The sequence below is a fragment of the Rudanella paleaurantiibacter genome (genome assembly GCF_009184635.1).
Lineage (GTDB): Bacteria > Bacteroidota > Bacteroidia > Cytophagales > Spirosomataceae > Rudanella > Rudanella paleaurantiibacter.
In genome coordinates, this window is record NZ_WELI01000005.1 from 403700 (window position 1) to 519042 (window position 115343).

The 115343-nt window shown below is 54.5% G+C and carries 84 protein-coding genes and 1 tRNA gene (1 of these 85 cut by a window edge); 42 read left to right on the plus strand and 43 right to left on the minus strand.

The window, feature by feature from the left end; genetic code table 11:
• Positions 1-133: 133 nt before the first annotated feature.
• A complete protein-coding gene (alaS, locus tag F5984_RS13870; protein ID WP_152124852.1) occupies positions 134-2818 on the plus strand; it encodes an alanine--tRNA ligase in 2685 nt (894 codons plus the stop codon).
• Positions 2819-2984: 166 nt separating this feature from the next.
• On the opposite strand, the gene F5984_RS13875 is transcribed toward alaS, so the two are convergent.
• The 5 genes from F5984_RS13875 to F5984_RS13895 all read right to left on the minus strand — a co-directional run bounded on the left by F5984_RS13875 (position 2985) and on the right by F5984_RS13895 (position 7923).
• Positions 2985-3593 (minus strand): YceI family protein, encoded by a 609-nt coding sequence (locus tag F5984_RS13875; protein ID WP_019986336.1) that lies wholly within the window; start codon positions 3591-3593, stop codon positions 2985-2987.
• A gap of 64 nt (positions 3594-3657) precedes the next feature.
• Positions 3658-4116, minus strand: coding sequence for a MarR family winged helix-turn-helix transcriptional regulator (locus tag F5984_RS13880; RefSeq protein WP_152124853.1), 459 nt, complete (start codon positions 4114-4116; stop codon positions 3658-3660).
• Positions 4117-4245: 129 nt separating this feature from the next.
• The gene (locus F5984_RS13885) at positions 4246-6120 is read right to left on the minus strand and encodes a BamA/TamA family outer membrane protein (RefSeq protein ID WP_152124854.1); all 1875 of its coding nucleotides are present in this window, start codon (positions 6118-6120) and stop codon (positions 4246-4248) included.
• Between the two features lie 73 nt (positions 6121-6193).
• On the minus strand, positions 6194-6709 hold the full coding sequence (locus F5984_RS13890; RefSeq protein WP_152124855.1) for a GNAT family N-acetyltransferase: 516 nt from the start codon (positions 6707-6709) through the stop codon (positions 6194-6196).
• 29 nt (positions 6710-6738) lie between these two features.
• A complete protein-coding gene (locus F5984_RS13895; RefSeq protein ID WP_246168982.1) occupies positions 6739-7923 on the minus strand; it encodes an MFS transporter in 1185 nt (394 codons plus the stop codon).
• A gap of 139 nt (positions 7924-8062) precedes the next feature.
• On the opposite strand from F5984_RS13895, the gene F5984_RS13900 reads away from it, so the two are divergent.
• From F5984_RS13900 to F5984_RS13925, 6 genes are all read left to right on the plus strand, one after another.
• A complete protein-coding gene (locus F5984_RS13900; protein ID WP_152124857.1) occupies positions 8063-8638 on the plus strand; it encodes a Maf family protein in 576 nt (191 codons plus the stop codon).
• A 105-nt stretch (positions 8639-8743) separates the two neighbouring features.
• On the plus strand, positions 8744-10228 hold the full coding sequence (locus tag F5984_RS13905) for a circularly permuted type 2 ATP-grasp protein (RefSeq protein ID WP_394367409.1): 1485 nt from the start codon (positions 8744-8746) through the stop codon (positions 10226-10228).
• Between the two features lie 166 nt (positions 10229-10394).
• Positions 10395-13280, plus strand: a complete 2886-nt coding sequence (locus tag F5984_RS13910; protein ID WP_152124859.1) for a T9SS type B sorting domain-containing protein — start codon at positions 10395-10397, stop codon at positions 13278-13280.
• Between the two features lie 65 nt (positions 13281-13345).
• Entirely contained in the window at positions 13346-16219 is a 2874-nt protein-coding gene (locus F5984_RS13915; protein ID WP_152124860.1) for a T9SS type B sorting domain-containing protein, read from the plus strand.
• Positions 16220-16555: 336 nt separating this feature from the next.
• On the plus strand, positions 16556-19210 hold the full coding sequence (locus F5984_RS13920) for a DNA gyrase/topoisomerase IV subunit A (protein ID WP_152124861.1): 2655 nt from the start codon (positions 16556-16558) through the stop codon (positions 19208-19210).
• A 52-nt stretch (positions 19211-19262) separates the two neighbouring features.
• Positions 19263-19967: a SanA/YdcF family protein gene (locus tag F5984_RS13925; protein WP_185155513.1), complete on the plus strand. Its 705-nt coding sequence runs from the start codon at positions 19263-19265 to the stop codon at positions 19965-19967.
• 76 nt (positions 19968-20043) lie between these two features.
• Here F5984_RS13925 and F5984_RS13930 read toward each other — a convergent pair whose 3' ends face one another.
• Positions 20044-20790 carry a LytR/AlgR family response regulator transcription factor gene (locus F5984_RS13930; protein ID WP_152124862.1) on the minus strand — a complete coding sequence of 249 codons (747 nt, stop codon included), beginning with the start codon at positions 20788-20790 and terminating at the stop codon, positions 20044-20046.
• 1011 nt (positions 20791-21801) lie between these two features.
• On the opposite strand from F5984_RS13930, the gene F5984_RS13935 reads away from it, so the two are divergent.
• Positions 21802-29880 carry an SdrD B-like domain-containing protein gene (locus F5984_RS13935; RefSeq protein WP_185155514.1) on the plus strand — a complete coding sequence of 2693 codons (8079 nt, stop codon included), beginning with the start codon at positions 21802-21804 and terminating at the stop codon, positions 29878-29880.
• Between the two features lie 188 nt (positions 29881-30068).
• On the opposite strand, the gene F5984_RS13940 is transcribed toward F5984_RS13935, so the two are convergent.
• On the minus strand, positions 30069-30719 hold the full coding sequence (locus F5984_RS13940; protein ID WP_152124864.1) for a phosphoribosylanthranilate isomerase: 651 nt from the start codon (positions 30717-30719) through the stop codon (positions 30069-30071).
• 115 nt (positions 30720-30834) lie between these two features.
• Here F5984_RS13940 and F5984_RS13945 point away from each other — a divergent pair, with 115 nt between their 5' ends.
• The 3 genes from F5984_RS13945 to F5984_RS13955 all read left to right on the plus strand — a co-directional run bounded on the left by F5984_RS13945 (position 30835) and on the right by F5984_RS13955 (position 36227).
• Positions 30835-32073, plus strand: a complete 1239-nt coding sequence (locus F5984_RS13945) for an MFS transporter (protein WP_152125093.1) — start codon at positions 30835-30837, stop codon at positions 32071-32073.
• 108 nt (positions 32074-32181) lie between these two features.
• On the plus strand, positions 32182-35541 hold the full coding sequence (locus F5984_RS13950; RefSeq protein ID WP_152124865.1) for a UvrD-helicase domain-containing protein: 3360 nt from the start codon (positions 32182-32184) through the stop codon (positions 35539-35541).
• Between the two features lie 176 nt (positions 35542-35717).
• Complete coding sequence (locus F5984_RS13955; protein WP_246168985.1) at positions 35718-36227, plus strand: hypothetical protein; 510 nt, start codon at positions 35718-35720, stop codon at positions 36225-36227.
• 81 nt (positions 36228-36308) lie between these two features.
• Here the strand turns inward: F5984_RS13955 and F5984_RS26915 are convergent, their stop codons facing one another.
• Entirely contained in the window at positions 36309-37520 is a 1212-nt protein-coding gene (locus F5984_RS26915) for a helix-turn-helix domain-containing protein (RefSeq protein WP_152124867.1), read from the minus strand.
• Between the two features lie 226 nt (positions 37521-37746).
• Between F5984_RS26915 and F5984_RS13965 the strand changes: the two genes are divergently transcribed.
• Positions 37747-39177: an aldehyde dehydrogenase family protein gene (locus tag F5984_RS13965; RefSeq protein ID WP_152124868.1), complete on the plus strand. Its 1431-nt coding sequence runs from the start codon at positions 37747-37749 to the stop codon at positions 39175-39177.
• A 119-nt stretch (positions 39178-39296) separates the two neighbouring features.
• Here the strand turns inward: F5984_RS13965 and mutS are convergent, their stop codons facing one another.
• Positions 39297-41960, minus strand: coding sequence for a DNA mismatch repair protein MutS (gene mutS, locus F5984_RS13970; RefSeq protein WP_152124869.1), 2664 nt, complete (start codon positions 41958-41960; stop codon positions 39297-39299).
• 260 nt (positions 41961-42220) lie between these two features.
• Between mutS and F5984_RS26745 the strand changes: the two genes are divergently transcribed.
• From F5984_RS26745 to F5984_RS13990, 4 genes are all read left to right on the plus strand, one after another.
• Positions 42221-42886 carry a hypothetical protein gene (locus F5984_RS26745; protein WP_246168987.1) on the plus strand — a complete coding sequence of 222 codons (666 nt, stop codon included), beginning with the start codon at positions 42221-42223 and terminating at the stop codon, positions 42884-42886.
• Positions 42887-43075: 189 nt separating this feature from the next.
• Entirely contained in the window at positions 43076-43609 is a 534-nt protein-coding gene (locus F5984_RS13980; protein WP_152124871.1) for an RNA methyltransferase, read from the plus strand.
• A complete protein-coding gene (locus F5984_RS13985) occupies positions 43573-44193 on the plus strand; it encodes a hypothetical protein (RefSeq protein WP_246168988.1) in 621 nt (206 codons plus the stop codon). Before F5984_RS13980 ends, F5984_RS13985 begins: the two co-directional genes overlap by 37 nt.
• A 186-nt stretch (positions 44194-44379) precedes the next feature.
• On the plus strand, positions 44380-45096 hold the full coding sequence (locus tag F5984_RS13990; RefSeq protein WP_152124872.1) for a sensor histidine kinase: 717 nt from the start codon (positions 44380-44382) through the stop codon (positions 45094-45096).
• Between the two features lie 32 nt (positions 45097-45128).
• On the opposite strand, the gene F5984_RS13995 is transcribed toward F5984_RS13990, so the two are convergent.
• The 3 genes from F5984_RS13995 to F5984_RS14005 form a co-directional block, all read right to left on the minus strand.
• Complete coding sequence (locus F5984_RS13995) at positions 45129-48938, minus strand: PVC-type heme-binding CxxCH protein (protein WP_152124873.1); 3810 nt, start codon at positions 48936-48938, stop codon at positions 45129-45131.
• 12 nt (positions 48939-48950) lie between these two features.
• Positions 48951-50060 carry a Gfo/Idh/MocA family protein gene (locus F5984_RS14000; RefSeq protein ID WP_019990895.1) on the minus strand — a complete coding sequence of 370 codons (1110 nt, stop codon included), beginning with the start codon at positions 50058-50060 and terminating at the stop codon, positions 48951-48953.
• 202 nt (positions 50061-50262) lie between these two features.
• Positions 50263-51168: a sugar phosphate isomerase/epimerase family protein gene (locus F5984_RS14005; RefSeq protein WP_246168991.1), complete on the minus strand. Its 906-nt coding sequence runs from the start codon at positions 51166-51168 to the stop codon at positions 50263-50265.
• A gap of 137 nt (positions 51169-51305) precedes the next feature.
• On the opposite strand from F5984_RS14005, the gene F5984_RS14010 reads away from it, so the two are divergent.
• Positions 51306-52178, plus strand: coding sequence for an AraC family transcriptional regulator (locus tag F5984_RS14010; protein WP_152124874.1), 873 nt, complete (start codon positions 51306-51308; stop codon positions 52176-52178).
• A 325-nt stretch (positions 52179-52503) separates the two neighbouring features.
• On the opposite strand, the gene F5984_RS14015 is transcribed toward F5984_RS14010, so the two are convergent.
• The 4 genes from F5984_RS14015 to F5984_RS14030 form a co-directional block, all read right to left on the minus strand.
• Positions 52504-52818, minus strand: coding sequence for a hypothetical protein (locus tag F5984_RS14015; protein ID WP_152124875.1), 315 nt, complete (start codon positions 52816-52818; stop codon positions 52504-52506).
• Between the two features lie 141 nt (positions 52819-52959).
• A complete protein-coding gene (locus F5984_RS14020; protein WP_185155517.1) occupies positions 52960-53271 on the minus strand; it encodes a hypothetical protein in 312 nt (103 codons plus the stop codon).
• Between the two features lie 4 nt (positions 53272-53275).
• Positions 53276-53824, minus strand: coding sequence for an RNA polymerase sigma factor (locus F5984_RS14025; protein WP_152124876.1), 549 nt, complete (start codon positions 53822-53824; stop codon positions 53276-53278).
• A 31-nt stretch (positions 53825-53855) separates the two neighbouring features.
• Entirely contained in the window at positions 53856-55055 is a 1200-nt protein-coding gene (locus F5984_RS14030; RefSeq protein ID WP_152124877.1) for a molybdopterin molybdotransferase MoeA, read from the minus strand.
• 136 nt (positions 55056-55191) lie between these two features.
• On the opposite strand from F5984_RS14030, the gene moaC reads away from it, so the two are divergent.
• The 5 genes from moaC to F5984_RS14055 all read left to right on the plus strand — a co-directional run bounded on the left by moaC (position 55192) and on the right by F5984_RS14055 (position 58509).
• The gene (gene moaC, locus F5984_RS14035) at positions 55192-55665 is read left to right on the plus strand and encodes a cyclic pyranopterin monophosphate synthase MoaC (protein ID WP_152124878.1); all 474 of its coding nucleotides are present in this window, start codon (positions 55192-55194) and stop codon (positions 55663-55665) included.
• Between the two features lie 46 nt (positions 55666-55711).
• Positions 55712-56335, plus strand: a complete 624-nt coding sequence (locus F5984_RS14040) for a DUF6992 family protein (protein WP_246168993.1) — start codon at positions 55712-55714, stop codon at positions 56333-56335.
• Between the two features lie 85 nt (positions 56336-56420).
• Positions 56421-57209 carry an aminoglycoside 6-adenylyltransferase gene (locus tag F5984_RS14045; protein ID WP_152124879.1) on the plus strand — a complete coding sequence of 263 codons (789 nt, stop codon included), beginning with the start codon at positions 56421-56423 and terminating at the stop codon, positions 57207-57209.
• A 59-nt stretch (positions 57210-57268) separates the two neighbouring features.
• Positions 57269-57739: a nucleoside deaminase gene (locus F5984_RS14050; RefSeq protein WP_152124880.1), complete on the plus strand. Its 471-nt coding sequence runs from the start codon at positions 57269-57271 to the stop codon at positions 57737-57739.
• 92 nt (positions 57740-57831) lie between these two features.
• Positions 57832-58509, plus strand: coding sequence for a thiamine diphosphokinase (locus tag F5984_RS14055; protein WP_152124881.1), 678 nt, complete (start codon positions 57832-57834; stop codon positions 58507-58509).
• On the opposite strand, the gene F5984_RS14060 is transcribed toward F5984_RS14055, so the two are convergent.
• Positions 58443-59525, minus strand: coding sequence for a hypothetical protein (locus F5984_RS14060; protein WP_152124882.1), 1083 nt, complete (start codon positions 59523-59525; stop codon positions 58443-58445). The genes F5984_RS14055 and F5984_RS14060 overlap by 67 nt on opposite strands.
• A complete protein-coding gene (gene porU2 / locus F5984_RS14065) occupies positions 59522-62635 on the minus strand; it encodes a putative type IX secretion system sortase PorU2 (protein ID WP_152124883.1) in 3114 nt (1037 codons plus the stop codon). Before porU2 ends, F5984_RS14060 begins: the two co-directional genes overlap by 4 nt.
• A 337-nt stretch (positions 62636-62972) precedes the next feature.
• On the opposite strand from porU2, the gene F5984_RS14070 reads away from it, so the two are divergent.
• The 4 genes from F5984_RS14070 to F5984_RS14085 all read left to right on the plus strand — a co-directional run bounded on the left by F5984_RS14070 (position 62973) and on the right by F5984_RS14085 (position 68211).
• The gene (locus F5984_RS14070; protein ID WP_152124884.1) at positions 62973-63386 is read left to right on the plus strand and encodes a PadR family transcriptional regulator; all 414 of its coding nucleotides are present in this window, start codon (positions 62973-62975) and stop codon (positions 63384-63386) included.
• A gap of 32 nt (positions 63387-63418) precedes the next feature.
• Positions 63419-65962, plus strand: a complete 2544-nt coding sequence (locus F5984_RS14075) for a PspC domain-containing protein (RefSeq protein ID WP_152124885.1) — start codon at positions 63419-63421, stop codon at positions 65960-65962.
• Between the two features lie 65 nt (positions 65963-66027).
• Complete coding sequence (locus tag F5984_RS14080; protein WP_152124886.1) at positions 66028-66735, plus strand: head GIN domain-containing protein; 708 nt, start codon at positions 66028-66030, stop codon at positions 66733-66735.
• Positions 66736-66897: 162 nt separating this feature from the next.
• On the plus strand, positions 66898-68211 hold the full coding sequence (locus F5984_RS14085) for a PQQ-dependent sugar dehydrogenase (RefSeq protein WP_152124887.1): 1314 nt from the start codon (positions 66898-66900) through the stop codon (positions 68209-68211).
• Positions 68212-68298: 87 nt separating this feature from the next.
• On the opposite strand, the gene F5984_RS14090 is transcribed toward F5984_RS14085, so the two are convergent.
• The gene (locus tag F5984_RS14090; RefSeq protein WP_185155518.1) at positions 68299-69225 is read right to left on the minus strand and encodes a transglutaminase domain-containing protein; all 927 of its coding nucleotides are present in this window, start codon (positions 69223-69225) and stop codon (positions 68299-68301) included.
• Positions 69226-69296: 71 nt separating this feature from the next.
• Positions 69297-69755: a PPC domain-containing DNA-binding protein gene (locus tag F5984_RS14095; RefSeq protein ID WP_246168995.1), complete on the minus strand. Its 459-nt coding sequence runs from the start codon at positions 69753-69755 to the stop codon at positions 69297-69299.
• A 77-nt stretch (positions 69756-69832) separates the two neighbouring features.
• Between F5984_RS14095 and F5984_RS14100 the strand changes: the two genes are divergently transcribed.
• Positions 69833-70870: a transglutaminase domain-containing protein gene (locus F5984_RS14100; RefSeq protein ID WP_152124890.1), complete on the plus strand. Its 1038-nt coding sequence runs from the start codon at positions 69833-69835 to the stop codon at positions 70868-70870.
• Here the strand turns inward: F5984_RS14100 and F5984_RS14105 are convergent.
• The 5 genes from F5984_RS14105 to F5984_RS14125 form a co-directional block, all read right to left on the minus strand.
• Positions 70867-71250 (minus strand): hypothetical protein, encoded by a 384-nt coding sequence (locus F5984_RS14105; RefSeq protein WP_152124891.1) that lies wholly within the window; start codon positions 71248-71250, stop codon positions 70867-70869. The genes F5984_RS14100 and F5984_RS14105 overlap by 4 nt on opposite strands.
• Positions 71251-71406: 156 nt before the next feature.
• The gene (locus F5984_RS14110) at positions 71407-73308 is read right to left on the minus strand and encodes a PorT family protein (protein WP_246168998.1); all 1902 of its coding nucleotides are present in this window, start codon (positions 73306-73308) and stop codon (positions 71407-71409) included.
• 698 nt (positions 73309-74006) lie between these two features.
• Positions 74007-74780, minus strand: a complete 774-nt coding sequence (locus F5984_RS14115) for a beta/alpha barrel domain-containing protein (RefSeq protein ID WP_246169001.1) — start codon at positions 74778-74780, stop codon at positions 74007-74009.
• Positions 74740-76176, minus strand: coding sequence for a glucuronate isomerase (uxaC, locus tag F5984_RS14120; RefSeq protein WP_152124892.1), 1437 nt, complete (start codon positions 76174-76176; stop codon positions 74740-74742). The genes F5984_RS14115 and uxaC overlap by 41 nt, the downstream gene beginning before the upstream one ends.
• 172 nt (positions 76177-76348) lie before the next feature.
• A complete protein-coding gene (locus F5984_RS14125) occupies positions 76349-77113 on the minus strand; it encodes an HpcH/HpaI aldolase family protein (RefSeq protein ID WP_152124893.1) in 765 nt (254 codons plus the stop codon).
• Between the two features lie 320 nt (positions 77114-77433).
• Here F5984_RS14125 and F5984_RS14130 point away from each other — a divergent pair, with 320 nt between their 5' ends.
• Complete coding sequence (locus F5984_RS14130) at positions 77434-78267, plus strand: CvfB family protein (RefSeq protein ID WP_152124894.1); 834 nt, start codon at positions 77434-77436, stop codon at positions 78265-78267.
• Between the two features lie 82 nt (positions 78268-78349).
• Here F5984_RS14130 and pafA read toward each other — a convergent pair whose 3' ends face one another.
• Both pafA and F5984_RS14140 read right to left on the minus strand, forming a co-directional pair.
• Positions 78350-80050 carry an alkaline phosphatase PafA gene (pafA, locus tag F5984_RS14135; protein WP_152124895.1) on the minus strand — a complete coding sequence of 567 codons (1701 nt, stop codon included), beginning with the start codon at positions 80048-80050 and terminating at the stop codon, positions 78350-78352.
• Between the two features lie 325 nt (positions 80051-80375).
• A complete protein-coding gene (locus F5984_RS14140; protein ID WP_027303329.1) occupies positions 80376-81350 on the minus strand; it encodes a polyprenyl synthetase family protein in 975 nt (324 codons plus the stop codon).
• Between the two features lie 183 nt (positions 81351-81533).
• Between F5984_RS14140 and F5984_RS14145 the strand changes: the two genes are divergently transcribed.
• Positions 81534-82493, plus strand: a complete 960-nt coding sequence (locus F5984_RS14145; protein ID WP_152124896.1) for a patatin-like phospholipase family protein — start codon at positions 81534-81536, stop codon at positions 82491-82493.
• Between the two features lie 250 nt (positions 82494-82743).
• Here the strand turns inward: F5984_RS14145 and F5984_RS14150 are convergent, their stop codons facing one another.
• On the minus strand, positions 82744-86115 hold the full coding sequence (locus tag F5984_RS14150) for a TonB-dependent receptor (RefSeq protein ID WP_152124897.1): 3372 nt from the start codon (positions 86113-86115) through the stop codon (positions 82744-82746).
• 300 nt (positions 86116-86415) lie between these two features.
• Between F5984_RS14150 and selD the strand changes: the two genes are divergently transcribed.
• The 7 genes from selD (at position 86416) to F5984_RS14185 (ending at position 92034) form a co-directional block, all read left to right on the plus strand.
• Positions 86416-87501 carry a selenide, water dikinase SelD gene (selD, locus tag F5984_RS14155; RefSeq protein ID WP_152124898.1) on the plus strand — a complete coding sequence of 362 codons (1086 nt, stop codon included), beginning with the start codon at positions 86416-86418 and terminating at the stop codon, positions 87499-87501.
• 78 nt (positions 87502-87579) lie between these two features.
• Positions 87580-88380 carry an alpha/beta fold hydrolase gene (locus tag F5984_RS14160; protein ID WP_152124899.1) on the plus strand — a complete coding sequence of 267 codons (801 nt, stop codon included), beginning with the start codon at positions 87580-87582 and terminating at the stop codon, positions 88378-88380.
• A 61-nt stretch (positions 88381-88441) separates the two neighbouring features.
• Positions 88442-89143 (plus strand): SAM-dependent methyltransferase, encoded by a 702-nt coding sequence (locus F5984_RS14165; protein ID WP_152124900.1) that lies wholly within the window; start codon positions 88442-88444, stop codon positions 89141-89143.
• Between the two features lies 1 nt (position 89144).
• Positions 89145-89792: an MBL fold metallo-hydrolase gene (locus F5984_RS14170; RefSeq protein WP_152124901.1), complete on the plus strand. Its 648-nt coding sequence runs from the start codon at positions 89145-89147 to the stop codon at positions 89790-89792.
• Between the two features lie 63 nt (positions 89793-89855).
• A complete protein-coding gene (gene pssA / locus F5984_RS14175; RefSeq protein ID WP_246169003.1) occupies positions 89856-90554 on the plus strand; it encodes a CDP-diacylglycerol--serine O-phosphatidyltransferase in 699 nt (232 codons plus the stop codon).
• A gap of 72 nt (positions 90555-90626) precedes the next feature.
• Positions 90627-90878: a phosphoribosylformylglycinamidine synthase subunit PurS gene (purS, locus tag F5984_RS14180; RefSeq protein ID WP_019990857.1), complete on the plus strand. Its 252-nt coding sequence runs from the start codon at positions 90627-90629 to the stop codon at positions 90876-90878.
• Positions 90879-91032: 154 nt separating this feature from the next.
• Complete coding sequence (locus F5984_RS14185) at positions 91033-92034, plus strand: 3-oxoacyl-ACP synthase III family protein (RefSeq protein ID WP_152124902.1); 1002 nt, start codon at positions 91033-91035, stop codon at positions 92032-92034.
• Between the two features lie 94 nt (positions 92035-92128).
• On the opposite strand, the gene F5984_RS14190 is transcribed toward F5984_RS14185, so the two are convergent.
• Positions 92129-92497, minus strand: a complete 369-nt coding sequence (locus tag F5984_RS14190) for a CoA-binding protein (RefSeq protein ID WP_185155519.1) — start codon at positions 92495-92497, stop codon at positions 92129-92131.
• A gap of 355 nt (positions 92498-92852) precedes the next feature.
• On the opposite strand from F5984_RS14190, the gene F5984_RS14195 reads away from it, so the two are divergent.
• A complete protein-coding gene (locus F5984_RS14195) occupies positions 92853-93422 on the plus strand; it encodes an NUMOD4 domain-containing protein (RefSeq protein WP_019990854.1) in 570 nt (189 codons plus the stop codon).
• A 16-nt stretch (positions 93423-93438) separates the two neighbouring features.
• Here F5984_RS14195 and F5984_RS14200 read toward each other — a convergent pair whose 3' ends face one another.
• Positions 93439-97290 carry a sensor histidine kinase gene (locus F5984_RS14200; protein WP_152124903.1) on the minus strand — a complete coding sequence of 1284 codons (3852 nt, stop codon included), beginning with the start codon at positions 97288-97290 and terminating at the stop codon, positions 93439-93441.
• A 47-nt stretch (positions 97291-97337) separates the two neighbouring features.
• Complete coding sequence (locus F5984_RS14205) at positions 97338-97628, minus strand: iron-sulfur cluster assembly accessory protein (protein ID WP_019990852.1); 291 nt, start codon at positions 97626-97628, stop codon at positions 97338-97340.
• A gap of 80 nt (positions 97629-97708) precedes the next feature.
• On the opposite strand from F5984_RS14205, the gene F5984_RS14210 reads away from it, so the two are divergent.
• Positions 97709-98233, plus strand: a complete 525-nt coding sequence (locus F5984_RS14210; protein ID WP_152124904.1) for a DUF7935 family protein — start codon at positions 97709-97711, stop codon at positions 98231-98233.
• A gap of 25 nt (positions 98234-98258) precedes the next feature.
• Here the strand turns inward: F5984_RS14210 and F5984_RS14215 are convergent, their stop codons facing one another.
• From F5984_RS14215 to F5984_RS14250, 8 genes are all read right to left on the minus strand, one after another.
• A complete protein-coding gene (locus F5984_RS14215; protein ID WP_152124905.1) occupies positions 98259-99104 on the minus strand; it encodes a hydroxymethylglutaryl-CoA lyase in 846 nt (281 codons plus the stop codon).
• Between the two features lie 71 nt (positions 99105-99175).
• Positions 99176-99976 (minus strand): acetylglutamate kinase, encoded by an 801-nt coding sequence (argB, locus tag F5984_RS14220; protein ID WP_152124906.1) that lies wholly within the window; start codon positions 99974-99976, stop codon positions 99176-99178.
• Positions 99977-100297: 321 nt separating this feature from the next.
• Positions 100298-101284: an N-acetylornithine carbamoyltransferase gene (locus tag F5984_RS14225; RefSeq protein WP_152124907.1), complete on the minus strand. Its 987-nt coding sequence runs from the start codon at positions 101282-101284 to the stop codon at positions 100298-100300.
• Positions 101285-101386: 102 nt separating this feature from the next.
• Positions 101387-102520 carry an aspartate aminotransferase family protein gene (locus F5984_RS14230; protein WP_152124908.1) on the minus strand — a complete coding sequence of 378 codons (1134 nt, stop codon included), beginning with the start codon at positions 102518-102520 and terminating at the stop codon, positions 101387-101389.
• 165 nt (positions 102521-102685) lie between these two features.
• Entirely contained in the window at positions 102686-103417 is a 732-nt protein-coding gene (locus F5984_RS14235) for an alpha/beta fold hydrolase (RefSeq protein ID WP_152124909.1), read from the minus strand.
• 310 nt (positions 103418-103727) lie between these two features.
• Entirely contained in the window at positions 103728-104342 is a 615-nt protein-coding gene (locus tag F5984_RS14240; protein ID WP_152124910.1) for a hypothetical protein, read from the minus strand.
• A 116-nt stretch (positions 104343-104458) separates the two neighbouring features.
• Complete coding sequence (gene clpX / locus F5984_RS14245) at positions 104459-105709, minus strand: ATP-dependent Clp protease ATP-binding subunit ClpX (RefSeq protein WP_152124911.1); 1251 nt, start codon at positions 105707-105709, stop codon at positions 104459-104461.
• Between the two features lie 170 nt (positions 105710-105879).
• The gene (locus tag F5984_RS14250; protein WP_152124912.1) at positions 105880-106590 is read right to left on the minus strand and encodes a lysoplasmalogenase; all 711 of its coding nucleotides are present in this window, start codon (positions 106588-106590) and stop codon (positions 105880-105882) included.
• 383 nt (positions 106591-106973) lie between these two features.
• Between F5984_RS14250 and F5984_RS14255 the strand changes: the two genes are divergently transcribed.
• Together F5984_RS14255 and F5984_RS14260 are read left to right on the plus strand one after the other, a co-directional pair.
• Positions 106974-107858, plus strand: coding sequence for a Brp/Blh family beta-carotene 15,15'-dioxygenase (locus tag F5984_RS14255; protein WP_246169005.1), 885 nt, complete (start codon positions 106974-106976; stop codon positions 107856-107858).
• A gap of 187 nt (positions 107859-108045) precedes the next feature.
• The gene (locus F5984_RS14260) at positions 108046-108801 is read left to right on the plus strand and encodes a bacteriorhodopsin-like (protein WP_152124914.1); all 756 of its coding nucleotides are present in this window, start codon (positions 108046-108048) and stop codon (positions 108799-108801) included.
• Between the two features lie 128 nt (positions 108802-108929).
• Here F5984_RS14260 and F5984_RS14265 read toward each other — a convergent pair whose 3' ends face one another.
• Positions 108930-109604 carry a ClpP family protease gene (locus tag F5984_RS14265; RefSeq protein ID WP_019990839.1) on the minus strand — a complete coding sequence of 225 codons (675 nt, stop codon included), beginning with the start codon at positions 109602-109604 and terminating at the stop codon, positions 108930-108932.
• Between the two features lie 183 nt (positions 109605-109787).
• Here F5984_RS14265 and F5984_RS14270 point away from each other — a divergent pair, with 183 nt between their 5' ends.
• Complete coding sequence (locus F5984_RS14270) at positions 109788-110192, plus strand: helix-turn-helix domain-containing protein (RefSeq protein WP_152124915.1); 405 nt, start codon at positions 109788-109790, stop codon at positions 110190-110192.
• A 74-nt stretch (positions 110193-110266) separates the two neighbouring features.
• Here the strand turns inward: F5984_RS14270 and tig are convergent, their stop codons facing one another.
• From tig to F5984_RS14285, 3 genes are all read right to left on the minus strand, one after another.
• Complete coding sequence (tig, locus tag F5984_RS14275) at positions 110267-111631, minus strand: trigger factor (protein ID WP_019990837.1); 1365 nt, start codon at positions 111629-111631, stop codon at positions 110267-110269.
• Between the two features lie 111 nt (positions 111632-111742).
• A tRNA-Leu gene (locus F5984_RS14280) sits at positions 111743-111824 on the minus strand.
• 213 nt (positions 111825-112037) lie between these two features.
• Complete coding sequence (locus F5984_RS14285) at positions 112038-113549, minus strand: sulfatase family protein (protein ID WP_152124916.1); 1512 nt, start codon at positions 113547-113549, stop codon at positions 112038-112040.
• A gap of 247 nt (positions 113550-113796) precedes the next feature.
• On the opposite strand from F5984_RS14285, the gene F5984_RS14290 reads away from it, so the two are divergent.
• A protein-coding gene (locus F5984_RS14290) for a RelA/SpoT family protein (protein ID WP_152124917.1) crosses the window boundary here: on the plus strand, positions 113797-115343 show its 5' portion. The gene runs 703 nt beyond the window's last position; only the first 1547 of its 2250 coding nucleotides appear in the window; the start codon lies at positions 113797-113799; the stop codon falls past the right edge of the window.

Sequence of the window (115343 nt, forward strand, 5' to 3'; positions counted from 1 at the left end):
AGCGATGGAGCAACACGAACGTGATTTTTAACTTTTTACCTAAAAATCCGGGCAAATGGGCTACATCCGTTAAATCCGCGTTCCTATCCCCCATTTTTACCGTAAATTTGCCGAATTACAACAACAAGATTGCATGACCTCCCGTGAAATTCGCCAGCAGTTTTTAGACTTCTTTGAAAGCAAACGCCACCTGATTGTTTCCTCAGCCCCACTCGTTGCCAAAAACGACCCGACGCTGATGTTCAACAACTCGGGCATGGCGCAGTTTAAAGATTTTTTCCTCGGCAACGGCACCCCACCGTCTAAGCGCGTGGCCGATACCCAGAAATGCCTCCGTGTTTCGGGAAAACACAATGACCTGGAAGATGTCGGCTTCGATACGTACCACCACACCATGTTCGAAATGCTCGGCAACTGGTCGTTTGGTGATTACTTCAAGAAAGAAGCCCTTGCCTGGTCGTGGGAACTGCTGACGGAGGTTTACAAACTGCCCAAAGACCGCATCTATGTGTCGGTGTTTAAGGGCGACGAAAAAGACAATGTACCGTTCGATCAGGAGTCGTGGGATATCTGGAAAGGCATTGTTGGTGACGAGAGTCGAATCATTCTCGGCAATAAAAAAGACAATTTCTGGGAGATGGGCGATACCGGTCCCTGCGGTCCCTGCTCCGAAATTCATATCGACCTCCGCTCGGCCGAAGAGGTAGCCCAAACGCCAGGTCGTGAACTGGTCAACGCCGACCACCCGCAGGTAGTCGAAATCTGGAACAACGTGTTCATGCAGTTCAACCGGAAGGCCGATGGCTCGCTGGAAGAACTCCCCGCCCGGCACGTCGACACGGGTATGGGTTTTGAGCGCCTGTGCATGGCCATTCAAGGCAAGCAATCGAACTACGACACCGACGTATTTACGGGAACCATTGCCGTGATTGAAAGCCTCTCGGGCAAAACGTACACCGGTAAAATGGATAAGTCAGACGTGGCCATGCGCGTCATCGCCGACCACATCCGGGCCGTTTCGTTCGCCATTGCCGACGGGCTCGTGCCGAGCAATGCCAAAGCGGGTTACGTAATCCGGCGGATTCTGCGCCGGGCTATCCGCTACGGCTACTCGTATCTGGGCTTTACGGAGCCGTTTATGACCAAACTCGTACCGGTACTGGCCGATCAGTTCGACGGTGTGTTCCCCGAACTGAAAGCGCAGCAGGACTTCGTGGCTACGGTAATCCGGGAAGAGGAGATTGCGTTTTTGCGTACCCTCGGCACCGGCCTCACACGTCTGGATCAGATTATCGGGCTGCTGACGAGCGAAGGCAAGTCGGTTATCCCTGGCGAGACTGTGTTCGAGCTAAACGATACCTTCGGTTTCCCCGCCGACCTTACGGCACTGGTAGCTCGCGAAAAAGGCCTAAGCATTGACCAGGCCGGTTTTGAAAAGGCCTTGGCCGAACAAAAAGCCCGTTCGCGGAAAGATGCCACTACCTCGGCCGGCGACTGGATCGACGTGAACGAAGTCGACAAAATTGAATTTGTAGGATACGACCAAACCGAAGCATCCGCCCAGATTGTGAAGTACCGCAAGGTGCAAAACAAACAGGGCACGCAGTACCAGATCGTGATCGACCCCACGCCGTTCTATGCCGAATCGGGTGGTCAGATTGGCGATACAGGGCAATTAATAGTCAGCAGTAGCAGTGGGCAGCAGGCAGCAAACGGTGAGGGGATTACGATTCAAATTCTGGACACGAAGAAGGAAAACGATCTGTCGATTCTGATCACTAATGACAGCCGCATTGAGCAGCTAATTGCTGACGGAAGCACTCAAGTCACGGCCAAAGTTGATGCAAGCCGCCGGACGCTGACCAGCAGCAACCACTCGGCTACGCACCTGCTACACGCAGCCCTGCGCGATGTGCTGGGTACGCACGTAGCGCAAAAAGGCTCGTACGTTGGCCCCGACGCCCTCCGCTTCGACTTTAGTCATTTCCAGAAAATGACCGATGCCGAACTAGAGCAGGTGGAGACCATTGTAAACGCGAAAATCCGCGAGAATATCGCCCTCGACGAAAAGCGGAATGTACCCATCGAACAGGCAAAAGCTCTGGGTGCTATGGCGCTGTTCGGGGAAAAGTACGGCGATTTTGTCCGGGTCATTACATTCGACCCCAACTATTCGGTCGAGCTTTGCGGAGGTACCCACGTACCGGCCACCGGTCAGATCGGTCTCTTCAAACTCACGTCGGAAGGCTCGGTATCGACGGGGGTTCGTCGGATTGAAGCCAAAACATCGGAGGGTGCCCTGGCCCTGCTGAATGAGCAAGGTGCAATTCTGGACCAGTTGAAAGAACTGCTTAAGGCCCCCAAAGACGTGGTGAAAGCCGTTCAGGCCCTACAGGATGAACGCAACGCGCTCCTCAAAAAAATTGAGGCCCTCGAAAACGAAAAAGTGCAGCAGGTAAAGGAGCAGCTTTTGAGCAAAGTACAAACCACCGAATCGGGCTACAGCACGCTGGTTGAGCTGGTATCTGTCCCGTCGGCCGATGCCCTCAAGCAACTGGCCTACGACCTGAAAGCGAAAGTCGACAATCTGGCGTTAGTACTCGGTGCCGATATCAATGGCAAACCTCAGTTGGCCGTTATGCTGCCCGACAGCTTGATTCACGGCAAAGGGTTGCATGCCGGTCAGGTGGTGAAAGACCTCGCCCGCAACATCAAAGGCGGGGGCGGTGGTCAGCCATTTTTTGCCACGGCGGGTGGTTCCGACGCGGGCGGCTTGGCCGCAGCCCTGGAGCAAGGGCGTCAGGTGTTGAATAGCTAACGGGTTTATGGTTTATGGTTCTTTGTTTTTGGTTTTGGGTAACACCACCCTTAAACTCTTAACTAAAAACTAAGAACCATAAACCATAAATACCCACATACAAAACGGCCCGGGCAATATGCCCGGGCCGTTTGGCTTCTCATAGGTAGGTAATCTGGAACTTAACTTATTTTGAAGCGACCATCTTGATTTCAACGGCGAAATCGTCGTAGATAGCTTTGTCGCCAATGTTCTCGAAGAATGACTTCGAACCGTACCGGATATCATACTTCGTCCGATCAAGGGTTGCCTTGCCTTCAGCCGAAATGCTGTTTCCGTTCATAGTAACCGTAGCCGGGAACGTCACTGGGTTGGTGATGTTCTTGATGGTCATGTTACCGGTGATGTCGAATTTGTTACCGCCTTTGGGAGTTACTTTCGTGATGACAAACTTCGAGGTGGGGAACTTCGCCGTGTTGAAGAAATCTTCTGACTTCATGTGGCCGATAAACTTGGCGTTGTAGCCAGCGTCGGTCAGGTCGGCGCAGGTGATGCTGTTCATATCGAACTCAAACGTACCGCCCGTCAGCTTGCTGCCGTCTACGATCAGAGAGCCACCGTTGAACTTCACGGCACCGTTGTGCTGACCCGTTACTTTTTTGCCTTCCCAGTTCAGAACGCTCTTCTGCGTATCTACTTTGTAGGTAGCGGCCTTCTTAACAGGACCAACAAAAGCTGAGGTACCAGCCACTACGGCTACTGCAACCAGACCAGCGAGGAATTGACGTGTTTTCATCTTGTTTACTTTTTTTGTTTGGAGGTTGGTAATGTTGACTATTAAAAGGGGTGTTGATGTTATGCTATTCGGAACCGCGTAACCGATCGAGCAATCCACTCAGCACGGTAGCTTCTTCGGGTGTCAGGTGTTGGTGAATTTCGGCCTCCCACTCACGCTGCCGGGTATCAATCCGCTGCAAAAGGTCAAGGCCTTTCTGGGTAATTACAATATCGACTGCCCGCCGATCGCTCGGACACTCGGTTCGTACCACCAGTTTTTTCACAACGAGCTTATCTACCAGCCGCGACGCGTTCGACATTTTATCGAGCATACGCTCAGTAATCTCGTTTACCTTCACCGGCTGCGGAGAACGGCCCCGCAAAATCCGTAATACATTATACTGCTGCTGCGTGATACCAAACGGCTTCAGAATCCGCATCTGCTCATGGTTGATCCAGTTGCCGCTATACAACACATTGACCACCACCCGGTGATACGGCGAACTAAATGCCGACTGCCTGATGTCTGTTTCTATGGACATGTTCGGGGTTGGGTGGTTTAATTGAGTTGATGGCACAAATATAATGTTATTACATTTAATGTATCAACACCAAACGAAAGATTTTTTGTTCCCACCCGCTCAACTTTAAGCAAAAAGTTGGCCAGGGACTCAGCGGAACGGCACTATTTCGGGGGCCGCAATATCGAAATCTCGGAAGCGAAGGCCCGAAATACCTTCGAAATTGTACCGAATCTCATTCCGATTGTTCGGAATATTCGGGTAGTAAGCCAGCCGAAACTGAAAGCTATTGAAGGCCAGATTTTCGTTACGGAACCGAAATCCGATGCCGTATGCCTGGTACAGGGGGCTTTGTACCAGTAAACGATTGGGGTAACTGACTAACCCAAAATTGGCGAAGGTAACAATGGCTACCCGGAACCCGGCCACGTCGAGTTTAGAAAACAAAACGTTCTCGTACCCGATCAGTAGCCGTTTGGTACCCCGCAGGGCATCGTTGTTGATACCGATTCCCTCCCGGCCGCTCAGCATGATAAATTCATTGTTGAAGCGGTGGGTACCGTACGTAAGCCGGACGTTCAAAAAATGCCGCATGTTACCCCAGGTGGTTTTGTGCAAGGGACTGAAATAATTGCCAATCACCGAAAACACCCCTTGCTCCACCTTGGCCGACCGGTAGTACCCGCCTACATTTACCAGGCCATAGAGGTACCCGATGTTGCGCAGATACTGCCCTCGGGAGAAATTAAATCCCGTGTAGAGCCGCTCACCCAGTTCGGCATTGTCGATTCCGCCGACAAACGAAACCAGACTCCCGATGGGTACGTCTTCCGTACGCCCAAAGCCATAAATGAGTACGTCGCGTACGTACCGGCGCTGCGAGTATCCCACACTGAACAGAGCCGTGCGGCTATTCTGATACAACTGATTGCTATCGGCCGTAACAGGCGGCCGGTCGAGGTATTCGTACCGGGTTACCCGCCCGGCAATCACGAGCCGGTTACGGGTAAGTGCATCGGAGCCGCCCCAGTTGACCCGAAAAGCCCGCCCGATCCAGATATCCAGAAAATTGTAATTGAGCCCCACAAACCGGGCACTGTCGCGCTCGTCGAAATAGCGGCTGTTCAGGCGGGTGTTATTCAGTTCAAGAGAACCCGCGTATTTGGTATCCGGCGTAATAAAAGGGCGGTACAGCTTGAACGACATCTGCTTGATGTCGCGCAGGTAGATAAAGTCGGCCTGCGCCGTCAGAAATGTCCGTACACCCAGAATATTCACGTACGGAATGGCATAACGCCCCTGATACTCTACTTTCTGCCCCGGCCGGGTCGTGTTGTAACTGAACCGGTTGTAGAGCTGATGGGCCACCCCCCGAAAATTACGCTGATCGAGTTCGATGCTAAAGTTATTGAGCCCCCCGAAGCCCCCGCCCGGCAGCAGTGACCAGACATCCTGCGTGATTACGTACACATCGACAAACTGCCGACTACCGGGTCGGGGAACCACCAAAATCCGGGCATCATGAAAGATGGGCGTCGTTCGGAGGAGTCGCTCGTTATCTTTCAACACGTCCGGATCGACCAGGTCACCCTCGCGGATGAGCAGAAACGAACGGCGGATAATGCCTTCGCGGGTATTGGCGTGCAGACTACTCGCCACCCGTTCGACCCAATTGCGCGACTGCCGGAGCGTGTCGTACACACTCTGCCCGAACACATCGAGCCGCCGGATATGAATGGTTCCAATCACCCGCCCTTCAAACTCGGCAAACGGGTTGGCATCAATCGTGCTCACCTCCCCTGTGCGACTCCGGCTGTTATACACATCCCGAAACAAGGCATCGTACAGCTGCCGGGTCAGCCGTCGTTTGTACATATTCTGCTTGAATCGCGTGTAAAACAGGCTGTCATTGCTTTGGAGCATGCTGTCGGCCATCATCCGCGACCGGGCCGTAGCCAGCGAATCGGCCGGTGGGCGACGGCGGTCGGTAGAGTCGGGCGTTTGGGCCTGCGCGCCAGTACACAAACAGACTATGACCAACAGGGCAAAGGCCCATTGGTTTCTACAAAGTCTGTCTGCGTAATAGCTATTCACGAACTTATAACGGTTTTTGCATCCAAATGTCACGCTGCCGGTCGGGCCCGAATTGGAAATAATGCCACCCAAAAGGTTTAAAACCCAGATGACTATAAAACTGTTGGGCACGTTCATTGCGCTCCCAAACCCCCAAAAACACGGCCTTGTAGCCATTGTTCCGCGCAAACTGAAGGCAATGTTCCATCAGTTGCCGGCCCCGGCCACCACCCGTATGCTTTTGCAGTAGATAAATGCGCTGAATTTCCAGCGCATTCCGCTCAGTCATTCGGCGAGGAGGGCGTTGTTTACGCACTTTAGCAAAGCCTATCAACTCACCTTCAGCTCCTTCGGCCACAAAAAACGTAGAGCTGGGGTCGGTAAGCTCCTGTTCCAGCTGAGGCACCGTGAGCGATTGGTCAATGTACGCATCTACCCACTCTATTGGATTGAAAGGAGGCCCAAACGCTTCGCGCATGGTAACAGCCGAGAGTCGAGCCAACGACTCGGCATCGGCAGGAGTAGCCGTTCGAATTGTCATTCGTTTTGAAAAGTAAAAAGGAAATATACTTATTTTCTGGCAACCGTTCGCAAGCTCCACACGCCCAGAACGGGGCCGGGCACCAGGAGCCAGAACGACCAGATGGAGCCCCCGCTACGGTCGAATAAATAGGCCAGCGCCTGAATGGAAATAATCGTGATTGAGAAGCCGATACAGGTAACGAGTGTAAGCAAACTCCCCCGGACTTCGGCGGGTACATGGATAGAAACCAATGTGCTGAGTTGCGGAGAATCGCCCGCGATGGTGGCACCATACACGAGCAGGTATATGCCAAACACAATCGGTGGGGTTTGTATCATAAACGGGAGCAACAGCGTGCACCCACCCGACACGGCCAACTGCCCCAGTGCCACCCGGCCACTACCCAGCCGCCCGGCGGCCATACCGCCCAGCGTACATCCCAGAGAACCAGCCGCAATCCCCCCAAACGCCCAGACCGACGGGTTGATGGCCACCGATGGGTGTAACCGTGCATATAAGACCAAAACCGTAGGCAAAAAGGCCCATACGGCATACAGCTCCCACATATGCCCAATATACCCCAGTACCGACGCCCGCAGGGCCGAGGGTTGCCAGAGTAAGGCAAACGCCCGCCGGTCGAACCGATGGTGGGTCAGCAGAACAGGTTTAGAAGGTACTACCAAAGCCAGCGCTACCCCACCCGCAACAGCCAAACCACTCACCACCACCAACACTGCCCCATACGAAAGTGACTGCCCTAACCCGCGAATCAGATGCGGAAGAGCCGTGCCCAGTACCAGTGCCCCCACCAGAAACCCCATAGCCCGACCCAGCACCGGCCGAAACCAGTCGGCCGCGATTTTCATGCCCACCGGGTACACGCCCGCCAGAAACAATCCGGTACCAAACCGGCTCAACAACACCGTCAGAGGCTGTAACGGAAGCAGCAATAGCCCGACATTGCACAGTGCCGCCAACAGCACCGACACCAGAAACACCTGTACTGTGGGGTAGCGATCTGGAATGGCTAGCAGGGCGTAGAGCAATGAGCCGCTTATAAACCCCAATTGCACGGCCGATGTAATCCAGCCATTCAACGACGAAGAAGCAAGCAACGGCTGAATGTCGGGCAGAATGGCATTGCCGGCAAACCACAGCGAGGTACCCGCAAACTGAGCCAGTACAATCACCAACAGGTGGGTATTTGAAAGCGAGGTCGGGGGAGTTGGCACGAGGGTTTGAATTTGGGTGCGTAAAATAGGGACATGAGCAGACGAGCCGCACGATTAGGCCTGTTTTTTTTCGGTTGACGGCGACCCATACCCGCCCCTGAGGGCAATCTGTTTCCGCCATGTCGCTATCTTTGAGACCATGATTTCACTCAAATATCCGCTTGTATTGGCCTCTGGGTCGCCCCGCCGGAAACAACTCATGACCGACGCGGGCTTTGTATTCACGATTGAAACCCGCCCTACCGACGAGCATTTTCCGGCCGACATGCCCGTGGATGACGTAGCCGAATATCTGGCTCGCCAGAAAGCGGAGCAGTTCGCGGCTGACCTCGGCAACCGGCTCGTTTTGTGCGCCGATACCGTGGTGATTCTCGACAACGAGGTGCTCAACAAACCAGCCGACGAAGCGGACGCGTTCCGAATGGTGCGCAGTTTGGCGGGGCGGAGTCACCGGGTGCGTACGGGAGTGTGTCTGCTCTCGCCCGAGGGTATGGAATCGTTTACCGACGAAACGACGGTCTTTTTTGCCCCCCTCACCGACGACGAAATTCGGTATTACATCCGCGAGTGTGCGCCTTTCGATAAGGCAGGGTCGTACGGCGCGCAGGACTTTATCGGGTTAGTGGGTATCGACCGGCTCGAAGGTTCGTTTTACACGGTCATGGGGCTACCCACCCACCGCGTGTACCAGGCCCTGAAGCGGTTTGCCCAATAAGCCCGCCCAGTTCAACAACAACTGGCTCATAGCCATTCACATAGGGTATAAATTTGGCCCTTACCCCACAATGCCGTATATTGTTCGGCAAACAACGATTCCCACATGCAGTTTCAATCGCAACAACTTGGCTCAATGATTCAAACTCAGGGGCAGTCCACCACGTTTTCATTTTCGGACTACGGCCTGGAGAATTTTTACGACGAGATGTTCACTGCCGATGGGCAGGTACGGCCCGGCTACGAAGTGTTTCGGCGTCGGGTGGAGCAAATCAGTCGCGAAGATCTGGTGAGTCGCCAACATGCGGCTGAACGGGCTCTGATGGCCATGGGCATTACCTTCAATGTGTACTCCGAAGGCGAGGGCACAGAACGGATCATGCCTATCGACATTATCCCCCGGATTATCGAAGCGGCCGAGTGGGCCCGGCTCGAACAGGGCCTAATTCAACGAATTAAGGCCCTCAACCTGTTCATTCACGACGTTTACAACAATCAGCATATTCTGAACGATGGCGTGGTGCCCCGCGACCTCATCGAGTCGAGCAAGTGTTTTCTGCAACCCTGCATCGGCCTGCGCCCGCCTAAAGACATCTGGTGCCACATTACGGGCACCGACCTGATTCGGGGCGACGACGGACAGTATATGGTATTGGAAGACAACCTCCGGTGTCCATCGGGCGTGTCGTATATGCTCGAAAACCGGGAATTGAGCAAGCAAACCTTCCCCGAAGTGCTGGCCCGCACGGGCGTACGACCGGTTTCGGACTACCCCACCCGCCTGCTTCAGATGCTTCAGTTCATTGCCGACCGCCCCGACCCAACGGTGGTGGTGTTGACACCGGGCATCTACAACTCGGCTTACTTCGAGCACTCATACCTGGCCCAGCAGATGGGCGTGGAGCTGGTGGATGCCCGTGATCTGGTGGTATCGGGCGGTTACGTGAAGATGCGTACGACGAAAGGATTCCAGATTGTCGACGTGATTTACCGCCGAATCGACGATACGTTCCTCGACCCGCAGACGTTCAACCCGGAGTCGCTGATTGGGGTACCCGGCCTGTTCGATGTGTACAAAAAAGGCCGGGTGGCCCTTGCCAATGCGCCCGGTACCGGCGTAGCCGACGATAAGGTGATTTATGCCTACGTACCCCGCATTGTGAAGTACTATCTGGGCGAAGATCCGATTATCCCAAACGTGCGGACCTACATCTGTGGCGAAACCGAAGACTGCGAATACGTGCTCGACAATATTGCCCAGCTGGTAGTGAAAGAGGCCAACGAAGCGGGTGGCTACGGGATGCTGATTGGTCCCAAAGCCACTGCCGAAGATCACGATCTGTTCCGCCGGAAAATCCGCGAAAACCCGCGCAACTACATTGCACAGCCGACGATCTCCCTGTCGCGGGTGCCGTGTCTGGTTGGCAACGGCGCCGAGGGACGGCACGTGGATCTTCGCCCGTACATCCTCTACGGCGAAGACATCAACGTGATTCCCGGCGGCCTAACCCGCGTAGCCCTCCGCAAAGGCTCGCTGGTCGTCAACTCCTCGCAGGGCGGTGGCGGCAAAGACACGTGGGTGTTGTATTAAGGGAGGAAGGAGGAGAGGAGGAAAGGAGAAGGGAAAAAGAAAACCCTTCCTTTCCTCCTCTCCTCCTTCCTCCCTCTACTCCTTTCCTCCTTTTTCCCTTTTCCCTTTCGCCCACATACACTTTTTTACACCTTGCCGTTAGAAGAATACCTGTCGGTTTTCTTCTATGCTCACACGTTATACATTTTGGTTAGGAATAGGGGTATTGCTGTTGTTGCCCCCAACATGGACATACGCTACCCACGTACGGGCGGGCGAAATCACAACCCGCCGAATCCCCGGCAGCGCCCTTCGCTACCAGATTACCCTAACGGCTTATTTCGATGAACGCAACGGCCGCCTGGCAGCCGACGACGCCAACGAGGTTGCCTTTTGCCTCGGTGATGGCACGACGCTCAACGTCCGTCGTATTTCCCGGAACAACATCAACCCCAATACGTCGGTCAATATTTACCAGTTCGAGTACACCTATCAGGGGCCGGGTGTGTACCAGATTTCGGCGATTATCATTAACCGCAACGATCAAACCATCAACCTGCGGCAACCCTCGCTCGATATTCCGTTCTGGATTCGAACCACGATCCAGGTCAATGCCGGGCTGGGTTTAAACTCAACCCCCGTTCTGCTCAACCCGCCCCTCGATTCGGCCCGCATTGGACAGCGGTTTTGCCATAACCCGGCCGCCTTCGATAGCGACGGCGACAGTCTCGCCTACCGCATGGCCGTTCCGCAGGAAGCAAACCCCGGAGCCATTTGCCGGGGTTTCAACATAAACGGCTACCGCGACCCCTCAATTGTTGGGCCTAATCCGCGCAACGAAGCCAATACAGGCCCGGCCTCATTATCGATTAACGCCCGCACCGGCGACCTCTGCTGGGACTCTCCGGCTCAGGCGGGTCAATACAATATTGCCTTTATCGTGGAAGAATGGCGCGACGGGGTACTTATTGGCGAAATCACCCGCGATATGCAGATTTTCGTGAGCGACTCGCGTAACAACCGCCCCCTGCTCGACCCTATCCCCGACCTATGCCGGGAAGCGGGCAGCCTCATCGAAGTGCCTATCCGGGCTACCGACCCCGACGGCCAACGGCTGGAACTGACCGCCTTTGGGGGTATCTTCAATCGAAACCCCGAGGGTGTTCCGTACAATCCGCCTATTGTACCCCCACCCTTTGGCGCACTTATTTCGGTCGCACAACCGCAGACAAGCCCGGCCAATGGGCAAATACGCTGGCAGACGGCCTGTGCCCATATCCGGCAGGAGGAATACGACGTGCTCGTCCGCGCGGTCGATTTTCCCGGCCGAACAGCCACTCAGCTGGCAGCCTTGCAGAGTTTTCGCATCCGCATTGTAGGCCCCCGGCCGCAGGGGTTGCGGGCCACCCCACAAGCCACCGCGACCGGGCGCGCTATCCGGCTCAGCTGGAATCCATACACCTGCCTCCCACCCACAAGCCCCTCTACCGACAGCACCCGCATGTTGGTGTATCGTCGGGAAGGCTGCGCGCCCCTGCAATCGGGCACCTGCACCACTGGCCTATCGCCCAGCACCGGCTACGCCCTCATCGGCACCGTGCCCATCGGCACCAACACTTTTACCGATACCACCGGCCTGCGCCGGGGCATCCAGTATAGCTACCGCATTGTGGCTCGCTATGCGTTGCCAGCGGGCGGGGAAAGCGTCGTGTCCGATGGTGTGTGCGTAGACCTGCCCCTGCTGGCCCCCCTCATCACCCAAGTCACCGTCGACTCCACCGACAACCAGCGCGGACAGATCACCGTCCGATGGACACGACCCATCGGACTAAATCCCGCCGACGGAGGAGCCCCCTTCCAGTACCGCGTTTTCCGCGCTACCGGACTCACCGGCACCGACTTCACCCAGATCACCGCTATCACCTCCAGCCTGCAGCCGGGTGTGGCCGATACCGTCTTCGTCGACCGGGGCACCGCAGCACAGCCCCTCAACACCCAGGCCAACGCCTACCGATACCGCATCGACTTCTTCCAGACTTCCCCCCAGGGAGCCCTCACCCGCGTCGATGCCACCGAACCGGCCGCCAGCCCACGGCTTACCCTCAACCCGGCCCTGCGCCAGATTGAGCTCACCTGGGCCACCAACACCCCCTGGTCTAACGACAACCAGACCCACGTCGTCTTCCGATCCCGGCGCGGTACGGCCGGGCCCCTCGTCGAGGTCGCCCGCGTGCCCGTTCAAGGGCAGCCCTACCGCTACACCGACACGGGCAATTCCACCCTGGCCGGTGTGCAGAGCCTCTCGCTATCGGTCGACTCCAACTACTGCTACCGTGTGCTGACGGTGGGCCGCTACACCTCCACCACCGCCGTGCGGGGGCTGCTGCTCAACTACTCCCAGATCGCCTGCGCCAGTCCGCTCGACACCACCCGGCCCTGTGCCCCCCGGCTGAGTCTGGACTCACTCGCCTGTGACCCGGCCACCCAGCAGGCCCTCTGCAACCAGACGAGCTTCAGCAACAACCTCCGCTGGCAGTACCCGCCCGCTGGGCAGAGCTGCGAGCCGGCCGACCGCTACAACCTCTACTACAGCCGCTTGGCTGGGCCCGCCCAGAGCTTCAGCTTGGTTACCACCACGCCCACCACCAGCTTCCGCCACCAGAGCCTGACCACCGTAGCGGGCTGCTACTACGTGACGGCCGTGAGCCGACGCGGCATTGAGGGACCTGCCTCCAACACGGTCTGTCAGGATGTGTGTCCGCAGTTTGTGTTGCCCAACGTGTTCACCCCCAACAACGACGGGCGCAACGACCTCTGGCAGCCGGGCAGTTGCTCGGTGTTTGTGGTGTCGGTGGAGACGGTGATCTACAACCGCTGGGGGGGTCGGGTGTTCAGCACCTCGGACCCGCAGATCCGGTGGGATGGGCGCAACAGCGCGGGTCAGGAGCAGCCCTCGGGCTTGTACTACTACGAGGTGGTGGTGCGGTTTGGGGGTCTGGACCCCTCGGCTCCGCCCGTGGTGCTCAAGGGTTGGGTGCAGCTATTCCGGGAGAACGGTGTGGTAGGAGGTTAAAGTAGTCGAAAAAATACACATTTTGCGGCTCCAATCGTTGAGTAGTACGTATTGGTTATTCTTCTATGCACGCAAGATATACTTACTGGCTCGGCCTGGTACTGCTGCTGGGTCTGCTGGCACCCACGTTCACATACGCTACCCACGTACGGGCAGGTGAAATCACGACCCGCCGGGTCGACCCGAACCGGCTGGAATACGAGATTACCCTGACCACGTATTTCGATGAGCTGAACGGACGAATTGCGTCCGACCAGACCAACTCGGTTGATTTCTGTCTGGGTGATGGATCGATTGTGAATGTTCCCCGTAGTGTTCGGCGGAACATTAACTCCAACACGTCCATCAACATTTACCGATTCCGGTACACCTATCAGGGGCCGGGTGTGTACCAGATTTCGGTAGCTATCGAAAAACGGAACGACCGGACCATCAACCTGCGGCAACCCTCGCAGGACATCACATTCTGGATTCGGACTACCATTCAGGTCAACGCCGGTTTGGGTTTGAACTCAACCCCCGTTCTGCTCAACCCGCCCCTCGATTCGGCCCGCACGGGGCAGCGGTTTTGCCACAACCCGGCCGCCTTCGATAGCGATGGTGACAGTCTGGCCTACCGCATGGCCATTCCGCAGGAGTCGACTACTGGCGCTCCCTGCCGGGGTTTTGCCGTGAATGGCTACCGTGACCCAGCCCGGGGTATCGACCCCAACGCACAAAACGAAGCCCGCAACGGACAGGCTACGCTCGGCATTAACCCCACAACCGGCGACCTCTGCTGGGATTCGCCAGCGGTGGCAGGTCAGTACAATATTGCCTTTATCATTGAAGAGTGGCGCGACGGGGTACTCATTGGTGAGATCACCCGCGACATGCAAATTATTGTTACCGACTCGCGTAACAACCGCCCCCTGCTCGACCCTATCCCCGACCTGTGCCGGGAAGCGGGTAGCCTCATCGAAGTGCCTATCCGGGCTACCGACCCCGACGGCCAACGGCTGGAACTGACCGCCTTCGGAGGTATCTTTAACCGGAACCCCGACGGAACCCAGTACAACCCTCCCATTGTGCCCCTCCCCTTTGCTACGCTCATTTCTCAACCGCAAAGTGGCACTGTGACGGGACTTATTCGCTGGCAAACGGCCTGTGCCCATATCCGGCAGGAGGAATACGATGTACTGGCGCGCGTAGTCGACGTGCCCGGCCGCACGGCCACCCAGCTAGCGGCTTTGCAGAGCTTCCGTATCCGCATTATTGCCCCCCGGCCGCAAGGTTTGCGGGCTACCCCACAAGCCACCGCGACCGGGCGCGCTATCCGGCTCAGCTGGAATCCATACACCTGTATTCCGCCTTCAACCACCACCACGGGTACTTCGGAGATGTTGGTCTATCGTCGGGAAGGGTGCGCGCCCCTGCAATCGGGCACCTGCACCACCGGCCTGTCGACCAGCACCGGCTACGCCCTCATCGGCACCGTGCCCATCGGCACCAACACCTTTACCGATACCACCGGCCTACGCCGGGGCATCCAGTATAGCTACCGCATTGTGGCTCGTTTTCCGCCTGTACCGCTGGGCGGTGAGAGTGTCGTGTCCGATGGTGTGTGCGTGGACCTGCCCCTGCTGGCCCCCCTCATCACCCAAGTCACCGTCGACTCCACCGACAACCAGCGCGGGCAGATCACCGTCCGATGGACACGACCCATCGGACTGAACCCCGCCGACGGAGGGGCCCCCTTCCAGTACCGCGTTTTCCGCGCTACCGGACTCACCGGCACCGACTTCACCCAGATCACCGCCATCACCTCCAGCCTGCAACCGGGTGTGGCTGATACCGTCTTCGTCGACCGGGGCCTCAACACCCAGGCCAACGCCTACCGATACCGCATCGACTTCTTCCAGACATCCCCCCAGGGAGCCCTCACCCGCGTCGATGCCACCGAACCGGCCGCCAGCCCACGGCTCACCCTCAACCCAGCCCTGCGCCAGATTGAGCTCACCTGGGCCACCAACACCCCCTGGTCTAACGACAACCAGACCCACGTCGTCTTCCGATCCCGGCGCGGTACGGCCGGGCCCCTCGTCGAGGTCGCCCGCGTGCCCGTTCAGGGGCAGCCCTACCGCTACACCGACACGGGCAATTCCACCCTGGCCGGCGTGCAGAGCCTCTCGCTATCGGTCGACTCCAACTACTGCTACCGGGTGCTGACGGTGGGCCGCTACACCTCCACCACCGCCGTGCGGGGGCTGCTGCTCAACTACTCCCAGATCGCCTGCGCCAGTCCGCTCGACACCACCCGGCCCTGTGCCCCCCGGCTGAGCCTGGACTCGCTCGCCTGTGACCCGGCCACCCAGCAGGCCCTCTGCAACCAGACGAGCTTCAGCAACAACCTCCGCTGGCAGTACCCGCCCGCTGGGCAGAGCTGCGAGCCGGCCGACCGCTACAACCTCTACTACAGCCGCTTCAGCGGACCCGCCCAGAGCTTCAGCTTAGTCACCACCACGCCCACCACCAGCTTCCGCCACCAGAGCCTGACCACCGTAGCGGGCTGCTACTACGTGACGGCCGTGAGCCGACGCGGCATCGAGGGGCCAGCCTCCAACACGGTCTGTCAGGATGTGTGTCCGCAGTTTGTGTTACCCAACGTGTTCACCCCCAACAACGACGGGCGCAACGACCTCTGGCAGCCGGGCAGTTGCTCGGTGTTTGTGGTGTCGGTGGAGACGGTAATCTACAACCGCTGGGGGGGTCGGGTGTTCAGCACGTCGGACCCGCAGATCCGGTGGGATGGGCGCAACAGCGCGGGTCAGGAGCAGCCCTCGGGCTTGTACTACTACGAGGTGGTGGTGCGGTTTGGGGGTCTGGACCCCTCGGCTCCGCCCGTGGTGCTCAAGGGTTGGGTGCAGCTATTCCGGGAGAATGGCGCATCGGGCGGCTAGGCCGAAACGTGGTTTTTAGTTTATCGTTTTTAGTTTTTGGTGCGCGCCGGAGGATAGATCCTTCCAGCGCGCACCTTTTTTGTACAAACCATCCATAAAGCAAGTGATAACCGGATAAACTATTTCTGACAAACCGGCTTTTCAACGTAACCTATACCACAGATTACCGTCACAAACTCACTTTAGGCCGCGCATACCCGCGAACCCGCCCACAAAGGCCAAAATAGCCTTTAAACGCGGTTTTTCGCATTTTATTTCGTATCTTTAAAGGGTCGAACGTCGAGGTTCCGACCTCGATTCTACCTATCAATTTAATATATTATTCCGTACCGATTCATGGTGAACGAAAACGAACATCAGGAGCCCACTGACGAGCGTACAACAACAACAAATACAAATGAACCCCAGGAGGAGACCCTACAAACCCAAACGGTGGTGTCGGGCCTCTACGAAAACTGGTTTTTGGATTATGCCTCTTACGTTATCCTCGAACGGGCCGTGCCGGCCGTTGAGGATGGCTTAAAACCGGTTCAGCGTCGGATTCTGCACGCGCTGAAAGACATGGACGATGGGCGGTTCAACAAGGTGGCCAACGTGATTGGGCAGACCATGCAGTACCACCCCCACGGCGATGCCTCGATTGGCGACGCCCTGGTGAACATCGGTCAGAAAAACCTCTTGTTTGATACACAGGGCAACTGGGGCAACCTCCTGACGGGCGACGGGGCCGCTGCTCCGCGCTACATTGAGGTTCGCCTGTCGAAGTTTGGACAGGAGGTTGTGTTTAACCATCAGACAACCGAATGGCAACTCTCGTACGACGGTCGGAAACGCGAACCCGTTACGCTGCCCGTTAAATTCCCATTGCTGCTGGCGATGGGCGTTGAGGGAATTGCCGTGGGCCTTTCAACCAAGGTTCTACCGCATAACTTCAATGAACTGATTGAGGCTTCGATTCAGATTCTGAAAGACAAACCGGTTCAGGTTTTTCCCGACTTCCTGACGGGTGGTCAGGTCGACGTCAGCAATTACAACGACGGCGCCCGGGGCGGTAAAGTGCGGGTGCGGGCCAAGATTGAGGAGCTGGATAAAAAGACCCTCGTGATCCGCGAGATTCCGTTTGGCACCACCACTACTTCGGTGAAGGACTCGATTCTTAAGGCTAACGAAGACGGTAAGATCAAGATCAAGAAGGTAGATGACCTGACCTCGAAAGACGTCGAGATTCACGTGCATCTGGCCCCCGGCGTTTCGCCCGACATCACGATTGACGCGCTTTACGCCTTCACGGAGTGCGAAGTCTCTATTTCGCCCAATGCCTGCGTTATTATCAAAGACAAGCCCCACTTTGTCAGCGTAACGGATATTCTGCGGATCAACACGCACCAAACCGTTCATCTGCTACAACGTGAGCTGGAAATCCGGCAGCTGGAACTCCGCGAGAAGCTCCTCTACAGTTCGCTGGAGAAGATCTTTATTGAAAACCGCATCTACCGGAAAATCGAAGAATGCGAGACGTTCGAAGCGGTCATCAGTACGATTGATAAAGCACTGACGAAGTTTAAGAAGGATTTCTACCGCGAGATCACGGAGGACGATATTCTGCGCCTGACTGAGATCAAGATCAAGCGAATTTCGAAGTACGACGGTTTCAAGGCTGAGGAACTGATGCGGAAGCTGGAGCAGGAACTGGCCGAAACCGAAGACAACCTCGCCAACCTGACCCGCTACGCCATTGCGTACTTCAAGGACTTGCAGAAACGCTACGGTAAAGGGCGCGAACGTATGACCGAAATTCGGGCATTCAACACGATTTCGGCCAATGTGGTAGCCGCGGCTAACCAGAAACTCTACGTTGACCGCGAAGGGGGCTTTATCGGGTACGGCCTGAAGAAGGATGAGTTTGTGAGTGACTGTTCGGATATCGACGACGTCATTGTGTTCCGACGCGACGGCAAGTTTCTCGTGACGAAAGTGCAGGACAAGGTATTTGTCGGAAAAGACATTATTTACTGCGCCGTATTCAAGAAGAACGACGAACGCAAGATTTACAACCTCGTTTACCTGGATGCCAAGTCGGGGATTTCGATGACCAAGCGGTTTGCCGTGACGGGCGTCACCCGCGACCGGGAGTACGACCTGACCATGGGCAACCCCAAGTCGAAAATCACGTACTTCACAGCCAACGACAATGGCGAGGCCGAAGTGGTGACTGTAAATCTGACGGCGCAGAGTTCGGCCAAGGTAAAAGCGTTTGACTTCGACTTTGCCAGCATCGGTGTGAAAAATCGCTCGGCGCAGGGCAACATTCTGACGAAATATCCGGTACGGAAGATTAGTTTAAAGACGGCCGGTACTTCAACCTTAGGTGGAGTTGATATCTGGTACGACGAACACCTGGGTCGGCTCAACCGCGACGAACGGGGACGTTTCCTGGGCAACTTCGAAGCGAAAGACGTGGTGCTGGTCGTTTATAAAAATGGGGAGTACGAACTTACAAGCTTTGACCTCACCAACCGGTACGAGCCAAACGATATTACCGTGTTGTGCAAGTTTGCGCCCGAAACGGTGCTGTCGGCGGTGTATTACGAAGCGAACCAAAAGTTCTGGTACGTGAAACGCTTTAAGATTGAGACCACCTCAGTTGACAAGAAGTTCAACTTCATTGGCGACACCAAAGGGTCGAAACTGCTGGCAGTTACCACGGATACTCAACCGCGTATTGAGATTATCCATCAGGTAAAAGAGCGCGGCCCCATTGAAAAGATGATTCTGGAACCCGCTGGGTTTATCGATATCCGGGGTTGGAAGGCGCTTGGCAACAAGCTACCCTTTGTGAAAGTTAAAGAAGTGAAGCTGCTCGAACCGAAGCTCGTATCGTCTGACGATGCGGACGGAGCGAGTAGCCCGGCACCGGCCGCTCCGCTGCTCCCCGAAAAAGAGCTGGAGGCCGTTGCAGAGCCCGTTGATGGGCAGTTAGGCTTGTTTTAAATGGCTTATGGGGGCAGTAGCCGATTTACTGCCCCCATAAGCACAAGTTCACATGAATACGAGCGTGTACTCATCTGATCACAGCAACGGTGCATCGTCACGGCGGCCTTATCCGGCTCGGCTGGTTAAACGCATGGTCAAAATCCTGGTTCTATCGGGGTTTGTGAGCGTGGTGGTCGTACTGCTCTGCAACTGGTGGGTGGTTACCAGTACGCGCAACCAGATTTATTTCAACATCCATCAGCTCCCTTCCAACGATGTGGCCCTGGTACTGGGCACGAGTAAGTTTGTGCGTAGTGGCAAGGAGAATCTGTTTTTTCGGTACCGGATGGAGGCTACCGCCCGGCTTTGGAAAGAGGGGAAGATCAAGTACATCATTCTAAGCGGCAACAACGACTCTGAGTATTACAATGAGCCGATGGATATGCAGAAGGCCCTGCTCAAGCTGGGTGTGCCCGAAGATGTTATGACACTTGATTATGCCGGCTTCCGCACGTTCGACTCGGTGGTTCGCTGCAAAGAAGTGTTCAATCAGGACAAGATCACGATTGTATCGCAGAACTTCCACAACGCCCGCGCCCTGTACATCGGGAATCATGAAGGTATTGAAGCCATCGCCTTTGCCGCGCAGGATGTTCCCGATGGATACTCATTGCGTACACTAATTCGCGAGTATATGGCCCGCCCCTACGCCATGCTCGATGTGTACCTGATTCGGCCAAAGCCCGAACGAGGCAACTGGCCTAAAACCCGCTAAACCGTTAGGGCCAAAATCAAAACGGGCAAACCGATAAGATCGATCTGCCCGCGCGTTATGGGAAGGCTCAATCCAATTACGCCACCCCTACTGCCAAAGAGGTTGATTCACGCTGCCGCGTGTGCAAAAGTTGCATCAATCCTTTTTTGTACGATCGTCCGATCGGGATTGCCGTTTCGCCCACATACAGCATACTGGCATCAAGCGCGTCGATGAAATCCATATTGACGGCATAGCTGTAATGCACGCGCACAAACCGTTCGTCGAGTTCGGGGAGTAATTTATTGAGCGAAATTTTGCGCACAAACCGCTGTTCAGTCGTGTAGATATCACAATAATTACCCTGCGTACTTACCCACTTGATTGTACTCAGCGAAACCTTGACCGCTTTATTCTGCAAATCGCGCAGGAGTAAGAAACGGCGGTCGCGCAGGGCTTGCTCTTCCAGTAATTTGCGGGTATTTGGATACACCAACTCAATGTAGCTCCGCAACGAAAGCCGATGGACCGGTTTTACCATATATCCCATCATGGGATGCTGAGTGAGCTTTTCATAGAGCTTATCCTGTGGGTATCGGGTAGCAAACAGCACCGGAATCATAAGGGTCTCCAGCAGCTCCATTACCTCCATGCAGCCTTCGTCTACGTTTGTAATCAGATCACAAATAACGAGATCAGGCTTTTCCTGAATAATTAGGTCGCGGGCATGCGCAACAGTATCAGTAGCGGCAAGCCACGTATGGCCCAGTTCTTCGATACATACTTTCAGTTTGATTACATCAATGGGGTCATTATCGACAATTAGAATTCGAAGGGGATTCATTCGGTTGTATTAATGAGTATTTCTCAGAGTTTGCTCAAGCATGTATATGCGTAAATACTTAATAATGGATAGGATACAACCTTAAATATAGTTTACACATTTTATATACGGAACAATTACAACCGGTTAAAAAGGCAAGCTTCACTAAAAAGTTAACTATAGCATACAACTTGATAGCCAGAACTTACATCATAGTACGTATTGAAATGAATGTGGTTGAAATTACTAAACATGTCCAAACACCAACTATCACCCACAAACCGACAACAATCACCAAATACTCCGTATTAATAACTAAGTAGGCAGAGATTTTGCGGGTACGTAGCTCAATCCTAAAACCTACCTCGGATAGGCTGCGACATGAAAAAAAAAGTTCACCAATTTCACCTCCTCCGAATCGGTAAAACGGTGCCCTCCTATCCTGTCACGCAGTTAAGTAAACCTGCAATTCATGCTCGATTTTGGGATTCAAATGAAGATCCGACGGGCAACGACACATGGTTCCGAATTCATTTAGGCTTCGATTTCAACCTTCGCCCCAAGCCCGCCTAAGTCTTGTCGTTAACGTAGATTCTTTGCGCAACGTGACCATAAGCCATTGCGATCACCAGCGCCAGCGACCATACTCTAGGGTTGCCAATTAAAGTAGTCCTAAGTCTTCGACACCCATATGACTAATCGAACCTTAACAGTGCAAACCTTCACACGCATTCTTTTCACTTGCCGACACCGATTAAAACCGGACCCTGTCGAAATAGCTCTATTGCAGCTACCCATTGGGGAAGACACGAATCACCTGTTACGCAGCCATCAAATCAGTACACATCATTCCGTAGTCAGACTCTCATGAAAAATTCTTTACAAATTCCGTTTGCGCGGGTCCTTCAATCGCTTAATGGTCCGGTTAGGCGGTTATTGAGCAGGTTCACTCATGAACTAAGGGCTTTAAAGCCTATCGCAGAGAAGGCACCCATGCGGGCCCTTGCGGCAATACTCTTCGCGGTGGCGTTATTGAGTAGTTCTACAGCTCAGGCCCAAACTCTCGAACTTACTGCCGAATCCAACAAGACGGATATTCTGACAGGCGAAACGCTGGTGTACACATTCAAGTACAAGTGTGCAAGCACGACCAACAACTGCACAGGAGTTACCTTAACGGCTACCATTCCGCAGAACATCGTATTCCCCACTCAAACTATAGGCTTGCCATCTGATATTCTGAGCTACTCGATTAGCCCGAGCGGCAACAGCATCACATTTACCTTGAAAGAACCACTGACCGCCGGTAATACAGGCATTATTCAGGTAACAGGTCAGGGTGTTTTTGGACTTGCTGATAACTCCACGGCTACGCTTACGGCCGTCTTGGCTTCGAACGGCGTACCCGGTTCTACACAGACGGTTAACACGACTCTGCATTCATCAGACAAGTTTTGCCCGCAAATATCAACACCAGCCGGCTTTGCCCTCGATAACACCACGTTGTACCGAACACAACTTGGCTTTGTCGGGAATAATTATGGTAGCAATGGCATAGGTACAGTGAATCCAGGGCCAATAACTTTCCTGCAGCAGTTTCCGGCGGGGACACAGATACAATCTGTTGAGATTAAAGCAGTGGACGGCTTACCGTTGCCCGTCATCCCCGCCAATGCCTATACCATTGATAATACCAACGCCAACGTAACAGTTAATTTGCCGGCCTCGACCATGCAAATTATCAGTGCATATGCTCCCGTCGTTGAAATTCAGGTCAGGGTTATTTACCCAAGTTCAGTTTTTGCTACGGGCACGAGTGTGACCTCCGACGTAACGGTGACCTATCAACCCGACGGCGTAGCCACCCCTATTGTGGTTACGAACGGTAGCACCAAAACGTACTCGAACGGGACGGTTTATTCATCACTTTCGACAGGTACCTGCACAAATACCCTTTCGAACACGAGCTCACTGGCATCGCCTGTTGCGATGATGAATGCGGGAAAGAGTTCTAACAAATCGCTATTGAAGCCAGGGGAAAACTCATACTACACTATTGGCCTCATCAACACGGGTAACACGGCCCTCACCGATGTGGTTATCGAAGATATTATACCGTCCGCGGACATCACAGTAACGAGCATAAACAGGGCATTTTTCGCTAACCTGGGAGGAGATGAGATCATTCGGTACTTTGTTAAAACCGTTAATAATCCCACCTACACAGAAATACTAACGACATCAAATGCCTACGGTCCCACTGCGGGCGATGTGATAACGGCCATAAAAATTACCGCCGACAAATTCCCGGCTGGCGCCACAACAGGTGGCAGTCCGATCTATATAAACTTTACGTTGAATGCTACCTCAACGGCAACTTCGGTACAAAACTGTCTCACAGCCACGGCCAGCAACACAAGCCTAGTGTTTGACCCAGCAACTTCGCTTTGTGCCACCTTTGCAGTTCAGCCGCTTGACCAGTTTAGTTCAATTGGCGTTAATAAGCTTTACACCAAGAGTGCAAACGATATTTATAACCTCTTCTATAGTGAAAATGTCAACGCAACAACCCCACCGTTCTGGTCCTATCTAAGAGCGCAAAACCTAGGGGGAGGCCAGCCGCTACAAAATCCGGCAATTATGGATCTGTTGCCCGTTGGTCTGGATTTCACGAACCAGATTATCTATAGCAGTGGCACCCCGCCAGCCAGCACAACCGAAGTGATACCAAACTTCAACGGTACTGGCCGCACCCTAATTCGGTTTAGCTGGAGTTCTCCCATGCCCTCAGGGGCCACCTATGGCGTCAACATAGGGGTCAAGGTCAATGCCTTGGCACCAGCCGGACCCGGTAGCCAGTTTACAACAAACGACCAGCTCTACAATCCGTATCTGGAAACAGGAGGCCTTAAGAATACCGCTTACTTTACCGGAAGTTCTACCCACGTTTGTAACGTTCCGCAGTACTACACCCCTGAGCAGGTTGGTGTTGCCGATGTGTACGACCTGAACTCAAATGGTGTCAAAAGCGAAACGCTTTGCTATGGTTCTGCTATTCTCGGCGTAACATCAGCAGCTCAACTATCATCTGTGAAGTGGGTGAAAGGTCAGTGCGACACGGAATACTCCCGCTACCCCGACTTCGGGCAGACGGTGCCCGGAGGTATGGCCAACTACAAGCTGATTGTGACCAACACCGGTAATGTACCTACCACAAGCGTTGAGGTACTGGACATTCTGCCCTGGGTAGGCGACCGAGGGGTGATTGACCCAACGGCCCGTTTGACCGAGTGGCGGCCTAACCTGATCACGCCGATTCAAACGCCCGCAGGGGTTACGGTGTATTACAGCACCGCCACCAACCCCTGCCGGACCGACTACGTAGCCGCAGGCCCAGCCGGCTGTACGCCCGCCAACTGGTCGACGGTACTGCCCACAGACCCAACCACGATTCAGTCACTGAAGCTAGACTTTGGCACAAAAGTGCTGCAACCCGGCGATCAGATCGAACTGACCTGGGACATGCGCGCGCCGGTGACAGCCCCAACGAACAACGAAATTGCCTGGAACTCCTTTGGCTTTAAGGCCAAACGCCAGGATAACAACGACCCGTTCCTGCCCTCGGAGCCGTTCAAAGTTGGGATTAAGGTCAAGGCCGACGTAAATAGTAGCTATGGCAACTTCGTTTGGCTCGATGCGAACAAAAACGGTATTCAGGATGCGGGCGAAACAGGTATCGACGGGGTGCGGGTTGAACTGCACAAAGACAACGGCGATAATGTTAACGATCCTAAAACCGACCCGCTCATTGCCTTCACCTCAACAGCCAACGGCGGTTTGTATCTGTTCCCCGGCCTAGCCCCCGGCAATTACTACGCGGTATTCTTCCTGCCTCCGGGCTACGAAACCTCTCCTGCCAATGCGACGAGTGACGAGCTGGATTCGGACGGAATTGCGGGGATCTGTAATGGCAGTCGGGTAACAATTGCCCCTATCACCAACCTGAGCGCAACCGAAAACGACCTCACCTGGGACCAGGGAATATTCCCCGCTAAGGCAGCGGTTGGAAATTATGTGTGGTTCGACGAAAACCAGAACAATGTGCAGGACGAATCGTCGGCCAACGGTATCAACGGGGTCATCGTTTGCCTCTACACCTCTACCGGAGTATTTTCAGCCAGCACGGTAACAACCAACGACGTGTATGGTCGGCCGGGCTATTACCTGTTCGACCAGCTGGAACCCGGTTCATACTACGTGCAGTTCAAGCCAACCCCCGACAAAACCTATACGCCAGGGAGTGGCTCGCAAGGCGGTTCTACAAGCGACGAAACTGACTCCGACGTGGACCCGGCAACGGGCAGAACAGCTACGTTTAGCCTGACAGCGGGGGAGGTTGACTTAACCTGGGATGCTGGTCTGATTATCCAGACGGGTCTGTATAAGTTAGGAAACTACGTCTGGAGCGACGCCAACAACAACGGACTGGTAGACAAAGATGAGGTTGGCCTAAACGGAGTTACCGTTAACCTTTACAACGACCGGAACAATGACGGCAAACCACAGGCCGACGAATCGGTGACGACAACCATTACCGGAACCGTAGCGGGTATCGACGGTATCTACACGTTCGATCGGTTACCGGCGGGTAATTACATCGTGCAGATTCCCGATGTGAATTTCAAAGGTGTTCTGCTCGACTATGTCAGCAGCACGGGCAACCACCCTGCGCCCGACCCGGATAATAACGTGGAAAACGACGACAACGGCACTTCCGTTGTTGATTGTGGCATCATTAGTAAGCCTATTACGCTCAGTGCCGTTGCCGAACCATTGGACGGTGGATACACCAACTACTCGGTTGACTTTGGTTTCTACAAGTGCATCAAGCCTAATTATGTTGCCAGCGTTGTACAACCCACCTGTGCAGGCGGTCTCGGCAGCATCAGCATCGGCGGTGGAACCATCGGCGACAAGGTTGGCTATTCCATCGGCACTACTTTCACCGGTTCGTATTCCACGGCAGTAGCCATTAGCAGCCTGACCAACGGGGTTGTTGTGGGTAATATTCCTGGCTCTTCTACCGACGTTACCTACACCGTTCGGGTGTTTAACGGTGAAGAGGTTTGTTATAACGACTTCACCTTCACGATTACCAAGCTGGAATGTTGTGTTACACCAACAAACGTAGTAGCAACCGCATCGCCAGCCAATGCAGCTACCGGTGCCTCCATCACGCTTAATGCCACAGCAACAGGCATAAGTTCTGGAACAACCACCTACATCTGGAGTGGGGCGGGCATCAGTAGTCCTACCGCCACCACAATGGCAAGTCGCACTGTGGTAGCACCAGCAATGGCAGGAGTTTATACGTACACCGTACTGGTAAGCAATGGGGTAGGCTGCGAAGCAACGGCAACGGTTAGCCTGACCGTGGAAATCCCCTGTGCCATTGCAACTACCGTCACTCCCGGAACCTGCGACCCAGCCACCAACCAATACGCCGTTTCGGGCACCATCAGTCTGACGAGTGCTACAGCGGGCACCGCTACCATCACCGACGGTGCGCAAAGCACGACAGTCACGGTACCCGCTGGGGCTACCTCGGTCGCTTACTCGCTGACAGGTCTGACGTCGGGCACGGGCTCGCATACGGTAACGGTCAGCCTGCCCGGTTGCGGCACGGCAACGGCTACCTACAACGCGCCGGCCAGCTGCTCGGTGGCTGCCACCATCACTGTGACCTCGGCCACGGTTTGCTTCGGCAATTCGGCCACGCTGACGGCTTCGGGCTGTGCGGGCACGGTAACGTGGAGCAACGGTACATCGGGCAATACGCTCGTGACTCCAGCACTCACCCAGACCACCAGCTACACGGCCACTTGCACCACCGCCAGTGCAACCACCTTCGCGGTAGGAACCGTGACGGTACTGCCGCAACCCGTACTCAATCTGAGTGCCAGTGCTACGCTGGTGACAGTCGGCTCAAATGTGACCTTGACGGCCACCGGTTGCACGGGCACCTTAACGTGGAGCAATGGTAGCACTGGAGCAAGCATCGTGGTGATGCCAATGCTGGCCACCCAGACCTACTCGGCAACCTGTACGACTGGCCCCGCTTGCTTTACCACGGCTTCGATTGTAATTAACACTGAAGCCCCGGCCAATCTGATTGTAACCTCGGCCACCATTTGCGCCGGTTCATCAGCTACGCTGACGGCTGCTGGTTGCACCGGCTCTGTTAGGTGGATCAACGGGACTACAGGCAATACGCTTGTGACTCCGGCGCTGACACAGACGACCAATTACACAGCGACTTGTACGACGGCTACCTCAACGACCTTTGCGGTGGGTACCGTGACGGTGAATCCAGCCGTAACCGCGACCATCAGTGCGGGCAGCCTCAGCATTTGCGCAGGCCAGTCAACCACCCTCACTGCTTCGGGTGGGGCCTCCTACCTGTGGAGCAACGGCGCGACCACCGCAACCATCTCCGTGAGCACAGCGGGTACTTACTCAGTAACGGCTACTTCGGCCGCTGGTTGCTCGGGCACGGCTACTACGACCGTGGTACAGAACCCGGCACCCGTCGTGTCGGTTACGTCGGCCACGGTCTGCGCTGGTAGCTCAGCCACGCTCACCGCTTCAGGAGGGAGTACCTACCTCTGGAACACAGGGCAAACAACCCAAAGCATTGTTGTATCTGCCACGGCAACGACCACCTACTCCGTAACCGGCACCAGCTCAGCAGGGTGCTCGGCCACGGCAGCAGCCACCGTGACAGTGCTGCCCCAGCCAGTGCTCAACCTCTCGGCCAGTGCTACGCTGGTAACGGCCGGTAGCAACGTTACCCTGACGGCCACCGGCTGCACCGGCTCGATTGCCTGGAGCAACGGTAGCACCGGAGCAAGCATCGTGGTGATGCCGATGCAGACCACTCAGACCTACTCGGCAACCTGTACGACTGGCCCCGCTTGCTTTACCACGGCTTCGATTGTAATTAACACTGAAGCCCCGGCCAACCTGATTGTAACCTCAGCCACTATTTGTGCCGGTTCATCGGCCACCCTGACGGCGGCTGGTTGCGCGGGGACAATCACCTGGAGCAACGGCACATCGGGTAACACCCTGGTGACTCCGGATCTGACGCAGACCACCAGCTACACGGCTACCTGTACGACGGCTACCTCAACGACCTCAGCGGTAGCCACCGTGACGGTGCTGCCCCAGCCCGTGCTCAACCTCTCGGCCAGCTCAACACTGGTGACCGCGGGTAGCAACGTCACCCTGACGACCACCGGTTGCACCGGCACGGTTGCCTGGAGCAACGGTAGCACCGGAGCAAGTATCGTGGTCATGCCGATGCAGCCAACCCAGACCTACTCGGCAACGTGTACCACCGGCCCCGGCTGTTTCACAACCGCGAGCATCGTGATTAACACCGAAGCCCCGGCATCATTGGTTGTGTCATCAGCCACGGTCTGCCACGGCTCATCGGCTACCCTCACGGCCGCTGGTTGCGCGGGGACAATCACCTGGAGCAACGGCACATCGGGTAACTCGCTCGTCACCCCGGCTCTGACGCAGACCACCAGCTACACGGCTACCTGTACGACAACCACCTCGACTACCTCAGCGGTAGCCACCGTGACGGTGCTGCCCCAGCCAGCAGTCAACCTGTCAGCCAGCTCAACGCTGGTGACAGTCGGCTCAAATGTGACCTTGACGGCCACCGGCTGCACCGGCTCGATTGCCTGGAGCAATGGCTCAACCGGAGCCAGCATCGTGGTGATGCCAATGCAGCCAACCCAGACCTACTCAGCTACGTGTACCACGGGCCCCGGCTGCTTTACAACCGCTTCGATTGTGGTTAATACGCTCCCTCCCTGCTCAGCGAGTCTGGTGGTAACGGCAGGCACCTGCCAGTCGGCAACGAACACCTTTTCAGCCACAGCGACGCTGACGGCAAGCAACTTGTTGCAGCCTCAATCGGTAACACTAACGCTGGGTGGTCAATCGCAAGTCTTCAGCCTCACGGCATCAGGTGAGAACACGGTACAGATAATTGTTAATGGTCTTCCGGCCAATGGAGCCACAGGCACGGCAACAGCCCTGTTTGCTGAAACAGCCTGTGCTTCGGTCAGCACAACGTTCGCAGCTCCGACTTCATGCTCGGCAGCCCCATCGGTAAACCTCGAGAAACAGGTAAGTGCCACCGTGGCCCAATTAGGTGATGTAGTGACGTACACGTTGACCTTAAGCAATACAGGCCCGGTATCAGCAACCAACCTGGTGGTTACCGATACCTTCAGCGCCAGCATCGCATTCGTTCCGGGTTCGGTCACAGCGTCGACAGGAACCTTCACTCCGAACCCAACGGGTGGTACCTGGAATGTTGCTACGCTACCCACAGGAACAACTGCAACACTGGTATTTAGCGTGAGCCTGGTTAGCGAAGGCATTACCACCAACACGGCAACGCTTCCGGTGTCTAACACGATTATCGAAACCAAGGTCTGCACTTCGGTACCCTATCTGGTTTGTAAAGGACGGCCATTCGCCATCCGGCTAACGGTACCATCAGGATACAGCCGCTACCAATGGTATCTCACAGCACCCGGGACAACTACGTCTACGCTGGTGGCCGATGGTCCGCTCAACTCGTTTACAGCAACCCTACCCGGTGCCTACAACGTGGTGGCCGACGGCGGGTCGGTGGGGAACTGCAACGGCCAATCATGCTGTCAGATCGTGATTCAGGAAACGGAAGTACCCCTGTTTACACTCGTGACACAAAAGCCAACCTGCGTTGGTGCGACTCCGCAAGCCGATGGTCAGTTGCAGATTACGGGCCTGCCCACAACCGGTCGTTACCAATTCCAGTATTCGCCAACAACCAGCTTCGACGCTGCCTCAGCCCAGCCCGCTCAGGCTACGGCTATCCCCGCCAACGGAGTCATTGCAACCAATTTACCCGAGGGTAATTACACGGTTCGCGTAACGGATATGCAAACGGGTTGTTTCCGCGATGTAACGGTTGGCTTATCGGCAAACTGCACTTGTCCAACCAACAAGTGCGTACCGATCACGGTGTCTAAAATTCAGAAGTAAGCCTCAGGAGTACGTCGGTGGGGCGGAAAGCAAGGCAAACAGCCCTACCCAACCGCCCGCCGACAATGGAGCCCCGCCCCTTGTAGCACCTCGGGCGGCTCAACCCAAACAGAAACAGCAACCGCTCTAAACGGTTGCTGTTTCTGTTTCTAAGTGTATCGAATCAGATTCGCCTGTGCTAAAGACGACTACCGTACAGCTTCTAAAAACGCCCGAAGTTTGTCGGGGTCGAGGTGGCCGTTGGTGCGGACACCACTGCAAATATCCAACCCAAACGGCACCACTGTCTGAATAGCCTCCCGGGCATTATCGGGCCGCAGCCCACCAGCCAGAAATACAGGCACGGTCGATGCGTCGACAATCTGACGGCTAATCTGCCAGTTATGCACCCGGCCCGTACCGCCCAATTCTTTTATCACCAGAGTTGGGTTACCTGAATCGAGCAACAGCGCATCGGCTCCTTCGGCTACGGCTTGTAGGGCTTCAGCCAGGTTGCGCTCATCAACGACATGGATTACCTGCACAATTTTCACGGCAGGCAAAGCCGCCCGAATTTGGGCGTACGTCCCGGCCGGTACGGCATCGACCAACTGAATGGTGTTGGCCCCTACGCGTTGCTGATGGGCCACGATTTCGTCGGCCGATGTTTCGCTCGTCAGCATAAACGTAGCAATAGGGGGCGGCACGCTACGGACTATGGCAGCCGCCAGATCGTCGGCCACCACGCCTGGCCCACTGGGCATCGGCCCGACCAAACCGAGGGCATCGGCCCCCGCCCGAATAGCCATCCGGGCCTCTTCTACACTGCTGATGCAGCAAACTTTTACGCGGATTCTCATGGATGAAACGCTCGTTTGGGGCCAAAATAGGCTAAAAAGCCGTTATCTTCGTACTCCCGACGGCCGGAGCCCGGCGCAACTTGTGCCCGGTCTCTACCAGCCCACGTCTTATTTCATGACTGATCCGTACGCGTCGCTACGCATTCCCGATTTTCGATTTTTCGTCTCCAATAGCTTTCTGATCACGGCCACTCTGCTTATGCAGGAGGTGATTCTGGGCTACGAATTATACAAACTCACGCACGACCCGCTCGCCCTCGGGCTGGTTGGGCTGGCCGAGGCTATTCCGTTTATCATGCTGGCCTTGTTTGGCGGTCACCTCGCCGACCGGTACGACAAAAAGCGCATTCTGCAAATCAGCCTGTTTGTGATCATGCTGGGTTCGGTAGTGCTGTATCTGGCCTTCCAGCCCGCTCTCGAAGCCCAACTCTCGCTACGGGAGCGGCTCGCCCTGATCTACGGTGTGCTGGTGCTGATCGGGACGGCCAAAGGGTTTTACTCACCCGCCAGCTCGTCGCTCAAGCCATTTCTGGTACCGCGCGAGCTTTACCCCAACTCGTCTACCTGGAGCAGTTCGTTTTGGCAGGCGGGCGCTATTGCCGGGCCGGGCGCGGCTGGTTTTCTGTACAACTGGCTCGGGCTCGACAACGCCTTGCTCGTCATTATTGGCCTGTTTGGTATTTGCTTCCTCCTCCTGTCGATGATTCGGAAGCGGCCGGTGGTGGTCAACCACGACGAAACTCCGCTGGGCTTCTGGGACAGCCTTAAAGAAGGGTTCCGATTTGTATTTAAGACCAAAATCGTGTTCTACGCCATTTCGCTCGACTTGTTTTCGGTGTTGTTCGGGGGGGTGGTTGCCATTTTGCCCGTTTTTGCCGAAGACATTCTGAAGGTTGGGGCGCAGGGGCTGGGCTTTCTGCGGGCCGCTCCGGCCGTGGGGGCCGTCAGTACCATGTTGATTATGGCACGGTACCCACCTACCCAAAATGCCTGGCGTAACATGCTGCTGGCTGTAGTGGGTTTCGGGCTGGCTACCATCATTTTCGCCCTATCGACAGATTTCTACCTGTCGCTGTTCATGCTGGCGCTTACCGGCGCGTTCGACAGTGTAAGCGTCATTATCCGGCAGACAATTCTCCAGATTTTCCCGCCCGACCATATGCGCGGCCGGGTTGCCGCCGTCAACGGTATTTTCGTCAGCTCGTCCAACGAAATCGGGGCGTTTGAATCCGGCGTTGCCGCCCGACTGCTCGGAGCCGCCCCCTCGGTCATGCTGGGCGGGGTAGTCACACTGGTTGTTGTGGCGTATGTGTACGTAAAATCGAAGGATTTATTTAGCGTCAGACTGAGTTAGCGTAATGCGTAATGCGTAATGCGTAATGCGTAATGCGTAATGCGTAATTGATACAAAAAATAGTTGCGCGTCAGGTCATTCATCATTACGCATTAATCCCCTCCCACCATGTTTACGATCTACAGTTCATCGGCCGGTTCGGGCAAAACATACACCCTTACCAAAGAGTACCTCAAACTCGCCCTGAAGCCGGGCGCACCGTCGGGGTATTACCGGCATATTCTGGCCGTAACGTTTACCAATGCCGCGGCCAACGAAATGAAAGACCGGATTCTGAAGCAGTTGCAATACATGTGCAGCGACGACGAATCGGTACGAAACGGCTCGATGCTGAACGTGCTGACCGAAGAGTTGACCGGTCATAAAATAGGCACCGATGCCCACACCCTTGCCCGTGACGATGTGTCGGCCAAGGCCCGCGAGGTGTTCCGGGCCATCCTGCACGGCTACTCCGACTTCTCGGTAACAACCATCGACAGCTTTACGCAGCGGGTCATTATGGCCTTTACCGACGAGCTGGGCCTGCCTTACTCATTTGAAGTAGAGATGGACACCGACGAAGTACTCGAATTGGCGGTTGATAACCTGATCGAAAAGGCCGGGGCCGAGCAGATGGAAGAAATCACCGAAGTGCTGAGCCAATACTACCGCGAAACGGCCGCCGAGGGCGAAAGCTGGGGCAACGTACCTATGGCCCTGCAAGCGTTTGGCAAGCACCTCACCTCCGACCAGCATTACGAGGCCGTACGGGGTGTGCAGGAGCTATCGCCAACGGCTATTCGCAGCATCCGCCAACGCATGCGCGACTACATTACCCAGGCCGAAGCCGACATTATAGCCGTGGGGCAACAGGCCTGGCTCTGTATTGAGCAAAATAATCTGAGCGAGGTCGACTTTGCTCAAACGTCCAAAGGCATCGGGGCTTACTTCAAAGCGGTTGCCGGGGGCGACGCCCGCCGGAAAACCAATTCGTACCACACCAAAGCGGTTGAGGAAGGCGTATGGTACGGTAAAAAAGCCCCCAAGCCCATACAGGCTACAATCGACGCTATTGCCGATCAGCTTTGCGATTGCTTCCACCGGATTGAGGCTATCCGAGCCGAACGCATGGAGCAAATAGTGCTCTTTGAATGCCTGCAACCGCACCTCCAGAAACTGGCCCTGCTCAAGCAGATCCGGGTGGAGTTTGATGAGTTGCTTCGCAAAGACGGCCGCGTTCATATTTCGGAGTTCAACAAGCGAATTCTGGAAGTGGTAGCCCATGAGCCGGTACCGTTTCTGTATGAACGGCTGGGCAACAAATTCAACCACATCCTGATCGACGAGTTTCAGGACACCTCCCGGCTCCAGTTTGCCAACCTCCTGCCGCTGCTCGACAACGCCCTCGGGGCGGGCCATTTCAACCTGGCCGTGGGCGATGGCAAACAGGCCATTTACCGGTTTCGGGGGGGCGACATGGATCAGATTGTGGCCCTGCACCGCCGGGACCTCGGGGCCTTACAAGTGGCCCACACCCGCATGACCGACGGCCCCGATTCATTTACGGCAGAGCGGATTCAGGCGCTTGAAGGCCACCTGAATGATGCTATTCTGGACACCAACTGGCGCAGTGCCGAACCCATTGTCCGGTTCAACAACGAGTTTTTTGATTTCACCGCCCGCCGGTTTGAGCTGACACACGGAAAAATCGCCGAGGTGTTCGATACGGCCCGGCAATTCCAGCAGAAACCCGCACCCAAAGCCCGGCCGTTGGGGCATGTGCAGATCGATTTTGTGCAGAAGCCCCAGACCAACACGGGCGAAGGCGACGAAGCCACCGACCTGACCGGGGTGATGCTCGCCCGCACGGTTACCTACCTCCGTAAAGCCCTCAACGATGGGTATCAGTACCGCGACATTGCCATTCTGTGCCGAAAAAAAGACCAGGCCAAAGCCCTCGCCAACGAGTTGAACAGCCTCGGTATTCCGCTCGTTTCGGCCGATTCGCTATCGTTGCAGTACGCCGACTCCATTCGGTTGGTGGTTACGCTTATGCAGGTGCTCAGCCGCCCCGATCAGCCCCTGATTCGGTACGAGATGCTGTACCTCTACAGTCGGGTGGTGCGGGGATTGCTGCCCGACGCGGCTCTGACCGCCGAACTCCGCGATATTGCCGAGTCGGAAGACCCCGACGCTATTTTTGGGTATCTGCAATCGTTCGGGCATGAGCTGGAACCGCACGCCCTGCGGCAACTCAACGCTTACGAGCTGGCCGAAAAGCTTATTTTTCAGTTCGGGCTCTTCGACCGGGCGGGCGACGCACCCTTTCTGTTCCGGTTTCTCGACGAAATTCTCACGTTCAGCCACAAGCAGAGCGGCCATTTGGCCGATTTCCTGCTCTACTGGCAGTCGGCCCAGAAAAAAGTGTCGGTGGGCGAAGCTGCCAACACCAACGCTGTCAGCATCCAGACCATTCACAAGTCGAAAGGGCTCGAATACCCGGTTGTGATTATACCCTTTGCCAACTGGGACGTATCGGGCCGGGGCGATTTATGGCTCGACCTCAGCCCGGTCGATTCAGCGTTTTTCACCCACGCCCCGGAGCAGGGTGCGTCCGTCCGGCTTCGGCACGCACCGGTTCGCATCAGCCAGAAACTCGACAAGCTACCCGTTGGCCTGCGCGCGCAGTACGAAGAAGAAATGACGCGGTCATTTCTGGAAAACATGAACCTGCTCTACGTGGCCTTTACCCGCCCCACCGATCGGCTTTACGTAATTGGCCAGCAGTTGAAGTGGACCGACGCCCGGTCGCAAAACACGGTGAGCTACTGGCTGTACGAATACCTCAACGGCCCCCACGCCCTCACCTGCGGCTGTGGCTGGCAGGAGGAACAAAGTGAATACATTGTGTCAAACTGCGATCAGGCTTTTGAACACCCCAAAAAAGCCGCGTACACCGACGAGATCGTTCTGAATGAAGTGATGAGTGGGCACCGTCAGCAGGAACTACAACTCCGGCGGCAGGCCGACCGGGTGTTTGATGTGCGCACGTTTGAACGCACCCGCGACCGTGACCGTAAGATTGTGGCCGCCCTTAGCCTGATCAAAGGGCCGGGGTGTGTTGAGAAGACAATTCGGCAACTGGTGAGCGAAGGGCTGGTGCGCCGGGCCGAAACCGACGACCTGCGGCAACAACTGATTCAGATTGTGATGCACCCCGAGTTGCTGGACGTGTTTAATCCCCGGCTCCGCATCGACACCGACCGGAGTGTACTGAGTGCCAGACAACTGCACGGAGCCCCGCACCGGGTGGTACACCTCGCGCCCGGCCATCTGGTGCTGGTGCAGTATGTGAGCGTACCCGGCATCCCCGAGCGAGATACAAACGGCCTGCGTTACTTCGTCGATTTGTACCGTCAAATGGGCTACGGGCAGGTAACCGGCCGGTTAGTGTATCTGGCCGAAATACCCTACGTTGTTAGTGTGTAAACGGGACCGGTCGAATCCGTTTTTCGCGTTAACTTAGCGGCCGCCGTAGCATCATTCTGGCTATGAATACCCGAACACTTCACTACTTTTCAGGCGTATTAATCATATTATTCGTTGGTTTCCACCTAATTAACCACACGTATAGCCTTGCCGGTGCCGCAGCACATATAGGCCTGATGAATACCCTGCGGCTCGTGTACCGGCATCCGGTAGCCGAAGCCGTGTTGTTGGGAGCCGTCGCGTTGCAGGTGGTGTCCGGTCTTCTACTGGTCTCTCGGTTTCGCAGGCAGGTAGAAACGGGTTTTGATAAGCTCCAGCTATGGACCGGCCTGTATCTGGCCTTTTTCCTGCTGATTCACCTGAGTGCGGTACTGGTTGGTCGTCATATCCTGAACCTCGACACCAACTTTTACTTCGGCGTCGCCGGGTTGAACAGTTTTCCTGTCAACCTGTTTTTTGTGCCTTACTATGGATTGGCCATTGCTGCGTTTGTGGGCCATATAGCAGCGATTCACAGCCGCAAAATGAAACACTCCGTGCTGGGCCTCACTCCCCACGAGCAAGCCAGCATCCTGCTTGCTCTGGGTGTTCTGCTGACCATTTCGATTTTATACGGCCTCACCAACGGCTTCCACGGCGTCCGTATCCCCGATGCATATAAGGTGCTGACCAAGCTACCCTTGTAGTTTACCTGAACGATGGATGACTTTTGGTACAGATAGCTTCTTTACCCATCGTTACTAACGCCCGTCATCCATCGTTCGGGTTTATTTAATCCGGTCAACCTCGAACCGCATTTCTTCGACCAGTTGGCGGAGACGGTCGAGGTTGGGCGCCGGGTCGGGCAGTTGCTGGCTGAAAAACGCTTTGACCTCCCAAAGTTCCTGTACTTCCTTGAGCGGCACCTCGCGGCTGGGCACATGCGGACTGTCGGCCGTGAGCAGGAGCGTTCCTTTGATCTTCACCTGATTAAATACCCGCCGGCACAGTATCCGGGCGCCATCGAGTCGTTGGCCGGCGAGCATCAATACGTACAGCCGCCCATCGACAATATCGAACCAATTGCGCACAAACTGCCCCACGAGCAGAGCCCCCGGCAACGAGAAGTCGCCATCGGCTTCAAACGCCCGGTAATGGCCAACCGGCAAGGTGGGCAACCGCAACGACGGCAGCCGGTTTATGTAGTCATGTTGTCCGCTTCGCTGCGCGTATTCGCTGAACTGATATTGCATCACCAGCGGAATAGGCGGCAAGCCGGTTTCCTCACGGGGTTGCGCAATAGGGCTGGGTGCCGGTTGTTCATACGCATTGTTGAACACAAGTGGACCGGCTCCCGCAGGCTCGGGCACCACCGGTGCGGGCGAGCTACGCACTTCAAACGGAGCCCGATCGGCCGGATTAGGAGCAGGCGGCACCGGACGGGGAGCTTCGGGCGGCACAGGTAAGTTACCCCGCTCGGCCATAACCGACCCCGGCCGCACCGGATCACTAATTACGGGCGCTTCAAACGGCAGACCCGAGGCAGGTTGAGGCCCCGCTGGGGGCGGCACTGCCGACGGAGCCCGGTAGTATTTTTCCAGCACCGACGCCAGCGGCTTGGGCACATCCGACAGATCGGGCCGGTTGTCGGCCATCGGCAGGGGATCATCGGCAAACAGGCTGTCATCGGCTGGCTCGGGGGCAGGCTCCCGGAAAATAGAGCGCGACGGGATACTGCTGCTGCTACTTTGGCCCGCTCCCCGGTCAAACGAAAGGTTGGGTGTTTCGCGCAGTTTCCGCAAATCCTGCCGTTGTAAGTTTTCGACGGTTACGTTGAACGCCTTGGCAATGGCGATCATGTTATTGGGGTTCGGATTGGCGCGGGCCTCTTCGTAGGCTCCCACCAGCGAACGCTTAATGCCCAACCGGCGGGCAAATTGTTCCTGCGTCAGTCCGTTGAGTTTACGCAAATACCGAATATTCTCGCTCACAAGGCTCATGGGGCGGGATTGCTAAAAATGTTTTAGTAAACATACGGCTTTTGCTAAAAGATAAAAATTGAATCCCACCGTCCATTTTTTGTATTTTTAGGTGCCCGCCCGGTAAAGCAGCATGAGTCCGGACGGATGCAGCTGATTTTCACCCGTTAGGCGCAGCCCGAACACGCCGTTTCGGGCCGATTGATCCCCCACCCGTCTTTGTACCAAACTCCTTTTTTGTACCCCTATGACAACGACTTCGCCCAAACTAACCCATCAGAGCTCGATTCAGGCCGTTTTTGACGCCCAACGCCGACACGCCCCCCAAATGGCCCTGACCACCGCCAAAGAGCGACTTGAGCGTATCGGCCGGATTCACCGTTGGATTCAGGAGCACGAGGCCGATCTGTTACAGGCCATGCGCGCTGACTTCAGGAAACCGGCCGCCGAGGCACTGCTGGGTGATTTGGGGGCTTTGTACTACGAAATTCGGCACACGAACAAGCACCTGGCCCGTTGGATGAAGCCACACCGGGTGCCCACACCCCTACCCCTGCTGGGCACCAGTAGTTACGTGCGCTACGAACCCAAAGGCAATGTGCTCGTTATTGCACCCTGGAACTATCCGTTTGGTTTGTGCATCAAACCATTAGTTGCGGCTATCTCAACCGGGAATGTGGTCATGCTCAAACCGTCCGAAATGACGCCCAACACCACCCGCACCATCAAACGCATGGTGGAGGAGTTGTTTCCGCCCGAAGAAGTAGCCGTATTTGAGGGCGATGCTGCCGTGGCGACTCAGCTGCTCGACCTGCCATTCAACCATATTTTCTTCACAGGAAGCCCCGCCGTGGGCAAAATCGTGATGGCGGCCGCGGCCAAACACCTAACCTCTGTCACACTCGAACTGGGCGGAAAATCACCCGTAATTGTCGACGAAACGGCCAATATCAAGGCGGCTGCCGAACAGGTTGCCTGGGGCAAGTACTTCAATAACGGCCAAACGTGTATCGCGCCCGACTATTTGCTGGTGCACGAGTCGGTGAAGGAGCCGTTTCTACGGGCGTTTCGGGAGTCGGTACAACGGATGTATAACCCCAATGGGCAATCCGCCGACCAATCGGAAAGCTACTGCCGGATTGTGAACAAAAACCATTTTGGGCGTGTCCGTCGGCTTATTGAGGATGCCGTGCAGAAAGGGGCCAACGTCACGCTGGGTGGTCAGCTAAACGAGGCCGACAACTTCATTGCCCCCACGGTTCTTGAGGGCGTAACCGATCAGATGGCCGTAATGCAGGAAGAGATCTTCGGCCCGGTACTGCCCGTTGTCCCGTACCAGACCGCCGACGAAGCCTTGCGGGTGATCAACAGCCGCGAAAAACCATTGGCTCTGTACATCCAAAGCGGTAGCCGTCGTAACATCGACTACATCATGCAGCGAACGTCGGCCGGCGACACGGTTGTCAACGATCTTTTCTGGCAATTCGGGCACATGGACCTGCCATTTGGGGGGGTTAACAACAGCGGTATTGGCAAGTCCAATGGGTTCTTTGGCTTTCAGGAGCTATCGAATATGCGGGGGGTTATCAAGCGTGATTTTGGTACCGCCCGATTTATTTACCCCCCGTACACCAACCAAATCGAAAAGCTTATCGGCTTCCTGGTGAAGAAGCTGTAGGGAATAGAGAGTCTAGATGCTCAAACAGAGAGTGCTCGAAGAGATGTCATCTCTGCCTGTAACGTCCCCAAAACAGAGACAATCTACAGAGATGACATCTCTAACGAGATTCCAGACCGCTATTCAACCAACTTGGCCAGTTCGCTCAGTTTGAGCAGAGCTTCGATAGGCGTCAGTCGGTTGATGTCAATCGTTTTGAGCTTTTCCTTGATAGCCTCCGAACGGGGGTCGCCCGACTCGATAATCCGCAACGCCAGTTCCCGTTCCTGGGTGCCTGCTTCGCGAATGGCCTCCTTGTTGTCTTCGCGCTGATGCGAGGCTTCGAGCTGTTTCAGAATCTGACCGGCCCGGCTTACCACCGAGGGCGGCATACCCGCCATTTGGGCTACGTGAATCCCGAACGAGTGCTCTGACCCGCCCTCTTTCAGTTTGCGGAGGAAGATTACCTTGTTGCCGACCTCCTTTACGGCCACGTTGAAGTTCCGAATACGTGGGTTATCGTTGGCCAGTTCGTTCAGTTCGTGGTAGTGGGTGGCAAACAAGGTTTTGGGGCGGCAATTCGAGTGATTGTGCAAAAACTCGGCAATGGCCCAGGCAATAGAGACGCCATCGTAGGTGCTCGTGCCCCGGCCAATTTCATCCATCAACACCAGGCTGCGTTCGCTCAGGTTATTCAGGATACTGGCCGTTTCGGTCATTTCGACCATAAACGTACTTTCGCCCCGAGAGAGGTTGTCAGCGGCCCCGACCCGGGTAAAAATCTTGTCGACCAGCCCGATTTCAGCGGCCGACGCGGGCACAAAACTCCCCGCCTGTGCCATGAGTACAATCAGAGCTACTTGCCGCAACAGGGCCGACTTACCCGCCATATTAGGCCCGGTAATGATGATAATCTGCTGGGTTTCATCGTCCAGATAAATATCGTTCGGGACGTAGGGTTCACCGGGGGGCAGTTGCTGCTCAATCACCGCGTGCCGACTGTCTTTGATGTTCAGTACCTTCGACTCGTTAATGGTCGGGCATACGTACTTGTTGCGGAGGGCCACCCGCGCAAACGACGACAGCACATCGAGCACCGAAATAACGCGGGCGTTTTGCTGAATGGCCCCGACGTATTCGCCCGCAGCCTGCACCAGCTCGTTATACATCCGGGCCTCAATGGCGAAAATCTGCTCCTCAGCGTTCAGAATCTTGTCTTCGTATTCCTTCAGCTCAGGCGTAATGTACCGCTCGGCATTTACCAGCGTCTGCTTCCGAATCCAGTCGGCCGGCACACGGTCTTTGTGGGCGTTGGTCACTTCGAGGTAGTAGCCAAACACCTTATTGTAGGCAATCTTGAGCGAGCCAATGCCGGTACGGGCAATTTCGCGCTCCTGCAACTGCACCAGATAATCCTTGCCAGTGTAGGCCAGGGCGTGCAGGTGATCCAGGTCGGCATTGACACCCGACTTGATCATACCGCCCCCATTTGAAACCACCGGTGGGTCTTCGCGCAGTTCGGCTTCGATCCGGTCGACCAGAAAAGCCACCGGGTTCAGTTGGTCGGCGTATTTCTTGAGCGACGGCGAGTCGGGTTGCGCGTTGAGTGCATTGATTAGCAACTCTTTGATGGGCAGAATATGCTGAAGCGACCGCTTTAGCTGCAACATTTCGCGCGGGCTGATTCGGCGAACGGCCACCTTAGAGATCAACCGTTCGAGGTCGCCAATCTGTTTCAGGTGCCCCACCAGTTGGTCGAGCAGCTCATCGTCGTCGTGCAACAGGGCCACCATGCTCAATCGCTCATCGATCAGGGCTTTTTCTTTGAGCGGGAGCATAAGCCACTTCCGCATAAGCCGCGCGCCCATGGGTGTCACCGACCCATCGAGAATCTGAATCAGCGGTACGCCCCCCTCCTGCTGAGCCGCCACCAGTTCGAGATTACGAATGGTAAACCGGTCGAGCCACACATATTTGTCTTCTTCGAGCCGGGTAATGCGGGTAATATGCTGAAGGTCTTTGTGTTCGGTCTCGTTGAGGTAATGCAGAATCACCCCGGCCGCGATAATACCATCGGGCAGGCCCTCAATCCCAAATCCTTTGAGCGAGGTCGTCTGAAAATGCTGTTTGAGATAATTGTACCCAAAATCGTAGGTAAAGGCCCAGTCTTCGAGGGTAAACGTATGAAATTTATCGCCGGAGGGCGAGTTGCCAAACAAACTACCAAACTCCTGCCGGTTACGTTTGCAGTAGAGCACCTCCGATGGGTTGAAACTCTGCAACAGCTTATCGACATAGGCGGCATTACCCTGCGCGGCCAGAAACTCACCCGTCGAGATGTCCAGAAACGCCACCCCGAACTCATCGGTCCCTTTCCCAAAATGTACCGACGCCAGGTAGTTGTTCCGGCGGGTATCGAGCACATTATCATTGAACGACACGCCGGGCGTCACCAATTCGGTTACGCCCCGACGCACAATCCCCTTGGCCTGCGCCGGGTCTTCGAGCTGATCGCAGATGGCGACGCGCTCGCCCGCCCGCACCAGTTTGGGGAGGTGGGTATCGAGCGAATGGTGCGGAAAACCAGCCAGTTCTTCGTTGGCTCCACCGTTGTTCCGCTTGGTCAGGGTAATACCCAGAATCTTGCTGGCCTTGATGGCATCTTCGCCGAACGTCTCGTAAAAATCACCGACGCGAAACAAAAGCAGCGCACCTGGATATTTCGCTTTTACCTGATTGTATTGCCGGTTGAGAGGTGTTTCTTTAGCTGGTTTGGCCTGTTTGGGAGCCGTGGCTGTCTTCACTAATATAAGCGGGTAGTTTAAACAAATTTAGTAAAAAACGGGGAGAAACGGGCAAAAAACCCGCTCAAGCGTGCCACCTCAGCTGCGTTTTGTAGCTGCCAAATGGGCCATCTTCTTCACAATTCAAATGAATTTTATGACATTCTTTAGATATACGTTTTCATCAGGTCCATTGCCTTATTTTATACAATAATCCATATCGAACAAATAGTGTAATCGTTATCCCTATACGTTCAACTTAAACACACATACGTATTGGTATGAAAAAAGTAATGAGTGCCGTGGCCACCCTTGGGCTGCTTTCGACCTTGTTTTACGCTTGCAACAATGCAGACGACGACAACAACACGACACCGGTTCCGGCCGCATCGACGCCCCTGACGGCAACCATCAACAGCGCCGGCACGTCGACCTCAGCCACATCCGGCAGCTCTACAGCAACCGGTTCGTTTTCGGGCAATCTCAATCGGACAACCAACGTCATGAGTTATACCGTATCGTATTCGGGCCTGAACGCAACAGCCGTGACTCTCGACCCCGTGACAACCGGCACAGTGAGTGGTACAGCGGCCTACGCCAACAGCATTTTACTGGCCGGTAGCTTCCCAAGCGTAACTACACCGGGCAGTGGCACCAGCACAACACCAGGCAGCGGTACCAGCACCACACCGGGCAGTGGCACCAGCACCACACCAGGCAGCGGTACCAGCACAACGCCAGGCAGTGGTACCAGCACAACACCGGGTAGCGGAACCAGCACCACGCCGGGTAGCGGAACAGCCGTAGCCATCACATCGCCCCTGAGTGGAACGGTTTCAGTATCAGCCAGTCGTGCCGACAGCATCAGCCGAGGTCTGTACCGAATCAATATTCGTACAACGACCGCACCAACAGGCGAAATTGGCGGCATCATCCGTACTCAATAAGCTCGTAGATAAGCTGTTACCTCGGTAGTAGACTCTATGTATGGCCCTTCGGCAGCAACCTTTCCCAGCAATGGGCAGGGCCTTGCCGAAGGGTTTTTGTTTGCCTAAAATCACCTGAATGAATTGCGCATTCCCCGGCGGTTCGTTTCTTTGCCCTCTCCAAACGTGCCATCATCCGTACTTCAACGTATGCGTAAACTCGCCCTCGACGAGCTCAATCGGCTCTCGGTTGATCAATTTAAAACCGTCCCTAAATTTCCGTACTGTCTTATTCTGGACGACATCCGAAGCCTCAACAACGTGGGTTCGGTCTTCCGAACCGCCGACGCCTTCCGGGCCGAGAAACTGTATCTCTGCGGCATCACCGGGCAACCACCCCACCGCGACATCACCAAAACAGCTTTGGGGGCTACTGAGTCAGTAGAGTGGCTTTATGAACCCGATGTAATGGCTCTGTGCAACCGGCTCCGGGCCGAGGGCTGGGCAGTTGTGGCCATCGAACAGGCCGAAGGCAGTACCTCACTATCGGATTTTACCCCGGCCCCGAACAAACGATATGCCTTTGTGTTTGGTAACGAGGTAACCGGCGTGGCCGATACCGTTGTGCAACAAGCCGACCAAGTGGTTGAAATCCCGCAGTTTGGTACGAAGCACTCACTCAATATTGCGGTTACAGCGGGTATTGTTTGCTGGGACTTCCTGCAAAAAACAACAAAAGCTTAACAGACTTTTCTTGCTTTATCGCTCAAATCTGTTTGTATTTACCCGTTAGACAAAATGCAGTTGTAGAACTTAATAAAACCCTCATGAAAGCAGACAAGAAATCGCTGGCGAGCGACATCAAAAGCGCCATCGAGCTGAAAATCAATGATGTTAGCGCCCAATCAAAAAAGGTGCAGAAGGCCGTTGATAAGGCTGCGGCAAAGCTGGCAAAGAAGCTGATTAAGCTAGCGGACAAACTGACGAAAAACGCCGAAAAGGATCAGAAGAAGTCCGAAAAGTCAGTAAAAAAAGCGGAAAAGAAGGCCAAAAAAGACGCTAAGAAGAGCCAAAAAAACGAGGCCAAAGCAGCTAAAAATGCGCAACGAGCACAGAACAAACGTGCCAAAGAGCCCCAACCCCTTGCCCTCCCCCTTCCAAAAGCCGACCCCGCAGCCCCAAAAACAAAATCGACCCCAACCCGGTCAGCTGGCGCAACCACCAAAGCTCCTGCCAGCCGTACTAAAACCAACCGCCAAACCACGCCCGCAAAGCAAACAACCCAACCTGAAGCCACTGTAGAACCAGCTCCTGTAGTTAGTGAATAATTAACTGGTTATTAAATACCTCTAACCCGCTTGCAAACCAGGCGGGTTTTTATTTACTTCAATTTCCATTTGATCAAAACGCCATACGTCCACACCCCTTTTCCGGTATACCTTCCTTAGTCTGAAAAACCTTAAAACAACACTTTAATCATCCGTGAACGGTCTTTAAAAAGCCTGCCACCGGTCATGAACACACTAACGACACAAACTCTACACACACTTGTCCACGAGTTTCAGACACCCATCGCGGCTATTCGTATGGCCGCCGATGTGCTCGACTCGCCTATTACGCACAATAATCCGCAACGGACCAACAAGTACGTTCAGATCATTCGTGAAGAGACCGACCGACTTCAGCAACAGGTGGAGGTGATGCTCAGCTTAGCCCGGGCCGATCACCACGCCCTGTACATGTGCGTGGAGCGGCTCGATATTCATGAGCTGATCCGGTCGGTAGCCCGGCGGCATGGTTCGTACCTACGCCTGAATCTGCTGGCGTCCCGTACGGAGTGCCTCGCCGATCGGTTGCACCTGACCAATGTCTTGTTCAACCTGATCGACAACGCGGTTAAATACAGTGAGGAGAATCTGGACATCTGCCTCACCACAACCTGCAACGAAGACGGTATCAGGATTTCGATCTGCGACCGGGGCATTGGTATTCCCGCTGATTTGCAGGAGCAGATTTTTCAGCCCTTCTTCCGGGTTAATCTGGCCGACTCACCCAGCGTGAAGGGCTTTGGGCTGGGGCTTAGCTACGTGCGTAAGATTATCGAGGCTCATAGCTGGCGTATTCAGCTTCGGAGCCAGGTTGGGCAGGGAAGCGAGTTTTGTATTCACATTCCCTTCCCGGCCCTGCCGACCCAACTCATGCCGCAACTGGCCTGCTACGAGCGGGCATAAAAAAAGGACCGGTTGCCCGATCCTTTTTCGTTCTACTTCTTCACTTTCATGACCCCGTTCATGATGCGCCAGTGGCCGGGGAACGTACAGACAAACGGATAATCGCCGGGTTGGTCGGGGGCTTTAAACGTAACCCGCACGGTTTGATTGGGATTTACCAGCGTAGTAGCCGCCAATATATCCGACGACTCCGGTACGTAGTTCTTCTCGGCTCCGTCTTTGGCCGTAATCATGGCGTCGGCCAGTTTCCCGATCCGCTCCATTGATTTTGGCTTCACCACCACCAGGTTGTGCTGCATGGCATCCGGGTTTTCCAGAATAATTACTACGGGTTTGCCCGCCGTCACTTCAAACGTTTTCTTGTCGAAACGCATTTCCTCCCGAATCGTTTTGATGCGTACAACCTGCGCGTTGGGATCGAGGTCAGCGTTTGCATCACGCATGCCCCAGGCTTCGAGCAGCCGGTTCAGGCGCGGGCGGGCATCGGCAGGCAGGCGGTTATCCAGACCGGCCAACAAACCCTGTGCCGCGGTTGATGGCTTCAGCTTTGCCCGGTAATCGTACCCATCGGCTAAGCCTTTTACCAACGCATTGGCATCGTCGGCTTCGAGCGTAGCAGCCTGCGTCAACATCGCCACTATCGAGTCAGGGGCGGCCGTTGAGGCATACGCACGGGCAGTACGTTCGAGCGCTACGGTCCGCATGCGCGCCGGAGCCCGGAACGTAAGCGTCGTGCGGAACTCGTTATTTTTCCGGTCGCTGTCACCCAACGTATTCTCCTTATCGATGCTGACAGCAAAGGTATAGTCACCTGCCTGCTCGGCCGTGAGCCAGAGGTCACCCACCCACGGACCGTTGTTGGTCCGGCGAATGGCGACCGTTTCGCCCGGCTGAATCCCGTCGACGTGCGTACGGCTTACATAATCCACTTTCTGAGCCGCGGCCCCACCACCTTTGCTTTCAAACCGAATCGTAAGCGGTACGGGTGTTCCTTTCGGTACAGCCACACTGCCCTGATTGGTTACGTAGATGGTAGTCCGGGCACCTTCGCGCACAAACGGCTGCAACGGTTCGGTAGCCACGCGCGTCACCACCAGATCTGGGCCATTGGTCGTTTTCACCTCGGTCCGGGCCGTGGGGCTTCCTGCCTGACTGCCGGCGTTGGGTCCACCCTGATGCATGGTGCTGTGATCGTGGTGCATGGCCCCTGAGCTATTGCCGGCCGGAGCTACCTGTGCGGTTTTGATCGAACCCAGCCACTGACGCATCAGTCGACCTTTGTCACGGTTGAGGGCAACGGCGAAGGCATCGGGCAACCAACGATCATTGTTGGCATCGGTTTGCCGGAGCCGTGCCAGCACAGCCTCATCAACAGTTGGCGAAGCAGGAGCCTCACCCAACGCCAGCAGGCTATTGAGCACCACAAGCGGTTCGGCATCGTACAGGGCTTTCTGAGCCAGCAACATGGTTATTCCCTCTTCAGTACGGGGCATCACCTGAACGGCCGTTTTCCGAACACCCGCACACGGATGTTTCAGCGCCGTTGCCAGATCAGACGGTTTGATAGCGCTGAGGCCGTGCAGGGTCCAGAGGGCATGAACGGCCGGTGCATTGATCCCGATTTCGTCCACGCTCGGGTCGTTGGCAATAGCCAGCAACTGCGGCACTACATCGCGCTGTCCGCGCTCAACCAGCAGCCGTTGGGCTTTCATCCGCCAGAACTGATTGTCGTTTTTGAGAGCCGCCAGCAACGTGGCCGGGTCGTTTTTATCCAGTCGGGGCGCTACGTAGGTCGGGGCTTTCTTGTAGCCCACCCGGTAAATACGACCGTGCGTAAAGTCGCGCAGGTCGGTTTCGTAGGCGTTTCCTTTTCCGTTTTCAAACCCTTGTGGGGTTGGGTTGTGCTGAATGATAAAGCTATACCAATCGGCTACCCAAACGGCACCATCGGGGCCCACCTGAGCAAATACCGGCGAGAACCATTCGTCGGCACCCGCCATCAGGTTGAAGCCAATACCCTGTGTGCCTTCGCGGTCTTCGTAGTCCGTGCCGTTCTTTTCGAGCACGTTCTGGTGAACAATGTGGCCCGTTGGTTCCGACACAAACGCCACCTTGTTCCAGTATGCTTTGGGGAACGCCCGCGCTGTGTATAGGTTATGCCCGGCCGCGGCCGTGAATCCGCCAAACACGTCGACCTGCCGAACGCGGTCGGTGATGGGCTTCATGTCTTTGTGCGTATCGGTGCTGCGGCTACCGTTCATGACGTTCGGGCGCGACTTATACGCTGCGTTCGGAATAGCCATGTACCAGCCGTGCGCGTTGTTAGCCGTGCTACCGAACACGTCGCCGGTTTCGTTGAAGCCCAAACCCCAGGTATTGTTAGAGGTATTGGTCATGTATTCGAGCGCCGAGCCATCTGGCCGGAACCGGAAAAAGCCCTGCCCGAATTGCAGCGAGTCGGCACTGCCTACCTTGCCTTTGAAGCCTGAGTAACCCACACTACCCCAGATCCAGTTGTCGAACCCGTAATGGAGGTTGCTGGGGCCAGCGTGCGTATCGAACGTACCAAAGCCCGTGAAGAGAATCTTCTTCTCATCGACCTTATCGTCGCCATTGGTATCGCGCAGGTACAACATGTGCGGAGCCTGCGACACCACCAGACCACCGTTGGCCCAAACCATCCCGGTCGGAATGCTCAGCCCTTCGGCATAGTTGGTAAACTTGTCAGCCTTGCCATCGTTGTTTGTGTCTTCGCAGATCACGATGTAGTCAGAGCCACCCTCGGGCTTACGCTCATTGGGGTAGTCTTTGGTGATAAGCACGTACAACCGTCCGCGATCATCCCAGGTCATCGCAATAGGGTGCATCACGTTAGGCTCGTGCGCAAACAGGTCGAGCGTAAAATCGACCGGCACCTGAATGTGCTTCAGCGACTCCTCGGGTGAGAGGGCCCGCTGCTTCATTTGAGGTCCAGGGCGTTTTTCGTAGTTCGGCAGTTTAGCCTCGTCGTAGGCGAAGGCCTGCGGTTTCAGTTCGTCGTGCAACTTCTTCACCCGATCACCCACCGACCACAGAATCCCGCGCTCCAGCAGTTGCATGAAAGCAGGCTGACTCCAGGTACGCTCGTCGTGGCCATAAGCCGTGTAGAATACCCGCCCTTTGCCGTACGTACGGGTCCAGGTATAGGGCTCTTCTTTCTGGTTGGGCCGACCAGCGTCGGCGAGGTCTTTAAACTGATCCGCTTTAACCTCACGCACGGCCAACACGTTGTTGTCGGGCTGCAAGTGGCTATGCAGGTACGTCTCGTCAAACGCCTTGAACGACTGCAAGCCCATCACCAGGGCATCATTGGGCTGGGTGAACCGGGTCTGAATGGTATCCATCCGGTGCCGCCAGAATTGCCCACCCACCACTTTATCGACGTACTCCGGCGAGTTTCGGAAGCAGAACGATGCACAATGCACCGGAATCAGGCCTTTGCCCGAAGCCACAAAGTCGAGCAAAGCCCGCTCCTGCGGTTTCGGGATGCTGTCCCAGTTGGCAAAAATGAGCATCCCGTCGTACTTGGCCAGGTTCTCCGGGTTAAGGTCTTCCAGCCGGTCGGTGTACGTAATGTTAATCCCCCGGTTGCCGAGGGCAGCCATCAGTTGGGGCACCCGTTCAACAGGCCGATGGTGCCCGTTGTCGCCCAAAAACAAGATTTCCGTCCGGCGCGGTTTGGTATCGGCTGGCGCCCCAACGACGGTGTTCTGCTGCGTTCCCGTATCGCGCAAGGTGGCTGAGGGGGTACGCGTACAGTGAGAAAAGAGCAGAGTTGCTCCCAGTAGCCAAACTTTGTTCATACTGATGTTTTATTAAAACTCCGGCAGTCGAATCAACTCTCCGCCTTTAAGCGCCGACTCGTGCGCCAGAATCCCGACACTCGTCCAGTTGGCCGACTGGGCTGCGTTGGGGAACGGGTCGCGGTCTTCGCTCAGGGCCGTCAGAAACTCATGCACCATGTGCGGGTGCGAGCCACCATGGCCGCCCCCCTGCGTAAACGACAGGTGCTGGCTGTCGTCGGCATCGTACACGCCCTTGGTTGTGAACCGCTGAATGGGCTCAGGCAACAGGTGAGCGTAATCAGGAACTGTTACTTTCTCGGGAATTTCGGGCTCCGGTTTTTTCGCCGTGTGAATCACCGGCTGCTCGTCTTCGATCAGCTGCCACTCAAACGATTTCTTATCGCCGTACACCTCAAAACTCTCCCGGTACTGACGGGCCACATCGAACAACGACCGATACACGTAAGCCGATAGGTCGCTGTTGCGGAACTTGATGTGCGCCGACTCAACCGCAAACGGTGAGTTATGAATTTTGGCCAGTTCTTCGCGGATGGTTCCCGAGCCAAAGCATGATACATACTCAGCCTCCAGCTTGAGCAGACCTGCTACCGGACCAACGCAGTGCGTAGCGTAGTGCATCGGGGGCAAACCGGGCCAGTAATCGGGCCAGCCATCCATGTCCTGCTGGTGCGAGGCTTTCAGAAACTGAACTTTACCCAGCTCCCCTTTTTCGTACAGTTCTTTGACGAACAAAAATTCACGGGCGTACACAACGGTTTCCATCATCATGTACTTCTTACCCGTTTCGCGAACTGTCCGCACAATCTCGGCGCACTCCTCCACGGTTGTTGCCATGGGCACCGTACAGGCTACGTGCTTGCCCGCCCGCAGGGCTTTGAGGCTCTGCTCGGCATGGTTCGGAATAGGCGAATTGATGTGTACGGCATCCACGTCCGGGTCGGCCAACAGCTCGTCGTAGCTCGAATACCGCTTTTCAACGCCAAACTCGTCGCCAATCTTGTTCAGATTCTCGACGTTACGCTGACAGATCGCGTACATATTGGCGAGCGGATGCCGCTGGTAGATAGGAATAAATTCGGCCCCGAATCCGAGACCTACAATGGCGATGTTGAATTTCATTGGGTAAAAGGAAAAGAAAAACAGAAGGACTTTCAGTGATTGAGCCCAATACACTCAATTACTTATACATGCATGAATAATGTATAATGAACCGTAATGAATAATGTATAATGATTGGCTCCACTGATACCAGCTTGAGTTCATTATTCATTATTCATCCTACACTGTACATTGTCCATTTAATTCTGACTCAATACGTACACTAAGCTTCTAAAACCCCACTATCGGAAATCTCGGTAATGGGTTGAGCCTCCTCAAGCATTTGCCGGAGGTACACAAATCCATCGGCCGCGAGTTGCTCAGCTGAAGCAAACATTGGGCGGAAAATATGCGTAGCCGCGGCCAGTTGGGGTGGGTTCGGACCGAATGCCTCAATGGCAATTGGACCTGCGTATTCTACTTCGGCGAGGGTGTTAAATACCTGCTCAAACCGAATCTGTCCCTGCCCCGGCGTCGACCGGTCGTTCTCGGAGATTTGCACGTGCACCAGATACGGAGCAAGCTTGCGGATGGCATCGGCCACGTTTTTCTCCTCGATGTTGGCATGGAACGTATCGAACGCAGCCCGGCAGTACGGATGGTCAACAGCCTCAACGTACCGCACCACGTCGTCGGCGCAGGTGAGCAGATAGGTCTCGAACCGGTTCAACGATTCAATCGCGAGCACCACCCCTTTCGTTTGGGCGTACTCGGCCACCTGCCGCATACTCTCTACCGACCACTGCCACTCATCGGCGGTGGCGGGCCGCCCGGCAAACGTTTTGAAACCCGCAAACAGGGGCCCCATCAAAATAGTTGAGCCGGCCGCAGCGGAGCAATCGACCACGTGTTTCAGGTACTCGACACCAGCCTGCCGCACAGCCTCGTCGGGGCTAAGGAGCGTTAGTTCGGGTGGCAGCAACGAGCAGGTTTGGACATCCAGCCCGAGAGCAGCCGCCTGCTGCCCCAGCTGTGTCCATTTGGCCAGGTCAGCCGCCCGATCGTCGGTGCCCCCCACGGGCATCTCGACAAACTCAAAGCCGGTTTCCTTCAGAAAACGGAGCGTTTCCGCCATATCTTCGTCCATCGACATTGTCCAGACGAAGAGGTTCATCCCCAATTTATTCATAGAGTACCTTTCTAAATTACCACAAACCTACATAGTAAATCAGCAGGTTGCCCTGCTTTTATTACCCAATACCGACTGTATTTTACCTTCACTTCAATCAATACACTAAAATTTAAGCCTAAAATCTGGAAGTCGTTATGAAACAAGCCCTCAGAAAAGACCTTGAGCCGGTCGCCGAATCGTTTGCAGTTCACGAGCTCACCGAACCCCACTTCGACCCCAATTGGCACTTTCACCCCCATTATCAGCTTTTTCTGGTCGAAAAGGGGACGGGTACCCGGTTTATCGGTGACTCAATCCGGCCTTTCGCTGAGGGCGACTTCGTGATGCTTGGCCCCAACCTGCCGCACTTGTGGCGTAGCGACAAGCCCTACTTTGAGCGCGACAGTGGCCTCCAGACACACGGTATTGTGGTGTATTTCACCGAAAATTTTCTGGGTGACACCTTCTTTGCCCAGCGCGAAATGGGTTTACTCCGGCAACTGCTCGAAAACGCCCGCCGGGGTCTGGAATGGCTATCGCCCACCCGCGACCGCGCCATTGAGCTGCTTCGGCGGGTGCAACAAACGGAACCGGGTTTTGAGCGGGTTCTGGCCTTGCTGAACCTCCTCCATGAGCTATCGCGGACATCGGACTACCAGTTTATCACCAGCTTAGGGTATACCAACACCGTAAAACCCTCCGAAACCGACCGTATTCAGGTGGTACATGACTACGTGATGAGCCACTTCCACGACCACATTTGCCTCGACACTGTTGCCGATTTAGCCGGTATGACCCCTTCCGCGTTTTGCCGGTACTTTAAAATGCGGGCCAACAAAACGTTTTCCAATTTTGTGGCTGAGGTGCGGGTGGGTCATGCCTGCAAGTTGCTGATGGACGGTTCGATGAGCGTTACCCAAATCAGTTACGAAAGCGGTTATCGGACGCTTTCTAACTTCAACCGTCAGTTTAAAGAAGTGACAGGCAAAACGCCCTCAACCTACGTGCGTACCTACCGGGCCTTGTAACGCCCGTTTCGCCCCCCCTGTTTCTGACGCCTGAAGCCGGGGTTCGCTCTTTTGAATGCCAAAAGCCGGTAGCTCTACGATGGAGCTACCGGCTTTTTTAGTCAGGAGATGCGTCAGAAACTACCCCCCAAAATCGGCTTTTAGGGATTCGGCTGGCCACTTGGAGTATGATCTCCATGTCGGCACTCGGTTCCTGACCCGAAGCCCCAGTGGCCTCGATGGTCAAAATGACGGTGTCTCACCAACGAAAACAAACTACCCAGCGTGAGGGCGGCAGTTAAAAGGACAACCAGTGGACTGATACGGCGTTTCATGGCGAAAGAGTTTAGAGGTTGGAGGTTTCAGCGGATTGGGTGTACGGAGCCCGACGCCCCCAATGCCCGCAGCGTTGTTGTTTGAACGCATTATACTCTTCGTCGCTCATCTGCCGAATTCGGTCAGCAAAAGCAAACCCCCGGTTTCCGAACCCTCGGCCGGGCTTACCAAACGCCCAGGGCCCTCGGCGCGGGCCACGTACCAGCCGGAAAAAGGCGCCCATCAACAGGAAAAAAATAGCCAGCCGCAACAGAAAGAACGGCAGCATAAACAAAGCCGCCCCCAGAAGCAGACCGGCCAAAATTGATTTCAAAATTAGGTTCATCGTCTTGTCAGAACGCGGATTTATAAACGTTCTGAAGAGGATGACGGGCTCGCCGGGAAAATACTTTACCAGTTTTGGACTTTTTTTCAAAAAACTCCAAAACCCCTCACAAACAGGCGCGAATAATGGGGCATTTCGCCCTCAGGAGTGATGCCGCCTGCGCCATTCAGCCTTGAACGACTCGCGTTCTTCGTCGGTCATAGACCGCCATTTTTCGCGCCACGGAGGCCCACCCCATCCCGGCCGCTCGCCGGGGCGGCCAAACCGCATGCCACCGAACAGAATGCGCGACAGGACCAACAGCCCCATAGCCTGCCAATACGTGACCGGGCGCAAGGGCGCAACCGCCACGAGTACTGTATTCCAGAGCCAGTACACCAGACCAGTCACCGCCAGCAGGATTGGCACGAAAATGAGCGAAAAAAGAAACCGTCGTCGGGGAAAGCGTTTCATGATGTCAGAGCGAATCAAGTTCGTTATACAGATTTTGGAGCCGCTTGCGCAGGTGCTGCACGGCATAGCGTTTGCGCGAGATGATGGTCTTCAAACTCTCGCCGGTCTGATCGGCAATGGCCTGTAAGGTACGGTCTTCCAGCTCGTTCTGCACAAATACCGTCCGTTGATTCTCAGGAAGCTCGTCCAAAGCGGCCATCAGCTCGTTCCAGAACAGGTCTTTGAAATACGCATCTTCGGGCGTTTGCGGGTCGGCAAGCAGAATCTCGCGAAAACCCAGCTGATCGTCGTCGTCCGGTCCCAAATCCGAAAAGCTTTCCTCAGAACGTCGGCGGTACAGGTCGGTGATGCGGTTTCGCGCCACCTGATAAAGCCAGCCACTCATGCTCTCGATGGTATCCAGATCGACCACCTTACTCAACTGATACCAAACATCCTGCAACACATCGTCGGCATCATCGCTCGATCGAACCCGCCCACGAATAAACTGCGACAGCCGATTGCCGTACTGTTTAACGGTTGAGAGAATGGTTCGTTGGGGAGGGTCGGCCATGAATACGGCGAGGTTACAGGATTAGAAGAGCTTACCAGGCACTTACCACGGGCAGGGCTTCCCCCTCGGCAAAGGCCGTTTGATCGGCCGGAAGTTCCAGAAAGGCGTCGGCCCCGGTCAGGTTGGTAAAATCGCCCGAACCAGAGCCCGGTAGCGGGTGAGCCAGCAAACGACCGTCGGGCGCGTAGTGGAGCCGCACGGGCAGGAAGTACGTGAGGGCGGGCCGAAACACAAACGGTTCGGCCAATTGGGCGTACACCGGTTGGGGCGCAGTTTGTCCCATAGCCGCCCGCAGGTACGGCAGCACGTATTTGTAGGTACACATCACCGTCGAAACCGGGTTGCCGGGCAAACCAAATACCACTTGCCTATCGCCCTCGGTGGTCCCGAACCAGAGTGGCTTGCCGGGGCGCTGCTCCACCTTATGAAAATGGCATTGTACACCCAGCTCGGTAAGGGTAGCGGGCACAAAATCGGCCTTCCCAGCCGACACTCCTCCGCTCAAAATAAAGACATCATTCTGCTCCAGCAGGTTCTGAAGGCCAATTTTAAGTACCTCCCGGTCGTCGGGCAGGTGATGGAGCATAGCCCGGATTCCCAACGCCCGCAGAGCCGCCCGAATCATGTAAATGTTGGAATGCCGAATCTGATGGGGTGCAGGTGTTTGGTCGACACCCACGAGTTCGTCGCCCGTGGCAATAATGGCTACCCGAGGTAGGGCCGCTACCGACACCTTTGCGGCTCCGACCGAGGCCGCTACGGCCACATCGACCGACCGCATCAAGGTTCCCTCCCGGAGCAGCACATCGCCCGCGGGCCGGTCGTTGCCCTGCGGATGAATGTTTTGCCCCGGCTGCACCTCATCTACCTGAATGGTAGCCATGCCCTGCTCAATTTGCACATCTTCGTAGCGGACCACCGTATCGGTCCCCAGGGGCAGCACAGCTCCGGTCATTACCTCCATGCAGGCGGTTGGGTCGGTGAGTGTGCCGGCGGCCTGCCCGGCAAACTGCGCCCCAAGCACCCGAAACTGACGCGCTCCACCGGCAAAAGCGTCGTACCGGAACGCAATTCCGTCCATCGTTACCCGGTTGAACGGCGGCACATCGCGGTCGGCGGTCAGGGGTTGGCGAAGTACGCGACCAACGGCTTCTTCGAGCGAGACCATCTCGTCGGGCAGGTCGAGCAGATGTGTTTGCGTAATTTGGAGGGCGTCGTGTACAGAAAGCATACGAATGGGTTCTTGGTTGGAGACAAAAGCAAAGGAAAGAGGAAAAACGCAAACCCCGACCGGCAGGCACCCGAAATTTGGATTGTCGGCTACTCCGGTGTTTTCCCGGTTGCCCCCTTCTGCCTACTTTTACCCCATGAACGAATTTACACACCTCGACCCACAAGGCAACCCGGCCATGGTCGACGTTGGCGCGAAGGCTGTCACGCACCGCATGGCCCACGCCCGCAGCCTTGTCCGATTGCCCGACGCCGTTATCGCGCAGTTTGCCCACGCCGATATTCAGACGAAAAAAGGGCCGGTTTTTCAGACCGCAATCATTGCCGGGACTATGGCCACCAAACGCACCGACGAACTGATTCCGCTCTGTCATTCACTCGGTCTGGACGGATGCCGCCTGACCATCGAACTTCAGGGGAACGACGCGGTGGTCGACTGTACCGTTACGACCGAAGGCAAAACGGGCGTGGAGATGGAAGCCCTGGTCGGGGCCTCGGTAGCGGCTCTAACCATTTATGACATGTGCAAGGCGCTCTCGCACGATATCGTCATTGCCGAGACCAAACTGATGGCCAAAACAGGCGGTAAACGCGATTTCCGGCGGAGCTGACGGGCCATTGCCCAACAACCGGGCCACCCGGCGGGTTACAGAAAGCATGAATACACTACAACGTATGGCTTTTCTGGCCGGGTCGGTGATGGCGGGTTGGTCGGCATCGGCCCAAACCAACCCGGTAACATCGGCGACTCCGTCTACTCAACTACAGGCGTTTAGCCGGGGCCGCGTGGCGCACCAACGCACGCTGGGGCTTACGCTGGGCTCGTACGCACTTGCCAACATGGCCGTGGGCGCGTTGGCCGCCGGGCGCGAACGCACCGAGGCCCACTACTTTCACCGAATGAACGTGTACTGGAACCTGGTCAATCTGGGTATTGCCGGACTGGGGTTACTGGGGTCGCGCAAGGCAGACCCGGACACCGAAACACTCGCCGAGGCTGTCCGTCGGCACGAAAGCATGAAGCAAACGTTGCTCTTCAACGCGGGCCTCGATGTTGCGTACATGGCCGGAGGAGCCTACCTGATTGAGCGGGGACGCCATAACTCCGACAAACGCGATCAGTTCACAGGCTTCGGCAAATCGGTTATTGTGCAGGGCGGATTTCTGCTGGTGTTCGATCTGGTCAATTACGCCTTGTTTAAAAAACGGGGCGACCGCCAGCAGGATGCGTTGCTCGGCCGCACAAGCGACGGCATTGGCCTGGTGATCCCCCTACGATAAAGTACACCGGGCAAAACGGGGCTTTGGGTGAACTTATGCCTCAGAACGTTGGTTTTGCGATAATTTACTAATCAGAACTGACCCCATGGCGCATCAACTACCCGCTTTTCAACCCTTTGTCGACTCGGTTATTTCAGCTCTCCAAACCGACCCCAATGCGTTGGGGCTGGCCGTGGGTGGCTCCTGGATTTCGGGCGACATGGACGCCTACTCGGACCTGGACCTGGTGCTGGTTACGGCCGTTCCTGTTGCCCCCGACCTGGGGCAGATGCGCGCCTATGCCGCCCGGTTTGGCACGATGCTGGCCTCGTTTCGGGGCGACCATGTAGGTGAGCCCCGGCTACTGATTGCGTTGTTTACCGACCCGCTGCTGCACGTCGACGTGAAGTTTGTGTTGCCTGCCGAGTTGCACGAGCGCGTTGAAGACCCGGTTATTTTGTGGGAACGCGACGGAATCCTGACATCGGCTTTTAAGGAATCAGTGGCTCAGTATCCACCCTTTGATTTTCAGGCCACTGACGACCGATTCTGGATCTGGATGCATTACGCAGCCCTCAAAATTGGTCGGGGTGAGTTTTTCGAAGCAATGGATTTTCTTTCTTTTGTTCGCAACATGGTGCTTGGGCCGATGTTACACCTGAAGCAGGGGGGCTTACCACGGGGCGTTCGGCGGGTGGAAACAAGCCTGCCTGCTGAGCAACTCGCGGCACTCCGGCAAACGGTAGCCATACCCGAACGGACCTCGTTACTGACGAGCACGCAGGCTGTGATCGACTTGTACGAAACCCTGCGCGATACACTGGCCCCCACCGGTCTTGTACGCAGTCCGGCCGCCGAAAGGGCTGTCAAAAACTATATCGCTGCTCTTTGCTAAGTGAATGAACAATGTAAAACGCATCTGAGTACTGTACATCACTCATTGCAGATTCACGTATGAACGACGAATATTTTATGCGGGAAGCCATTCGGTTGGCCCGCGAAGGCATGAACGCCGGGAAAGGTGGCCCTTTGGGCTCCATTATTGTGAAAGACGGGCAGATTGTGGGCCGGGGCAGCAACGAGGTTACCTCAACCAACGACCCAACGGCCCATGCCGAGGTAGTGGCCATTCGGGACGCCTGCCGTAACCTGAACACCTTCCAGCTCGACGGTTGCACGCTGTATGCCTCCTGCGAACCTTGCCCCATGTGTTTGGGTGCTATTTACTGGGCCCGGCCTGAGCGCATTGTGTACGGCGCGTTTCACTCCGACGCGGCCGGGGCGGGTTTCGATGACCAGTTTATCTACCAGGAAATTGACAAGCCCCGCGAACAACGCAGCATCCCGATGAGTCAGGCGCTGCGCGACGAGGCTAACACCGTTTTCGACGAGTGGAAAGTCAAAACCGATAAAACGAAGTATTAACAGAAGGAGAAGGGAAAAGGGAGTAAAGGAGAAGATAGTTAAACGCTCAACTCCTTTCTCCCTTCCTCCTTTCCTCCTTTCCTCCCTTTTTTATGTCTTCTCACCACATTGTCCGGGACGAACAGGAGCCCGCTTTGTTGATTGCCAATGGCGAACGTTGCACCGACGAATTACTCGGCCAATTGCTCGAATGGTCGCCGGTGGTGGTGGTCCTCGACCGGGCTATCTGGCGGGTGCTCGATCTGGGCATCAAAGTCGATGTGTTGCTGGGTGATTTCGACCCCGCGGCCAACGGCGACCCGCTCGATCTGGAACTGATTCGGCACCGGCAATACCCGCTCGAGGTGGTACATACCCCCGACCAGAATAAAACCGATCTTGAAAAAGGTATCGAGTACCTCATCGCACGGGGGCACTCGGCCGTCAATATTGTCTGGGCCACGGGTCGGCGCGCCGACCATTCCATTACCAATATGACCAATATTGTGCGATATAAAGACCAGATCAAACTGGTTATTCACGACGATTATTCGCGCATCTTTCCGCTCGTCAACACCTTTGAGAAATGGTACGAAGCCGGCACGCCCCTGTCGCTCATTCCGGTGGGGACGGTAGACGGTGTGGTAACGAGTGGCCTCAAATACAACCTCCACGACGAACGCCTGACCCTCGGACATCGGACCGGAAGCAGCAACGAAGCTGCTCAGGATGGGTTTGTGCGGATCTCGGCCCGCGCGGGCGATTTGCTTATTATGGAGTGCTGGGACTGACCGAAGATCAGCACAACCGCTACCAGCACACAATGGCTTCCGGGCATCATGAGCCGCTCGGTGAGTGGGTCGAAGGGGCTTAGGGTCCGTAAGGCGATCAGGGTCAGCCAGTAGCATACGCCTGTCGCGGCCATCCAGGTGGCCAAACTGGTAGGGCGAGGCCACCAAAACCGCTTGCTCAGATACCGGTACAGAATTACCCCAAGGCACCCCTGCCCCAGTAGGGCTATGCTAAACCAGAGCCAATTGCCACCCGGCCGGTAGTTGTACAGCAATACTTCGTTGGCAAAACCGAGGGCAGCCATCCTGAGCCATTGACGCGCTGGTTCGGTGGGGGCTATCCGTGGACCACCCGCCCAATATCCTGTAAGTGAGTAGTTATATGCCAACAGCAAAACCGTACCCACCAAGGCCCCGCATAAAGCCCAGGCCATTGCCCGCGCATTGCCCGCCCAACGGCCCACGGGCCTGTGCATCGCTATCAGTCCGGCCAGTCCAATGAATGCAAACAACCCTACGTAACGCACCATCACGAGGGCTACAAGTACCCCCACCAACCGGGCCAGTTGCCACGGGCGATTAGCTGCCCAACCCGTGTACCAGACCGTGTGCGCTTGCCAGACTACCTCCAGCAACAGGACGACAAACACCGTTTCAGACCAGGTATAAGCCGCCACCCGGAGCGAGCCCGGCAGTAGCCAGAGCGCCAGTAGGCCCGCAGCCCGTTTGGGACCGATGCGCCCGGCCCAGCTAACGCCCGAAACACCCAGCGCCAGCCAGTTGACGAGCTTGGATGCCCACAAAACCGGCCAATGAGTGAGGTATGAAACAAGCATAATCAACAGCGGATAGCCCGGCGGAAAGGTGCCGTCGTACGTGCGAAGGTCGGTGGCCAGGCGCAGGTAATGGAGCGAGTCGGGCGAGGTTGCATGGGTCGAATGTGCGAGGCTCAAGCCAGCCAGCAAACCGCCCAGAACCAGCCAGACGAAAAGTAAAAGACGATTTCCTCCAGTCATCGGGCCAAAACAACCCGGCCCGTCAGGGATCGGTTTCCGGTGGTAAGAAACGGATCGGCGCCCGCACCCAGCAGCTCAAATCGGTACAGGTAGAGCCCTGCCGGTAGCAGGTGGCCTTGCGTATCGGTTCCGTCCCAGAGCCACTCGCTGGCACCAATACGCCCCGGCAATGAAACCACCCGCACAGAACGACCACTCAGATCAGTCAGGCTTAGCTGAATGTGGTGGGGCGGAACCGAGCCCGACAACTGACAGAAAAAACGGGTGACGCGGTCGAACGGGTTCGGTCCGACGCCAGCAGCCAGCAAACGGGGCTCGCTCTCCACCCGAAACGAGATTTGGTAGGGCATGGCCCGGTTGCCGCTCAGGTCGCTCGCGTAGGCTTCCAGCGAGTAACGACCATCGGGCCAGGGTTGGGCAGGTTTGAAGTGGACCCGAACCGCCCGCCCGTCTGCTTCACTCGTCAGCGTCGTGTTTCGCCACCAAAGCCGCTCAAATTCGCCGGTTTGCACCTGATCGGGCCGTTGCAAATACAGCAGCAAGCCCGTTGTGTCGCGCCGGAGCAGCCGGGCGTTATCATCAAATACCCGCAATTGAATCAGGGGCTGGGGCGATACCAGATCATCGTTCTGGAGGTGCCGACCATCGAAGGTCACTTCGAGTAAAGGGGCAACCACATCGGGCGGAAATGGCAACGCGTTTGGGTTGTTGCCACCAAGCACCAGCGTGTTGTTTTCAGTATCCAGCTCTTCAAGCTGCCCAGTCGGATTTAGCCTCAGCTCAATCACAACGGACAGGGCCGTCACTCGCGGCACTCGAATCGATACCGTATCGGACGCTGTCGGAGCCACTACCCAGACCATTTGTTCGTGCAGTAACTGCCCCTCCGGCGTGTACTGACGCACCCGCACCGGCAGCCGTCCACCCACAGCCCGCCCAGCATTGGTCAGCCCGGTGCGGATAAGTAACGAGTCGGACCGGGGCACTTGCAGCAGTAAATTGGGCAGGGCAAACGCATAATCGGGTTTTTCGGCCCGAAACAGCCGAATTGCCGGGTCAGCCTGAAGCAGAAACTGCTGGGCATTGGCCCGGTCAACTACGGTTTGATTAGCCCGCAGATACCGCCTGATGGTCTCCTGCTGCACCCGACCTACCGGTTCACCCAGCCAGTTGGGATCGTTGAGTACGGCGTAAAACGTTTCGGCAAACGCTTTCATCTCCAGCTCGAAACCGTTGTGCGTGTGGGCCAGAAACCCAATGGCACCCCGCCCCGGAGCCGTGACCCAGTCGGTGCCAAACGTGGGGCGACCGAAAAACACATTGCCAGCCGCGCAACCATTGACGAGCAAAAAAGGGTAACGTCCCTCGTTGCGGTAGCCGCGCCGGTCGTCGGAAACAAAGCCAATATCTATATCGCTCACATCCAGGCCGGCATGGCCAAACAGGGTAATCAGCCCAACCCCCGCATTAATGGCTGGTGCCACAGGGACTACCTCGACCGGATGGGTGGTTTGCTTATAAACTGTTTGGACCATAGCCCCAAACGGCGGTTGCTGAATCTGAGCCGCCAACCCATCGACGTACTGACGAAATCGGTTCAGCTCGGCCACCGACTGCCCCCCGCTGAGGTGCAACACTCGTTTGGTCCACAGATCGCCCGGACCCGACTCATGCGCCCGGACTTTCGCCAGATAATCGAGCACTGTTGCCGGGTTATCGGTATTGAGCCGACCAACCGGCAGGCCCGGCACGTCGGGAGCCTCATTATTAAGCCCTTCCACCAGAACCACATCGGAGCCGGGCCACCCGCCGTTCGGAACCAGATCGAGCCGGGCGGGGTCGCGGGTGGGGCTCCCAGGCCGGGGCCGCACGCCCTGAGGGTCGCGCGAGGCACCCACCAGAAACAGCATCGGCACGGGATCGGTGGGCTTACGGGTTTTCAGAATGGCTTGTACAAACCGGCGAATCGCCAGCGGAGATCGTTCGCCATACGTAAACCGGTCGAATAGCTCATGCACGTCTACCGTCAGGGTGTCGTATCCCCCACCCGCCCGCGAAGCCCGGTAAGCCGCGTACGCCCGGACCGGGTCGGACACCGGCCCTACGGGTTGTCGGAGCTGCGGATGCGTCACAATCAGATAGTTGGGGCTTGAGTTACCAAACGACCGAAACCGTACCGGCTTTAGCTCGGGGGCGAGCACCGGCGCGTGGACAGCCGTTTGGCGCTGCGCATACGCTATCCGAACGGCCGACAACGATACCTGTTCGCCCAAAAGCTGCGGCTCTACCGTAAGGGTGAGCGACTCGGCAGGGGCCCAATCGGCCGGTTTCAGCTGCAATGCCACGTTGCTGGTCTGGTAATTCAGGAACTCACGTTCGGCCACTTGCCTGCCATTCACCCGCCAAACAACCCGGTGCGCCCCACTCTTCCGGCCCACCACCCAAGCCTGCAAACGTAGGGGTAGGCTATCGGCCCATACCACACCCGGCAGAGGCACCACAACGGAGTACGACTGCCCGGTGCTAATAACCGGACCGGTCCAGCCCTCCCCTTCGTCGTAGCCACTGAGCACCGAGCCCGTAGCGAGCGAGGCCCCGAGCGGGTAAATAGTTCCGGCGGCATAGTCTGTGGTAAGTACCGTTCGGCTTTCGGTCCATCGGTACGGGCGCAACGGGTCAGCGATTGGTTGGCGTAACCCCTGTGTACCCATGCGCCAGGTCAGGAAATAGAACGTCGTATCGGAGAAAAGACTGTATAACGAATGGGGTTGCCCGCCCGCCGGTCGGTACAGGGCCGAATCGAGGGCACCGTCGTTAGCGTGTCCTTCAAACGAAAGCGTATCCCCCGCATCGAAACGGCCGTCGGATTCACCAGTCAGCCAAACCGGCACTTCACGCCCTCGGTGCAGGAGTTGTACCGTGCGGGGATCAATTGCGGCCGGGTCGATGCCGGCCCGCCGTAGATGGCTCGCCGTGAGTTGGTAGGTTGCCGACCGGGCTATGGGTATTTTCAGGTATATCTGGTCGGCCCGAACCCATTCATCACCGGTTGGCTGCGCCAGTACGCTATGAGTCAGAACGGCCAGAACAATATGTAGTAGCCAACGCATAAATGGGGTGATTTATACCGGTAAACTACAACATTAACGGAAAGGAATACAACAAAAGCGCAACATGTACCGCCTGTTGCTCGGTAAAGACTCGACCCTTAGACGACTTCGACGCCAGCAAGGAATCTAAACGAAAAAGTAAGCAATCCTTTTCTACCACTCAGCCCCGTTTTCCGGCCACTCATCACGCAACTGCCAAAATTTTAATAAAGTACCTTGCATAACAAAGTACCTTACAGTACCTTTGAACCATCGAAAACAACAACCGGCTATGAGCCAGTCTGAAAGCCGGACAAATACTAATGAACATGATCTTTCACGCTAATACCGTACGCCCATGAACATAGAGAACGCCCAGGTGCAAATGCGCAAGGGGATTCTGGAATTCTGCATTTTGCACATTATTTCCCGGGGTGAGGTGTATGCCTCCGACATGCTCGACGAGCTGACCTCAGCCCGCATCATGGTGGTGGAAGGAACGCTCTACCCCCTACTAACCCGACTCAAAAACGCCGGTCTGCTCGATTACAAATGGGTAGAGTCGACATCGGGGCCACCGCGTAAGTACTATATCCTGACCGAGCTTGGCCGTACTTCGCTCACGGCCCTCAACGAAACCTGGCAGGAACTATCAGCGTCGGTTCACACCATTGTGGAGAAAACGGAACAGTACAAGAAGCCTGAGAACGGTAAACCCATTATCCTCTCAGAGAATACCCCAGAACCTCCCCAATCGAATCAACCTTCTTAACCTGACTTTTCTGCCCTTTCGGCCATATAGCCATGAAAAAGACGATCAGCATCAATATTAGTGGCGTCATCTTCCACATCGAAGAAGACGGCTACGACAAACTGAAGAGTTACCTGACTTCGGTACAGCAGTACTTCTCCTCGTACGAAGACAGCCAGGAAATTATTACCGACATCGAAAACCGGATTGCCGAGAAGCTGTTTGCCAAACTGAAGGCTAACGAAAAGCTAACCGGTAGCCCCCGCGAAGCCGTTACCCTTGAAGACGTCAACGAACTGATTGCGGCAATGGGTACCGTGGCCGATTTTGAGGCCGTTGAAGAAGAGGAACTGTTCACAACCTCGGCCCGCAGCAACCAAAGCAACCCCGCGGGTGGCTCAGCAAGCACGGCAGGTGGTGCCTACGGGTACGGCTCCGCTACGGGTAGCACCCAAAGCGGCCGGACAAACACAGGCCCCCGGCGGCTGCTGCGCGACCTGCACCGCAAAACACTGGGCGGTGTGGCCTCTGGCCTGGCCAACTACTTCAATGTAGACCCGGTATGGGTTCGGCTGGTGTTCGTTTTGCTCGTGCTGGGTTTTCCGGCTCTGGGCAGTTCGTCTAACAACGAGGACTTCTTCGGTAGCCTGGCTGGCGTGACCGTACTGGCCTACATTGCCATGTGGATTGCGTTTCCGGGATCGAGCACGCTGGAAGACGACAAGACGGTGAAGAAGTTTTACCGTGACCCCGACGATAAAGTGCTGGGTGGTGTAGCCGCCGGACTGAGTGCCTATTTCGGTATCGACCGGGGTCTGGTACGCCTGCTGTTTGTGGTTTCGATTGCCCTCTTTGGCATCGGTCTGATCTCGTATCTGGTCTTGTGGGCGATCTCGCCCACGGCCGATACCGTGACCGAAAAAATGGAAATGCAGGGTCAACCCATTACGCTGGCCAACATTGAGCAGACCATCAAGCACAACCTCAACGTACCCGAAAGTGGCCCCGAAAGCGGCCTGACCAAAGTACTGCTATTTCCATTCCGGGCAGTATCCATGATTCTGTCAGGGCTGGGTCAGGCTCTCGGACCGTTTCTGAACGGGATTGTGAGCGTAATTCGGGTCCTGGCTGGGATCATTCTGATTCTGGTGGCTTTTTCAGGCGTGATTGCCTGTGTAAGCCTGGCCGGAGCTGCTTTTGGCATCATCTCAGGGGTGTACCCTGACAATGCCGGGCCGTTTCCGTTCGACTGGATTCGGGCTGACCTCGATGCTCCCATGGTTATCACCACCTTTATTGCGGGGGTTCTGCCTTGTGTCGCCCTGGGCGTGTTGGGGGTAATGCTCATCACGCGCCGATTTTACTTCAATGGCCGCACGGCCCTTACCCTGTTGGGCATCTGGATTCTGAGCATGGTGATTGCCGGGGCCACCATTACCCCTTTGGTGAGTGGGTTTAGCCGCAGCGAAACCATCGAAGAAACCGTGACACTGCCCGTTGCCAGTATCCCGACGCCTACCTTCGCGATGAGCGATACGGATACCGAGTTCGACTATAACCCCAGCATCGAGATTCGGGGGTATGCCGGCAACGAGGTGCAACTGCTTCAGCGCTTTAAGGCCCGTGGCCGCAACCGGCAGGACGCCGAAAACAACGCCCGGACCATTAAGTACAACTACACCGTGAAAGACTCGACCATTCGGTTCAATCGCGAACTTGAACTGGCCCCCAAAGCCCGGTTCCGCGCTCAGGAACTGGATATGGATCTGCTTATTCCGTTTGAGAAGCCATTCCGCATGACCCGCGATTTCGCCTACTTCATCCGCAACCGGTTTACCCAGACCGAACTCGACCGGATGGACCGGACAATCTGGAAACTGACCGCCAACGAGGGTCTGGTAAGCATTAATTTCCCACGAGACATTGAGCAGGAGTCAGACGAAAACAACGATCAGGCTAACAGCGATGATGACGATTTCACGGATGAGGATTTCAACGCCAGCTTCGACGCGGCAGGCCCCCGCACCCGCACCTTCAACGTACGTGGATTCGACGAGATCGAAGCAACCGGTGCCCTGGTGGTTCGGGTACAGCAGGGCGAAACGTTTCAGGTTGTAGCCGACGGCGAACAGCGCGAACTGGATAAGCTGGATGTTGAGGTGGATGGTCAGACCCTGAAACTCTCGCCCTCAAAAGGCAGCCTGTTTGGTAATCGTTCGAAAGCACCCGTCCGCGTCAGCGTGACCATGCCTACTGTTGAGGGGCTGAGCCTGACAGGCGCCTGCCAGGGTAAACTGGATGGGTTCGGGCGGCTCAATCGGCTTGATCTCGACCTTACCGGTGCCAGCCTCGCCGTAATCGATGCCAACGTTGGCAGGCTTAGTGTGGAGATGACCGGGGCTTCAAAAGCGCAACTGAAAGGCAACGCCGACGAATTGAAAAGCTCGTTGACCGGGGCATCGTTACTCGCTGCCAAGCAAATGTCGATTAACAAAGCCGAGGTCTCAGCCCACGGTGCCAGCAAAGCCGCTTTCGGGCAGGTGAATAATCTGGACGAAAGCACGTCGGGTGCCAGCAGCATTAGCCGCGGTAATTAATCTGGACGCATGCAACGCGCAGGCTATAATCTGCATCTATCCACTGATTAATCGAATAAACAGTCATGAAACGAAACACCTTTTTCCTTCTCGCCCTAACATTGATCACCGGTCTCACGATGGGCTTCGCCCAGGCCGCCGACGATGTCCGCACGTTTAGCCTGAATGGCTTCGACAAAGTCGACATCGGCAGTGCCTTCACGATTCAGGTGACTCAGGGCAGTCAGTTCAGCGTAAAGGCGTCGGGCCGCGACGAAGATCTGAACCAACTGGAAGCTACCGTTACGGGCGGCACCCTCAAGGTTCGGTACAAAAAGAGCAACTGGGGTTGGAACAACAACCGTAAGAACATTCGCATCGATGTGGTAATGCCACAATTGCGCGGTATGAACTTCTCCGGGGCCAGCACGGCAACAGTGCGCGGTTTCCGCAATCAGGGCGACGTAAAACTCGATGTATCGGGAGCCTCAACGGCCAATATCGACCTCGATGCCGACGGGCTTCAGGTTGATTTTTCGGGGGCCTCGTCGGTAACGCTCAATGGCCGCGCCACCCGCATGTCGGGCGATGTGTCGGGGGCTACTACCCTACGGGCCTATGAGCTTAAGACCAAACAGGTCAACCTCGACGTATCGGGGGCCAGCAACGCCAGCGTATCGGCCACCGAAAAAGTAAACGTTGAAGCCAGCGGAGCCAGCAGCGTCCGCTACCGGGGCGGGGCTTCGGTGAGCAGCAACACATCGGGTGCCAGCAGCGTGCGCCGGGATAGCTAATCCCCTACAACCACAACGCAACGGCTAAAAACCTCGCTCGTCGTACCCGATGGGCGAGGTTTTTGTTTTAGGGCAGTTTGTACCTGCCTCAAACGGGTAACCGACTCCGCCTTTCGTCTTTGAAATAAGAATGACTGCCGTGTAGTTGGCACATCCGTTTCCATGAACAAAACCCTATTCTCCCTGACCTGTCTGCTGACCTCGGTTTTAGCTACCGACGGTATACAGGCCCACGTACGGGCCATTCCGCCCACTAAATCGGTTGCGGGCCCCAAACGTTCCATCAAACCGACCGACGTAAAACTTCCGGCGGGTTTCTCGGCCAGTATCGTCGCCGAAGGCATGGGTACCCCCCGGCACATTGCGGTGAGCAAAACCGGCGATGTGTACGTGAAATTAGCCAAGCTGAAAGATGGCAAGGGAATTTACCGGCTCCGCGACACAGACAACGATGGTGTGATGGATGAGCGGGTCGGCTTTGGCGACTACCCCGGCACGGGCATTCTGATAAAAAACGGATACCTGTACGCATCGTCGAACAACAGCGTATTCCGGTATAAACTGAATGCGAACGAGGAAGTAATAGCCCCCGACCAACCCGAGAAGATTGTTTCGGGGCTGCGCGAAAAAGAGCGCGACAAATCAAAATCCATTGCAATTGACGGAGCGGGAAACCTGTACGTAAACATTGCCTCCGACAACGACCGGTGCCGCGAACCCAACAGCGGCAAAGGCATCATGCCCTGTTCGCTGCTCGACTCGGCGGCCGGTATCTGGCGATTTAAAGCCGATGCCACCAATCAGGTTTTCGGTGATGGGGTTCGGTTTGCAACCGGCCTGAAAAACGTGGTGGGCCTCGACTGGAATACCAAAAGCAACACCCTGTTTGTGATGATGCACGGCCGGGGGGCATTCGATGATTTTTACCCGCAGTATTACACCCCGCAACAAAGCGCCGAACTCCCCGCCGAAACGATGTATGCATTGAAGCAGGGCGACGATGCCGGTTGGCCGTATATCTACTACGATCACATCCAGAAAAAGAAACTACTGGCTCCCGAATACGGTGGCGACGGTAAAAAGCCCGGCACAGCCAAAACCATCGACCCGGTAGCGGCTTTCCCGGCCCACCTTGGCCCGAACGCCCTGCTGTTTTACACAGGCAATGCCTTCCCCGAACGCTACCGCAACGGCGCATTTATTGCGTTCCACGGTCAGTCGCAACCCCTGCACAAAGGGTATATGGTGGGGTTTGTACCCTTCAAGAACGGGAAGCCATCAGGCCCCTGGGAGATTTTCGCCGATAACTTTGCCGGTATTGACCTTGCTAAACCTTCTGGCCCGGTACAACACCGCCCATGTGGCCTCGCCCAGGGACCAGACGGCTCGTTGTACGTAACCGACGACCTGAACGGTACCGTTTTCAAGATTAGCTACAAAGGCCCGGTTGCTAAGGCGAGTGCCTCGAAAAAGTAAGTATGCCGTTACAACGGTATCGCAAAGGCCCACGACCGAACCGGTCGTGGGCCTTTCACACATCAGGGGCCAGCATATAGGCAGTCTTCATTGACTACTCACAACCGTACACGTCAGAATAAGCCTGAAATCTCCCGTGTCGCCTTTGGGTCGGCTCAGTACATGCACCGAGTACGGGCCAGGCCGGTACACCACCATAGGCAGTTCATAGCCGGTTGAGGTGCGAAACGCCCGCCCGTAAAACGCCTGTTCTTTCTGGGGATTCCTAAACCGATGGGCCAACACCTGAAACTCCATATCGGCCGGATTTTGTAACACCAGCTTGAGTTTGCGCCGGATTTGAAACAAACCCCGCCGGGGAATATCGGGACCAAAGCCAAGCCCAAAAAACGCACTGTACACCCGAGGTAGCGAATCAAACTCGGCCTTAGTAGCTACCGGGCTGCTTAGCCTGTCGGCCGGATCATGGGCGAAATGGTCAGCACTAAACCACTCAGGGCGCGTCAGGAAATAATGCATATTTACCGGGCGGCTTCCTCCGTTGGTACTGGCCCAGGTCGGGTCGAGCATACGCCAGTGGCCGTCGAGCCAAACGGCGTTCCATTGGTGATTGATAGACTGAATAGGTGTACCAGCCTGTTCAAACTGGCCTTTAGCATACCCGCTGATGATTCGGGTCCGCAGGCCCGCCTGCCGGTACAACTGATACAGCAAAAGCGAGTAATCGGTACAGATACCTTTGCGAGTCTGCAACACCTGCCGGGCGGCTGCCAGCGTGTCAATAGGTCGGCTGCCATAGCTAACCCGAAACTCAGACGCCTTGGGTGCATCGTACCGAATGTGGGTGGCTACCCACAAAAACAGAGCCCTCGCCTTGGCTGAATCAGTAGTGGCACCGGCTGTAACGACTTGCACCAGCTCCGCCAAATCAGACGAAGGGTCAGGTGTTTCCGCCAGCTTTGAACCCTGCCCATTTCCTGTAATAGCGGTACAAAAAGCAGACAGAATAGACAAACAGCCCCATAAAGCGGCTATTTGACTGCTTCTATGTCTGCCTTTTGCTACCACCGTTTTCATCCCCTGCTCTATTTTTTTCGGGGCTTGGCTTTTTTCCGGACAACTAGCTCCCGGTACCCAAACGTTGGGTCAGGCTCGCGGGTGTAAGCCACATCGGTCAGCACGCCCACCACTGTCTCCGCAGTGGTGTAGATTTTACAGCCCGGCAACAAATGCCCTCCCAGCGTGCGCCCGGTGGAGTCTGAAACAGACAGGTGCAGGTGACTCCCGCCCGTTGAAAGCGTACCCACCAGCGACACTATCTCAAAATGCCCCTGCCAGCGGCTTGGCCCTTCCTGGTTAGCCAGTCGGAGCGTGAGGTCGGTAAGGCTGCCTACGCAGGTTAAGACCGCTCCCGCTTCGATACCTTCCTGCTGCACCAGCTTATCTAATTCTTCTTTTAAATCCTGCCCCGGCCGTAGCCGAAACGAGAGGGTTTTCATACCCGATGCCATTACGGGCACGGATGAAGACTGACTGTGAGCCATAATCGGTAAACTGAGTAGGGTAATAAGCAATAATAAGGCCCGCATGAAAGTTATGCCTATGTGAAACTGATTGAGGAATGCGAAACTACACATTAGGCCTTTCGCTGGCCACCCTAATGCTACTCACCGGCAGCGGATTTGTTGCCGCCCCCTCTGCCCCAGCCCGCTCAACCAACCTCGTAAGTTGGGAAACCACTGCGAATCCATTGCTGGCCTACGCGCCCGACGCCAATTATAGTGCTATCGACGACTACGCCCGCCGTACGCCCGAGAGCCAATCCCGCGACCTGACCACCCTGGCCAAACACCTGACAGCTCCCGCCCGGTCCGATCTGGCCAAAGCCCGGTCAATATACGCCTGGATTTTGTCGCATGTGCGGTACGATATGAACGCGTACGGCAATGGCACGTACTTTTCGGAGGTCGAGTACGCCAACCGGGTACTCAAGTCGCGTCGGGCGGTTTGTACGGGCTTTTCGCTGTTGTATAAACACCTGCTCAACCGGGCGGGGGTCGACGTGGCCAACGTGAAGGGATACTCACGCACCGACGACGGTACGGCTGGGCAGCCCACCGGCCCCGTAGACCACGAATGGAACGCCGTAAAACTCGATGGCGACTGGTATCTGGTCGATATTACGTGGGCCATTACAACCGGCAAAAGTGGGCGCCCCAATGACCATTACTTCCTGACCGACCCGCAGGCGTTTGTGGCTCAGCACCTGCCCGCTGACCCACGTTGGCAGCTACTCAACCCAACCGTCAGCAAAGCCGCTTTCGACCGGTTCCCAAAGCTCTACGACGCCTACTTTCGAATGGGATTCGATAGCCGGTTTCCACAAAACGGCCTTATTCGAACCAACGACGTAGCCACCATTACGTTTCGGAACCCGGAGGATGTAAAAATTATCTGCTCGATGGCCCGGCCGGGGTATAACTCCGTACAGACGGTGCCCTCTACCCTACAACGTAACGGCGACACCTACACCCTCACGGTACGCGTACCCCAACGGGGCACCTCTACCCTGTTTGTGTTTGCCAAACCGAAAGCCGAACCGGGTGGCCGGTACCAGCAGTACGAAGCCATCGGGTCGTTTTCGGTGGTCAAAGGTTAGCGTTTCCGAATACCGGTTAACTCAATATTCCGGGCTTTAAAGGCCGGGACTGGCACATCGTCGGCCCCGGCTGTTTTTATGGTGGTCGAATCAGTCAGTAAGGTGCCGGTGAAAACAACTGGCAGCCGGTTATCGGTCGTTACCTGGTTCGCAATAGCGTAATCCAGAGCGGCCTGTTGCAATTCCTTGTCCAGATTGACCGGGAACCAACGTTCAGCCGTATTAGGCCGCGATACGCTCAAGAAATATTGGTAGCAGCCCCGGCTACACACGGCCACTTCTAAAAATCCCGGCTGATCAACCAACCGGGGTGTCGAAAGCTCATCTGACTGGCAGCTTGTTGCTCCTACCGCCAGCATGGTCATGAAAAAGTGCTTCATAAAAGGTACGCTTTAGGTTTCGGCTTAGCGCTCGCAACGCTTATGCCAAACCCGTTTTTTTCATGACTCTGTGATACACAAAAGCGTTGGAACAGATATAAAAAAAAGGCCCGCTCAAACTGAGCGGGCCTTGTACTTAATCGACCTTTCGGTTAACTACCGACGGCGACGGCTTGGCTGTGGAGCAGCGGGTGCCGTTAGTTTCTGATACTGCTCAGGGCTGAGTGGCTTCAGATCAGTAATCGAGTACGTGTTGTCGCTCACGATTACGTTGAAGCTACCCACTGGGCGACCTTCCTGACCGTTGCATGGCAGCTGCTCAGCCGAGAACACAGCACGGAAGTACTGTACCTGCGGACGTACGCGACGGCCTTTGTAACGGATACCCTGACCTGACTCGATCTTACGCTTCTCTTCCAGCAGCTGCTGTGCCAGCGGGCCAGGCAGTTGTGAGAAGTTCAGCACAAGGGCGGTTGAATCGAAGGTGTATGGATCGATTGCCAGACGGCGGTTCAGGCCGCTGAAGCGCAGACGCGTGGTTTTCTCGCCAACCGAGATAACCTCACCATTACAGTAGCAAACGCTGGCGATGTCACGCGTGTATGGGTTGCGGTAGAACACCTCCAGACGCTCCAGTTTGTGACGGAACTCGCAGGGTGCCTGTGGCGTGAAGTTCGGCTTCAACAAGGCAAAGCTTGTTGTTGCTACTTCGCTCATACACGTTCCACACTTGGCCGTTTGCCGGTTGTGAACCGTTACGTAGTAGAAACCACGACGGGCGCGACCAGCCTCATCTACATACGTAGAGGGGAAAGTCAGCGTGGTATCGGTCGTGTTAACTACCTCAGCAATGATCTGATCGGAAGCAGGTGAGCCAGCAGCTACTGAATCCGGACGGTAGTACAAACGAGCCGTAAAGGTTTCGTTTTTCGGGTTTACCGTACGGCTTCTCCAGCTGATGCTCGGCAGTGAATTAGCAGCCGTGCTGTCGCCTACATACGACAGACCACCCAGCGGAGTCTGATTAGCAAAGCGTACCGTCACGACAGGAACTGAGTCGCAGGTTGGGCATGATACCGGTGCTTTCGGGATAAGTTTCTTCTGCTGGAAGCCTTTGCGAACGGCCAAACCGGCATTGAAACCACCGTGCTTCCGGTAGTACGAGAGCAACTGATCAGCTACCCCATCCACGATGAAGTAGTTCAGGCCCGTGTAAAAGCCTTGTGCCTGTACACCCACGTGCCATGTGTTGCGAAGGGGGAAAAACACGCCCAACGACAGGTTACCACCGAAGTGGTTCAGGCGGTTGCTTGGCGATACCATCCGGACCAGTCGGTCGTTCAGGCTCGGTACCGAAGCAGCCAACAAGGCAGCCTCTGTGCGGTAAATACCAATTTTCGGTGACAGTTCGAGGAACGACGTGCAAGACGGGTTCCGGCGGCTACGGGCAAACGTCCACTGCAGTACAGGGCCCAATGTGAAGAAGAAGTCTTCGGATGAGCGTTGACGGATTTGCACTTCGGCCGTATTCGGGATACCCAACTGCGACGCCCGCGTACGCAGGAAGTCGATGTAATCGCGACGGGTCCGGTAGTTCTGGTAACCAAACGCAGCCCCGATACCAAACCGAAGCCGACGCTCAGGGCGGCTCAGGAAGTAGTCGGTGTTGAGTGTGATGTTGAAACCAGTACCGTTGTACAACGTGTTGTCGCGACGGTTGTTGCCAAACGTAGCGTCCCAGGTTCCGCAATACGCGAAGTTAGGTCCTACGTATGCACCAACCCGCCACGGCGATGGCCGGCGTACCAATACGAACGTCTGCAACGTAGTGTCGCAATCGTCCAGCTCGGCAACGTCGCTGGCACGCGCCCGGAAGTCAGCCCGGCGCAACGTATCGGTGTACACACCACGGCCCAGGCGGTAGATGTTTTCTTTGGGCGTACACTTGTCACCTTGCTCATTTCGACGGAGCGTATCGGCAGACTGTTGCGCGTTGGCCACCGTCGGGCTGAGCATTAGGCTTGCCGACAACGCACCTCCAATGGTACAAGATAACATCGCTCGACGCTTAAATCGATGATTAAGCGCAGGGGGGATAAGTTTGATCATGGTAATCCGATTTTGTCATTCTCAGACGAAACTTACAACTATACGTCACTATTCCAAAAAGTTTAGCCAGTGGCCAACAAAGTTTTCATGTTTTCGACCATCAGCACCGTTCCGAAACTCTGGCCTATCCTCTGCAAACCTGGCCGCGACGCACCCACCAACCAACTAATTGACAGCACTTTAGACTATTTGGCCCGCAAATTTGAACCGTAAACTCATTTTATGCGCCCGGATGTAGAAAAAATACCTTCTCGTTTGCATTCAGAGCGGACAAAATCTGTGCCTATAATCTCTTTCACTGCGAATTCGGGCCAAATCTAAAGCACGGATGCAGAATTTCAGTTATCCACACCTAATATTTTCTGGCCCAGAATCAATGGAAACGAACTTTTCCTGCACTTATCTGGCTGAAAATAAACGCACAAAGCATAAACAGAAATAGGGTACGCACCGAAAGGTAAATTTTATTTTTTTGATTGAACGGATTTCCTTGACCATTCCGGCTTACCCCGTAGCTACGCTGTAGTATCGTATTTTGTCACACAGCCAGAACCCAAATCGCGCTTTTCATGCAAAAAGCGCACGACTGGTCACCTATGAGGATTCGGTCACCGGCCATGCGCCTTCAAGAGATAAACGTATTACTTTTAGCGAGCCTGCACCTGCTGGTACACCTGCATCGCACCCGCTACTGCCGCTTCAATGGCCGACCGGTCTTTCTGGGCAACGGCCCCTTTATTGAACAATTGTGAGCCCATTCCAACGGCCGTGGCCCCCGCCCCAAACCAGGCCGACAAACTGGCTTCGGTAGGTTCTACCCCCCCGGTAATCATCAGCTGTACGTCGGGCAGTACACTTTTCACCGAACGCACAAACGCGGGCCCAACTACTTCGCCCGGAAATACCTTGACGAACGTCGCACCCGCTTTCTGGGCCTGATACACTTCCGTGAGCGTCATGCAGCCGGGAATCCAGGGAATGTTGCGCTCCTGACAAACGGCACCTACCGCCGGATTCATCACCGGGCTCACTACGAACGTAGCACCCGCATCAATAAATGCATGGGCCTGCGCCGGTTCCCAAATGGTTCCGATACCCAGCAGCATCTGGGGAAACTGTTCGGCTTTAGCCTCTACCAACCGCCGGAAGTTATCAAGCGCCGATGCATTACGGTTAGTGTACTCAAATACGCGTATGCCGCCCGCATAACTGGCGGCCACTACGGCGACACTCGTTTCGGCATCGGGATGTGAAAAAACGGGTACAATACCCGCCTGGAGAAGTTGCTCGGTTGTTGTCATCATGTGCAAAGCCACCGTTGCCTCCCCGGCCCGAAGACGCGGGGAGGTTACTGGCGGGAGAATGGGCTCGGTTGAGCCATTACTGGACGCCCGCAGCAGCAGGCTGAGAGGTACCCGCAAACTGGAAATAGTCGCGGGCATTGTTGTAGCAAATATCCTGAACCATTTTGCCGAGCCAGGCAACATCATTGGGGAGTTCGCCATTTTCGACGTCCTGCCCGAGCATGTTGCACAAAATGCGCCGGAAATACTCATGACGGGGGAAACTCAGGAAGCTCCGCGAATCGGTCAGCATGCCCACAAAGCGGCTCAACAAGCCCATGTTCGACAGGGCATTGATCTGCTTTTCCATACCATCTTTCTGATCGAGGAACCACCAACCCGAACCAAACTGTAATTTACCCGGCACGGTACCATCCTGGAAGTTGCCAATCATAGTAGCCATCAACTCATTATCGGCCGGATTCAGGTTGTACAAAATCGTGCGGGCGAGTTGATCGTTGCTATCGAGCCGGTCGAGCAGGCGCGACAGGGGTTGTGCCTGATTAAAATCGCCGATGCTGTCCCAACCAGTGTCGGGCCCTAATTGCTTCAGCAGGCGGCTGTTATTGTTGCGCAGGGCGCCGAGGTGATACTGCTGTACCCACCCCCGACTGTGGTCCTGCTGCCCAAACCAAACGAGCATAAACGAGCCAAACTGACGCACCTCGGCCGTTGACAGGGTCTCACCTTCGAGCAACCGGCCAAAGAGCGCGGCCGCTTCCCATTCGGTACAAAGCTCAGCCCAAACCTGCTCCAGACCGTGGTCTGATGCCCGGCAACCTAAGCTGGCAAAAAAGTCGCAGCGGGTTTCGAGGGCTTTCAGAAATTCACTGAACTCCGTGATTGCAAGGCCGGAAGCGGTAGCGAGCCGCTCAACATACTGCCCAAACGCAACGGTATCGAACGGCATCATGGCCTTGTCGGGCCGGAAGGTAGGCACCATCAGCAAATCTGAACCTTCGGCGGCATACCGGGCATGGTCGGCCAGAGAGTCGGTTGGGTCGTCGGTAGTGGCTACTACTTCGACGTTCATTTTACGCAACAGATTGCGGGCACTGTATTCCGGCGACCGCACTTTTTCGGAGCATTGATCGTAAATAGAACGGGCCGTTTCGGGCGTTAGCAGCTCGTCGATATCGAAGTACCGCAACAGTTCGAGGTGCGTCCAGTGGTAAAGGGGATTCCGGGCCGTGTACGGCACCGTTTCGGCCCACTTGGCAAACTTTTCGTAGTCGCTCGCATCGCCCGTTGCATACCGTTCGGGAATACCGTTGGTACGCATGGCCCGCCACTTGTAATGATCGCCATAGAGCCATACCTGTGTGATGTTCTCAAACTGATGGTCGTTGGCCACCTGCGCGGGCGGCAGGTGATTGTGGTAATCGATGATAGGCATCGGGGCCGCGTACTCGTGGTATAGCCGCCGGGCCGTCTCGGTCTTAAGCAGGAAATCGTCGGTAATAAATGTTTTCATCGGAAAGTCACCCCGGCTTTCGATCGTGCCTGATGATCTGATAAGCTACGAGTCAGGTTTCAAAAGTAAAGACAACGGGTCAAAACCTATACCCTTCGGGTCAGGAATGAATCCGTTTTTCTGCCATTAAAAAAGAGTTTAGCCCGGGTAAAACCCCTATAGCAAGAAGCCACTATTCGCCCCGACCTTTCATAAAATCGGCGGCTGCGGTCTTGAGCAAACCTGCGAACGAATTCAAGCAAAACAATACCCCCCGATCGATGAGGGCCTTTGCCTGATCGCCACTGGCGGCTGTAGTACCCACAACCAGACCGGCTCCTTTGATCTTTTCAACAACGGCACCAATGGTCTTCTTTACCTCGTCGTGACCGGGGCCATCGTAGTACCCCATACTCATAGCAAGATCGCGGGGACTGATCACAAACCCATCGACCCCTTCAACGGTCAGCATTGCGTCGAGGTTATCAACCGCTTCTTTGTCTTCAAGTTGCGGTAAAACAAGCGTCTGCTCGTTCGCAAAGCTCACATATTCGCCCTGCCCCATGCCCCCCTGTAAATAGTCAGCCGCCCGCACCGGCCCCAGACCCCGGTCGCCCAGCGGAGGGTATTTCACGGCTCGCACCATATTTTCGAGGTCGGAAACCGTTTTGATACCGGGAATCATGACGCCCATCACGCCAGCGTCCAGGTACTGCAAAATAAGCTTCGGGTCGTTGGAGCGAACCCGGGCAAGGGCGGTGATACCACTTGTTTCGCAAGCCCGCACAATATCCTGTACCTGAGCCGTGGTGACGGGGCTATGCTCGCCATCGATCATGTAAAAATCGAGCCCCGAAAACCCACACAATTCGGCTACGGTGGGGTCGGTGCTATTCGTAATAATGCCCAGCACAGGCTGGTTATTCTTCAGTCGGCGTTTAATCGGGTTCTCTTTCATGCGAGCGCTTTGGAATACATAGATACAGAATTGGGCTGGTTTTAGCCAGCCCAATTACTACCTTGTTCAAGTTAGGCCGGAGTCGGGCAAGCCTACTTTATGGTCGCTCCAGCTCCGGTTTGCGCGCATGCCTGTGTACCCTGTAAAGATTCAAATCATAAAACTGGTAGTGTAGCGACTGAGAATGACGCCTTTATAAAGGTGCCTATACGACTAATAAGCCGCTGAATTGTTTTCAGTACGCACTTTTTACGAGCAAACGCGCCGTAGCTCACCTGTTTGGCTTTGGCATAGGTCAACGCACCTCTTACCTTTGCTCTATGATCGAATTAGGACGAATTAACCGGTTGCGCGCGCTCCGGCTGACGAGCGTGGGCATGTTTCTGGGCCACGAGTCGGGCGAGGAAGTGTTGCTACCCAATAAATACGTACCCCAAACCCTGCGCGAAGATGAGTTCATCGATGTGTTTGTGTACACTGACTCCGAAGACCGGATCATTGCCACAACCCTACACCCTACCGTTCAGCGCGACGAGTTTGGCGCACTCAGGGTGGTATCGGTAACGAGCTATGGCGCGTTTCTAGACTGGGGCCTCGAAAAAGACCTGCTGGTGCCTCACCGCGAGCAGGCCCAGCCGATGGAAGTAGGGCAGTCGTATGTGGTATTTGTGTATTACGACGAAACCACCGACCGACTCGTGGGGTCGAGCCGAATCAACCGATTTATCGAAGAAGGTCGGATGCCGGATCTGGAAGAGGGCGACGAAGTGAATCTGCTCATTTACGAGCGTACCGATCTGGGGCACAATGCCGTTGTAGACAATCGGTACCGGGGACTGCTGTACGCGAGCGAGACTTTCCGGGCTCTGCGGCCGGGCGATCAGCTGACGGGGTATGTAAAACGGATTCGCGACGATTACCGCATCGATCTGACTTTACAGAAGCCAGGCTTCGAAGGAATTGAACCCAATGCCCAAGCGATATTGACTAAATTGCAACAGTCGGGTGGTTTCTTGCCACTCACTGACCATAGCGACCCGCAGGTGATTTACCGGACGCTCGAAATGAGCAAGAAGACCTTTAAAAAAGCAATTGGTACGCTGTATCGAGAACGAAAAATAAGCCTTGAAGAAGGCGGCATTCGGCTTTTATAGCGGTTTAGCGTTTTGGGTTTATGGTTCATGGCTGGCCACGCTGGCTTTACACGATAAACCATAAACCCAAAACCATACCCGTTTACTTAAACACCTCTTCGACCGGGTCACCAACGCAGGCACTCGGCTCCAGAATACCCAGCAAGGCGCAGATGGTTGGTGCAATGTCGGCAATACGCGTCCGACGCAGGGTCTGACCGGGTTTCACACCCCACCCGTACAGCAAAAACGGCACGTGGGTATCGTAGGCATACGTAGTGCCGTGGGTAGTACCCCGGCTCCGACCTTCGAACCAACCCGCCTGCAACATGACCTGAAAATCGCCACTCCGATTCGGGAACACGATGTTTTCAAACAGGGGTTGCAGGTTTACCGGCAGCGCTTCGTCACCCAACCGGTGCAGATTCACCACATTGACCACGCCACGCTGCTTCAGCAAGGCCCGCTTCACCACACTGTACGCGTCATCGAGCGAGATTTTCTTCTGCGCCAACAGGTCGTGATTCATGTACACCTGCTGGTTGAAGTACGTCAGAGTCCAGTCGCCAGGGCCAAACGCTTCGACGAGGGCTTTCTTGGCAGCATCGTTCAGTTCCCCCCCGTTTTTTACCTCAGCCGGAATCCGGTAGGTCTGGGCAAACCCCGGAATATCGGCAACACCGTGATCGGCCGACAAAAATGCAGTCCAGGCACCTTTGCCTACAGTGGCATCCAGTTGCGCAAACAGATCGGCTAACTGCCGGTCGAGCCGGAGGTAGTTATCTTCCGTTTCAACGGCATGCGTACCAAACGCATGACCGATATAGTCGGGTGATGAGAAACTCACGCACAGCAAATCAGTAATACCGTCCTGCCCCAGTTGTTCGCCTTTGAGGGCCGCCAGCGCAAACTCTTTCGTGAGGGCATCACCAAAGGGGCTGGTACGCAGAATTTCATACTTGCTGTTACCAGCCACCGTCACAAACTCGTGCGGGTGCACGGCTTTGGTTTCGCCGGGCAAGGTAGCCTCATACGGCTGATCGTCGGGGGTACTCTCTGTGTACTGTTCAAGGGGCAACAGGGTCTCCCACTTCTGGGTCAGGTAACCGTCGGGCAAGCGCCGGGCGTTAAAATCCTGTACCCACTTAGGCAGGTCTTTCCGGTAGAACGTACTCGTGATCCAGTTGCCGTCTTTTGAGTCGAACCAGTAGGCCCCATCGGCGGCATGACCAGCCGGTAAAATAGATCCCCGGTCTTTGAGGGCTACACCCACTACTTTGGCCCGCCCGTCGGTAGCCAGTTTGAGCTGATCGCCGATGGTAGTCGAGAGCATATTCCGGGGCGACATAAGGCCCGCCCGGCTGGTAGACCCTACTGTTTGCACAGTGGTATCTTCGGCACAGTACGCAATCCGGCCCAGCTTCCGGTCGTAAAACTCATTCCCAACAATGCCGTTGAGCGCCGGTGCCGACCCCGTGTAAATAGCCGCGTGACCCGGACCCGTGTACGTAGCCGCGTAGTGGTAATGATTATTCCGGCAGTTGAAGCCTTCGGTCATCATACGCCGAAAACCACCATTTGAGAATTTATCGTAGTAGCGGTAGAGGTAATCGTAGCGCATCTGATCGACAACAATACCAACTACCAGTTTGGGGCGATCCGGAAAACTTGGGGTTCGGGGAGCCGTAGCGGCCGAGGGGCGTTTTTGCTCTTTGGCCGCATTGCGCGTTTGCGCCGAAGCATTGAAACAAATAGAAAATAGGGAAGCCGCCAGAATCAGGCGTCCAAAACGGAAATGTTGCATAATGGTTGATTATTCCGACTTAAAGGTACAAACAAAACGCAGCACGGTTTTTTTCTTACTTTAAGGAGCCTCTTTAATTTTAGGCCGTACGTATTGAAGAGAACCTTGTCAGACCAACCATCTGAACAAAATTTAGCAGGATCGTATCGTATTCAAACTGTTTTAGAAATGCAATCGTACACCGCCGAACGCCTGTACACCGTCGCGGAATATCTCGCGATGGAAGGTGGCTCCGAGATAAAACATGAGTTATGGATGGGCTCATGACAACGTATGCAAGACGATGCAAGACGAAAGAAGAGAAGCAGCCAACCGAGTTTTGGCACTACTTACTCCGCTCGATGGTGTATTGCACCAATTGCTCAAGCGATGTACGGTACGTTGACTCTGGAAACGAATGCAGAATAGCCTGCGCTTCGTCGACGTAGCGTTGCATGACGGTGGTTGCGTACTCAATGCCCCCCGAACCCTTCACAAAAGCGATCACTTCAGCCACCTTTTTGGGGTTCTCGCTCTCGTTTTTCACCATGTTTATGATTCGGCGTTTATCCCAGTAACCGGCCTTCTGCAAGGCATAGATAAGCGGGAGAGTCATTTTCTTCTCTTTGATGTCGATGCCCAACGGCTTACCTACTTCGGCCGTACCGTAGTCGAAGAGGTCATCTTTGATCTGAAACGCAATACCGACTTTTTCGCCAAACAGACGGGCTTTTTCAACCGTTTCGGCGTCGGCCCCGGTCGAGCGGGCTCCTACCGCACAGCAGGCCGCAATGAGCGATGCCGTTTTTTGCCGGATGATTTCGTAATAAACGTCCTCGGTAATATCGAGCCGACGCGCCTTTTCAATCTGAAGCAGTTCGCCCTCGCTAATTTCGCGCACGGCCCGCGATACAAGTTGCAGCAGATCGTGATCGCCATTATCAACCGACAGCAGCAAACCGCGTGAGAGCAGGTAGTCGCCAACGAGTACGGCTACTTTGTTTTTCCAGAGAGCGTTGATCGAGAAAAAGCCCCGGCGGTAGTTTGAATCGTCCACCACATCATCGTGCACCAGAGTCGCCGTGTGTAGCAGCTCAATGAGGGCAGCCCCCCGGTAGGTGGCTTCGGAGATGGTTCCGCTCACCCCGGCCGTCAGAAACACGAACATGGGTCTGAGCTGTTTGCCCTTGCGCTTGACAATGTAATTCATGATCTGGTCAAGCAGCATCACCTCACTCTTCATCAAATCCCGAAATTTGCGCTCGAATAACTGCATTTCGTGGGCAATCGGGGCTTGTATGGTGGCAACGGAGAGAGGCATCGTTTCTGGGGGCAGTAAATGGTGAACAGCTAACAACAGGTGGGAGTACGTTGCTCACCGATTTTTTGGCAATATTACGTCGGTATCTATAGATAATGAAAAACGAATGCTGAAGAATGGTTCCGCTACGGCTCAAAGTTCGGATGGTTATTCAGTATTCAATATTGGTTTTACCTTCGTCGCATGATTGATAATCCGAACCCACCGGGGCCCAAACGGGCCGATATGCACCCCGATCCCACCGTTCACAAAGCTCTGGTACTGGGCGGAGGGTCACTAAAAGGTGCGTTTCAGGCCGGCGCTGTACTCGCTATTCTTGAAACTGGCTTTCAGCCCGACGCCATTTACGGCATCTCAGTAGGCAGCCTCAATGCCACGTTTCTGGCAAACGAAGTGGCCCGGCAGGAGAAAGAAACCGGCCAAATTAACTGGCCCAAAGCCGGGCGTGCGCTGATGGAGTTCTGGATTCGGAACATCACCCGCCCCGAAGATGTAGCTGTTGAACGCTCCCGGTTCCGAACCGGCTATAATACCCTCCTGAGCCGATTTGACGGATTTCTGGATAATTCGCCCATCAAGAACCTGATTCGGCAGACTATCGATCTGGACCAACTCCGGGGCGGCTCGGTACACGTAAAAGTAGGGGCGGTAGATATTCTGAACGGCGATATGGTGTATGCAGATGCCCACGATGAGCATTTTCTCGACTATGTATTTGCCAGTAGCGCCCTGCCGTTTCTGATGCCTGCTGTGCAGATCGGGGGCGACCACCGGAAAGCCTTTATGGACGGTGGCCTGCGCGAGGTAGCCCCGTTACGCGTAGCCATCGAAGACGGTGCCCGGCAGATTGTCGGTGTGGCCTGTCATGCCAAACGGATTCCGGGCGAAGCCATCAATTACCGGGGGCTACTCACCCTGATTGAGCGTGTCAAAGATATTACGGTTAATCAACTCGTCAACAACGACATAGCCTGGGCCGAGCGCTACGCCGACCGCGAACGGCTCCGGGGCCACCCCATTGATCTGATGATGATTCGGCCGGTAGACCCGCTGCACTTAGACCTGTTTCAGTTTACTTCCGACGACATCAGTCGGCTCGTGGTTGAAGGCTACAAAGTGGCCACGGCTGCGTTAAAGTCCTAAGAAGCTGTTTGAGTTAGCGATTTGAGGCTGTAAGGAGTGGATTTTAGTCATTGGTAATGCACTTTTTGCCGGGCGTAGCTGTCGCTACGGCCCAAAAAAGTGAAGAAGCCAAGGACTCAAAGACGCCCTTACGGACCAAAGCGATTAACTCAAACAGCTTCTAAGTCTTGCTCAAACATTACCGAACGTTATAAACGAAACGTGCCCGCCAGAATCTCTGGCGGGCACGTTTCGTAAAAGAGGCCGTGTGTTAGTTGAAGATATAACGCACACCAAACTGTGCCTGCCAAACAGCGTTCAGCGACACGTTGGGAACGAATGAATCCCGCAACAGAACCGTTTTTGAAACACCACCTTCGGTAACTTGCTGTGTAGCCAGACGGTACGAAAGCGCACCGTTGGCACCCACTGTGGTTGCAAGCGGGTTAAACGCAGTCGATACAAAACCTACACCCGACTTGTCGCTAATCAGGTTACCTACGTTGAGAATATCGGCACGCAGCTGAATGGTGTTACGCTTTCCTTTAGCGCCAACAGCTACGTAGAACTCCTGAATAAAGGTGAAGTCGATACGAGTTAACCAGGGGAACTGAGCACCGTTACGCTCAGCATACTGACCCCGGCGGGTTTTCAGGTAATCGTTACCTTCAATGTACGCATCGAACGCAGCAGCTTGCTGAGCAGCCGTGTAAGTAACAGCCGATGGGCCTGTGCCAACTACCAGCGGCAGGAACGTCAGATCAGATGCACTCTTAGGTACAAAGATCAGGTCATTGGTCGTCTGACCGTCGCCGTTAACATCCTGGTTGTACGTGTACGAAACTTTCGAACCGCTGTTCGATACCAGACCCAATGAGAAGGTCGATGAACCACCGAACTTACCACCGTAGTTCAGACGGTAGTTCAACAAACCAACGATCCGATGACGCAGGTCGTTGTCAGAGTACGTGAGGGGCAGGAAGTTCTGACCAACCGTTGAGGGTACGTTAGCCTGTACCGTGCTACCCACAAACGCAACATCGCGCGCTTCGCCATACGTGTATGAAATGAATCCACCGAATCCTTTAGTAGCCGGCTTCTCCAATTTCACCGTAGCGATGTATGAGTTACCCTGATTCGTGTTCTTCAGCACGAAAGCATTGCTGATCGTTGGGTTGATGAAACGAGCCGTAGTAGCAGCCGTTCCAGACAGACCCAGAGCCGGGTAACGCAGACGTCCATCAGGAGTAGTACCATTGGGGGCGTTGAGGTTGGCATCAATGTAACGCAGACCGTTCAGGGTCTTGTTGTAGATGAATTCAACCGTACCTACCAGACCAAAGGGCAAGCGCTGATCAACCGCAATGTTGGTTTTCCAGATCTGCGGATACCGCAGGTTTTGATCCGATGCATTGATGGCGTAGCCTGTCAAGCTGCTGGCGCTTGTAGGCGGAGGCAGAATACCGGCCGGCAGTTTGCTCGGGTCAGTAACGAACGGAACCCGTGAATTAGTCAGGTTAAACACGGCCGTGTTGATACCGTTATTACCCAACTGGTTTGAGATAAGTACCTCCGGAATACGCGATACGAAGAAACCGCTACCACCCCGAATTTGAGTTGACTTATCACCCTTCACGTCCCAGTTAAAGCCGATACGGGGAGAAAGCAGCAGACGTGGCTTGGGGAACGAACCCGTTGTAATCTTGTAGGGGTCGCCGTTTTCGTCGCGGAACGTCATGTTAGCAACGCGTGGGTTGTCAAACGATGCCGCATTGGCATTGTCATAGACAAACACATCACCGCGCAGACCAAGCGTCAGTTTGAAGTTCGGCGATGCCTGATATTCATCCTGAACATATGCACTATACAGGTCACGATCCAGACGCTGCAGTGGCTCGGCGCCACCATCAACCAGCGAGTAACGCAGGTTGTACCGGTTTACAACCACTGGCGACGTGGTGCTGTTCGGGTTCGAGATCGAAGCCAGAGCAGCCGCTTTGAAGTCGGCGATTGAGTTGTACACGTAAACCCCGTTCGATGACGGGAAGAATACGTTGTTCGACGTGAAGCGTTCGTAAACAAGACCAGCCGTCAGCGTGTGCTTACCAGCGAAATAGCTCAGGTTGTTTGTGATATTGAACGTCGAATAGTTCAGCTTGTTATTCGGCGTAAACGGATCAAAACCGATTGAGGTCAGCGTGTTGCCACCCGGCGCATTCAAAATGTCAATGGTCGGGAAAATATCCGTCTTGTACGTACGGTCTTCAATTTGCTTGTTGTACGTAACAATCAGGTTATTGGCAATTTTGTTGCTCAGAGTCGATGTCAACTCGGCCGCAATTGAGCGCGTGTTGTCGGCAATGATATAACCGGTATTTTCGGGCGACAGGGCCAGTGCCGAGTTGGTACGGTTACCGTTACCAGCCGTGTTGCTACTGTTACTGTTGCTGATGGGTACTCCTGATTCTGAATTGTGGTGCGAATAACGTACCGACAGTTTGTGCTTGTCGTTGATGTTATAGTCGATACGAGCCAGACCTTTGATACTTTTCACCTGGTTGTTGAAACCATCGAATGGTCCCAGCGTCCGGTTAAAGTTGGTTTGCATAAACTGCGTCAGATCATTTGCTTCGGCCTCTGTCAGACGCGAAATGTTACCACCACCCGTCTGACCGCGGTTCAATGACCACGTAAGGGCCGGTGTGCTACTGTCAAATTGCTCACCGTTGACAAAGAAGAACAGTTTGTTCTTAATGATCGGACCACCCAAACGGAAACCCCACGTGGTTTCGCTAAGGTTGGGAGCCGGTGTGTATTTCACACCATCCACAGTCTTACCAACAAACCGATCTGAACGGAACAGCGTGTAAGCCGATCCCGAGAATTCGTTTGTACCTGAACGCGTTACGGCGTTGATACCAGCACCCGTAAAGCCTGACTGACGAACATCGAAAGGCGCTACGTTTACCTGTACCTGATCGAGAGCGTCGAGCGAAACAGCGGTTGTACCCGTCCGGCCACCAGCCTGCGCTGAGCCACCCAGACCAAAGCCGTTGTTGAACACAGCACCGTCAATAGTGATGTTGTTGAAACGGCTGTCCTGACCAGCAAACGACTGACCGTTACCGTAGGGGTTGAACTTCGTAATGTCGTTCAGGGTACGGCCGATGGTTGGCGTTGTGTTGATGGTTTCGCGACCGTACGAGATAGCGGCACCCGTGCGCTCTGAGCTAAAAATGTCGGAGCGGTTCGTCGTGATCACAACCTCGTTCAGGCTCGTGCTTTCGTCAACCATTTTAAAGTTGGCGTCGGCCGTCGTACCAAGGCTGGCAAATACATTGTTCTGTACCTGCTCCCGGAAACCTACGTAGGTTACTGTAACAGTGTACGGTCCACCAACCCGAACGTTCGGAAATGTGTAAACACCCGATGCATTCGTAGTTGTACCATACCGGGTACCTGATGGCGTGTGTACGGCAATGACAGTCGCGCCTGGCAGACCATCGCCCTTACCGTCAGTAACAAAGCCGTTGATGGCCGACGATGTTACCTGTGCCAAAGCTCCACTACCGCCAAGAATGGCCAGTAGCATACTGCCGAACAGCATGAGCGCTGCCCGTGATCGCAGTAACTTTTTGTACATAGATTTGATTGGTTTGGTTGATAATGTCATGAAGTCCGTATGGGTTGGACTCAAGGTGTTCAATTCCGGGTGCAAAATTGCATTTTTTTATCGGTGACTTCAAAGCACCGCGTCTTAAAAAAGTACTACGATTTTCTTTTGAACGGAGCTATTTCATGGAAAAAGTCATTTCCTCCGCGTATCCATTCTATTTTGGGATATTAATTTTTTGTTAAGCCTTCAAATATTTTTGCCAGAAACTATTTATCCGCTATTTGGGTACTATTCTAATTCAAGTCATTCTCTTACGCACATCGTACAATGCTCTCTGAATCGACATACCAACTTACTCAATATAGTCATGGGGCGGGTTGTGGCTGTAAAATTGCCCCTAAAGTCCTCGACAAAATTCTCCACGGGAATCAATCAAACCACCCCGCCCCCACCCCGTCAGGGCGGGGAGAAGGGTCGGCAGTTGCCGCGGGGTTGAACCTCCTCGTTGGCAACGATGCCCGCGACGATGCCGCCGTGATGGATTTGGGCAACGGAGAAGCAATCATCAGCACTACCGATTTTTTCATGCCTATTGTCGACGATGCGTTCGACTTCGGGCGTATTGCCTCGGCCAACGCTATTAGCGACGTGTACGCCATGGGTGGTGAGCCCATCATGGCTATTGCAATTCTGGGCTGGCCAATTGACAAACTCCCCCCTGAGGTGGCCGGGCAGGTACTGGCAGGGAGCCGGGCCATTTGTGCGCAGGCGGGCATTCCGCTCGCCGGCGGGCACAGCATCGACTGCCCCGAACCGGTATTTGGCCTCGCCGTAACCGGTCGGGTGCGTATTGAACACCTGAAACAAAACAACACAGCTACCGAAGGCTGCCGGTTGTACCTGACCAAACCGCTCGGAGTAGGTATTCTGACAACGGCCCAGAAAAAAGGCCTGCTCCAACCCGAACATGCCCAACTGGCTCCCCGCCAAATGGCACAACTTAACTCGTTTGGGGCTGTTCTGGGTAAACTTCCGTACGTGAAGGCATTAACCGACGTCACCGGCTTTGGCTTACTGGGCCACCTGACCGAGATGGCCGAGGGTAGCGGTCTAAGTGCCGAAATCAACTTCGAGGCTGTACCCAGGCTATCGGTCATCGACGACTATATTGCCAAAAAAAGCATACCGGGCGGCACCGTTCGTAACTGGGACAGCTATGGCCATAAAATTGCCCCGCTAGCCGACAACCAGCGGATTGTTCTGGCCGACCCACAGACGTCGGGTGGCTTGCTGATTGCTGTAGCACCCGAACATACCGACGAGTTTGAGCAACTGGCGGGTCAACACGGTTTCAACCTGCATTCGTTCGGGCAGTTAATCGGCAAACAGGACAAAGTAGTCTATGTGAAATAGGATACAGGGAGCCTTGAAAATGAAAAAGGTGATCCTTTCCTCCGTTCTCACGGCTCCATTTCCCTTTCTCCATTTAGTATGAAACTCTTTTTTCGTGAAGTGGGCGATCCGGCTCACCCAGCCATCATTATTCTGCACGGCCTGTTTGGGTCGTCGGACAACTGGCTCACCATCAGCAAAAGCATTGCCGCCGAGGGCTACCACGTTTATCTGATCGACCAACGGAATCATGGTCAGTCGCCCCGGCACGAGGTATTCGATTACGACAGCATGGCCGCCGACCTGCACGAGTTCATCCGCGAGCATCATATTCAGCAACCCGTACTGGTTGGCCACTCGATGGGCGGCAAAACGGTGATGCAATACGTGATGAACTACCGTAACGAGGGTGATGCAGCAGTAGCCCCGTCGTACAGTAAAGTAGTGGTGGTGGATATTGCGCCGAAGTTTTACCCGGTGCATCATGGCGAAATTTTGCGCGGATTGGGTGCCATTAATCTGGCTACGCTCAACAACCGCAACATTGCCGACGAGACCCTGAAGAATTACGAGCCCTCGGCTACCGTGCGCCAATTTCTACTGAAAAACTTGTACCGCACCGCCGAAGGTCGGTTCGACTGGCGCATCAACCTGCCCGTGATTGAACGCGAAATCCATAGCGTGGGCGAAGAGCTCAACAATCCGCGGACTGTTACCGAGCCTACCCTGTTTATTCGGGGAAGTGAATCGGGTTATATTGCTGACAACGACCTGCCCGGCATCCAGAAACTTTTCCCTAACAGCCGCGTAGCAACTATTTCAGATGCCGGTCACTGGGTGCAGGCCGAAAAACCAGCGGAGTTTGTTCAGACGCTTATTGAGTTTATCAAAGGCCAATAACGCCGTTCCCATAGTTAAGCCGCCCGTTTTGGGGCAGTATTTACCATAACCTGACACAACTGTGCCAACTCTTTATTTAATACCCACTCCCCTCGCCGAAGGAACGACTCCACAAGTGCTACCGCCCTTTGTAAGCGAGGTGGTGGCCCGTACGGATGCGTACTTTGTTGAGAACCTGCGTACGGCCCGCCGATTTATCACCGAGCTGAAAACCGGACGGGTCATCGACGAAACCACGTTTCACCTCCTCGACAAAGACACGCCACCGGCCGATACACGCCGTCAGATTCAGGAGTTGATGGAGCAGAAGCGCAACGCGGGCGTTATGTCGGAGGCTGGTTGCCCCGGTGTGGCAGACCCTGGCGCCGTCGTGATTGGTATGGCCCACAAACTCGGCTGGAAAGTGGTACCACTCATCGGGCCGTCGTCTATTCTGCTGGCTTTGATGGCGTCGGGCCTGAGCGGACAGTCGTTCGTGTTTCATGGTTACCTGCCCATCGACCGGCACGACCGGGGCCGCGCCTTGAAACATCTGGAAAAAGAAGCCCAACAGCGGCTGCAAACCCAGATTTTCATGGAAACACCCTACCGGAACAATCACCTCATGGGCGACATCCTGACCCATTGCCACCCCGAAACACGCGTCTGCGTTGCCTGTAACCTTACCGCCCCCGACGCGCTGGTCCAAACCAAGACCGTGCGCGAGTGGAAAGCCAACGTACCCGATTTACACAAGAAACCAACGGTGTTTCTACTTTTGTGATATGCTTCAATCGTTCACCTTTTCGCCATTTGCCGAAAATACCTACGTCGTTGCCGACGAGGCCGGGGTTACGCACCGCGAGGCCGTTGTGATTGATCCCGGTTGTTATGATCAGGCCGAAAAAGAGGCCCTGAGTAACTTTCTGGATAGCAATCATCTTACAATCAAGGCTGTTTGGCTTACGCACGCTCACCTCGACCATGTGTTTGGCTGTGCCTACCTGAAACGCCGGTATGGGGTTTCGGTCTTTATGCACGCCAACGAGCAGGTTATTCTGAACGACACACCCAACCGTGCGGCTATGTACGGCCTGCGGGGGTTCGAGCCGTTTGAGATTGATGGATATATTAAGGAAGGCGATACGCTGACCGTGGGTAGCCGTGCGTTTGAAGTCCGGTTTGTACCCGGCCACGCACCCGGCCATGTGGCCTTTGTGAATCATGCCGACCGGTACGTGATTGGGGGCGATGTGCTGTTTCGCGAGAGCGTGGGGCGCACCGACTTCCCCTATTGTAATGCTGCCGACCTCAAACGGAGCATTACCGGGCAACTGTACACCCTACCCGACGATTATATCGTGTACCCTGGGCACATGGATTCAACAACCATCGGACACGAGAAAAAGCATAATCCTTATGTACGAGGCTGAGTGACGGGAGAGGGAGGACCGGAAAACCTCCCTCCCCCTACTCCCCTTCCTCCTTTATTTCGTATGCTTAAACATCTTCCCAACGCCATGACCTGTGGTAACCTGCTATGTGGTTGCCTCGGGATCGTTCAGGTTTACGCGGGCAACTTACCGCTGGCAGCCGGGCTTATTTTTGCGGCCGCCCTTCTCGATTTTGGCGATGGGTTCGTAGCGAGGCTCGTCAATGCCCAATCGGCTATTGGTAAAGAACTCGACTCCCTGGCCGATTGCGTCACGTTCGGTGTTCTGCCTGCCTTCATTATTTTTTCGCTGCTCGGTGCCTTTGCTGAAGGGGCCGGAACCCTGTCGCTCCGGGGCGACTACCTGCCGTATATCGCGTTTTCGCTGGCGGTATTCTCGGCGCTTCGGCTGGCCAAATTCAACGTCGATACACGGCAGAGCGACTCGTTTATTGGGGTTCCTACACCAGCCAATGCGTTGGCTGTGGCAGCCTTTCCGCTCATGATCGCCTACGGGCAGCCCGGTGCCGACCTGGTACAGCAACCGTGGTTTCTGGTTGGGTACTCGTTGGTTATGTCGTATTTGCTGGTGGCCGAATTGCCGTTAATGGCGTTCAAATTCAAAACGTTCGCGTGGGCCGATAATCAGATCAAGTACATTTTTTTGGTCCTTTCCGCGCTACTCTTGCTATTTTTGCAGTTCGCGGGCCTTCCGCTCATTATTCTACTGTACATTCTTTTTTCACTCATTTTCAAAAAGTAGCGGTCCAGACGTGGTCAGGAGCCGAGTACCACACTCAGTAACTCGCTGCCCGGATTGCCCAATGATTGACTCATGAAATACCTCGCTCAGATCGACGTAATGACCCGCAAGGAAATCCTTGACCCGCAAGGCAAAGCTGTAAAGCTGGGGTTGCACAACCTACAGATGGACGCGATTGATAATGTGCGGATTGGCAAACACATTACTCTGGAGGTCGATGCAGAGACGGAGGATCAGGCCCGCCAAACGGTTGATTCGGCATGCCGCCAACTACTGGCTAACCTCATTATGGAAGAGTACACGTTTACGCTGCAACCGGCTTAGTCATTTATTGGCAAGGCATCGGCCTATCGGTATTCAGCAGCCGATTAATCTGCACTTCATCGTTTAAAGGGGCGTTAAAAAGTCCAACAACGCCTATCCAATATCCAATATCCGGCGAAGAAGTGCTATTTTTACAGCACTTTCAGTCTTTCTCATGACGTATTCGACCATAACGGGGTTAGGCTTCTACGTGCCCGAAAACGTAGTTACTAACAATGATCTGACGCAATATATGGAGACCTCCGATCAATGGATTCAGGAGCGAACCGGTATTCAGCAGCGTCGATATTTCACTTACGGTAAAGAAACCAACGCCAGCATGGCTACGGCGGCTTCGCGCATGGCGCTTGAGCGGGCGTGCGTGCAGGCGCAGGATGTGGACCTGATTGTGTTTGCCACCATCACGCCCGACTATTTCTTTCCCGGATCGGCTTTCCTGATGCAGCGCGAGCTGGGTTTGGAAGGCATTGGCGTCATTGACATCCGTAACCAGTGTTCGGGGTTCGTGTATGCCCTCTCTATTGCCGATCAGTTTATCAAAACAGGCATGTACCGGACCATTCTTGTGGTCGGTTCCGAAATTCAATCGAGCTGGATTAACAAAAGCACGGCGGGCCGTAACGTGGCTGTTATTTTCGGCGACGGAGCCGGAGCCGCTGTGGTGCAAGCTACAACCGACCCGGAGCACCGCATCCTGTCGACGCACTTACATGCCGACGGACGTTTTGCCGAAGATCTGTACGTGAAAGACCCCGGCAGCAGCCGACCAGGTCGGGCCGCCACGAAAGAGATGATCGACGAAGGTGGCTTCGATGTGGTTATGAATGGCAACGCGGTTTTCAAACACGCCGTGGTTCGTTTTTCGGAAGTGATCCACGAAAGCCTCGACGCCAACGGGTTTAAGCCAAGCGACATTTCGTTGCTGGTGCCTCATCAGGCCAACGTCCGAATTTCAGAGTACGTACGGCAGCAAATGGGCCTTTCAGAAGAGCAGGTGGTGAGCAACATTCACAAGTATGGCAACACTACCGCAGCCTCAATCCCGATTGCCATGACCGAGGCCTTCGACGAGGGCCGCATCAAGCCCGGTGACCTCATTTGCCTGGCTGCCTTTGGTAGCGGCTTCACCTGGGCATCGGCGTTGATTAAGTGGTAGAAAAAAGCGGGAGAAAGGAGAAGGGAGGAAGGCAGAAAGGAACACAAGTATGGCATCCCTTCTCCTTTCCTCCCTCCTGCTTTCCCCCGTTCTGTTAATACGTCCCTACCGATAACATTACCAGCGTACAGGCATCGATCGGCTCAATGCCTGCCTCTTTAAGCTCTCGCTCAAAAGCGGGATTCTCGGCCCCGGGGTTAAAAATCACCCGCCGGGGCTTTAACTTTTTTATATAGTCATAGTAGCCGGTCTGATTCCGGGCTCCTACGTACATCGTGATCGTGTCAATGTCGGTCAACTCCGGTAAGCCAGTCTGGATGGGCTTACCCCGCACCTGCCCCTCCCGCAGGCCAATCATTTCGATTTCGTGGCCATAGTTCAACAAAGAAGCTGCAGCCCGGTTGGCATATCGGTCGGTCTTCTCTGTGGCCCCCAAAATCAACGTTTTCCCTTTCTTGCTCATTAGTCTTATCAATTCAGAAGTGTATTTATCCGCTTTCTGATACCATTACGCTTACCAGCCCCCCAATGGTTCAACCAATTTACCCTACGAACAGATGGAGATATAGAATCTGTTTAACTATTATAGATAAAAATTAAACAGAACAAGAACAACAAAAGAAGGTTTGTGGAGGTTTAATCTAAAAAAAGAGCCGAACTTTCGGCTCTTATCACCCATATACGTCGCCCATAGCCTTAAAAAGATCATATTCAGCATCTTTTAACTTGTATATCCTGACTATTGCGTTGTACATTTGTTAAACAACACTCAGCGCTAGACTAGGTAGACCTATAGTGCGGCACAAACGTCTTGGCAAATGAATGACAAGAGAAACCAGAGTTTCTGGAATGAAAAGTGGGTGCCGATTGTATTCGATCAAATCGAAAACCCACCCCGGTACGAAGTATCAAACTATGGCCGTATCCGGAGCTTTCAATCAGGCAACGGAGAAGGTACAATTATTAAAGGCTCGGTGATTCAGGGGTATCGGACACTGAACATTCGGGTATCGGGTAAAACGATCAACCGATACGTGCACAAGCTGGTAGCCGAGTATTTTCTGGATCGCGAGGAGGAGACGTGTTCGTATGTGATTCATCTGGATCACGATAAACACAACAACTATTACCAGAATCTGCGCTGGGTGACCAAAGACAGCATGATTGAGCATAACCGGCATAATCCGAACATTAAACGCCCGGAGATTCCGCTACGCACCCGTAACTACAAGCTTACTGAAAGCAAAGTGAAGATCATCAAGAAGCTGCTTCGGAACGACAAGAACCGGTTGAAGATGATCGCGAAGCAGTTTGGTATCACGCACACCCAGTTGAACCGAATTCGTTCGGGTGAAAACTGGAAACACGTAACCATCGATAACGAGTAAATTAGCTGGCTCGCTCTCAATTCGGGTTTGTACCAAGGGGATTAATCCCGATCGGTGCAGACCCGTTTTTTTTGGTTATCACCGGTGTAAAATCGCCGGTAAGGGCACGGGCCGAACTAAACGTAGCCGGGTCTGTGAGGGGCAACGAGATAAAAAATGACGTACCAACATCTTCCGTCGTCTCGAACCAGATACTGCCCCCCGCATGGTCAATTCCCCGCTTGGCAATGGCTAATCCAAGACCTGAGCCTCCCTGTTTGGTACTGAAATTAGGCAGGAAAATCTTGTTCCGAATAGCCTCCGGGATACCCGCTCCGTTGTCGTGTACCTCGATATTGACCAGATCGTCGCTCGTGAACAGTTTAAGCTCAACCGTAGGCCGGCGTCCCGCAGGCACCGACTGAATCCCGTTGATAATCAGGTTAGTCAGAATCCGCCCCATCATGTGCCGGTCGCCCCGCACCATAATTGGGCCGGTTTGTACCTGCCGGGTAAGCGAAATTCGGGTATCGTCGGCATAGAGATCAGCCGCTTTGTTGAGCACCGACGAGATTTCGAACACCTCATTTTTGGGCATGGGCATCTTCGCAAACTCCGAAAACGAAGTAGCAATGTCGCTCAGGTTATCAATCTGTTCGAGCAGTGAATCGAAGGTCCGTTGCAAAATCCGGCGGGCACGGGTATCGCCTTCACCAGCGGGCAGCGTACGCTGAAGCTGTTGCAGCGTGAGCTTCATGGGTGTCAGCGGGTTTTTGATTTCGTGCACGACCTGCTTGGCCATCTCGCGCCAGGCCGACTGTTTTTCGCTCTGTGACAAGGCCAACTTGCTATCCTGTAGCTTCACCAGCATGCGGTTGTACTCACCAATCAGCAACCCGATTTCGTCGTCAGATTTCCACTCCAGGGGCTCATTGAGCTTATCCAGATTAGTCCGTCGGATTTTCTGCGTCAGAATTTTCAGGGGTCGGGTTAGCTTCCGTGAAGCCACATACGACAGAGCCATGAAAATGATGAACAGAAACATAAACACATTCAGCGCCGACGCAATAACCTCACTCACCTGCCGGTCGAGGTCGGGCCGGGCGTAGAAATACGGAATGCTCAACACCCCCAACTGCCGTCCATCGTACGAGCGGATGTTGGTGTAGGCCGTACGGTAGGGCTTGCTCCCCAGCGATTCGTCGAGCAGTACCTGATTTTCTTTGTTCTCAATCAGGTGAACGTACGCTTCAGGATTAATAAATTTCGAAAGGTGGCCCCCTTCGTAAATAAGCGGTCGCGACGAAGAGAATAACCGCCCTTTCGTGTCGAACAGGTTGATATCGACGCCAGCGTCGTGGGCAATCTTTTTCAGTTCTTCCTCCATAGCCGCCTTACTCCGGCGCTCCTGCGCGTACTCATCGAGGTAAGTCAGGAAATTAGCGGCAATGTTTCGGGTATTACTGATGTAGGTAGCTTCCTGATTCGCAATGTAGTTGGAGCTAATTACACTCAGAATAATGAGCACAACCAGCAGCAACGGCAGGAAAAAGGCCAGGTTGAGCAGAATCTGAATCCGGGTGGAGAGATTAATACTGAACCGCGATAATCCGTACTTAACAGCATACACCGCAATCACAACGAGCACCGTAATAACCAGCACCAGAAACAGAAACGAGAAGTTAGACAACATGCTCTGATACGGATAGTTGAGCGATGATACCACGACCGTCCGGCCATTTTTTCCTCTCAGGCCTACGTGCTTGTACTCATTAATGACCAGTCCACCGTTGTAAAGAGAGGCATTACTCAGGGCATTGACCGGTAATTTGCGGTCGTAATTGTACGGCCCATCGCTGTAAATCAGGCGACTTGGATTGGTTTGCCCCAGTGATGGGCGACCGTAAATCGCGTAGCTATAATCCTGCGCTTCGGGGAGTTCGAAAAGTGGGTTATCAACCAGCAACTCGGGATACACATTCTTGGGCAAGCCTCCCCAGAGCCGCAACCGCAACACAATATGCCCAATAGTCGCGTTGGTTCGGGTTTTGCGAATCTCGATAAACTGCACGTATTGCTTGATAAACGTGCTACCTACTTCGTTGACAAAGAATAGGTTACTGTATTGGGTTTTGTAACGTTCCTGTCCGAATTGCTCGCGCAGTTGTTGCAGACTTTCGCCCGCCAAGGCCCGGTCAATAGGATACCCATTGGCATCGAACGATAACACCTCGGTATCGTACTTGTTGAAATAGCGGTCGAGAATAGCGGTCTTGACGTGCTGCTGAATGCGACCGGGAGCCAGTAGCGTATCGTCCATGAACCGCTGAATATCAGGGTCCCGGCTGATCACCTCGGCTGATTTTTGGAGTAAAAACTCGCCAAAATCATCGTTTTCGGCCAGCAGCCGCATCCCAAATTCGTTTTTCTGGGCTATATCCTTCCGAATTTCCTGCTGATACACCACATACGTTGTCATACAGGCACACACGAGCGCCGACAAAAACAGGTAGATCGACGTACGGTACTCAAACGCGTACAACGTACGGGGGAACCGGCTTAGGTACAGGAGCAGGAAAAACAGGCCGTTAATAACCCAGATCGGATCATTGAAAGCGTCTACCGTATAGAAACCAATAGCGGCCAGTACACTGGCAATCCCGATGGCCAGCACGCCCAGCCAGGGCGTATCTACAAACCGGATGTACAGGCTTCCAAGCAGGTTCAGGGCCAGAAAATAGATGATCGAAATCGAGACGAAAACAAGCAAACTGGCTGCTTTGAGACCGTTAAACCGAATATTGAGGGTAATATCGAGTGTAAACTGCGACTTGACGTAGATGTTGTTCAGCTCCACGAAGCACGCGTAAAACGTAACGTAGCTGAGCAACACACAAACAAGCGCCAGGGCCCAGCGGGTCCACTGAGGAAAATGAATGAGCCGGTTGTACAGATGCGACCGGAAGTAGTACAGCACCAGATAAAGCAACAACACGGCTACCACTACGCAGTTGAGAAGCAGGTCGCCCAACGACGGAGCTAAAAACGATGATGCATAGAACTTCGGGTTAAACAGCTCGGTCTCAAAAAACAGAAACGGCACGCCAAAATAAAGCATTACCCCCCGCAGAATGACAAAATACAACGCGAGTAGAGCAAAGCCAGCCCCGTAGTGTCGGCTCCGGCGTAAGCGTACAATTTGCAATCCTACGTAAAGACCCAGAAACAAAACAGCCAGTGACCCTAAAATAACGGTATTAACCGGTGTTGAGTCGTTCCGAAACGCATCCACGCGTGGCGGCACAACCGAGAACAGGAACCCCGCTTTGGGCTCGTAAATGTTCTGGTAGGCGGTTTGGCTTCGTACATTGTTGATCTGCTGTGGGTCGAGACGAAACAGGTTGACGTTATAGCCTGATTGCAGATAACTGCTGGATGTTTTGTACTGTCGGTAGATGTTAACGAGTGAGTAAACAGCCAGAACATCGGCCCCTTTACGTACATTCAGCCGACTAACCAGGTACCGCCCCTGTTCAAAATCAACGAGCTGAGGCCGGTTTACGGATGCCACAGCCGCATAGTTTGGCACAAACTGGTAATCGGACCAGAACAGGAGTTCACCGTTTTTGAAAATGAAATACGGGTAACGAGTTGGCTGTTGAAGCCCCGAAAAAGAGTAATCCTGAGCCAGTCGGACTTGTTCGCCAACCTGTTTCAACTCTTCGTTACTAATGGCCAATTCGGCCCGAACACGGTCACGTACCAACGACACATACTGCTCGTCGGTAGCACCGGGGGCTCCTCGTTCCAGCAAGGTGTAGCAAAGGGCCGACAGAACGACCAAAAGCACGGCCAGAATCAGGAAAATATGCTTCTCAATGTGTTTCACAAGACAGGGTGAGGCTTCGGGGCTCTTCCCGCTAAAATCATGCCAACTTACGCCTTTTCGACGGTGAATCCGCGCCCCTCTTCACCGGCTTCGAAACCAATTTGCGCCCCTAAAACATACAGAAGGTGTTTGCGGTCAATAATGACACGCACCCCTTCAACGTTATACACTTCGTCGGTTGGGCCGGGCGTATCAAAGCCCAGCAACCAGGAGGCCCCGCAGCCCCCTCCGCGTACGCCCACCCGAAGACCGTACTCGGCCGGAATCTTCTGATGGTTTAAGGTATTCTGAATCTGGTAGTGGGCTTCGGCCGTAATCCGAACGGGTTGATCAAGCATAGGTATTTTTCCAGATGGCCTCCAAAACAGGCCTCCTAGTCAAAGTTATTTATTTTTGCCCAAACAAGCAGACTGAACAAATGGAGTTAATCGCTGACTTACTGAAGTTAACCATACCGGCCGCCCTGGTTTTGTACGGTATGTTTCTGACCGTTAAACTGTTACTGGAGCGCGAGGCTGCCCGATATCAGAACGACGTCAAGACCCGTTACACCGAAGCCGTGATTCCGATTCGATTGCAAGCCTATGAGCGAATGATTCTGTTTCTGGAGCGAATCAGCCCCAACCATTTGCTGGTGCGGCTCAACGGCAGCGCCACTACCGTACTCGACTTCCAGCAGCGCCTGCTGGCCGAAATCCGCGACGAGTACAACCATAACCTCTCGCAGCAGGTGTACATGAGCGAGGCTGTCTGGGATCAGATTCAGATAGCGATGAACGAAGTGACGATGCTCATAAATCAGGCCTCCGGCGATACCTCTCCCGATGCTCCGGCTATCGACCTATCGAAACGAATTTTTGAGCGGATTGTCCAGCGCGATACGCAACCGACAGCTGCCGCTATTCGGGCGGTAAAGGAAGAAATTCAGCAGTTGTTCATGTAGACTAACGCAACTTACAGAATGGCCGTCAATGCGTTACCGGCCCAAATACGGCATTCGAAAGCCGCAGGGCCTCATCAAGCGCGGCCATATCGAGCCCATCGGACCCTACTAACGGGATAATCTCCTCGGTCGGGAGGTTGCCAGTGAGGTCGTCGGCAGCCATTGGGCATCCCCCAAAACCGCGTAAAGCCCCGTCTATTCGAGCCACACCCGCCCGCCGGCAGGCATCTACTTTTGGGCCAGCCTCGCCCGGTCGGGTATGTAGGTGCGCTCCGAATTCCACGCCGGGGAATTGAGCCAGTAAATGCCGGAATAGCGACTCTATAGCCGCCGGTGTCGACGTTCCCACGGTATCCGACGGGGCAATGATTCCCACGCCCAAATCGACCAGCTTCTGGGTAAATAAACCTACCCGTTCGGGGCTGTATGGGTCGCCATACGGGTTCCCGAAGCCCATAGACAGGTAAACTACCAGCTGTTTTTGGGCCTGATCGGCCATACGTTGCATTTCGGCCACATCGGTCAGGGCCTGTTCGATACTTCGGTTCGTATTGCGTTGCTGAAACGTTTCGGATACCGACAATGGAAAGCCGATGTATCGGATTTGGTCGTGCGTGAGGGCCTCAGCGGCCCCGCGCAGGTTAGCAACAATTGCCAGCAAATGGGTGCGGGTTGTAGTCAGGTCAAGGCCCGCCAGCACATCAGCCGTGTCGGCCATTTGCGGAATAGCTCTGGGCGACACAAAACTACCAAAGTCGAGCGTGTGAAAACCGACCCGAAGCAGAACGTTCAGATAACGAATTTTCAGATCGGTAGGCACAAAATGTGGTAGGCCCTGCATGGCGTCGCGGGGGCACTCAACAAGGTGCATAGGCAAGCAACAGAAACAGGTGTAAGGTTTCTGCTCCTAAAACGGACAATCGACACAAAAAGTTAACCAGTTCAGGCAGGGGTTGGCAGGCGCAGGGTTGTACCTGCTCCCGCGCCGGTTACGGCAGCGGCTACCTCATCGGCGTGGCAAATAACCACCCGCGATACGCCCTTGTCGAGAGCATTAAAGGCGTTGTCGAGTTTCGGAATCATGCCTTTATTGATGGTTCCGGCCGCTTTATGTTCGGCGTACAGCTCGGGCGAAAGCTGGCCAATCACACTGTCATCGTCGTCGGGATTGGCCAGCACGCCTTTCTTTTCAAAGCAGTACACCAATGAAACTGTAGCCCGCCCGGCCATGTCGACAGCAATAGTCGATGCCATCGTGTCGGCATTGGTATTGAGTATGTTACCCGCTTCGTCGTACGTCAGGGGAGCATACACAGGCGTAAGACCTTGCCGCAGGAAGTACAGAATCTGCCCCGAATCAACCTCAACTACGTCGCCCACAAACCCATAATCAATCTCCTTAACGGGCCGCTTGCGGGCCAGTACCGTACCCGCATCGGCTCCGGTAAGGCCGATGGCGTTGACACCCAGTGCCTGTAATTGAGCAACCAGTTGCTTGTTAACAAGGCCACCGTAAACCATCGTCACTACGTCGAGCATCGGGCGGTCAGTAATCCGCCGACCATCAACCATGGTCGTCTGCACGCCTAATTTTTCGGCTACCTGCGTTGCCACTTTCCCCCCACCATGAATCAGAATTTTATCGCCGGGCAACCCCGCAAACGCGGTCAGAAACCGTTTGAGTGCATCCGGATTGTCAATTACGTTACCGCCGATCTTGATTATAGTCAGTTGGGTACTCATGAAGGGTTTTGGGTTTATGGTTTATGGTTTTTAGTTTGCCATGTATGGCAAACAAAACAAATGAACAATATACAATGAATAGTGATTCACGCTGCTGATTATCAGTCCACTCACTCTGCATTGTACCGTCAATTTTGACTTAGTCCTTTAGTCAAGCAGAATTAAACTGAAGTATTTCAAACAGACACTTTTGTCATTCCGACGCAGGAGGGATCTTACAGTCAGTCAATTAGAAAGATCCCTCCTTCGTCGGGATGACAAACTAAAGTTTAAACTAATCCTGCTTTACTACTTAGTTAGGCGAAGCGTTTGGCGATGGAATTACAGCGTAAGCAGAATCTCTTTCAGTACAGCCTGTGCCGACCATTCGCGGTTGGCAGCCTGCTCAATCACCAGCGACTGTGGACTGTCGAGTACATCGTCGGACACTTTTACGTTCCGGCGAACGGGCAGGCAGTGCATAAACTTACCGTTATTGGTCAGCTGCATCTTATCCATCGTAACCATCCAGGCCGGATTCTGCGTAAGCACCTGCCCATAATGCGTATACGAAGACCAGTTTTTGCCGTAAATAAAATCGGCACCCTCGAAGGCTTTCTCCTGATCGTACTCGACGCGTGCATTACCGAGGTATTCGGGGGCCAGTTCGTAACCAGGAGGGTGAGTCACCACAAATTCAATTTCACCGGCATTGGCCAGCGGGTTCATCCATTCACAAAACGAGTTAGCCACCGCTTGTGGCAATGCCTTGAAGTGCGGAAGCCAGGTCAGTACCACCTTAGGGCGGGCCAGCATAGCATAGGCCGCTTTGGCCTCGGCAATCGTGATACAGTCGGCCAGCGACTGCAACGGGTGCCGGGTGGCCGACTCCAGATTCACAATCGGTACGCCGGCATACTTCCGAAACTGACTCATCACCAGCTCGCGGTAGTCTTTGTCGCGGTCTTTCAGCTCGGCAAAGGCCCGAATCCCGATCACGTCGCAGTAGCGCCCAATCACAGCAGCCGCTTCTTTTACGTGTTCAGCCTTGTCACCATTCATGATAACCGGGTGGCCTTCAATCATTTCTTCCATTTCCAGCCCCCAGCTATCCTGTCCTACGTTCATAATCATCACGTTCATACCCAGATTCTGAGCCGCTTTTTGGGTGCTCAGACGGGTACGCAGACTCGAATTGAAGAAGATCAGACCAATGGTTTTGTTTTTGCCCAGGTGCGCATCTTCAAACGGATTGGCTTTTACATACAGTCCCTGCTTAATGAGGGCGTGGATGTCAGTGACGTCGGTGGGGGAAATGAAATGCTGCATATTGAATCATGAACCCAGGAAGCGGGCCACCTATCAGCCACAAACCCGAAGGGTAGCCCGTGTTTTCCTGCGTTGATAAATGTTTTTTTGTCAGAAATATCGTTACGACTGCACGGCCAGGCAAACACTCAGAGCCTCCAGAAACTGATCGGCTTCGGCTTGCCCAACGGCCAGCGACGGCAACAAACGAACCGTATTCTTGCCCGCTACGCCCGTAAAAATATGATGATCGTACAAGAGCGTGTTCCGTAGCGACTCTACCGGAAAATCATACTCGATCCCGATCATAAGCCCGCGTCCGCGCAGCTCTTTATAGCCGCCAATCTGCCGGATACCGTTCATAAGGTAATCCCCCATGCGGGTAGCATTGTCGATCAGATTCTCGTCGCGCATGATGTCGAGAACCGCAATGGCTGCCGTACAGGCCAGGTGATTACCGCCAAACGTTGTACCCAACAACCCGTAGCTCGCCTTGAACTTGGGCGAAATGAGGATTCCTCCAATCGGGAAACCGTTGCCCATACCTTTGGCCATGGAAATAATATCGGCCTGAATGCCACTGAACTGATGCGAGAAAAATTTACCCGAGCGTCCGTAGCCACACTGCACACCATCCAGAATAAGTACGGCACCGGTTTCGTCGCAACGCTTCCGTAGCGTTTGCAGAAAAGCATCGGTAGCCACCTGAATACCTCCTACGCCCTGAATCCCTTCAACAATCACCGCGCAGGCTTCGTCGGTAATGCCTTGCTGAGCCGCTTCGGCGTCGTTGAACGGCAAAAAGGTAACGTGTTCGCTGTAATTGACCGGAGCTACAATAGCCTTATTGTCGGTAGCCGCAACGGCTCCGGCCGTACGACCGTGAAACGCCTTACTGAACGCAATCACTTTTTTGCGACCTGTATGAAACGACGCCAGTTTGAGGGCATTTTCGTTGGCCTCTGCCCCCGAATTACACAAAAACAGGGCGTAATCCGGATGTTCCGACATCTCGCCTAACTTATCGGCCAGCTCCTGCTGCAACGGAATCCTGACCGAGTTCGAATAAAACGAAATTCGGTTTAGCTGCTCCGTCAGGGCCTGTACATAGCGCGGATGCGTGTGCCCTACCGAAATCACGGCGTGGCCACCGTACAAGTCCAGATAACGATCTCCCTTGGTATCCCAAAGGTAGCTGCCCAACGCCCGAACGGGTTCCACATCGTTCAGCGGGTACACATTAAATAACTCAGCCATCGGCAGTAGAGGGCGTCAGCCGATCGTACGGCTGCGCTCATTTCATGTTTCGCAAAAAAAGAAGAACAAGATTACGGATTTTTAGGGGAATAAGGGCCAAAAAAAGCAAAAAGGAAGCGCTTGAGCCTCCTTTTTGTAAACTTGACAAGGCCATCCACCCCTCCCCTATACACGCACCAGAAACTCGCGCAGTATTCGAAGCGACTCCTCAGGTTGCTCGATCATGCCCAGATGCCTGGCATTTTCCAGCCCGACAAATACCCCTTTTTCATTGAGCAGATCGGCCATTTGTATACTTTTCTCAAACGGAACGAGATTATCTTCTTTACCCGCAATCACGAGCACCGGAAAGGTAGCCCGTTGCAACACCGCCGAGCGGTCGGGTCGGGCAGCAATGGCACGTACACCCGCAGCCAGCGCATCCGGAGGCAGCTGGGCCCCAATTTCGATACGGTTAGCTACCAGTTCGTGGCGCTTTTCGCGGTGCGCGGGGGCCACCATTTTAGGGACCGTCTCTTCGACAAAGGCGCGGCTCCCCTGTTGCTGAATTTGTTCAATGGCAGCCTGCCGTTTGGCTTTCCGTTCTTCATCATCGGCAAACACCGTCGAATGAAACAAAACGAGCCCACTAACCAGATCAGGGTGATATTCAGCAAAGGCCAGCGCCACGTACCCACCCATCGAATGCCCTACCAGCACCGCCTGATCAATTTGAGCCGCCTGTAGCATGCTGTACAGGTACTCGGCATAGGCTTCGATAGTCGTATGGTTGGCGAGGCCCGAGAAATCGGGTTTAACCAGCTGATAATCCTGAGCGAGTTCGGTGTACAAGGTGTCCCAGATCGACGAGTCGACCCCGTGGCCGTGCAGCAGAACAACCGTTTTTTTCTGATTCATACCGTTTTGATTGAGTGATTGAGCAAATGAGCGATTGAGTGAATAGGGCCAGAGCGTTTCACACAATCATTCACTCCATTATAAGTTAATGCACAATGAATAATGTACAATGGAAAAAGCTCAATGCGCTGGTCATCATCGTTTTCACTATTCATTCTACATTATACATTTCATTCCGATTCAGTACGTAAAACATACAAAAACAAAGCGCCGGGTGGCCGCACGAAGCCAATCTTCATGCGACCACCCGGCGGCTCACTCGTTGCTTTTTGGTCTTCAGACCGGCACGGTCGCGTGCCTGAGCCTTCGGTTATCGCAACAGATCAACCAAAATCAGCACCAGACCCACAATCAGGGCGATAATACCCAGCGGGCTGGCTACCCCCAGCAACATCAGAATCAAACCCGCAATGGCAATGATAGCCCCCAGTGTGAGCAGACTCTTCGCCATTGGCTGATCGGGAGCCATCTGCTTCTTGATCTTTTTATCGATCTTTTTCACCATGGTCCGCTCCATCAGGTTCATTTTCTTGGCGGCCGTGTTTGATACGGGTGCCATGGTTGCCTGCTGAGCGGTTGCGTCGAGCATGGCGTTGATCTTCGCCATTTTCTTCTGCACCCGCTTGTCGGCCATTACCTCTTTGTTGCTGGCCACAGCCTCGTTCAGCTGCGCCCGAACCGTAGCCAACTGCGCTTGTGGAGCCGGCGTAGCAGGTGTTTCCACTTCAGGCGTTGCTACCGGTGCCTGCACCGCTACCGGTGCTTCATTCTGAGCAGGTGCAATGGTTTGTACAGCCTCCGACTTGGTAACCGTAGCAAACTTTTCGGCAGGGGTGCGCTGAACAGTTGCATACGGACGGCTGCAGGCAGTGAAAAGGGCCGTTCCGGCCACGAAAAGGGTGATTCGTTGGGCAAAAGTTTTCATCAGATAACGTTTTTGTTTAATGGTGAACTACTCAGATTTCACCGGTCTAACAACGCCCTGATGACTTTGTTACTAACAAATGACGCAGTTCCGAAAAAGCGAGGAAACGGTCCAGATTAGGCCGCAGCCGACGTATCGGACCACCGCAACATGCCCTGAAACTTCGAATCGCCAAATTTCTGCCGCGCATAGTCGAGCGACACCGTAAACTCCTTAACACCGGGTTGCGACGGTAGCTCGTACATAGCATCCAGAATGATGGATTCACAGATCGAACGCAGGCCCCGCGCCCCCAGGTTATAGGTGAGCGCCTGATCAACGATAAAATCGAGCACTTCGTCGGTCCATTTCAGCTCAATACCTTCCATCGCAAACAGCTTGTTGTACTGTTTCGAAATGGCGTTTTTAGGTTCGGTCAGAATCTGAAGCAGAGCCTTGCGGTCGAGGGGTTCGAGGTGAGTCAGGATCGGCAAACGGCCGAGCAACTCAGGGATAAGACCGAACGATTTGAGATCCAGTGCCGATACGTACCGCATTAGGTACGATTTTTCGGAGCTCTCGTGGAGCCGACGCTCCCCCGAGAACCCAATGGGCCGCGCGTTGACCCGCTTGGCAATATGCCGCTCAATGCCATCGAATGCGCCCCCACAGATAAACAGAATGTTTTCGGTATTGAGGGCAATCATCCGCTGATCGGGGTGCTTACGGCCACCCTGCGGGGGCACATTCACCACCGACCCTTCGAGCAACTTAAGCAAGGCTTGTTGCACCCCTTCGCCACTAACATCGCGGGTGATTGAGGGATTGTCGGCCTTGCGGGCAATCTTATCGATCTCATCGATGTAGACGATACCCCGTTCGGCCGCGTCGACATCATAGTCGGCTGCCTGAAGCAGGCGGGTCAGAATGGTTTCCACATCTTCGCCCACGTATCCAGCCTCGGTAATCACGGTGGCATCGGCAATGCAGAAAGGAACTTCCAGAATCTTGGCAATCGTGCGGGCGAGGTACGTTTTACCGGTACCGGTTTCACCCACCATGAGAATGTTCGATTTTTCGATCGTTACCTCATCCGCCGACTTCGGCTGCATCAGCCGCTTGTAGTGGTTATACACAGCCACCGTCAACGCTTTTTTGGCCTCGTCCTGCCCAATCACGTACTGATCGAGGTGCTTTTTCATGTCGACCGGTTTGATCAACTTAATATCGACCTCTTTAGCCTCGGTCCGTTGCGGCTTCATTTCCTGCAACACCACCTGATGTCCCTCTTCAATGCAATAATTGCAGATATGGGCATCCAGGCCAGAAAGTAGCAGCATGACCTCATTTTTGCGTCGGCCGCAGAACGAACAGTTTATATTTGGCATGAATACGTGTCTATTTCAAGTAGAAAAATGTGAAACGGTAACGGGGTGTTGATGGTGTTTGTTGACCGAAACCGCACAAAAAAAGACTTGACGCGAATCAAGTCATAATGGGCTAACAAAAATAAAGGCATCGTGCCGAAAACCCAAGTGCCAGTTTATCCAAAGGACAGTTACTGAACAGCCACTTTGGCGTCCTCCACATCGATGGTTGCCTCTACCACTCCCGTCACAATCAGGTATTGCGCCACTGCATACGTACTCATGACAATCAGGTGGGCAGCAGGTAACGGAAACGCAAATTTATTTAATGCGATGGCCGAGTCGGAGACCATAAACAGGACAGCCCCCGCCACTACTTGTTTATGATTGGCTTCGGTAACAGCCTCCCGGCGCATGGCCGCCATGATCCCCATCAGCGCAATACAAACGATATACCCCACAACGGGCCCAAGTAGCCCGGTTGTTTCCAACGGTTTGTACAGATACAGCAGAAATCCGGCCGAATACAACCCAAACGGAATGGCCCGAAGCGCAAACCGTCCCGCCGACAAACGCACGCCAACCTCACTCAATTGCCCCCAAAAAGCAGCTATGTAGGCCAATTGCATCAGCAAAAACGACCCCAACCCCACCACAAACAGGTCAATTTCCCGAATCATCAGGAACACATCGCCGAGCAAGGCAAATACCATCCCGACAAATAACCACCGAACCGGTCCGCTTTCCTGCCAATGTGCCCGTTTAAACACCACCCAGGTCATGAGCGAGAGCATAATGAGCGGCTTGCATACGTAATGTAACACAGGGATATGCAGCAGGTTACCCGTGATTTCGAGCGCTGTCACGAGAAACAACCAGATAAAAAGCGGACGAGAAACCATATCGGCCAATGATGAACAGTTGTGTAAGCCTGCAATTTGGGCCGATCTATCCATATAAACAACATGTCGTTTTTCCTGAGTCAATACTCGAAGTTCCGCCAATCTACCATCGTGCAAAAACGCTCAGTACTGGACATTAGATGTTGGACATTAGACGTTAGCCCTCCCTCTATAAAGGTAGTAAGTCTAACGTCCAGTGTCTGAAGTCCGAATGTCCAGTACTGAGGCAAAAACGCTTAAACATCCGGTTCTGTATTGAGTTTGAACAGATTAGTACCACGAACCAACCGTACACTTCACCAATGATCCGCTTACTGACCGCCCGGGTTTGGTATCGCCTGTGCCAAACCCCCACCCTTCTGACCATTTTCGTTGGTCTTTTTTTGGTCACGTACCAGTTTGTAACAGGCTCGCTCCCCCAAACGCTTCAATTAGGTTTTTGCGCTTTTATGCTGGCTGTGGCAGGCATCCCGCATGGCGCCCTCGATCATTTGGTCGAGCACGAACGGTCCGTCCGGCTCAACAAACCTTTTTCGTTCAGGCGGTTTATCGCCAAATATTTACTTACCATGGGCCTCTATGCCATTGCGTGGCTGTTTGCGCCTGTGCCTTGCCTACTGGTTTTTCTTTTGATCTCATCCTGGCACTTCGGCGAAACCGACCTAAGCAATGCCCCCCAGACCCCGTATTGGCTTCTCGCCCGGCTTGCGGCTGGTGGCTTCGTTCTGGGGTTCGTTCTCTTAACACATGCCGACGAAACAAGCCCAATTCTGAGTCGTATCGTGCAGGCTGACGCTCAGGTTATGTCCGTTTGGCAATTTGTTGCGAACCGGGCAGGAGCGGTATTACGTGGGTGGGCCACCCTAATTTTAGTATTAACCATGCTGGCCTACAGCCACCATCCAATTCCACTCAATGGGGCCCGGATGATTCGATTACTTAGTATCCTTTTACTGGCCTATTTCTTACCCCTACTGCCTTCGTTTATGTTGTACTTCGGTGGTTGGCACGCCCTCTCTTCGTTTGCTACCCTTCAGAATTTCCTGCCGGTTCACAACCAAAAACCGTACAGCGCTCTGAAACATATTTGGGTAAAATCACTGCCTCTTACGCTGCTTTCAATCTTCTTTCTACTTCTTTTTACGGTTGGTTGGCAAACGATTTTCCCCAATTTCGACCCTTTACCCATTTTGTTTATCTTTTTATCCTTAATCACTTTACCACACATTGAGGTTATGTACGGAATTGACAATAGTTCAACTAATTGATTTTCAATATCCTATACCAATAAATTCCAGAAATAATTGACTAAGTAAACAGATTTTACGTACCGTTGGATAAAAATATTGTTTAGTTTTTTCAGCAAAACTCTAAACAATAAAAATGAACAGCCTGTTGAGGTTTTAATAATTAATTGCACTTTTTCAGTTTGTTCACTTTTTCACTTCAACTACAATGCTTAGTCAACTTAACTCAATTTTGCTGGAAGTACTTCAGCCAGGTGATGTAATCGGCTTCACGTTTTTCACCGGTTACATGTCAATGTTTGCCGCGTCGGTCTTCTTCTTCATGGAACGCGGTGAGGTAGATGGCAAATGGCGTACGTCTCTATTAATCTCTGGTCTCATTACCATGATCGCAGCCGTGCATTATTTCTACATGCGTGGGGTATGGCTTGAGACCAAAACATCGCCCACCGAATTTCGCTACATCGACTGGACCCTTACTGTACCACTGATGTGCGTTGAGTTTTACCTGCTGATCAAGCCCTACGGTGGCAAATCGTCAACCCTCTGGAAGCTGATTGGCTACTCGGTATTCATGCTTGTAACGGGCTACATCGGTGAAGCAATTGACCCAAGTAACACCATTATCTGGGGGGCGGTATCAACGTTGGGCTACCTCGGCATTATTTATGAAGCCACCCTGGGCGACGTAAAGAAGACAGCCGATGCTTCACCCAACCCAGAGGTAGCAAAAGCCGTGAAGCTGCTCCGCAATTTTGTGCTGATCGGCTGGGGTATTTACCCAATCGGGTACATGGCTATGCCCGGTGGTTTACTCGGCGGCATGGGCCTCAACCTGGATCTCGTTTACAACATTGGTGATGCCATCAACAAAATCGGATTCGGTTTAGTCGTGTATGGAGCGGCAGTGGCATCTACTAAACACGAGTCGAAAGCTTCAAAGCTCGTATCGGCTACTGTTTAAACGTTTACAGAACAGTATGAGGTCTAAAACATTTACAGAACCATCATAGCATGGAGTAGAGTAGGATAATTAAAAAAGGCAACCCCACTTGAGGTTGCCTTTTTTAATGACTCGTTGCAGACGAGAGCCTATCGCTCCCGGCGCAGCACTTCGTCGATCAAGCCGTATTCTTTCGCTTCGTCGGCGCGGAACCACTTATCCCGGTCTGAGTCACGCTCAATTTGCTCAACAGTTTTGCCGCAGTGGTCAGCCAGAATCGTGTACAGCTCTTCGCGCAGCTTGACAATCTCACGGGCCGTAATCTCAATATCAACCGACTGTCCCTGCGCACCACCCGATGGCTGGTGAATCATGACGCGGGCATGGGGCAAGGCCGACCGCTTACCAGCGGCACCACCAGCCAGCAACACGGCTCCCATCGACGCAGCAAGGCTCGTACAAACCGTGGCTACATCAGGGCGCACATACTGCATGGTATCGTAAATCCCCAAACCGGCATACACCGAACCGCCGGGGCTGTTGATGTACATCAGGATGTCTTTCTTCGGATCGGCCGACTCCAGAAAGAGCAACTGAGCCACAATGATGTTGGCAATGTTATCATCTACCCCCATACCCATGAAGATGATGCGGTCGGCCATCAGGCGCGAAAACACATCGACTTCGCGGAAGTTCATGGGGCGCTCCTCAATCACAGAGCGGGTCATGTTCTCAACCGTGTGGTTCATGTAACCGTCCACCGTCAGGCCATTAAGACCCATGCCGTGTACGGCAAATTTTCTAAATTCTTGTCCGAAATTCATGGTAAGGTTTCCTTTGTTTAACTAACTAATCCCGATTCACAGAAGTTTCCAGAAACAACGTCCCGGTCATCGGCCTAAATCTTTCGTCACAAAAATGCGTTATGCAAACGAAAAGTATTGTCGGTCTGACTGTAGAAATTGTCAGCACAACTTGATTTCTTTACCACCTCAACCCCTTCTCGCATGACCCTCAGCGAACGAATCCGGCTCCAGCGCCTGCAACGGGGACTCTCGCAGGAAAACATGGCCGATCTGCTTCATTTGTCGACAACGGCTTATGGCGATATCGAACGCGGTAAAACCGACCTGACCTTGTCGCGACTGAGTCAGATTGCCGCCGTATTCGACATTTCGCCCGCAGCTCTGCTGACCGACGAAGAGCCGCTTACCCCCGCCGAGGCCGTGCCTGTATCCGACCCAAATCACGAACTGGAAACCTTACGGCTTACCGTGGAGAAGCAACAGCTGGAACTCGAAAAACTCCGGCTCGAAACCGATTACTGGAAGCGCCGGTACGAAGACCGAATCGCCTTTGAATTAGCCCGTGCCCTGGGGCAGGAGCCCGTACGGGAGCGAATCGGCTTCTAGCGCCCACACACTCATCCATTAACAAAAAAAGGCGAACCCGTTACGAGCTCGCCTTTTCTCTATTGTATAAACGCTTACCGGCCTTCGGCTACGGCTTTGAACTCGTCGAATGAAGCAGGCTTCGATTCAACCGTTACCTGCGTTTTAGCGTATTCGATTACTTTGTCGTCGAACACACGGTTGAACAGGCTTGTGTAGTTCTGACCGTTGTTTTTCTCGTCCATCAGGTAGTTCCGGGCGATCTTGTCGATGGTTTTGTTCATCTCCTCGTCGTCGGTGTTGGTGAAGCCAAACTGCTCACGCACCATTTGCCGGGTCACTTCCATAATTTCTTCGAACTCAACTTTCACATCGGCCGTCTCAGCGATCTTGTTCTTGATGAGTTGCAGCTTCACCGACTTAGCAAACTCTTCGAACTCGGCATCAACCTGCTCGCGGCTTACTTTGCCTTCGTTGCTTTCGATGAGCCAGTTTTTCAGGAACTCCTCGGGCAACAGAATGGGAATATTGTTGAGCAACTCACGCTCAATGTCGTACCGCAACAGGGTGCTCGACTCGCGCTCGTAGTTTTTCGAAATTACCTCCGCAATTTTCGTCCGGAACTGCTCTTCACTTTCAACCTGACCAATGCCAAAGGTTTTATCGAACAGCTCCTGATTGATTTCGGCCGGCTGATGACGGGTTACGTCTTCAATTTCAAACGTAAACTCACCAGTCAGGTCAGCGGCTTCCTCTTTCTTCACGCCGGTAGCGTTGGCGCGGTCTTTCTCATTCGGGAAAACCGTCTCGATCGTGAACGTCACGACTTCGCCTTTCTTCTTACCGATGAAATCAGCTTTGGCTTCCTCCGCCATTTTGTTGGTTGGGAAAGCTGTTTTGCTGGCAAAGCCTGCTTCGGCACCTTCGGGGGCGTTCACCTGCTTCAGCTCACCGTAGATCGTGTCGCCATCGGCAACTTCGTCGGCGTGCTCATGCGTGTGGAACTGCTTCTGGAGGTTTTCGATCGTTTCGTTGATCTCCTTATCCGTTACCTCAATCTGATACTGCGTGAGGGCGGGCAACTGATCGAAATGAACGTCGAAGTCAGACGCCAAACCGAGCTCGTAGCTAAACTCAAACTGCTCCTGCGTATCCCAGTCGATAGCGTCGGCCTGTTCCCGGTTCGGAACGGGATCACCCACTACCTGCAGTTTGTTTTCGCGGATATAGTTAGAGACCGTCTTGCCCAGAATCGAGTTGATTTCTTCAACCAGAATTCCCTTGCCGTACATCTTTTTGATCAGAGCCGGGGGAACATGACCGGGGCGGAAGCCCTTCAGAGCAACGGTCTTACTGTATTGCTTCAGTTTTTTATCAACTTCCGGCTTGTAGTCGTCCGGTGTCAGCGTAATCCGTAGCGAGGCATTGGTCTCACTCGCTTTATCGAGAGCTATATCCACAATTGTGATTGTTTATTAAGTGAATGAGCGAATGGATGAATAGGTGAATAAAAGCGGCTCGAGAGACATTCGCCAATTCACTCATTCACTCATTCGCTCATTGTACTGTTGTACGGGCGGAGGGACTCGAACCCCCATGCCTTGCGGCACCAGATCCTAAGTCTGGCACGTCTACCAATTTCGCCACGCCCGCAGAGTGGCCAGTTATCGGGGTAAGATGTTCGCGTAAGCAGGTGCTTTTGCGTTTCTCCAACCCCTAAAGCTTACTGGTTTGGCCCGCAAAAGTACGAATAAGATTGAATAGCGCAATAGTTAGCCACCAATAAATAGGAACAAATTCTGTACCTACGCCCCAAAGAAGCCTGTTTGGGCGCTTTTCCAGGTCGCAAACGGCCTCTGTTTGAGGTCATTTGCGATCGCTGCCGCGTACCGATTCGAGTAACTGCCTCAGTTCATCAACCAGATGGGGTTGCTCTCCAGCCCGGTTTTTGAGTTCACCCACATCCGCATTCAGGTTGTACAGTTGCGGTTGCGGAGCATTTCCTAACTCGGTATTGGTGTTTTTCTCCAGGGCCGGGCCGTTGCTCGGCTCAATATATTTCCAGTCGCCCCGAACAATGGCAAGGGTGTTGTTCAGCGCCTGCTCGATCACGTACGCGCGACCTTTGTTCTCTTTCCCCAGCAGCGCATCCAACGTATTGAAACTGTCGGGGACTTCGCCCGGTGCTGGTTTCTGCCCCACCAAAGCAGCCAATGACGCCGGCAAATCGACCTGACTCATCAGTGCCTCGGAGGTGCCCGCCTTAACCTGGCCCGGCCAGCGTACAATAAACGGAACCCGTGTGCCCGCTTCAAACGCGCTGTATTTGCCGCCCCGGAGCGGTCCCGCCGGGCGGTGACTACCCAGTTTGGTAACGGCCTCATCCTGATACCCATCGTCGATGACCGGGCCGTTGTCGCTGCTGATAATCACGAGCGTATTTTGTTTCAGCCCGAGCCGGTCAAGGGTTTTCATCACCTCGCCCACGCACCAGTCGAGCTGCAGAATAACGTCGCCACGGGGCCCCATGCCACTTTTTCCGGCAAACCGCGAATGAGGCATACGGGGCACATGAATGTCGTGGGTAGAAAAGTAGAGAAAGAAAGGGGCTTTGTGGTTCGTTTGGATAAAGGCCGTTGCCTTTTGGGTAAGCACATCGGCCATGTCTTCATCCACCCAGCGGGCAGCTTTTCCGCCCGTCATATACCCAATCCGCCCTACGCCATTGATGATGGTTTGATTGTGCCCGTGCGAATGCTTCATTTTTAAGCGCTCAGGGTTGTCTTTACCCGTTGGCTCGGCACCTACCGGCTCCCGATAGCTAACCTGCACTGGGTCGGTTGGATCGAGGCCCACGATGCGGCCGTTTTCGACATACACACACGGCACCCGGTCGCCGGTAGCGGGCAGCAGAAACGAGTAGTTGAACCCGATTTCGAGCGGGCCGGGTTTAATGTCGCCGTTCCAATCGGGGCCACCTTTGGGACCGAGACCCAGGTGCCATTTGCCCACTACCCCCGTTTGGTAACCGGCCCGTTGCAGCAACCGAGGCAGCGTGGCCCGGTCGGTTGGGATGAGTAGGGCTGCATCGCCCGGTGCGATACCCGTACCGGTTTTGCGCCAGGCATATTGCCCGGTCATGAGTGTGTAGCGCGAGGGCGTGCAGGTAGCGGCCGTTGCGTGGGCGCGGCTGAAACGCAATCCCTCGGCGGCTACCTTGTCAATATTTGGGGTTCTGAGGGCTTTGGCTCCGTAACAGCTCAGATCCCCGTAGCCCAAGTCATCGGCGTAAATCAAAACAATATTAGGCTTTTGCTGAGCTACCCCTACAAGCGCAAGCAAAACACCCCAAAAAGTAAGTACAATCGATTTGGTCATTATCTTCAGAATCAGCGATCAAAATCCGTTTAGCTGGTCACGTATGTTCCAAACAACAATAGGGTACGGTTTCTAACCGGTAAGACTGTAGGACAAACGAAATCGCAGCGGGGCCTCCCCAGACGTGAACGACGAAAAATTGCTGGACAGACAAATCAGATTTTTTGTGATCGGAGCAGGCGGTTAATTTGTTTTTATCCCGTAACTTGAACGACAGAGTACAACGTAACGAGATGATAAATTACCTATGAATGATGTAGTCGAACCCGTCATTGATCTGGAACTGGAACGCCAGGAGATTCTGAAACGCTACCGACGTCTACTCCGGGCGGCCAAACCTCTGTTGAAGGAAAATGACGCTAAACTGATCAAGAAGGCGTTTAACACCTCGGCCGAAGCGCACAAGAACATGCGTCGCCGGTCGGGCGAACCGTATATCTACCACCCGCTCGCCGTGGCCCAGATTGCCGTGGAAGAAATTGGGTTGGGCACTACATCAATCGTAGCCGCTCTGTTGCACGATGTGGTCGAAGACACCGACATGACCATCCCCGATATTGATCGGCTGTTTGGCGCAAAGGTGGCCCGCATCATCGACGGATTGACCAAAATCTCCGGCATTTTTGAGTACGGCACCTCGCAGCAGGCCGAGAATTTCCGCAAAATGCTCCTGACTTTGTCGGACGATGTGCGCGTGATTCTGATCAAACTCGCCGACCGACTGCACAACATGCGGACGCTCGACTCGATGCCCCGCGACAAGCAGCTCAAGATTGCGTCGGAGACCATCTACATCTACGCCCCGCTGGCCCACCGGCTCGGTTTGTACGCGATCAAGTCGGAGCTGGAAGATCTGTACCTAAAATACGTAGAGCCCGAAGCGTACAAAGACGTAGCCCGGAAGCTCCGCGAAACGAAGGCCGGCCGCGACCGGTTCATCAGCAAGTTTATCGAGCCAATTGAAGAGAGTTTGCAGTCGACCGGCTACAAATACGTGGTTCGGGGCCGTCCTAAGTCGATCTATTCCATCTGGAATAAACTGAGCAAGTCGAAAAAGCCGTTTGAGGAGATTTACGATTTGTTTGCCGTTCGGATCATTCTGGACGTGCCACCGCAACAGGAAAAAGCGGCCTGTTGGCGGGCGTACTCTATCGTTACGGATCATTACAAGCCCAACCCCGACCGACTTAAAGACTGGATCAGTACCCCGCGCGCCAACGGCTACGAATCACTGCATACCACGGTGATGAGCAAAACCGGGCAATGGGTTGAGGTGCAGATTCGGACGGAGCGGATGAACGAAATTGCCGAGAAAGGGTACGCGGCCCACTGGAAATACAAGGGCAACGATACACAAACAGGCCGTGGCATCGACCTCTGGATCAGTCAGGTTCGCGACATGATCGAGACAACTGAGAAAGGCGAAAAAGCCGGGGCCATTGAGTTTCTGGATGACTTCCGCAGCAACCTTTACAGCGAAGAGGTCTTCGTATTCACGCCCAAAGGCGACCTCAAAGTACTCCAACGGGGGGCCACCGCGCTCGATTTTGCCTTCGACATTCACACCCAAATTGGGGCTAAGTGCATGGCGGCCAAAGTCAACAATGTGCTCGTACCGCTGAGCCACGTACTGCAAAACGGCGATCAGGTCGAGGTCATCACCTCCAACAAACAGAAGCCCAACGAAGACTGGCTCCGGTTCGTGGTAACATCCAAGGCCCGTACCAAGATCAAAGACCTCATAAAAGAGGAAAACAAGCGGTACGTGACCGATGGCCGCGATATGGTAGCCAA

Bases quoted from the DNA above. Each gene is read 5' to 3' on its own strand.
- alaS (WP_152124852.1), top strand. From the start codon at position 134: ATGACCTCCCGTGAAATTCGCCAGCAGTTTTTAGACTTCTTTGAAAGC.
- F5984_RS13875 (WP_019986336.1), bottom strand. From the start codon at position 3,593: ATGAAAACACGTCAATTCCTCGCTGGTCTGGTTGCAGTAGCCGTAGTG.
- F5984_RS13880 (WP_152124853.1), bottom strand. From the start codon at position 4,116: ATGTCCATAGAAACAGACATCAGGCAGTCGGCATTTAGTTCGCCGTAT.
- F5984_RS13890 (WP_152124855.1), bottom strand. From the start codon at position 6,709: ATGACAATTCGAACGGCTACTCCTGCCGATGCCGAGTCGTTGGCTCGA.
- F5984_RS13900 (WP_152124857.1), top strand. From the start codon at position 8,063: ATGATTTCACTCAAATATCCGCTTGTATTGGCCTCTGGGTCGCCCCGC.
- F5984_RS13905 (WP_394367409.1), top strand. From the start codon at position 8,744: ATGCAGTTTCAATCGCAACAACTTGGCTCAATGATTCAAACTCAGGGG.
- F5984_RS13910 (WP_152124859.1), top strand. From the start codon at position 10,395: ATGCTCACACGTTATACATTTTGGTTAGGAATAGGGGTATTGCTGTTG.
- F5984_RS13915 (WP_152124860.1), top strand. From the start codon at position 13,346: ATGCACGCAAGATATACTTACTGGCTCGGCCTGGTACTGCTGCTGGGT.
- F5984_RS13920 (WP_152124861.1), top strand. From the start codon at position 16,556: ATGGTGAACGAAAACGAACATCAGGAGCCCACTGACGAGCGTACAACA.
- F5984_RS13925 (WP_185155513.1), top strand. From the start codon at position 19,263: ATGAATACGAGCGTGTACTCATCTGATCACAGCAACGGTGCATCGTCA.
- F5984_RS13930 (WP_152124862.1), bottom strand. From the start codon at position 20,790: ATGAATCCCCTTCGAATTCTAATTGTCGATAATGACCCCATTGATGTA.
- F5984_RS13940 (WP_152124864.1), bottom strand. From the start codon at position 30,719: ATGAGAATCCGCGTAAAAGTTTGCTGCATCAGCAGTGTAGAAGAGGCC.
- F5984_RS13945 (WP_152125093.1), top strand. From the start codon at position 30,835: ATGACTGATCCGTACGCGTCGCTACGCATTCCCGATTTTCGATTTTTC.
- F5984_RS13950 (WP_152124865.1), top strand. From the start codon at position 32,182: ATGTTTACGATCTACAGTTCATCGGCCGGTTCGGGCAAAACATACACC.
- F5984_RS13955 (WP_246168985.1), top strand. From the start codon at position 35,718: ATGAATACCCTGCGGCTCGTGTACCGGCATCCGGTAGCCGAAGCCGTG.
- F5984_RS26915 (WP_152124867.1), bottom strand. From the start codon at position 37,520: ATGAGCCTTGTGAGCGAGAATATTCGGTATTTGCGTAAACTCAACGGA.
- F5984_RS13965 (WP_152124868.1), top strand. From the start codon at position 37,747: ATGACAACGACTTCGCCCAAACTAACCCATCAGAGCTCGATTCAGGCC.
- F5984_RS26745 (WP_246168987.1), top strand. From the start codon at position 42,221: ATGAAAAAAGTAATGAGTGCCGTGGCCACCCTTGGGCTGCTTTCGACC.
- F5984_RS13980 (WP_152124871.1), top strand. From the start codon at position 43,076: ATGCGTAAACTCGCCCTCGACGAGCTCAATCGGCTCTCGGTTGATCAA.
- F5984_RS13990 (WP_152124872.1), top strand. From the start codon at position 44,380: ATGAACACACTAACGACACAAACTCTACACACACTTGTCCACGAGTTT.
- F5984_RS13995 (WP_152124873.1), bottom strand. From the start codon at position 48,938: ATGAACAAAGTTTGGCTACTGGGAGCAACTCTGCTCTTTTCTCACTGT.
- F5984_RS14000 (WP_019990895.1), bottom strand. From the start codon at position 50,060: ATGAAATTCAACATCGCCATTGTAGGTCTCGGATTCGGGGCCGAATTT.
- F5984_RS14005 (WP_246168991.1), bottom strand. From the start codon at position 51,168: ATGAATAAATTGGGGATGAACCTCTTCGTCTGGACAATGTCGATGGAC.
- F5984_RS14010 (WP_152124874.1), top strand. From the start codon at position 51,306: ATGAAACAAGCCCTCAGAAAAGACCTTGAGCCGGTCGCCGAATCGTTT.
- F5984_RS14015 (WP_152124875.1), bottom strand. From the start codon at position 52,818: ATGAACCTAATTTTGAAATCAATTTTGGCCGGTCTGCTTCTGGGGGCG.
- F5984_RS14020 (WP_185155517.1), bottom strand. From the start codon at position 53,271: ATGAAACGCTTTCCCCGACGACGGTTTCTTTTTTCGCTCATTTTCGTG.
- F5984_RS14025 (WP_152124876.1), bottom strand. From the start codon at position 53,824: ATGGCCGACCCTCCCCAACGAACCATTCTCTCAACCGTTAAACAGTAC.
- F5984_RS14030 (WP_152124877.1), bottom strand. From the start codon at position 55,055: ATGCTTTCTGTACACGACGCCCTCCAAATTACGCAAACACATCTGCTC.
- moaC (WP_152124878.1), top strand. From the start codon at position 55,192: ATGAACGAATTTACACACCTCGACCCACAAGGCAACCCGGCCATGGTC.
- F5984_RS14040 (WP_246168993.1), top strand. From the start codon at position 55,712: ATGAATACACTACAACGTATGGCTTTTCTGGCCGGGTCGGTGATGGCG.
- F5984_RS14045 (WP_152124879.1), top strand. From the start codon at position 56,421: ATGGCGCATCAACTACCCGCTTTTCAACCCTTTGTCGACTCGGTTATT.
- F5984_RS14050 (WP_152124880.1), top strand. From the start codon at position 57,269: ATGAACGACGAATATTTTATGCGGGAAGCCATTCGGTTGGCCCGCGAA.
- F5984_RS14055 (WP_152124881.1), top strand. From the start codon at position 57,832: ATGTCTTCTCACCACATTGTCCGGGACGAACAGGAGCCCGCTTTGTTG.
- F5984_RS14060 (WP_152124882.1), bottom strand. From the start codon at position 59,525: ATGACTGGAGGAAATCGTCTTTTACTTTTCGTCTGGCTGGTTCTGGGC.
- porU2 (WP_152124883.1), bottom strand. From the start codon at position 62,635: ATGCGTTGGCTACTACATATTGTTCTGGCCGTTCTGACTCATAGCGTA.
- F5984_RS14070 (WP_152124884.1), top strand. From the start codon at position 62,973: ATGAACATAGAGAACGCCCAGGTGCAAATGCGCAAGGGGATTCTGGAA.
- F5984_RS14075 (WP_152124885.1), top strand. From the start codon at position 63,419: ATGAAAAAGACGATCAGCATCAATATTAGTGGCGTCATCTTCCACATC.
- F5984_RS14080 (WP_152124886.1), top strand. From the start codon at position 66,028: ATGAAACGAAACACCTTTTTCCTTCTCGCCCTAACATTGATCACCGGT.
- F5984_RS14085 (WP_152124887.1), top strand. From the start codon at position 66,898: ATGAACAAAACCCTATTCTCCCTGACCTGTCTGCTGACCTCGGTTTTA.
- F5984_RS14095 (WP_246168995.1), bottom strand. From the start codon at position 69,755: ATGGCTCACAGTCAGTCTTCATCCGTGCCCGTAATGGCATCGGGTATG.
- F5984_RS14100 (WP_152124890.1), top strand. From the start codon at position 69,833: ATGCGAAACTACACATTAGGCCTTTCGCTGGCCACCCTAATGCTACTC.
- F5984_RS14105 (WP_152124891.1), bottom strand. From the start codon at position 71,250: ATGAAGCACTTTTTCATGACCATGCTGGCGGTAGGAGCAACAAGCTGC.
- F5984_RS14110 (WP_246168998.1), bottom strand. From the start codon at position 73,308: ATGTTATCTTGTACCATTGGAGGTGCGTTGTCGGCAAGCCTAATGCTC.
- uxaC (WP_152124892.1), bottom strand. From the start codon at position 76,176: ATGAAAACATTTATTACCGACGATTTCCTGCTTAAGACCGAGACGGCC.
- F5984_RS14125 (WP_152124893.1), bottom strand. From the start codon at position 77,113: ATGAAAGAGAACCCGATTAAACGCCGACTGAAGAATAACCAGCCTGTG.
- F5984_RS14130 (WP_152124894.1), top strand. From the start codon at position 77,434: ATGATCGAATTAGGACGAATTAACCGGTTGCGCGCGCTCCGGCTGACG.
- pafA (WP_152124895.1), bottom strand. From the start codon at position 80,050: ATGCAACATTTCCGTTTTGGACGCCTGATTCTGGCGGCTTCCCTATTT.
- F5984_RS14140 (WP_027303329.1), bottom strand. From the start codon at position 81,350: ATGCCTCTCTCCGTTGCCACCATACAAGCCCCGATTGCCCACGAAATG.
- F5984_RS14145 (WP_152124896.1), top strand. From the start codon at position 81,534: ATGATTGATAATCCGAACCCACCGGGGCCCAAACGGGCCGATATGCAC.
- F5984_RS14150 (WP_152124897.1), bottom strand. From the start codon at position 86,115: ATGTACAAAAAGTTACTGCGATCACGGGCAGCGCTCATGCTGTTCGGC.
- selD (WP_152124898.1), top strand. From the start codon at position 86,416: ATGCTCTCTGAATCGACATACCAACTTACTCAATATAGTCATGGGGCG.
- F5984_RS14160 (WP_152124899.1), top strand. From the start codon at position 87,580: ATGAAACTCTTTTTTCGTGAAGTGGGCGATCCGGCTCACCCAGCCATC.
- F5984_RS14170 (WP_152124901.1), top strand. From the start codon at position 89,145: ATGCTTCAATCGTTCACCTTTTCGCCATTTGCCGAAAATACCTACGTC.
- pssA (WP_246169003.1), top strand. From the start codon at position 89,856: ATGCTTAAACATCTTCCCAACGCCATGACCTGTGGTAACCTGCTATGT.
- purS (WP_019990857.1), top strand. From the start codon at position 90,627: ATGAAATACCTCGCTCAGATCGACGTAATGACCCGCAAGGAAATCCTT.
- F5984_RS14185 (WP_152124902.1), top strand. From the start codon at position 91,033: ATGACGTATTCGACCATAACGGGGTTAGGCTTCTACGTGCCCGAAAAC.
- F5984_RS14190 (WP_185155519.1), bottom strand. From the start codon at position 92,497: ATGAGCAAGAAAGGGAAAACGTTGATTTTGGGGGCCACAGAGAAGACC.
- F5984_RS14195 (WP_019990854.1), top strand. From the start codon at position 92,853: ATGAATGACAAGAGAAACCAGAGTTTCTGGAATGAAAAGTGGGTGCCG.
- F5984_RS14205 (WP_019990852.1), bottom strand. From the start codon at position 97,628: ATGCTTGATCAACCCGTTCGGATTACGGCCGAAGCCCACTACCAGATT.
- F5984_RS14210 (WP_152124904.1), top strand. From the start codon at position 97,709: ATGGAGTTAATCGCTGACTTACTGAAGTTAACCATACCGGCCGCCCTG.
- F5984_RS14215 (WP_152124905.1), bottom strand. From the start codon at position 99,104: ATGCACCTTGTTGAGTGCCCCCGCGACGCCATGCAGGGCCTACCACAT.
- argB (WP_152124906.1), bottom strand. From the start codon at position 99,976: ATGAGTACCCAACTGACTATAATCAAGATCGGCGGTAACGTAATTGAC.
- F5984_RS14225 (WP_152124907.1), bottom strand. From the start codon at position 101,284: ATGCAGCATTTCATTTCCCCCACCGACGTCACTGACATCCACGCCCTC.
- F5984_RS14230 (WP_152124908.1), bottom strand. From the start codon at position 102,520: ATGGCTGAGTTATTTAATGTGTACCCGCTGAACGATGTGGAACCCGTT.
- F5984_RS14235 (WP_152124909.1), bottom strand. From the start codon at position 103,417: ATGAATCAGAAAAAAACGGTTGTTCTGCTGCACGGCCACGGGGTCGAC.
- F5984_RS14240 (WP_152124910.1), bottom strand. From the start codon at position 104,342: ATGAAAACTTTTGCCCAACGAATCACCCTTTTCGTGGCCGGAACGGCC.
- clpX (WP_152124911.1), bottom strand. From the start codon at position 105,709: ATGCCAAATATAAACTGTTCGTTCTGCGGCCGACGCAAAAATGAGGTC.
- F5984_RS14250 (WP_152124912.1), bottom strand. From the start codon at position 106,590: ATGGTTTCTCGTCCGCTTTTTATCTGGTTGTTTCTCGTGACAGCGCTC.
- F5984_RS14260 (WP_152124914.1), top strand. From the start codon at position 108,046: ATGCTTAGTCAACTTAACTCAATTTTGCTGGAAGTACTTCAGCCAGGT.
- F5984_RS14265 (WP_019990839.1), bottom strand. From the start codon at position 109,604: ATGAATTTCGGACAAGAATTTAGAAAATTTGCCGTACACGGCATGGGT.
- F5984_RS14270 (WP_152124915.1), top strand. From the start codon at position 109,788: ATGACCCTCAGCGAACGAATCCGGCTCCAGCGCCTGCAACGGGGACTC.
- F5984_RS14285 (WP_152124916.1), bottom strand. From the start codon at position 113,549: ATGACCAAATCGATTGTACTTACTTTTTGGGGTGTTTTGCTTGCGCTT.